The 89,657-nt window shown below is 70.7% G+C and carries 59 protein-coding genes and 2 pseudogenes (1 of these 61 cut by a window edge); 22 read left to right on the top strand and 39 right to left on the bottom strand.

What is annotated here, in order from left to right; all coding sequences use genetic code 11:
* Nucleotides 1-122: 122 nt before the first annotated feature.
* From ACH5AO_RS07505 to ACH5AO_RS07495, 3 genes are all read right to left on the bottom strand, one after another.
* Nucleotides 123-764 carry a LuxR C-terminal-related transcriptional regulator gene (locus ACH5AO_RS07505; protein WP_398922800.1) on the bottom strand — a complete coding sequence of 214 codons (642 nt, stop codon included), beginning with the start codon at nt 762-764 and terminating at the stop codon, nt 123-125.
* A gap of 539 nt (nt 765-1,303) precedes the next feature.
* A complete protein-coding gene (locus ACH5AO_RS07500; protein WP_398922798.1) occupies nt 1,304-2,704 on the bottom strand; it encodes an MFS transporter in 1,401 nt (466 codons plus the stop codon).
* 441 nt (nt 2,705-3,145) lie between these two features.
* A complete protein-coding gene (locus ACH5AO_RS07495; protein ID WP_398922796.1) occupies nt 3,146-4,939 on the bottom strand; it encodes a coagulation factor 5/8 type domain-containing protein in 1,794 nt (597 codons plus the stop codon).
* Nucleotides 4,940-5,179: 240 nt separating this feature from the next.
* On the opposite strand from ACH5AO_RS07495, the gene ACH5AO_RS07490 reads away from it, so the two are divergent.
* Genes ACH5AO_RS07490 through ACH5AO_RS07475 form a run of 4 tightly spaced genes read left to right on the top strand, consistent with a single transcriptional unit; the run spans nt 5,180 to nt 9,745 of the window.
* Complete coding sequence (locus ACH5AO_RS07490; protein ID WP_398922794.1) at nt 5,180-6,496, top strand: ABC transporter substrate-binding protein; 1,317 nt, start codon at nt 5,180-5,182, stop codon at nt 6,494-6,496.
* Between the two features lie 14 nt (nt 6,497-6,510).
* A complete protein-coding gene (locus ACH5AO_RS07485) occupies nt 6,511-7,500 on the top strand; it encodes a carbohydrate ABC transporter permease (RefSeq protein ID WP_398922791.1) in 990 nt (329 codons plus the stop codon).
* Nucleotides 7,501-7,517: 17 nt separating this feature from the next.
* Nucleotides 7,518-8,357 (top strand): carbohydrate ABC transporter permease, encoded by an 840-nt coding sequence (locus ACH5AO_RS07480; protein WP_398922886.1) that lies wholly within the window; start codon nt 7,518-7,520, stop codon nt 8,355-8,357.
* Nucleotides 8,358-8,386: 29 nt separating this feature from the next.
* Entirely contained in the window at nt 8,387-9,745 is a 1,359-nt protein-coding gene (locus tag ACH5AO_RS07475; RefSeq protein WP_398922788.1) for a GH1 family beta-glucosidase, read from the top strand.
* Between the two features lie 56 nt (nt 9,746-9,801).
* Here the strand turns inward: ACH5AO_RS07475 and ACH5AO_RS07470 are convergent, their stop codons facing one another.
* Both ACH5AO_RS07470 and ACH5AO_RS07465 read right to left on the bottom strand, forming a co-directional pair.
* The gene (locus ACH5AO_RS07470) at nt 9,802-10,011 is read right to left on the bottom strand and encodes a 4-oxalocrotonate tautomerase family protein (RefSeq protein WP_398922785.1); all 210 of its coding nucleotides are present in this window, start codon (nt 10,009-10,011) and stop codon (nt 9,802-9,804) included.
* Between the two features lie 49 nt (nt 10,012-10,060).
* Entirely contained in the window at nt 10,061-10,822 is a 762-nt protein-coding gene (locus ACH5AO_RS07465) for an SDR family oxidoreductase (protein ID WP_398922783.1), read from the bottom strand.
* 95 nt (nt 10,823-10,917) lie between these two features.
* Between ACH5AO_RS07465 and ACH5AO_RS07460 the strand changes: the two are divergent.
* A pseudogene (locus ACH5AO_RS07460) lies at nt 10,918-11,769 on the top strand (helix-turn-helix transcriptional regulator).
* 301 nt (nt 11,770-12,070) lie between these two features.
* On the opposite strand, the gene ACH5AO_RS07455 reads toward ACH5AO_RS07460, so the two are convergent.
* On the bottom strand, nt 12,071-12,526 hold the full coding sequence (locus ACH5AO_RS07455; RefSeq protein WP_398922781.1) for a MarR family winged helix-turn-helix transcriptional regulator: 456 nt from the start codon (nt 12,524-12,526) through the stop codon (nt 12,071-12,073).
* A gap of 105 nt (nt 12,527-12,631) precedes the next feature.
* Here ACH5AO_RS07455 and ACH5AO_RS07450 point away from each other — a divergent pair, with 105 nt between their 5' ends.
* Nucleotides 12,632-13,753: a Gfo/Idh/MocA family protein gene (locus ACH5AO_RS07450; RefSeq protein ID WP_398922779.1), complete on the top strand. Its 1,122-nt coding sequence runs from the start codon at nt 12,632-12,634 to the stop codon at nt 13,751-13,753.
* A 408-nt stretch (nt 13,754-14,161) separates the two neighbouring features.
* Nucleotides 14,162-15,196: an alpha/beta hydrolase gene (locus ACH5AO_RS07445; protein WP_398922777.1), complete on the top strand. Its 1,035-nt coding sequence runs from the start codon at nt 14,162-14,164 to the stop codon at nt 15,194-15,196.
* A gap of 169 nt (nt 15,197-15,365) precedes the next feature.
* On the opposite strand, the gene ACH5AO_RS07440 is transcribed toward ACH5AO_RS07445, so the two are convergent.
* Nucleotides 15,366-16,100, bottom strand: a complete 735-nt coding sequence (locus ACH5AO_RS07440) for a TioE family transcriptional regulator (protein WP_398922775.1) — start codon at nt 16,098-16,100, stop codon at nt 15,366-15,368.
* A 57-nt stretch (nt 16,101-16,157) separates the two neighbouring features.
* On the opposite strand from ACH5AO_RS07440, the gene ACH5AO_RS07435 reads away from it, so the two are divergent.
* On the top strand, nt 16,158-17,363 hold the full coding sequence (locus ACH5AO_RS07435) for an erythromycin esterase family protein (RefSeq protein WP_398922774.1): 1,206 nt from the start codon (nt 16,158-16,160) through the stop codon (nt 17,361-17,363).
* Nucleotides 17,364-17,453: 90 nt separating this feature from the next.
* Here ACH5AO_RS07435 and ACH5AO_RS07430 read toward each other — a convergent pair whose 3' ends face one another.
* The 5 genes from ACH5AO_RS07430 to ACH5AO_RS07410 are packed head-to-tail and all read right to left on the bottom strand — an operon-like array spanning nt 17,454 to nt 24,858.
* Nucleotides 17,454-20,348 carry a hypothetical protein gene (locus tag ACH5AO_RS07430; RefSeq protein WP_398922772.1) on the bottom strand — a complete coding sequence of 965 codons (2,895 nt, stop codon included), beginning with the start codon at nt 20,346-20,348 and terminating at the stop codon, nt 17,454-17,456.
* A complete protein-coding gene (locus tag ACH5AO_RS07425; RefSeq protein ID WP_398922770.1) occupies nt 20,345-21,469 on the bottom strand; it encodes an AAA family ATPase in 1,125 nt (374 codons plus the stop codon). Before ACH5AO_RS07425 ends, ACH5AO_RS07430 begins: the two co-directional genes overlap by 4 nt.
* A 55-nt stretch (nt 21,470-21,524) precedes the next feature.
* A complete protein-coding gene (locus tag ACH5AO_RS07420) occupies nt 21,525-22,949 on the bottom strand; it encodes a VWA domain-containing protein (protein ID WP_398922767.1) in 1,425 nt (474 codons plus the stop codon).
* Nucleotides 22,946-24,340: a hypothetical protein gene (locus ACH5AO_RS07415; protein WP_398922764.1), complete on the bottom strand. Its 1,395-nt coding sequence runs from the start codon at nt 24,338-24,340 to the stop codon at nt 22,946-22,948. Before ACH5AO_RS07415 ends, ACH5AO_RS07420 begins: the two co-directional genes overlap by 4 nt.
* Nucleotides 24,340-24,858 carry a hypothetical protein gene (locus ACH5AO_RS07410; protein WP_398922762.1) on the bottom strand — a complete coding sequence of 173 codons (519 nt, stop codon included), beginning with the start codon at nt 24,856-24,858 and terminating at the stop codon, nt 24,340-24,342. Before ACH5AO_RS07410 ends, ACH5AO_RS07415 begins: the two co-directional genes overlap by 1 nt.
* A 181-nt stretch (nt 24,859-25,039) precedes the next feature.
* Between ACH5AO_RS07410 and ACH5AO_RS07405 the strand changes: the two genes are divergently transcribed.
* Nucleotides 25,040-26,698 carry an N-6 DNA methylase gene (locus ACH5AO_RS07405; RefSeq protein ID WP_398922760.1) on the top strand — a complete coding sequence of 553 codons (1,659 nt, stop codon included), beginning with the start codon at nt 25,040-25,042 and terminating at the stop codon, nt 26,696-26,698.
* A gap of 108 nt (nt 26,699-26,806) precedes the next feature.
* Nucleotides 26,807-27,205, top strand: coding sequence for a hypothetical protein (locus tag ACH5AO_RS07400; RefSeq protein ID WP_398922759.1), 399 nt, complete (start codon nt 26,807-26,809; stop codon nt 27,203-27,205).
* A gap of 126 nt (nt 27,206-27,331) precedes the next feature.
* Here the strand turns inward: ACH5AO_RS07400 and ACH5AO_RS07395 are convergent, their stop codons facing one another.
* From ACH5AO_RS07395 to ACH5AO_RS07380, 4 genes are all read right to left on the bottom strand, one after another.
* Nucleotides 27,332-27,754: a hypothetical protein gene (locus tag ACH5AO_RS07395; RefSeq protein ID WP_398922756.1), complete on the bottom strand. Its 423-nt coding sequence runs from the start codon at nt 27,752-27,754 to the stop codon at nt 27,332-27,334.
* A 240-nt stretch (nt 27,755-27,994) separates the two neighbouring features.
* Nucleotides 27,995-29,836, bottom strand: a complete 1,842-nt coding sequence (locus ACH5AO_RS07390) for a protein kinase (protein WP_398922754.1) — start codon at nt 29,834-29,836, stop codon at nt 27,995-27,997.
* A 633-nt stretch (nt 29,837-30,469) separates the two neighbouring features.
* Nucleotides 30,470-31,060 carry a hypothetical protein gene (locus ACH5AO_RS07385; RefSeq protein ID WP_398922752.1) on the bottom strand — a complete coding sequence of 197 codons (591 nt, stop codon included), beginning with the start codon at nt 31,058-31,060 and terminating at the stop codon, nt 30,470-30,472.
* A 287-nt stretch (nt 31,061-31,347) separates the two neighbouring features.
* The gene (locus ACH5AO_RS07380) at nt 31,348-32,415 is read right to left on the bottom strand and encodes a hypothetical protein (protein ID WP_398922751.1); all 1,068 of its coding nucleotides are present in this window, start codon (nt 32,413-32,415) and stop codon (nt 31,348-31,350) included.
* A gap of 316 nt (nt 32,416-32,731) precedes the next feature.
* On the opposite strand from ACH5AO_RS07380, the gene ACH5AO_RS07375 reads away from it, so the two are divergent.
* Nucleotides 32,732-33,469 (top strand): hypothetical protein, encoded by a 738-nt coding sequence (locus tag ACH5AO_RS07375; protein ID WP_398922748.1) that lies wholly within the window; start codon nt 32,732-32,734, stop codon nt 33,467-33,469.
* Nucleotides 33,470-33,509: 40 nt separating this feature from the next.
* A pseudogene (locus tag ACH5AO_RS07370) lies at nt 33,510-34,214 on the top strand (helix-turn-helix domain-containing protein); the annotation flags it as partial.
* 6 nt (nt 34,215-34,220) lie between these two features.
* On the opposite strand, the gene ACH5AO_RS07365 reads toward ACH5AO_RS07370, so the two are convergent.
* The 4 genes from ACH5AO_RS07365 to ACH5AO_RS07350 are packed head-to-tail and all read right to left on the bottom strand — an operon-like array spanning nt 34,221 to nt 39,825.
* Entirely contained in the window at nt 34,221-34,583 is a 363-nt protein-coding gene (locus tag ACH5AO_RS07365) for a hypothetical protein (protein WP_398922746.1), read from the bottom strand.
* Between the two features lie 31 nt (nt 34,584-34,614).
* Nucleotides 34,615-36,744 (bottom strand): UvrD-helicase domain-containing protein, encoded by a 2,130-nt coding sequence (locus ACH5AO_RS07360; RefSeq protein ID WP_398922744.1) that lies wholly within the window; start codon nt 36,742-36,744, stop codon nt 34,615-34,617.
* A gap of 40 nt (nt 36,745-36,784) precedes the next feature.
* Nucleotides 36,785-37,993, bottom strand: coding sequence for an McrC family protein (locus tag ACH5AO_RS07355; RefSeq protein WP_398922741.1), 1,209 nt, complete (start codon nt 37,991-37,993; stop codon nt 36,785-36,787).
* Nucleotides 37,990-39,825, bottom strand: coding sequence for a DUF4357 domain-containing protein (locus tag ACH5AO_RS07350; RefSeq protein ID WP_398922739.1), 1,836 nt, complete (start codon nt 39,823-39,825; stop codon nt 37,990-37,992). Before ACH5AO_RS07350 ends, ACH5AO_RS07355 begins: the two co-directional genes overlap by 4 nt.
* A 243-nt stretch (nt 39,826-40,068) precedes the next feature.
* Here ACH5AO_RS07350 and ACH5AO_RS07345 point away from each other — a divergent pair, with 243 nt between their 5' ends.
* Nucleotides 40,069-40,569 carry a hypothetical protein gene (locus ACH5AO_RS07345; protein WP_398922737.1) on the top strand — a complete coding sequence of 167 codons (501 nt, stop codon included), beginning with the start codon at nt 40,069-40,071 and terminating at the stop codon, nt 40,567-40,569.
* 34 nt (nt 40,570-40,603) lie between these two features.
* Here ACH5AO_RS07345 and ACH5AO_RS07340 read toward each other — a convergent pair whose 3' ends face one another.
* The 5 genes from ACH5AO_RS07340 to ACH5AO_RS07320 all read right to left on the bottom strand — a co-directional run bounded on the left by ACH5AO_RS07340 (nt 40,604) and on the right by ACH5AO_RS07320 (nt 45,317).
* Nucleotides 40,604-41,557: a hypothetical protein gene (locus ACH5AO_RS07340; protein ID WP_398922735.1), complete on the bottom strand. Its 954-nt coding sequence runs from the start codon at nt 41,555-41,557 to the stop codon at nt 40,604-40,606.
* Nucleotides 41,554-42,354, bottom strand: a complete 801-nt coding sequence (locus ACH5AO_RS07335; protein ID WP_398922733.1) for a protein phosphatase 2C domain-containing protein — start codon at nt 42,352-42,354, stop codon at nt 41,554-41,556. The genes ACH5AO_RS07340 and ACH5AO_RS07335 overlap by 4 nt, the downstream gene beginning before the upstream one ends.
* 287 nt (nt 42,355-42,641) lie before the next feature.
* Entirely contained in the window at nt 42,642-43,307 is a 666-nt protein-coding gene (locus ACH5AO_RS07330) for a VWA domain-containing protein (RefSeq protein ID WP_398922731.1), read from the bottom strand.
* Between the two features lie 37 nt (nt 43,308-43,344).
* Nucleotides 43,345-43,839 carry a hypothetical protein gene (locus ACH5AO_RS07325; RefSeq protein ID WP_398922729.1) on the bottom strand — a complete coding sequence of 165 codons (495 nt, stop codon included), beginning with the start codon at nt 43,837-43,839 and terminating at the stop codon, nt 43,345-43,347.
* Nucleotides 43,836-45,317: a hypothetical protein gene (locus ACH5AO_RS07320; protein WP_398922727.1), complete on the bottom strand. Its 1,482-nt coding sequence runs from the start codon at nt 45,315-45,317 to the stop codon at nt 43,836-43,838. The genes ACH5AO_RS07325 and ACH5AO_RS07320 overlap by 4 nt, the downstream gene beginning before the upstream one ends.
* A 684-nt stretch (nt 45,318-46,001) precedes the next feature.
* On the opposite strand from ACH5AO_RS07320, the gene ACH5AO_RS07315 reads away from it, so the two are divergent.
* From ACH5AO_RS07315 to ACH5AO_RS07305, 3 genes are all read left to right on the top strand, one after another.
* On the top strand, nt 46,002-48,221 hold the full coding sequence (locus ACH5AO_RS07315; protein WP_398922725.1) for a serine/threonine protein kinase: 2,220 nt from the start codon (nt 46,002-46,004) through the stop codon (nt 48,219-48,221).
* 239 nt (nt 48,222-48,460) lie between these two features.
* Nucleotides 48,461-50,296: a DUF262 domain-containing protein gene (locus ACH5AO_RS07310; RefSeq protein WP_398922723.1), complete on the top strand. Its 1,836-nt coding sequence runs from the start codon at nt 48,461-48,463 to the stop codon at nt 50,294-50,296.
* A gap of 276 nt (nt 50,297-50,572) precedes the next feature.
* Complete coding sequence (locus tag ACH5AO_RS07305) at nt 50,573-51,625, top strand: ADP-ribosylglycohydrolase family protein (protein ID WP_398922721.1); 1,053 nt, start codon at nt 50,573-50,575, stop codon at nt 51,623-51,625.
* 117 nt (nt 51,626-51,742) lie between these two features.
* Here ACH5AO_RS07305 and ACH5AO_RS07300 read toward each other — a convergent pair whose 3' ends face one another.
* The 8 genes from ACH5AO_RS07300 to ACH5AO_RS07265 all read right to left on the bottom strand — a co-directional run bounded on the left by ACH5AO_RS07300 (nt 51,743) and on the right by ACH5AO_RS07265 (nt 65,352).
* Complete coding sequence (locus tag ACH5AO_RS07300; RefSeq protein WP_398922719.1) at nt 51,743-52,027, bottom strand: hypothetical protein; 285 nt, start codon at nt 52,025-52,027, stop codon at nt 51,743-51,745.
* 109 nt (nt 52,028-52,136) lie between these two features.
* Complete coding sequence (locus ACH5AO_RS07295; RefSeq protein WP_398922717.1) at nt 52,137-52,454, bottom strand: hypothetical protein; 318 nt, start codon at nt 52,452-52,454, stop codon at nt 52,137-52,139.
* Nucleotides 52,455-52,543: 89 nt separating this feature from the next.
* The gene (locus ACH5AO_RS07290) at nt 52,544-52,978 is read right to left on the bottom strand and encodes an ATP-binding protein (protein ID WP_398922715.1); all 435 of its coding nucleotides are present in this window, start codon (nt 52,976-52,978) and stop codon (nt 52,544-52,546) included.
* Nucleotides 52,979-53,167: 189 nt separating this feature from the next.
* On the bottom strand, nt 53,168-55,417 hold the full coding sequence (locus ACH5AO_RS07285; RefSeq protein WP_398922712.1) for a competence protein CoiA family protein: 2,250 nt from the start codon (nt 55,415-55,417) through the stop codon (nt 53,168-53,170).
* Nucleotides 55,418-55,493: 76 nt separating this feature from the next.
* Nucleotides 55,494-56,561, bottom strand: coding sequence for a PASTA domain-containing protein (locus ACH5AO_RS07280; RefSeq protein WP_398922709.1), 1,068 nt, complete (start codon nt 56,559-56,561; stop codon nt 55,494-55,496).
* A 173-nt stretch (nt 56,562-56,734) separates the two neighbouring features.
* Entirely contained in the window at nt 56,735-57,004 is a 270-nt protein-coding gene (locus ACH5AO_RS07275; RefSeq protein ID WP_398922707.1) for a hypothetical protein, read from the bottom strand.
* Between the two features lie 915 nt (nt 57,005-57,919).
* The gene (locus tag ACH5AO_RS07270; protein ID WP_398922705.1) at nt 57,920-59,359 is read right to left on the bottom strand and encodes a hypothetical protein; all 1,440 of its coding nucleotides are present in this window, start codon (nt 59,357-59,359) and stop codon (nt 57,920-57,922) included.
* Nucleotides 59,360-59,445: 86 nt separating this feature from the next.
* Nucleotides 59,446-65,352: a hypothetical protein gene (locus ACH5AO_RS07265; protein ID WP_398922703.1), complete on the bottom strand. Its 5,907-nt coding sequence runs from the start codon at nt 65,350-65,352 to the stop codon at nt 59,446-59,448.
* A 375-nt stretch (nt 65,353-65,727) separates the two neighbouring features.
* Between ACH5AO_RS07265 and ACH5AO_RS07260 the strand changes: the two genes are divergently transcribed.
* Genes ACH5AO_RS07260 through ACH5AO_RS07250 form a run of 3 tightly spaced genes read left to right on the top strand, consistent with a single transcriptional unit; the run spans nt 65,728 to nt 67,073 of the window.
* Complete coding sequence (locus ACH5AO_RS07260) at nt 65,728-66,588, top strand: Scr1 family TA system antitoxin-like transcriptional regulator (RefSeq protein WP_398922701.1); 861 nt, start codon at nt 65,728-65,730, stop codon at nt 66,586-66,588.
* Entirely contained in the window at nt 66,585-66,770 is a 186-nt protein-coding gene (locus tag ACH5AO_RS07255; protein WP_398922699.1) for a DUF397 domain-containing protein, read from the top strand. Before ACH5AO_RS07260 ends, ACH5AO_RS07255 begins: the two co-directional genes overlap by 4 nt.
* 3 nt (nt 66,771-66,773) lie before the next feature.
* Nucleotides 66,774-67,073 (top strand): NIPSNAP family protein, encoded by a 300-nt coding sequence (locus tag ACH5AO_RS07250; RefSeq protein ID WP_398922698.1) that lies wholly within the window; start codon nt 66,774-66,776, stop codon nt 67,071-67,073.
* Nucleotide 67,074: 1 nt separating this feature from the next.
* Here ACH5AO_RS07250 and ACH5AO_RS07245 read toward each other — a convergent pair whose 3' ends face one another.
* Nucleotides 67,075-70,617 (bottom strand): AAA family ATPase, encoded by a 3,543-nt coding sequence (locus tag ACH5AO_RS07245; protein ID WP_398922695.1) that lies wholly within the window; start codon nt 70,615-70,617, stop codon nt 67,075-67,077.
* Between the two features lie 277 nt (nt 70,618-70,894).
* Nucleotides 70,895-72,343: a hypothetical protein gene (locus ACH5AO_RS07240; RefSeq protein ID WP_398922692.1), complete on the bottom strand. Its 1,449-nt coding sequence runs from the start codon at nt 72,341-72,343 to the stop codon at nt 70,895-70,897.
* A gap of 231 nt (nt 72,344-72,574) precedes the next feature.
* Between ACH5AO_RS07240 and ACH5AO_RS07235 the strand changes: the two genes are divergently transcribed.
* Nucleotides 72,575-73,435: a helix-turn-helix domain-containing protein gene (locus ACH5AO_RS07235; protein ID WP_398922690.1), complete on the top strand. Its 861-nt coding sequence runs from the start codon at nt 72,575-72,577 to the stop codon at nt 73,433-73,435.
* Nucleotides 73,432-73,620, top strand: a complete 189-nt coding sequence (locus ACH5AO_RS07230) for a DUF397 domain-containing protein (protein ID WP_398922687.1) — start codon at nt 73,432-73,434, stop codon at nt 73,618-73,620. The genes ACH5AO_RS07235 and ACH5AO_RS07230 overlap by 4 nt, the downstream gene beginning before the upstream one ends.
* A gap of 63 nt (nt 73,621-73,683) precedes the next feature.
* Here the strand turns inward: ACH5AO_RS07230 and ACH5AO_RS07225 are convergent, their stop codons facing one another.
* The 4 genes from ACH5AO_RS07225 to ACH5AO_RS07210 all read right to left on the bottom strand — a co-directional run bounded on the left by ACH5AO_RS07225 (nt 73,684) and on the right by ACH5AO_RS07210 (nt 88,452).
* Nucleotides 73,684-74,934 (bottom strand): hypothetical protein, encoded by a 1,251-nt coding sequence (locus ACH5AO_RS07225; RefSeq protein ID WP_398922684.1) that lies wholly within the window; start codon nt 74,932-74,934, stop codon nt 73,684-73,686.
* A gap of 142 nt (nt 74,935-75,076) precedes the next feature.
* Complete coding sequence (locus tag ACH5AO_RS07220) at nt 75,077-79,138, bottom strand: Eco57I restriction-modification methylase domain-containing protein (RefSeq protein WP_398922682.1); 4,062 nt, start codon at nt 79,136-79,138, stop codon at nt 75,077-75,079.
* Nucleotides 79,138-82,077: a helicase-related protein gene (locus ACH5AO_RS07215; RefSeq protein WP_398922680.1), complete on the bottom strand. Its 2,940-nt coding sequence runs from the start codon at nt 82,075-82,077 to the stop codon at nt 79,138-79,140. Before ACH5AO_RS07215 ends, ACH5AO_RS07220 begins: the two co-directional genes overlap by 1 nt.
* 39 nt (nt 82,078-82,116) lie before the next feature.
* Nucleotides 82,117-88,452: a protein kinase gene (locus tag ACH5AO_RS07210; RefSeq protein ID WP_398922677.1), complete on the bottom strand. Its 6,336-nt coding sequence runs from the start codon at nt 88,450-88,452 to the stop codon at nt 82,117-82,119.
* 224 nt (nt 88,453-88,676) lie between these two features.
* Between ACH5AO_RS07210 and ACH5AO_RS07205 the strand changes: the two genes are divergently transcribed.
* Nucleotides 88,677-89,657, top strand: the start of a protein-coding gene (locus tag ACH5AO_RS07205) for a sigma-70 family RNA polymerase sigma factor (protein WP_398922676.1). It continues 2,796 nt past the right edge of the window; only the first 981 of its 3,777 coding nucleotides appear in the window; the start codon lies at nt 88,677-88,679; its stop codon lies beyond the right edge, outside the window.

The raw sequence follows: 89,657 nt of genomic DNA, 5'->3' as shown, positions 1-89,657 counted from the left end.
ACCCCCCCCCCAACCCCCCCCCCCCCTCCCCCCCCCCCCCCCCCCCCCCCGCCGCGGTCCCCCCCACACAACCCCCGTTCCCCCCCCCCCCCCCCACTCCGAGGTGAACGCGGACGGGAGGATCAGGTCTTGGCGACCGACTGCGGGTGGAACTCCGGGCAGCGCAGGGCGTACAGGGCGGTCTGGAGACGGTTGCGGGTGCCCAGCTTGGCGTAGATGCGGCTGAGGTAGTTGCGTACGGTCTTGGGGGTGATGCCCAGTCGGGCGGCGATGTGGTGGGTCTCCTGGTCGTCCGCGACCAGGAAGAGGATCTCCCGTTCGCGCCGGGTGAGCAGGTCGAGGGGTGAGGCGTCGCGGCCCAGTCCGCCGGAGAGGAGCTCGAGGATCTGTCCGGCGGTCGCGGCGGACAGGGCGATGCCCTCGCGGTGCACGGTGAGCAGGGTGTCGCGCAGTTCCTGGGCGTCGATGTCGCGTGAGAGGTAGGCGTTGGCGCCGGCCGCGAAGGCCTCGCGCATGTGGATCGGCTGCCGGCTGGACGCCAGGACGATGATGCGGACGTGCCGTGAGTACTGGCGGATCGCCCGTGCGGTGCTCATGCCTCCGTTTCCGCCCGCTCCCGGGCCCATCACGACGAGATGTGGATGATGTCGTCGCAGTTGGTGCAGCGCGGTGGCCTCGTCGTGCGCGACGGCCACCACCGAGAACTCCTTGAAGCCCTGCAGTAAATTCCGGAAACCTTCGGCGACCAGCCGTTCGGTGTCCATGAGCAAGATCCGAATCGATGGCATCGGCGACCCTCCGTCGTATTCACGAGCATGAAGAGAGTGCGCGGGTGCATCGAGATGCCCCCGTTGTGGGCCTGTCCTCCCCCGTCGGAAAATGGGCCCACTGCCGCTCGATAGTACACGACCGTGGATACTATTTTCGGACGAGGCCAGGAAGTTGATGCGCGTGCAACGCATGGTTATTGCGGGCGGTATTCTCGGTTCTCGCCATTTCCCGCGCACCGGTAATTGAACGTTTGTTTTCTTCCCTCCGTGTGACGGGCGTGATTCGGCCGACGTGGAGAGGTGAGGGATTTCCCCGCCGTGTGCGACGGCGCGTACGGGGCTGCCCGCCGAGGGCCGCCGGCTCGCCGGGAGGCTCCGCGGACCCCTCGCCGGCACCGAGGGGATCCTGTACACGGCCGGGGTCGCGCACGGACCGTGGTGAGGTCCACGCCGGTGCCGCCCACGAGGACGCGCCGCGGCCCCCTTCCGCTCCCGGACGGGGGAAGGGGGCCGCTGCGCGGGTGCCGGACCGCTCAGGAGACCGTGGCGGGGGCCTCGTTCCGGCCGGAGGCGTCGACGGCCTCGCCCTCGTCGAGTCCGACGTCCTTCGTCTCCTTGCCCAGCAGCAGCGCCACCAGCGTCAGCAGCGCCATCGAGGAGAGGTAGACGCCGACCAGCCACGGCGAGCCGTCGCCGGCCTCCCACAGGGCGACCGCGATGAACGGGGCGACGGCCGCGCCGAGGATCGAGCTGACGTTGTAGGAGATCCCGGAGCCCGTGTAGCGCACGCTCGTCGGGAAGAGCTCCGGCAGCAGCGCCCCCATCGGGCCGAACGTCATGCCCATCAGCGTGAAGCCGAGCACCAGCCACAGCACCACGCCCAGCGTGCCCAGACCGATCAGCGGCACCCACACCAGCCCGAAGACCAGGATCCCGGCGGTGACCGCGATCAGCGTCGAGCGCCGGCCGTACTTGTCCGCGAGCGGGCCGGAGACCAGGGTGAACACGGCGAAGAACAGCACCCCGAAGATCATCATCAGGACGAAGGTGGTGTAGTCGTACCCCAGGCCGGGCACGGCGTCGTCCTCGGGCGTACGGCCGTAGCTCAGCGAGAACGTGGTCATCAGGTAGAAGAGCACGTACGTCGCCAGCATGAAGAAGGTGCCGAGGACCAACTGCTTCCAGTGGCCGCGGAAGACGGTGGCCAGCGGCAGCTTCCGCACCAGCCCGGCCTCGCGGGTCCGGGAGAAGACCGGCGCCTCCACCAGGCGCATCCGCACCCACAGGCCGATCGCGACCATCACCGCGGAGAACAGGAACGGGATGCGCCAGCCCCAGCTCAGGAAGGCGTCCGAGGGCTGGGACGGGTCGGCGCCCGCCGTGGACGGCAGCAGCGCGCCGATGATCAGGAAGAGCCCGTTGCCGATGATGAAGCCGAGCGGGGCGCCCAGCTGCGGGAACGTGCCGTAGAGGGCGCGCTTGCCCTTCGGGGCGTTCTCGGTGGCGACCAGGGCCGCGCCGCTCCACTCGCCGCCGAGCGCGAAGCCCTGCGCGAGCCGCATCAGCACCAGCAGCGCGGTGGCGACCCAGCCGGCCTGCGCGTAGGTGGGCAGCACGCCGATGAGGAAGGTGGCGATGCCCATGGTGAGCAGCGAGGCCACCAGCGTGCCCTTGCGGCCGAGCCGGTCGCCGAGGTGTCCGAAGACCACGGCGCCGATCGGGCGGGCGACCATCGCGGCGCCGAACACCGCGAAGGACGACAGCAGGGCCGTCGTCGGGTCGCTGCTCGGGAAGAAGAGCTTGGGGAAGACCAGGACGGCGGCGGTCGCGTAGATGTAGAAGTCGTAGAACTCGATCGTCGTGCCGATGAGGCTCGCGATGAGGACCCGGGACCGAGAGTTGACGGGGGCCGGGCCGGTGGATGGTGCGGGCATTTCACGGTCTTTCCGGGGAGGAACGGTCACCGGCGGCGCACGCCGGCGGCCCGCACCGTGCCACGCGTCCGCCTCGCGGGAGGCCGCGCGAACCGTGTGGGCCATACAACGATCTCAGACATCTCACTGGCCAGAAACACCGTACCAATATGTGAGACACGGATGTTGTGTGGCCCGGCCCGCACCTCCCTCCCCGCACTCACCGCACAGACGCCGTCCGACCCCGGGCCGCGCATCCATGGCCCGTGAGGGGAGACCGGCCGTGCGCGACCACGCCACCGTCGCCGCTCCCCGTGCCCGGTCCCCGTGGCCGCGCGGTGAGCGGCAGGGCGTGAACGGCGGCCCCTCCCGCTCCCGGAGCCGGGAGGGGCTGCCACCGCCGCCGTACGGACACACCCCCGACCGTCGGCGTCGGTCACGGGCGTGTCCCCGGCGCCGGGATCAGGGGTACGACACCACCGTGGACGGCACGGTGGTGCTGCCCGAGGTCGGGGCCCCGGTGTCGTTGATGACGCACTCGTACTGCCCGTGCCCGCTCAGCGAGACGACCAGCAGGCCGTGGAAGCGCACACCGGGACGGTCCGGGGCGGCGAATCCGTGGTGCTGGACGATGTCCGGGTTCACGTTGTAGTAGCAGTAACTCCCCATGCCCCAGCCCTCGTGGGTGGTGACGTGGTCGCCGACCTTGTAGGCCGCGTAGCCCTTGACCGGGCCGTTCTGGATCGAGGCCTGGTCGGGGGCGTCGTAGGCCTTCTCGTTCTGGAAGAAGATCGTGCGGCCGCGTTCGCCGTTCCACTGGACGTCGTACTTGTTGAAGTGCTCGACGAACAGGCCGGTGGCCAGGACGTCGTGGCCGCCCACGACGACGCCGTAGTCGCAGCGGTTGGTCTCCCAGCCGACGCCGTCGCCGTGGTCGGCGCGCCAGACCCAGGTGTGGTCGACGATGGTGTGCCGGGCGTTGACCACCATGGCGGTGGTCGCCCTGCCGGGACCGGCCCCGCCGATCCGGACGAAGACGTCCTGCACGGTGATCGGGTCGCGGGAGTGGTCCCGGGAGGCGCCGTTCGGGCCGACCTCCAGCAGGACGGGCGAGTTCACAGGACCGGCGTCGACCAGGAAGCCGGCGAGGCGTACGCCGTCGACGTCGGCGACCTTCAGGGCGGTGACGCCGTGGTCGGGGATCAGGGTGGCGTAGCCGAGGCCCAGGACGACCGTGCCGGGACGGTTCACCCTCACCGGCCGGTCGACGTGGTAGATGCCCGGGGTGAGCAGCAGGTGGAGGCCCTGGTCGAGCGCCTGGTTGAGGGTGGCCGCCGAGTCGCCGGGCCTGGCGACGTAGAAGCGGTCCAGCGGCAGGGAGGTGCCGCGCGGGGTGCCGTTGCCCCAGGTGACACCCCGCGCGTTCCTCCGCGGCGCGGGCAGGAAGACGCGGTACCGGTCGCCGTCGAGGTACAGGAAGGGCTTCTCGCGGGAGAGCGGCGTCGTGGCGAGCGTGGTGTACGGCGGGTCCGGGAAGCTCTGCGCGGGGGCGCCCTCGACGCCCGAGAACACCATGTTCCAGACGGCGTTGGTCCAGCCGCCGACCGAGCTGTCCCGGGTGTACCACTGCTGCTGCGAGTAGGGGCCGACCGTGCCGTCGATCCGGCTGTCGGCGATGTAGCCGCCGCTGGCCCAACCGTAGGTGGACGAGGCGAGGTTGAGGTCGCCGCGCACATGCATCCGGCGGAACGGCGCGGCCTGGGCGACCGCCCACCGGTTGGTGCCGTTGGCCGGGACGAGCGCCAGGTTCTCCGCCGAACGCCAGAAGTTCTGCGTGGCGTTGCCGTCGAACCAGCCGGCGTCGACCGTCACGTCACCGTTGATGGTGGTGTCGTCGGGGGAGAGGCCGAGCCCGGAGATCGAGGTGTAGAAGCCGAGTTGGGCGTTGATGTCGTCGTACGTGCCCGGCTTGAACAGCAGCTGGTAGCGGCCGGTGCCGAACTGCGCCGACTCCTGCCGGGCGAACACCTCGTCGAGCCTGGCCTGGATGCCCGGCGTGGACGGGTCGAAGACGATCACGTGGGGGCCGAGATCGCCGCCGCCCTTCAGCCGGCGCGGCTTCTTGCGTCCCGCCGCGGGCGTGGCGGAGGCCGCCGAGGGCAGTCCGGCCAGGACGGGGGCGGCGGCCGCGGCGCCGAGGACGGCGCGGCGGCCGAGGGCCGGAGTCCGGGGGAAGGACGGGGAGTCGGACGTCATGGGGCTGGCTCTCCTGGTTCAGGAAGTGAACGGCGTGGGGTGCTGGGAGCGCTCTCTCGACGCTGAATGGTTCATCCGTGGAACAGGTGAGTCAAGGGGTGTGACGAGAGTCGGGCGAGTCCGTCCGAACCCTTGACGTACCGCCTCCGGAGGGTTTAACTCACGTCCTAAATTAAGACGTGAGGCCGTTTCTCCGTGCGGAGGACGCCTCATGCACCCCGGAAAGGGACATCAGGAGCCATGCGCAGTATCCGAGCCGCGGCCACAGGCGCCGTCATCCTGTCTCTCGCACTCGCCGCCTCGGCCTGCGGAGGCGGATCCAGCACCGGCGGCGGGTCCGACGACTCGCCGAAGGAACTCACCTACTGGGCCTCCAACCAGGGCGCCAGCATCGAGGTCGACAAGAAGGTCCTCCAGCCCGAGCTCGACAAGTTCGAGAAGGAGACCGGCATCAAGGTTAAGCTGGAGGTGGTTCCCTGGTCCGACCTGCTCAACCGGATCCTCACCGCCACCACCTCCGGCCAGGGCCCGGACGTGCTGAACATTGGCAACACCTGGTCCGCCTCCCTCCAGGCCACCGGCGCCCTGCTGCCCTGGGACGCGAAGAACTTCGACAGGATCGGCGGCAGGGACCGCTTCGTCGACTCCGCGCTCGGCTCCACCGGCGTCCAGGGCCAGGACCCGGCCGCGGTGCCGCTGTACTCGATGGCCTACGCGCTCTACTACAACAAGCGGATGTTCGCCGACGCCGGCATCGACGGCCCGCCGGCCACCTGGGACGAGCTGGCCGCCGCCGGCGAGAAACTGTCGAAGGACGGCAAGTGGGGCCTGGGCGCGGAGGGTTCGAACCCCTCCGAGAACATCCACCACGCCTTCGTCTTCGCCAAGCAGCACGGCGCCGACTTCTTCACCGCCGACGGCAAGGCCGACTTCACCAACGACGGCGTGGTCACCGCGGTCAAGCAGTACGTCGACCTCATGGCCGAGGACGAGGTCATCGCCCCGGGCAACGCCGAGTACGCCCAGAACCAGTCGGTCGGCGACTTCGCCAAGGGCAAGACGGCCATGCTGCTGTGGCAGTCCGCCTCCGCCAACCTCAAGTCCCAGGGCATGAGCGAGGACGCCTACGGCATCGCCCCCGTGCCCGTGCAGTCCGGCACCCCCGGCGCGGGCAAGCAGGTCAACTCGATGGTCGCCGGCATCAACCTCGCCGTCTTCAAGAACACCGACAACCTCGACGGCGCCACCAAGTTCGTGAAGTTCATGACCAGCGACGCCGAACAGAAGATCCTCAACACGGCGTACAGCTCCATCCCGCCGGTCAAGGCCGCCCAGGAGGACCCCGCCTTCAACTCCCCGGCCAACGCCGTCCTCAAGGACACCCTCGCCAAGAGCGCCGTCGCCCTGCCGCAGGTGCCCGACGAGTCCCAGTTCGAGACCGCCGTCGGCACGGCCATCAAGGAACTGTTCGCCGACGCCGCCGCCGGACGCGAGGTGACCACCGACTCGGTGAAGGCCGCGCTCACCAAGGCGCAGCAGCAGATGCCCGCGAAGTGAGCCCCGACACCGCCATGACTGCCACTGCACCCGCGGCGGAGGCCACCGTGCGGAAGAGCTCCCCCGGCGCGGCGAGCGGCCCCCGCCGCCGCCCCGGGCGGATCCGCCGCATAGGACTGCCCTACCTGCTCCTGCTGCCCGCCCTGCTCCTCGAACTCCTCGTCCACCTGGTGCCGATGGTCATCGGCATCGTGATGAGCTTCAAGGAACTCACCCAGTTCTACATCCGCGACTGGGGCACCGCCCCCTGGGCCGCCTTCGACAACTACTCGGTGTCGGTGGACTTCGACGCCCCCGTCGGCAAGGCCCTGCTCGACTCGTTCCTCGTCACCATCGCCTTCACCCTGCTCTCCGTCGGCCTGTGCTGGCTGATCGGCACGGCGGCGGCCGTCTTCATGCAGGACACCTTCCGCGGCCGCGGCCTGCTGCGCGCCCTGTTCCTGGTCCCGTACGCCCTGCCGGTCTACGCGGCCGTCATCACCTGGGTGTTCATGTTCCAGCACGACAACGGCCTGGTGAACCACGTCCTGCACGACCAGCTCGGCATCACCGACAAGCCGTCGTTCTGGCTCATCGGCGACAACAGCTTCATCGCCCTGCTGGTCGTCTCCGTCTGGAAGGGCTGGCCGTTCGCCTTCCTCATCGTGATGGCCGGCCTGCAGAACATCCCGCGCGAGCTGTACGAGGCCGCCGCGCTCGACGGCGCCGGAATGCTCCAGCAGATCCGCCGCATCACCCTGCCCTCGCTCCGCCCGGTCAACCAGGTGCTGGTCCTCGTCCTGTTCCTGTGGACGTTCAACGACTTCAACACCCCGTACGTCATGTTCGGCAAGACCGCGCCCGAGGCCGCGGACCTCATCTCGGTCCACATCTACCAGGCGTCCTTCGTCACCTGGAACTTCGGCACCGGCTCCGCGATGTCCGTCCTGCTCCTGCTGTTCCTGCTCGTCGTCACGGGCGTCTACCTCGCACTCACCTCGCGCGGACGGAGGACCGCCTCATGAGCACACCCCGGTCCCCGATGGCCCCGCCCCGCTCCTTCCTGTGGTCCCGGCGGGTCTTCCTGACCCTGCTGACCGGTTTCGTCCTGCTCCCGGTCTACGTCATGGTCTCCAGCTCGCTGAAGCCGCTCGCCGACGTCACCGGCGCGTTCCGCTGGCTGCCGACCGAGCTGACGATCGACCCGTACATCGACATCTGGTCGACCGTCCCGCTGGGCCGCTACTTCGTGAACTCGCTGATCGTGGCGGGCGCCGCGACCGTCTGCTCGGTCGTCATCGCGGTGTTCTCCGCGTACGCCGTCAGCCGCTACGACTTCCGCGGCAAGCGCGTCTTCACGGTGACCGTGCTGTCGACGCAGATGTTCCCGGGCATCCTGTTCCTCCTCCCGCTGTTCCTCATCTACGTCAACATCGGCAACGCCACCGGCATCGCCCTGTTCGGCTCCCGCGGCGGACTGATCCTCACGTACCTGACCTTCTCGCTGCCGTTCTCCATCTGGATGCTGATCGGATACTTCGACTCGGTCCCGCGCGACCTGGACGAGGCGGCGATGGTGGACGGCTGCGGTCCGCTCGGCGCCCTCTTCCGCGTCGTCGTCCCGGCCGCGGTCCCCGGCATCGTCGCGGTCGCCGTCTACGCCTTCATGACCGCCTGGGGCGAAGTCCTCTTCGCCTCCGTGATGACCAACGACACCACCCGCACCCTGGCGGTCGGCCTCCAGGGCTACTCCACCCTCAACGACGTGTACTGGAACCAGATCATGGCCGCCTCCCTCGTGGTGAGCGTGCCCGTGGTCGCCGGCTTCCTGCTGCTGCAGCGCTACCTCGTCGCCGGGCTGACGGCGGGAGCCGTCAAGTGACCCACTCCTCCCATCCCGAAGGGACTTACGTGACCATCGACTACGCCGCCCTCCCCGACGACTTCCTGTGGGGCACGGCCACCTCGGCGTACCAGATCGAGGGGGCCGTGGCGGAGGACGGCCGTTCCCCGTCGATCTGGGACACCTTCTCCCACACCCCGGGGAAGATCGACAACGACGACCACGGCGACACCGCCTGCGACCACTACCACCGCTGGCGCGAGGACATCGACCTGATGCGCCGCCTCGGCACCAACGCCTACCGCCTGTCCGTCGCCTGGCCGCGCGTCGTGCCGGGCGGCGACGGCCCGGTGAACGACAAGGGCCTGGCCTTCTACGACCGGCTGGTCGACGGCCTGCTCGAGGCCGGCATCACCCCGTCGGTCACCCTCTACCACTGGGACCTGCCGCAGACCCTCCAGGACCGCGGCGGATGGCCCGAGCGCGACACCGCCGAGCACTTCGCCGCCTACGCGTCCGCCGTCGCCGAACGCCTCGGCGACCGCGTCACCCACTGGGCGACCCTCAACGAGCCCCTGTGCTCGGCCTGGATCGGCCACCTCGAGGGCAAGATGGCTCCCGGCTGGACGGACCTCACGGCGGCCGTCCGCGCCTCCTACCACCTGCTGCTCGGCCACGGCCTGGCCGCCCGCGCCATCCGCGCCGCCGCCCCCGGTGCCCAGGTCGGCATCGTCAACAACCTCTCCACCATCCACGCCGCGAGCGACCGCCCCGAGGACCTGGCGGCCGCGGTCCGCATGGACGGCCACACCAACCGCTGGTGGCTGGACCCCGTGCACGGCCGCGGCTTCCCGGAGGACATGCGCGAGGTCTACGGCGTCGAACTCCCGGAGAAGCGGGGCGACCTGGAGACCATCGCGGCCCCGCTCGACTGGCTCGGCCTGAACTACTACTTCCCGCAGGTGGTGGCCGCCGACCCGGACGGCCCCGCCCCCCACGCCGCGTTCGTGCGCCGGGACGGGGTGCCGCGCACCGGCATGGACTGGGAGATCGACGCGAGCGGCATCGAGACCCTGCTGCTGCGCCTGACCGACGAGTACGGCGCCCGCAAGCTCTACGTCACCGAGAACGGCTCCGCCTTCCCCGACGTCGTCCGCCCCGACGGCACCGTCGACGACCCGGAACGCCAGGACTACCTGACCCGGCACCTGGCCGCCTGCGCCGCCGCCGCCCGCAAGGGCGCCCCGCTGGCCGGCTACTTCGCCTGGTCCCTGCTGGACAACTTCGAGTGGGCGTACGGCTACGACAAGCGCTTCGGCCTCGTCCACGTCGACTACGCCACCCAGGTCCGCACCATCAAGGGCTCCGGTCACCGGTACGCGGACATCATCCGCACCCACGGTGACCTCACGCGGCGGGCGGCCTGACACACCCACGTCACCGGTGGGCGGGTGCCGGCGGCCCCGCCCACCGGTGACGTGTGTCAGGCGTCGCCGTTGAGCATGGCGGCGGTGAGGACGTTGCCGGCCACCCCCCAGCCCCCGTCGGCGACCTCGTCGACGAGCACGACGGTGGTGGCGCGGGCCCGCTCCCCGTAGATCTCCGCGTACAGGTCGGTGGTGCGTTCGACGATCTTCTTCTTGTCCTCGGCGGTGACGGTGCCGGCGGGAACCTTGAAATGGGCGAAAGGCATGACTGTTCTCCTCAGGTGGTCCGTGTCGATGCGTCGGTCGGGCTCGTGCTCACACCATGCCGCCGTTGGCCCGCAGCACCTGCCCGTTGACCCAGTGGCCCTCGGGTCCGGTGAGGAAGGCGGCGACCCGGGCGATGTCCTCCGGTGTGCCCAGCCGCTCCAGCGGCGGGGTCTTCGCGAGCCTGTCGATCTCCTCGGGCGTCTTGCCGTCGAGGAACAGGTCCGTGGCCGTGGGGCCGGGGGCGATGGTGTTCACCGTGATGTCCCGCCCCCGCAGCTCGCGGGCGAGGATCAGGGTGATCGCCTCGACGGCGCCCTTGCTCGCCACGTACGCGCCGTAACCGGGGAACCGCGTTCCGACCACGGAGGTCGACACGCCCAGGAAGGAGCCGCCCGCGCGGAGCCGCCGTGCGGCCTGCTGGGCGACGACGAACGTGCCGCGGATGTTGGTGCGGTGCATGGCGTCGAGCACCGCCAGATCGAGGTCGGCGATGGGCGACAGGGCGAGCCGGCCGGCCGAGTTCACGACGACGTCCACGCCGCCGAACTCCTGCTCCGCCCGGTCGAACAGGGCGGCGACCGCGTGCTCGTCCGCCACGTCCGCCCGCACGGGGATCGCCCGCCCGCCGGCGGCGGTGATCGTCTTCACCGTCTCCTCGGCGGCGGCCGCGTCCCTGGTGTAGTTCACCACCACGGCCAGACCGTTCCGGGCCAGCTCCACGGAGACCGCGCGGCCGATGCCGCGTGATCCGCCGGTGACGACGGCGACCCGCTCGGGTGCCGGTGTGGAAGGGGGCTCGTTCGTAGTCATGTCCCCCACGATGCGCGGTGCCGGCGGGCGGAGCCAGGTGATGTCATCCCCTGGGTCGGTGCCCCGGCGCGACGGAGAATGGGGCCATGGCTGCCGTGAGACACACCGAACTGGGCGCGTTCCTGCGGTCGCGGCGCGACCGCATCCGCCCGGCCGACGTAGGACTTCCCGCAGGGCCGCGGCGCCGTGTGCCGGGGCTTCGCCGGGACGAGGTCGCCCAGCTCGCGGGGGCATCGGTGGACTACTACAACGAGCTCGAGCGGGGCGCCGGGTCCCAGCCGTCGGAACAGATGATCGCCGCACTGGCGAGGGCGCTGCGCCTGACCGCCGACGAGCGGGACTACCTCTACCACCTGGCGGGCCGTCCCGTGCCCGTGCCGGGCGGCGCGGCCTCGCACGTCCACCCCGGCATGCTCGATCTGCTCCAGCGGATGCCCGCGACCCCCGCACAGGTCATCACCGACCTGCACGTCACCCTGGTGCAGAACCCGCTGGCGGTGGCGCTGCTGGGGGACCAGTCCGGCTACCGGGGAGCGCGGGCCAGTTTCGTGCACCGGTGGTTCACGGAACCGGAGGCCCGGGACCTGTACCCCGAGGCCGACCACGCGACCCGGTCCCGTGCGTTCGTCGCCGATCTGCGGGCGGCCGCCGCCCGGCGGGACGCCAAGGACGCCGAGGTCACGTCGATGATCCGGTCGCTGCTGGACACATCGGCCGAGTTCGCCGCACTGTGGGCCGACCACGACGTGGCCTTCCGGCGCGACGACCGCAAACGCATCCGCCATCCCGCGCTGGGGGTCGTCGAGGTCAACTGCCTCAACCTGTTCAGCGAGGACGGATGACAGCGGCTGCTCTGGTTCACCCCCGCCCTGGGCACCGACAGCGCCGACCTGCTCGGCCTGCTCGCCGTCCTCGGCACCCAGGACGTCGTCGACTCCACGTCCTGACCCGCTCCCCGCCGGTCCTGGGACGCCCGTCCACGGCTTGAGCACCACCGAGGCCGCGGGGGGCGACCACCCCCTCGGTCCGCGCGACGCGGTCGAGCTCGACGGCGGCGGCTCGGCGGCGGCTCGACGGCGGTGGTGGCGCGGGGCCGGCTGATCGACGACCCGTCCGACGCGGCGGGGGAACGCCCGGTCAGGGACGCGCCGCTGGTCCTCCCGGCGGGGACCGGCGGACGGCGGGGGCCGACGGCCGCCGACCCGGCCCCCGGCCTCCGGCGGCACGCCGGCTTCGTGTTCCGGTCGCCTACAGCCGACGGAGTACGGAGCCCAGCGTCTCGATCTCCCGCGCGGAGAGCTTGTCGGTGAAGTGGCGGCGCACGGCGGCTTCCAGGCCGGGGTGCACGGCGGCGACGGCCTGACGTCCGGCGTCGGTGAGGACGACGGTGACACCGGCGGCGCGTTCGCGGGTGACGAGTCCGCGCTTGTCCATGCGGGTGAGCTGGTGGGAGACGCGGGTGCGGTCCCAGCCGAGCGACGTGGCGAGTTCGCTCTGGCGCAGGGCGCCCCCGGCCTTGTCGAGGCTGACGAGGATCGTCAGGTCCGGCTCGGACAGGCCCGCCGCCTCGGCGGTGTCCGCGATCACGCGGGCGCGCACGGTCTCGTGGGCGCGCTTGAAGGCGGACCAGAGGTCGACGGGCTCCGGGACGGTGTCGCCCATGGGCTCGTCCGGGCCGGTGGCCCCACCACCATGTGTTGACATGTCAACACACCTTTCCTAGTGTTGAGATGTCAACACTAGCAGGCGGCTGCTCCCTCGCCGGCCTGTGAGTACGTCGAGGCGTCCACGCGAAGAAGGCTGCGAGTCATGAACACATCCGCATCACCGCTCGCCGAGCTGGCCCGGTCCGAGAAGCCGATCGGAGTGGGCATCATCGGACTCGGTGCTCGGGGAAGCTGGGCCGAGCGTTCCCACCTGCCTGCCCTGCGCGCCGTCCCGGGCTACGAACTGAGGGCACTGAGCACGAGCTCGAAGCGGTCGGCGGAGCTCTCCGGACGGAAACACGGTGTGCCCCGCACCTTCGGGACCGCGGCCGAACTGGCCGCCTGCGACGAGGTGGACCTCGTGGTCGTGGCGGTGAAGGTGCCGCACCACCGGGAACTGGTGACCGCGGCGCTGAGCGCCGGCAAGGGCGTGCTGTGCGAATGGCCGCTGGGCAACGGGCTCGCGGAGGCCGAGGACATGGCCCGGCTGGCGCACGACCGCTGTCTGCCGACCGTCGTCGGACTCCAGGCCCGGTCGCACCCGGTCCTCGCCCACGTACGGGACCTCGTGGCCGACGGATACGTGGGGGAGGTGCTGTCCACGACGGTCGTCGGATCCGGCGGCGCCTGGGGCGCCACCGTCGGCCCCGGCGATCACCACGTGCTCGACGCCGCCAACGGCACGACGCTGCTGACCGTTCCGTTCGGCCACGCCCTCGACGGGCTCGCGTACGTCCTGGGGGAACCCGGGGAACTGCGGATCCACCTGGCGTCGCGCCGTACGTCGGCCGTGGACACCGAGAGCGGACAGCCCGTGCCCATGACCGCCGCCGACCAGGTGGTGGCCTCGGGACGGCTCCCCGGCGGCGCGGTGGTCACCTTCCACTACCGCGGAGGCGTCTCCCGGGGCACCGGCTTCCGCTGGGAGATCAACGGCACCGAGGGCGACCTCGTCCTCACCGCCCCGGTCGGCCACCCCCAGCTCAGCCCGCTCACCCTGGAGGGCGGCCGCGGAACGTCCACCGGCCTCGCCCCCCTCACGGTGCCGGAACCGTACCTGCGCGTCCCGCACCTGGACCCGCGTGCCGACGCGCCGGCCTACGCGGTCGCTCACGCCTACCGGCAGTTCCTGGACGACCTGCGCGAGGGCACCTCGGTCGTCCCCGACTTCACCCACGGCACCGCCCGGCACCGCAGCATCGCCTCCGCCGTGACGAGCACCTGACCGGACGCGGTGACCCCGGTCCGCCGGACGGCTGCCCGGACCGTGCCGTCGGCGGGCGGCAGGGCGTACCGCGCTCGAGGGTGCTCCCGCGCCCTGCGTCCCGGCGGCGGAACTCTCGTCGGCGTGGTCGTCCGTCTTCACCATGCGGCTGACGGCCCCCGCCGGGAAGAGCACGGCGGCAAGGACCGATACGGCGCAGGCCGCCCCGAAGACATCGGACCGCTCGTCCTCGGACATGCCGGTCGCGGTCGGCGCGAGGAAGACGCGGACGCCTGCCGGCCGGTTCCGAAAGAGAGCACCCGTACTGTCGCGGATCGCTCCCGTGGTGGATCCTGCCCCGGGGCAAGTCCGTCCCCGAGCCCGGTCGAACCGTTCGAGCAGCGACGCACCGCACCGCAGGGAGCCGCCGTGACCGCCGTCCTGACCCTCCGAGCCCGCATCCGGCTCGTCCTCGCCGTCCTCCTCCTCACCCTCACCCTCGTGCCCACCACCCCCGCACTCGCGGCCGACCCACCCCGAACGGCCGCCCCGGCCCCCGCCCCGGGTGCCGGGAGACCGCACGGCGCCGAGGTCGTCGCGGTCACCCGGGTCGCGGACCGCCAGCTCGACCTGACGGTCCGCTCCACGGCCCTGGGCGGCCGGACGGTCAACGTCCGTCTCCTCACCCCCGACGGCTGGAACCCGGCCGACCGGCACCGGCACTGGCCCACCTTCTGGCTCCTGCACGGCTGCTGCGGCGACTACACGTCATGGACCGCCAAGACGGACGTCGCGGACATCGACAGCCTGCGCGAGGTGCTCGTCGTCATGCCCGAGGCCGGCTGGAACGGCTGGTACAGCGACTGGTGGAACCACGGCCGGGGCGGCGACCCCGCCTGGGAGACCTTCCACACCGTGGAGCTGCGGCACCTCCTGGAGCGCGACTGGGGTGCCGGCCGCGACCGCGTCGTGGCCGGCCTGTCGATGGGAGGCCAGGGCGCCCTGCTGTACGCCGCCCGCCATCCGGGAATGTTCAGGGCCACCGCCGCCTACTCCGGCTCCGCGCACCCGCTCCTGAACGACGAGTCGGTCGACCGCCTCATGGGCTTCTTCGCGGGCCAGGGCGACGACCCCCTGCGCGTCTGGGGGGACCCGGTCGCCCAGCGCCGCGTCTGGGAGGCGCACGACCCCTTCCACCTGGCCGAGCGCCTCAAGCACCTCCCCGTGTACCTCTCCTGCGGAGACGGCACCACCGGCCCCCTGGACCCACCGGGCGCCACCAGCGCCCTCGAGGCCGACTTCAACCGCCAGAACCACGCCCTCGCCGCGGAGCTGAAGCGCGTGGGCGCGCGGCACCTGACCACCGACTTCTACGGCCCCGGCACGCACGCCTGGCCCTACTGGCAACGCGAACTGCACGACTCGCTCCCGATGCTGCTCGGGGCCCTGGGCGTGACCGGCTGACGTTCGGAGCCGGCCGGGGCGAGCAGGTCCAGCGGCAGAGCGGCCCACCTCGGGAACCGGGTGCCGGCCAGGCACCCGGCCGGCGCCGCGTCGATCCCGGGAGCGTGTCCGCGACGTCAGCGGCCGCCGAGGCGGCCCCTGGGGCCGGCCCGCACCGCGCCGCCGGCCTTCACGCGCGTGCGCGGAGGTAGGCGTCCAGCTCCGCGGCCCCGGCGAGCATCGCCCGTCCGCGGGCGGACAGCCGGTCGCGCCACTCGCGCAACGTGTCCTCCAGCGGCCCCACTCCGCCCGCCTCCCGCACCCGCGCGATCAGTGGGGCGATCTGCTCCAACAGGTGCCCGCCGCGCCGGAGTTGGTGAGCCAGCCGTGCGTCGCGTACGTCGGCGTCGTCGTAGACCCGGTACCCGGTCACCGGATCCCGTCGCGGGCGCACGAGCCCGGCCTCCTCCCACTTGCGCAAGGTCGCCGGCCGCACCCCCAGCTCCGCGGCCAGCGGGCCGATGAACGTACGACCCGAGCGGGGCGCGGGGGTGTCGCGCGCGGAACCCCTCTGCGGGGAGAGGGTGCGGAGAGCTTCCTCCACGGCCTGCAGTGTGCGCCGGTCCTCGAGCAACTGGGCGTGACTCTCGTCGATCAGGCGGAACGCCTCGTCGGCCGCGCCCCGGTTCACGGCCCGCATGACCGCCGTCGCCGTCCGGTGACTGTGCCCCGGAACCAGCGTGAGGAACGCGCCGAGGGCCTGCGCGTGCAGCTCCGTGTAGGTGCGATAGCCGTGGGCCGTGCGGCCGGCCGGAGGGAGGATGCCCGCCTCCTCGTAGTTCCTCACGGCCTGCGTGGACAGACCGTGACGTCGTGCCAGGTCGACGGGCCTGAGCTTCCCGGCGTTTTGAAGGTTTTTCCCCACGGAGCCGATGGTATCGGGCTCAAGTTTCCACCGAAAGTTCAACGATACGGTTGAAGCATGGAAACCGGGAACAAGGACTTCGCCCGTCCCGTCGACGCCGCAGCCGTGATGAGGCTGCTCCCGTCCCGCCCACGACTGCTGGCCCTCGGAGAGCCCACCCACGGCGAGGACGCCCTGCTCGGCCTGCGCAACGAGCTCTTCCGGCAGCTCGTGGAGCAGGAGGGCTACCGCACGATCGTGCTCGAGAGCGACTGCGTGAGGGGCCTGACCGTGGACGCGTACGTCACCACCGGGGCCGGCACCCTCGACGACGTCATGGAGCGCGGATTCAGCCACGGGTGGGGCGCGTCGGCGGCCAACCGCGCACTCGTCCGCTGGATGCGGGAGTACAACGAGGAGCGCCCCGCGCCCGAGCGGATCCGGTTCGCGGGCATGGACGGCCCGCTGGAGATCACCGGCGTCGCGAGCCCGAGGCAGTCCCTCACCGCCCTCCACGATCACCTCGCGGCGCACGTCGACCCGGATCTGCTGCCCTGCACCGCGGACACGCTCGACCGTCTGCTCGGCACCGACGAACGGTGGACCGACGAGGCCGCGATGACCGACCCGTCCCGGTCCGTGGGCCGGTCCGCCGAGGCCGAGGAGCTGCGGCTGCTCGCCGACGACCTCGTCGCGCTGCTCGACACCCAGACACCCCACCTGCTCACAGCGACCTCACGGGACGACTGGGACCGGGCGCGCCTGTACGGCCGTACCGCCACCGGACTGCTGCGCTACCACCACTGGACGGCCGACCCCTCACCCGCCCGCATGACGCGCCTGCTGGCCACGCGGGACGCGATGATGGCCGGCAACCTCCTCGCCCTCGCCGACCGGGGCCCGGTACTCGTCCACGCCCACAACAGCCACCTCCAGCGGGACAAGAGCTCGATGAGCATGTGGGGCCACCCACGGCTGGAGTGGTGGAGCGCCGGCGCGCTCGTGAGCGCGCGCCTCGGGGAGCGGTACGCCTTCCTGGCCACCGCGCTCGGCACGATCCGGCACCACGGAGTGGACACACCACCCCCGGACACCCTCGAAGGGCTCCTGTACGCCCTCCCCGAGGACCGCTGTGTCGTCGACCCCGCCCGCCTGTCCACCGCGCTCGGCGACACCGGTCCCGCGCTCCGGGCGTCCCCGTGGTTCGGCTACGCGCCGTTCGACCCGGCCCATCTGCCCCGCACCGACGGGATCGTGTTCCTCGCGGACGTGCGGCAGGGCTAGACCGTTTCCGACGGCCCCCTGCTCGTGATCGTGTCGCAGGGCTTACGGGTCCGGGCGGCCGTGCGGCCGCCCGGACCCCGGCCACGGCCGTCACGTGCCGGCGAGCAGGGACTCCAAGGCCTCCGCCGTGGCCGGGTGACGGGCCGTGAGGACGGTGCCGCCCGACGGCGACGGGCCGGCCGCCGCCCACGTACCGTCGCAGCCGAGCAGCTCCGCCACCGCGTCGCACGCGGCCGGGTGCGCGGCCAGCAGCGCCACGCCCGACGCGGCCGGGACGTCGGCCCGTGACCACCCCTCCGTGCAGCCGAGCAGCTCCGCCACCGCGTCGCACGCCGCCGGGTGGGCCGTGAGCAGCGCGGCGCCACGGCGGACATCGGCCGCGGATTTCGCGGCGAACGGATCCGCCTCCGGCATCCGCCACGGCGGCACCCACGCGTCCAGTGCCGCCAGCCGGCCCGGGAAGATCCGCCCCGCCTCGCGGACCATCAGCGGGGCGAGGTCCGCCGCGCCGGAGCGCAGGGTGGTGATCAGCAGCGGCAGCCACGGCAGCAGCACCGAGTCCGGCAGCCGCCCGAACGCGTTCGACACCGCCTCCACGACCACGTCCGCCAGCCCCGGCACGGGCTCGAGCGCGTGCACGAAGCCGCTGAGGTAGCGCGGGTAGGAGGGCACCACCAGCGGGTTGTCCAGCAGCTCGTCGCACCGCGCCCGCAGCTCGGCGCGGGACAGGGTGCCGAGCTGCACCTGCGCCGCCCACAGCAGTGCCGTCTTCGACGGGTCGTCCGGGTGCGACTGGGCGACCGCGAGCTCCAGCTGGTTCCGGTCGCAGCCCAGCGACAGCGCGAGGCTCTCCATGGAGAACAGGAAGCCGAGCATCGCCGCGACCTGCCCCACCGTCGCGTCCTCGTCCCGGAACGCCGTCGGCAGCAGCGTGCAGTAGTGGGCGTAACCGGTCTTGACGAACGACTCGATCCACGCGGGCAGCACCGGCTCGCCGGTGCGGTAGTACGCCAGCAGCGCCCGCACCCGGCGCAGCACCTCCGGCGCCCCGTCGACGCTCCGCTCGGCGGCGAGCAGCTTCAGCGCGTGCGTGCCCAGCTCGTCGGCGAGGCGGTGGCCGCGCAGGTACAGGAGCGCGTCCTCGACCGCCGCCAGCACCGTCGCCGTGGTCGCCCGCGGCCCGTACGCGTCGCGCCGCAGCCGCTGCTCGAGGACCTGCTCCAGGCTGACACCCTCGTAGCCCAGCTCGATCAGGGCCCGCTGGTGCGTGCCGAGCGCCAGGTCCCACGACTCCTGGATCGACCGCTCACCGAGCCGCCGCTCACCCATGATCGGCCGTGCCGCGCCCTGCGGCATCAGGCGCCGCAGCATCCACAGCACGTCCGAGCACGCCCGCAGTTCCGGCCGGGACGCCATGTCCAGCAGCGCCCTGCGCACCCCGCGCTGCTCGAGCTTCAGCTCCAGCGGCGCCAGCCGGTCGTACACGTCACGGGCGAGCGGCGGCAGCGACTCGTAGCCGACCTTCCCGATCCGGTCGCCGCCCATCATGATCTCGACGAGGCGCCGCACGTCCCGCCGCCCCGGGACGCTGTCCTTCTCGATGCAGGTGACCGCCGCGTCCTGGAAGTCGTACGGCGTCGGCTTGGCCCGGTCCCGCATGCCGGCGAGCAGGATCGACGTCTCGAAGACGGCGATGGCGTCGGCGGTGGAGGCGAGGTAGCCGTTGCGCCGGGCCGCGCGCACGATCTCCACCGACCAGCCGAGCAGCTCGGCCTCGTCCAGACCGTCGAGCACGGGCGGCCGCTGAAGGAAGCCGGACAGCTTGTCCGCGGCGGCCGCAGGCGCCGAAGCCGGGGCGGCGGCCTTCTTGGCCGCGGACTTCCTCTTCCCGGCCTGCCCCTCCAGCACGTACGGCTTCACCCGGGTCCGCTTCAGGCCCTTCGCCCACTCCGTCGCCGCGATCGACACCGACCCGGCGGCGAGGCCGAACTGCGCCTCGATCGCCGCGTGGCTGGACGGGATCAGCCCGTACTGCCAGGTGGTGGCGGTACGCGGGGAGATCGTGAACGTGTCCGAGCCGCCCCGCACGCCGAACTCCTCGACCCGGCTGGCCGCGTGGAACGCCCCGCACACGTACAGGCAGTCCTCCGGGTCCGTGCCGGTCGCCGCCAGGTGCTCGCGCATCCGCGTCCACATGTACCGCTCGCGGTCCTCGTCCACCCGGAGCCGGGACCCGTCGCCGGGGGCGAGCCGCCGGAACAGGCTGCCGATGAGGAACATCACCTGGCGGTAGGTGTCGTGGTCGCTGTCCCCGAGCGGGACCTCGACGTACTGGTGCCACCACTCCGACCAGTGCCGCACCTTGCCGTGGCGCAGCAGGTGCTCCTCCAGCTCGGCGAAGCGCGGCCGCAGGTCGCCGATCTCGACGCCGACGGCCTCACCGTGCAGCGCGGCCTCGGCCTCCTCCGGAGACCCGGCGTCCTCCTGTGCCTGCTCGCCCCTCCTGTCCCACTGGAAGACGTGGTCCGCCGACCGGTCGACCAGGACCAGTTCCACCCCCGGCGTGTCCAGGGCGTACGCGATCGCCTGGTACTCGGCGGACGCCTCCGTGATCGGCGCCACCACCGACAACGGGGCCCAGTCGGCGGGGAAGCCGTCGACGTCGCCGGCGAACGCCTGCACCGCCACCGGCAGCCGGCAGTTGCGCAGCTCGGTCAGCAGCGGCGCCATGTCCTCGCACAGCTCCAGGTACACCACCTTGGGCTGCTTCTCGCGCAGGCGGCGGGCCATGGCGAGCGCGGACGCGGGGGAGTGGTGGCAGACGGGGAAGATCTCCAGCGGCTCGCGCACCGCCCGGTCGACGTCGTCGACCATGCCGAGCAGGATGCCCTCCAGGGCGTCGGGCCCGCCCGCGAACTCGGCCGCCGCTCCCTGCAGTTGCCCGCGCAGGGCGGCGAACGACGTGCTCTCCTGAGGCCCGCTCATGACAGGGTGGCGATCGCGTCGCGGCCGCCCTCGAGGAACTCCGGCCAGGAGCCGCCCTCCTCCTTGCTGCGCGGCTCGACGACACCGTGCAGGTACTTGTTGAGGATGGCCAGGTCCTCGGGCTCGCGCCGGGTGAGGGAGCCGACCAGCGAGGAGGCGAGGGCGCGGGCGGTCAGGGTGCGCTCGCCGAAGAAGTTGCTGTGCAGGACGGCGTCCTCCAGCACACCGATCTGCTCGGCCGTCGACAGCGCGGACTCCAGCTTCTCGTCGTCGCTGCCGGCCGCGGCGGCGGAGGCCCGCAGGTCGGCGAAGCTCCGCAGCAGCACGTCCAGCAGGGTCGGCGGCACGTCCAGGTCGATCGAGTGCCGGCGCAGCAGCTCCTCGGTGCGGAAGCGGACGATCTCCGCCTCGCTCTTCTTGTTCGTCACGACCGGGATGCGGACGAAGTTGAAACGCCGCTTCAGCGCGGAGGACAGGTCGTTGACCCCCCGGTCGCGGCTGTTGGCCGTGGCGATGACGGAGAAACCGGGCTTGGCGAAGACGATGTTGTCGTCACCGCCCCCGCTCTCCAGTTCCGGAACGGAGATGTACTTCTCGGAGAGGATCGAGATCAGCGCGTCCTGCACGTCGCTCGTGGACCGGGTCAGCTCCTCGAAGCGGCCGATGGCACCCGCCTCCATCGCGGTCATGATCGGCGAGGGGATCATCGACTCCCGCGACTGGCCCTTGGCGATGACCATCGACACGTTCCACGAGTACTTGATGTGGTCCTCGGTGGTGCCGGCCGTGCCCTGCACCACCAGCGTGGAGTTGCGGCTGATCGCGGCGGACAGCAGCTCCGCCAGCCAGCTCTTGCCCGTGCCGGGGTCACCGATGAGCAGCAGACCGCGGTCGGAGGCGAGGGTGACGATCGACCGCTCCACGAAGCTGCGGTCGCCGAACCACTTCTGCGACACCTCCCGGTCCAGGCCGTCGGCACGCTCGGAGCCGAGGATGAACAGGCGGACCATCTTCGGGGACAGCCGCCACGAGAACGGCTTGGGGTTGTCGTCGATCGACTCCAGCCAGTCGAGCTCCTCGGCGTACTTGATCTCGGCAGGGGCGCGCAGCAGGTCGGACATGAGGGGAAGGCCTTTCGATGCGGTGATCACAAAGGGACGGACGTCTCCGCGGTGATCAGGTGAGGAACGTCTTGAGTTCGTGCACGAGCTTCTTGATGTGGCCGGAGATCACCGGCGTGCCGAGGTCCTTGAACTTCTCCCGGAACCACGGGTTGACGCTGCCGCGCCCGGAGCTGGTCACCGAACCCACCGGGATGAACTTCGCCCCCGAGCGGTGGACGGCGGCCATGCTCTCGAACAGCTCGTCGGTGCGCCATTCGTAGAAGTCGGAGATCCACACCACGACGGTGTTGCGCGGCTCGGCGATCTTCGGCTGGGCGAGCGCCATCGCCACGGTGCCGTCGGTGCCGCCGCCGAGCTGGGTCCGCAGCAGCGTCTCGAACGGGTCGTGCGCCCAGGGCGTGAGGTCCAGCGCCTGCATGTCGTACGCGATCAGGTGGACGTCCACCTTCGGCAGCCCGGCGAAGATGGACGCCAGGATGGTGCAGTTGACCATCGAGTCGACCATCGAACCCGACTGGTCCACGACCACGATCAGCCGCTGGGGTGTCGTCTTGCGGCTGGTGTGCCGGTAGTAGAGCCGGTCGACGTAGAGCCGCTCCTCCTCCGGGTCCCAGTTGGTGAGGTTCTTCCAGATGGTGCGGTCGAGATCGAGGTTGCGGTAGACGCGTTTGGGCGGGACGGACCGGTCGAGTTCACCGACCGTGGCCTTCTCCACCTGGGTGCGCAGCACTTCGGTGACCTCGTCGACGTAACGCCGGATCAGCGCCTTGGCGTTGGCGAGGGCGACACCGGAGAGGTTGTTCTTGTCGCGCAGCAACTGCTCGATCAGCGACATGCTCGGCGTCAGCCGGGAGGCCAGCGCGGGATCGGCCAGCACCTCGCGCAGATGCATGCGCTTGACGAGACCGGCCTCGATGGAGCCGAGCTCCGGCCCGATCTCGGGGATCAGCCGGCTGAGGTCGGGCGTCGGCGCGCCGACACCGGTGCCGGTCGGGCTGACGCCCTGCCCGGCGCCCGCGCGGTTGATGCCACCGCGTCCGCCGCGCAGCTCGCCGGGCCGGCAGCCCAGCGCCCGCTCCAGCCAGCCCGCGTCGGACTGCCAGCGCGCCAGCTGCTCGGCGGTGACGGTGCCGGAGCCGGAGGCGAAGACGTTCAGCAGCACCTTCGACGCGAGCGCCGCGCGCCGCACCTCGGCGGCCCGGTCACGCGCACCGTCCTCGTCCGGCTCGGGCGTCATCAGCCCGTCGAACTCGGCGGCCAGCTCCGGGTGCCGCTGCACCACGGAGTCGACGGACGCCCCCGGGTCGAGCAGCGCGGCCGGCAGGCCGACGTCCTCGACGACGGCGAGGCTCGCCGACTCCAGGGACGCCTGCTCCTCGGGGTCGAAGAGGCGGGCCAGCAGGCGCCAGTACAGCACCTGCCGCCGGTTCTCGTCCGGATCGGGCGCCGGGGCGCCTCCCATGGTCCGCCCGCTCATTTCCGCAGCAGCTTTCCGGCACGCTCGCGCAGCACCTTGACGGCGTCGGTGGCGGCCTTCTCGGCGCGCACCCCGGCCTTGTCGGCCGTACCCCCGGCCCACGCCCCGGCGTGCACGGCGACGCTCTTCTTCCGCACGGTCCGCTCCACGGCGAGCGGCTGGAGCAGGAACTCCCCGGCGTCCCAGCGCAGCAGCCCGACGCACGCACCGGACGAGGCGACCACCTCGGGGGTGAGCGGACCGGCGGCCGGAACCCGGTCGGTGTCGACGGCCAGACGCCCGTCGGCGAACCGGAACGACATCCCGCCCTCGTCCTCCTCCACGGCGTACCCCTCCAGCAGGACGGGCACGGCGATGCGGGCCGGATGCCGGTCGAGCGGAGCGGTCGCGGAGGCGACGGCGACGGGCAGCGCCACCCGCGCGGTGGTGAACGCCTCGGCGGGCTCGCCCGCACGGGCCCGGGCGTCGTCCCACAGCAGGTCGCCCTCACCGGTGACGGGCATCGCGTCGAGCTCCATGGCCCGCCCCTCGCTCACGGCGGCCAGCAGGGACAGGTGCGGCCGGAGCAGCTGCCACAGCCCCGCCCCGACGACGGTGTCGGGCTTCGGCGCGGACACCGAGGCCCGCACCAGCCGCGGCGTGCCGCCGTCCGCCGGCTCGAACACCGCGTGCACCTGCGCCTGTACGGCGGTGGCGTGCTCCTGCACGTCGACCCCGAGCGGCAGCAGCCGGCCGGTCGCCTCGCCGGCCGCGGGGGCGGACGCCGCGCCGGGCAGGGTCAGCAGCACGGCGCGCGACCACAGGTCGGCCCACCGGCGCACGGGAACGTGCTCCAGGGACGCGCCGGGGCAGGAGGCGGCGAGTTCGGCGGCGAAGCCGTCGAGCAGCGTGGCCAGGCGGCGCAGTGCCGGGTCGGGCAGCATGGCGGACACGACGGGCGCGGCACCGGCGACCAGCTCGTGGTCGATGCCGTGCCAGCCGGCCCGCGCGAGATCGCACAGCCAACCACGGGCGGCGGCACACAGGTTGACGGCGTGTTCCGCGCCTCCGGCCGCGGCCGTGCCGCTCTCCCCGTCCCGCGTCCGCCCGATGGCCTCCTCGGCCCGCTGGACGAGCGCGTCGTGCACGGAACCGAGCAGGGCGGTGCGGGCGGCCGCGAGCGCCACGAAGTGATCCTCGCCGGCCGCCCCGGCGGCCGTCTTCTCGGCCGCCTCGGCGACCCGCGCCGCCAGCGGGGACCCGGCGACGGCGTCCGCGAGGGCGGCCAGCCCGCCCGCCTGGGCGGGCTGCGGACGCAGCAGACCGGCGACCAGGGCCTCGTCGAAACCGTCCACGGCCGCGAGGGCCTCGTCGAGCCCGTCGACGGCGTCGGTCAGCAGATCGGCACGCATCAGGCCACCGCCCTCGTCGTCGGGAACCACTGCATCTCGGGCAACGGAGCGGTGACCGGTGCGAGTTCGAGGTACGCGAGGTGCCGCAGGAACCGGCTGAACACCTGCGCCGCCGCCGAACTGTCGCCCTGGGCGGGCCGCGTGGAGGTCATCGCGTGGGTGACGGAGTGCGCGTCGGGCGCCTCACCGGCGACCTCGACCTTCAGGTACCGCGCCACCCGCTCGACGCCGTACTGCAGCACGGCTTCACCGATCAGCGCGTGTATGTGGTTGCAGAACCACCCGCGCGCCCCGCCGCAGGGCCGGTTGTTGTTGGTGCTGCACGCGAACGCGTACGTCCCCGCCTCGACCGACGAGACGTACACCCGCCCGATGTCCGACCCGCTGGACACCACACCCTGCAACCGCCCGTCGGCCAGCTCCACGAACGGCACCTTCGCGAGCTTCCGCGGCCGCGCGGACGGCACCACCCGTGCCGTGCTCGACTTCTCCCGGACCGACAACGCACCATCTCCCATGCATGCGAAAGGGGACGTCAACGCCAGAACGGCGCAACGGGATCAAGCTATCGGCAGCCACTGACAATGCCCCCCGCCCGAGGACGGGGCGCGGAGGCGGTGGGCGGAGCGATCATCGTTGACGTCGTCAACGGCCGTCTTTCATTGATACGCGGCCGGGACGCTGTGTACCGTAGCCGGTATGCCACAGACCCCGGCCACGCCGACGAACCCTTTGGTCACCGGCTCCGAGATCGCCCGTATCGCGGGTGTCACCCGCGCCGCCGTGTCGAACTGGCGACGGCGGTACGACGACTTCCCGGCGCCGGTCGGCGGCGGCGCCAACAGCCCCCTCTTCGACCTGGCCGAGGTCCAGGCCTGGCTGGACAAGCAGAGCAAGGGACAGGACGTCACCGACGAGGTCCAGCTGTGGCAGGTGCTGCGGGGTGCCTACGGCGACGACATCCTCGGCGGGCTCGCGGACGTCGCGGACGTCCTCGCCTCCCCCGGGGAGGAGGCGCCGGCCGCGCTGCCCGAGCAGGGGGTCCGGCTCGCCCGCCGGATGGCCGACGGCGGCTCCGCCGCGGACGTGGTGAACGGCCTCGCCGAGCGCTTCACGGAGTCCGTGCGGCGGGCGGGCTCGGACCAGGTGACCTCGCCCCGAGTGGTCCGGGCCGTCCGGCACTTCGCGGGCGACGTGGCCGACGACGCCGTACTCTTCGATCCCGCCTGCGGTATCGGCACCCTCCTGCTCGCCGTCGGCGCCGGACCGGGCGCCAGGCGCTGCGGCCAGGAAGCGGACGCCCGCAGCGCACGCCTCGCGCAGTCCCGGGCCGACCTCGCGGAATTCCCCCGTGCCGAGATCAAGCAGGGCGACTCCCTGCGCGCGGACCGGTGGTCCGGCCTCAAGGCCGACCTCGTCGTCTGCGATCCGCCGGTCAGCGACACCGACTGGGGCCGGGAGGACCTCCTCCTCGACCCCCGCTGGGAGCTCGGCACGCCCTCCCGCGCGGAGGGCGAACTCGCCTGGCTCCAGCACGCCTACGCGCACACCGCCCCCGGCGGCCGTGTCGTCATGGTCATGCCCGCCTCGGTGGCCTACCGCAAGGCCGGCCGCCGCATCCGCGCCGAGCTCGTCCGCCGGGGCATCCTCACCCAGGTCACCGCGCTGGCCCCGGGCACGGCAGCCGCGCACTCCCTCCCCGTGCACCTGTGGCACCTGCGGCGCCCGACGTCGCCGGACGACGCGGCCACCGTCGTACGCATGATCGACCTCACCTCCAACGACCCGGACGACCCCCTGGAGCCGCGGCCCCAGCAGATCACCGAGGTCCCCCAGATCGATCTGCTCGACGACCTGGTCGACCTCACCCCGAGCCGTCACGTCGAGGAGTCGCACCGCGATTACGTGACGGAGTACGACACCTTGCGCCAGGAGCTGACCGAACAGGTGCGGTGCCTGGCCGAACTGCTGCCCGCCCTGGTCGCCGGCGAGGGCACCGGCGCCCTGGACGGCCCCAGTGTCGGCGTCGCCGACCTGATCAGGGCCGGGCTGGTCGAGTACGCGGACCCGGAACCGGTCTCGGTCAGCGACCAGCTCGACACGGACTTCCTCCAGGGCTTCCTGCACAGCACCGCCAACAGTCGCCGCTCCACCACCGCCAGCGGCACCTTCCGCCTCGACAGCAAGGGCGCCCGCATCCCGCAGATGGACATCACCGCACAGCGCGGCTACGGGGCCGCCTTCCACGCGCTGCGCGAGTTCGAGGAGCGGGCCCGGCGGGTGGCGGAACTCAGCCGGCAGATCGCGGCACTGGCACGGGACGGACTCAGCAACGGGGCGCTGAAACCCGACGCCTGACACCTCCGTGTCGAAAACATGTACGCGCACGCCCCGACTGTCTGGCACCATGAGTCGCCGCACCGATGTGCTTTCACGCGGGTTGAGCGTCCTACCGAAGGGGATTCCATGGCGGACTGGATCTACATCCTCGATCCGCGCAGGGACACGCTGGACGGGGAACCGTCCGACAAGGAGACGATGCTCCGACTCGCCGAGGAGGAACCGGAGCTGGAACTCTGGCTCAGCCGCCGCAACCGCATGGAGCCCGGCGACCGCCTCTGGTTCTTCTTCGCCCGGCCCGAGGCGGCGGTCGCCGCGGTGGCCGAGGCCGACGGGGAGCCCCGCCCGGACGACGAGGACTCCGACGTCCCCTTCCTGGTCCCCGTGACCTTGCTGACCGAGGCGACGAAGGCCCTGTACCGCGACCCGGTGAGCCGCGAGGAACTGGGCCTGGGCCAGGTGAGATCGGTCCAGAAGGTGAAGCCGGAGGCCCTGCCGGCCCTGCTGGCACGGGCGGGGTTGTAGCGGGGCCGCCGCGCGCCGGTTGTCGCGTACCGGCCGCCCCCGACGCGGGAGGGCGACGCCCGGGTCCGGGTGGCCGGCCCGCCGGGCCCCCGGTGGCGCCGCACACACGGCACCTGCTCGAAGCGGTCAAGAAGTGCCCTTCCCGCCGGTACGGAGTCGCTTGACGGTCAGGCCCACGGCACGGGCCAGGCAGAGCAGCGCCAGCACCGGAAACACGACCAGAACCGGATTCACCCAGACCGGGACCAGGTCGTACCCCGCATGACACTTGTCGTGCAGCGGGAACCACCGCGTGTACTCCTCGAAGTGCGCCCTGCGGTACGCCCGGTCGTAGGTCTGGCCTGCCCTGTGGCATGCCTCCTCCGGATCCAGCGACGCCCCGGCGAGGGAGCCGACGAGGTAGCCGGCCCCGGCTCCCAGCAGGAGGAGCACCGCGCTCCAGCCGAACCATGCGGGACTGCCCCGCCACGTGCCGGACAGCAGCGGGCGGCTCCAGAACCACAGGCCGACCAGGAGGGGCAGGAGAATCGGGATGAGGATGAGGGCCATGGGCTGAACTCTGCAGGTTCCTCCTGACCGTCACGCGGCGGGGCCGGCGACCGTCTCCGCATGCGAGGGCGCGGTGACGGCGACGCGACTGCCGGTCATGCCGTTCGTGGCACCGACGGACGGTGACTGGTCTCCTCTTCGGTCACTCCGCTCCCCTGATGACGTGCACCGCCGGGACATCGGCCCGCCGCGTCAGCGGGCGGGCCCGACAAGCGCCCCGGGTTCGACGCGGAGGCTCGGCTACGACCGGAACCAGGAGTGGCCGGTACGCCGGTTGTCGCGCCGGATCCGCTTCTTCAGGGTCGAGCGCAGGGCGAGTGCCGGTGCCGCCTGTTGTTCGTAGTCGTGGCCGGGTCTGCTTCTGAGGGTGGTGAGCAACGCGTCCAGCAGGGACACGGCGCGCTCCGGGTCTCCTGTCTCGGCGACGCAGTGGGCGTGCTGGACCCGCAGGCGCGTGTCGGTCCTCGCCAGGGCCGCGGGACCGGTCGGCAGCAGCCGCTCGTACAAGGGGAGAGCCGCGGGGTAGTCCCCGACCTGATAGGTGTCCAGGGCGAGGCGCACCAGCGTCCGGGTGACCCGCGGGTCGCCGTCGCCGAGGCCTCGTACGAGATCGGGCAGAAGGGGCGCCAGCAGTGCGCGGCGGCGTTCCGCCCGCACGGCGTCACGCGGTCCGTTGCCGGGCACCGGGCGGCCTTGGGCGTCGTATGCGCGGTCCAGCGCCTCGGCGAGGTCGAGCCGTGCGACCAGCGTGATCGGGTCGGATGCGCCCAGGATCCGGGTGGCCCGCGCGATGATCTCCCTGAGTTCCGGGATGTGGCCCCTGCCGTCGATGGGCCCGCGGGCGGCCGCGTTCCCGGTCAGGACCGCCTGGACGTCGATGGTGCGACGGTGGTCGGGGCCCAGCACCCGGATCAGCCGGGGCAGCACCCTTTCCAGCCCTTCCTGGTCGTGAGCCGTCTGCCAGTCGTACATCGCGCGCTGGTAGACCGCCTCGACGGTCAGCGGGTCGTCCGCTCCCGACTCGTCGGTGAGGTCGTCGATCAGCGTGTCGAGCAGCCGCGTGAACTCCGGCTCGTCACCTGCGGCATGGTGGGACAGGACCCGCTCGAGCCGGCGTTCCAGTACCGCACGAGCGGAATCGACCGGCCGGCTCGCAGGACCGGCCGAGGTCTCCAGGACCGTGGTGGTGTGGCCGGAGGGCCGGCCCGGGGCGTCGGGGATCGGTGTCGTACGGGTCCGGGCGGTGCTCCCGGCATGCCCGCCGATGCCGGCCAGACGGTCGGCGACCTGCCGCGCGTTCGCCGGTCGCCGCGCGGGGTCCTTGGCGAGCAGATCCAGGATCAGCCGGTCGACGGCCGCGGGCAGGCCCGGTCGCAGGGAACTGGGACGCGGTGGGGCACTGGTGGCGTGCTGGGCGGCCAGTTCGTGCCACGCCTGTCCCTCGAAGGGGAGGCGTCCTGTGAGTAACTGCATCAGCACACAGCCCAGGGCGTACAGGTCGCTGCGTCCGTCGACCGCCGTGCCGTTCCCCCAGCGCTCCGGTGCCATGTACGGCCCCGAACCGATGATGACGCCCTCGGCCGTGATGCCGGTGTGCGCCGGGCTTTTCGCGATTCCGAAGTCGAGAACCTTGGCCGATCCCGTACCCGAGTCCGTGATCATCACATTGGACGGCTTGACGTCCCGGTGGACCACTCCCTTGTCGTGGGCGGTGCCCAGCGCTTCGCAGATGTCCCGCGCCCAGGCCAGGGACGACGCGATCGGTGGAACGCCACCGCGGATGACCCGTTCGAGCGTGTGGCCCGGGACCAGTTCCATCACCAGGTAGATGCGCCGTTCACCCTCGTGCCAGGTCTCGCCGTAATCGTGGAGGGCCGCGATGTTGGGGTGGGTGAGATTGCCGACCAGTTCCGCCTCCAGGGCGAAGCGTCGTGCCTCCTCGGCCGACCGCGGACGCCCGACCTTGACCGCCACCTCCCGTCTGATCCGGAGGTCGAAGGCCCGCCAGACCTCACCGAAGCCGCCTCGTCCCAGTAACTCGGTCAGTAGGTAGCGCTGTTCGAGAACGTCCTGCGGTCGCATCCGATCCCCCCTGCGTCGCCATGTCCGGAACCCATCCTCAGGTGTTTCGTGGCATCCGTCGACGACGCGAACGCCGCGAAGCCGCGGGCCTGTTCCAGCTTTCGGAGGCGACGGTGTTCGACGGCGCGATCCGTAGGGGGCCTGTGGCGAGTGCGTGCGGGCCGGCTTCGGCCTGACGGCGGGCGTGGGCGACCGACGCTGTGTGTACGGAGGCCATGACGGCCTTCCGGGCAAGGCCCTGCTCGGCCCGGAAGACGCCGCCGTCGGCGGGCCGTCGCGGAGTTCCGGTTCCCGCGCCGACAGCGACTCGAGAGGGCAGACCCGCTCGCGCTCCGCCTTCCCTGTCACCCGCGGTGGTCGGGGCGCAGGTGGAGAGGGCCGGGCCGGCTCCTTCAACACTTTTTCGAGAGCACATCCGGCCGTCCTGTTGACTGTCCGCTCGAATGAGCGAGGAGAGGGCAGGGTGGCCGGATGTGTACGGGAAATTTACGGCTGCCGTCACCTGGGGAGCCAGGGGGGCGATGCGCGGCCTGCTGATGCTGGGACCAGATGGCCTCGGCCTTCATGTCGGGGAGATCGGATTCCCGGTGGCCGGATTCCCACGGGTTCCACCACCGGGACCGCTCCACATGCTCAGTTGGCCAGCGCGACGCGTTCGACGTGGGCGACCTTCACGGACGCGATGTCGGACAGTTCGCGCTCGTCCTCGAACTCGCTGTACTCGTTGAACTCGCTCTTGTCGGCGTCGGTCTTGCCGGCGGCCAGATGGGTCGACCCGATGTAGGTCTGGCCGATGAAGTCGCCGTCCTCGTCGAAGGCGTTGACGATGACGGAGTAGTTGGCGGGTCCGTCCCCCTCATTCGTGATCTTGTAGACGAACTCGTAGGTCTCGTCGGTGTCCGTGTCGCAGTCGTTGTACGTGTAGACGTCCGTGTCGTCGCAGTCCTCGTACGTGTCACCGTCATCGGTGACGAGCTTGCCGCCGGAGACCTCGACATGGCCGATGGGGTCGTCCTCGTCGGCCAGCGCCCACCAGGAGACGCCGGCGGCGGCGAGGAGCAGCACGACGACGACGGCGGCGGCGATGGTCAGGGTGCGCCTGCCCGTTCCGCGTTTCGCCGGCGGTGCGGTCACCGGCCAGGCCTGGGTGACCGTGGGTACGGGTGGTGCGGTCGGGGGCGGTGGGGGCGTGTTCTCCGCTCTCTCGGGTGTGCCTTCGGACATGAGACGGCTCCGTTTCGGGACGTGGAGTTCTTGCCGGTGCGGTCGCCTGCCTCAACCATGCGGCTCCGGGCCCCCGTCGGGAAGAGCGCTGCGGCGAGAACCGACACGACGCGGGCGACCCCGGACACGTCGGACTTCTCGTCCTCGGACATGCCGGCCGCGGTGAGGACGAGGAACACGCCCCGGGCCTGCCGACCGGTTCCGTCGGGCATGGTGCCCGCGGTGCGGGTGCGCACGCGGGGCGGCCGAAGGCACGGGAGACCCCTCAGGTGGCGGGGCGGAGGCGGTCAGCAGGTCAGGTCGCCGGTGTCCGAGGGGTCGTTCCGTCCCGTGGACAGCGAGACCTGCTTGACCTTGCCGGTGTACGGTCCGACCGCGCCGTCGCTGGTGGCTCCGTCGGAGTAGTAGACGGCGTTCGCCCACGGCTCGACGTTCTCCTCGAGGCCCGCGGCGACGTCCTTCAGACGCTGACTCTGGATGTTGACGCTGAGGCAGCCGCCGTCGAGGTACGACCAGTCGGGGTTGGTGCCTTCCGTCTCGTCCTCCGCCACCGCGTCGATGGGAAGCAGGGAGAGCGCGGCGTCCAGCGCCCGCTTCTCACCGACCGGCCTCCCGAACACGATGTCCACGCTGATGAGGTGCTTCTTCAACTGCTTCGCCGGCGGCACGGTGGCGCAGACCACGGTGTCGTCCGACAGTCGGTAGGCGACCGGGTCCCCGACGGGCTGGCCCGTCTGGGCCGCGCACTCCTTCGACCACGAGACGCGCCGGTACCGCGCGTCCCACCAGGCCAGCGGTGAGGCCAGGCCCCGCCCCTCCTTGGCGTCCTCCTCCGCTCCGTCGAGGGTCTGCTTCGGCAACGGCGCCTCCTCGTACGGCGCGACGTGCGGGCAGAACTCCTTCCGCAGGAAGTCCGCCATGGCCGAGGCCTGGGCCTCGGTCCCGCCCGAGCTCACGTCCGAGGCCTGGATCCCCTCCCAGGTGCGGTGCCCGACGGCCACATCACGGCACGTGTCGACCTGTGCGCTCGCCAGCTGCTGCCGTTCCTCCCAACTGGTCTCGACGCCCTCACCCAGGCCGTAGCCGTTCGCGTCGCCCACTTCGCCGAGACGGTTGACGAGGGCGTCGTCGACCTTGGCCGAGCGAAGGAAGTCGGCGAGCGAGGTGTCGTCCTCCGGTTCCGCGGGTTCCGCCGATTCCGCCGGCCCGTGGTCCGGTTCGGGTGTCTCCCGTGCCGCCTCGCCGGCGGGTACGGAGGACCTCCCGGACGGTTCCCCGTCGGAACCGCACCCCACGAGCGCGAGGGCCGAGACGATCAACAGCGCCACGGGAGCGAGGCGTCGGGGACGGGACATGGTGTGGACTCCGGAACCGTGGGCGCTTCCACCGGGAAGCGATCTCGTTGTTGAACCGAGCATGAGCCACGCGTGTTGGCGGTGTCAACGAATGGGTGAGGCGCAGGATGCCTCGACGTGTCGGCTCGCACGACTCATCGCACCGTGCTGTCACCTTCCTCGTGTTCACGGAGGTGGGCTCCGGCTCGGCGACCCCTTGAAGACCACCGGCGCCGCGAGCCCCCGGCAGGCTTCGGACGAGCGGCCCACGGACGGGGACGGATCCGTCATCACGCCCTGTGCGGGATCACGTCGCTCCTGCGGTAGACATCCACTCATGGACACGGAGACAACGGTTGCGCTGATCGGCGCCGCGGCTGTGGCCGGCACCATTGTGGGCACGATCGTGGGCGCACGCATCCAGGCCGGCAGCGGTCACGCGCAGGCTCAGGCCGCGCGTGACGCGGCCGCCACCGCCGCCCGGGCCTCCCGCGAATCGGTGCTGGGAGAACGCCGCCGGACCGTGCTCGCGGCGTACATCCGCGCGGCTGACCTGTGCGTGGACGCCTGTGCGCGGTCCTACACGTCGGGATCGCTGGAGGAGAACGATCCCGCCTACAAGGTGTTCGTCCTGGTACAGGCCGAGGCCGAACTGGTGTCCCCCTCGAGCATGGACGGCCATCTGTCGGCCCTGCACGACGCCGTGCGGAACATCTGGTCCACCGCCCACACCTGGGCTCCTCACGGATGGGCCTGGCGGGCTCTGACCGGGCTCGGCGGCTCCGGCGGCCCGGAGGCCGACCGGGCGAGAGCGGTTCTGGAACGGCTCCGGTCCCCCGGTGGTTCCGGGGGACCGCGCACGTTCGCTCAGCTCCGCGCCGCACACGACGAACTCCGCCAGGCCCTCGAAGCCCTGCCCGGCCTCGGGCCCGACCTGGCTCGGAGCCTTCTCCAGGACGGAGACGAACCGAACCGGTCCCTGGAGGAGCGCACTTGGCGCGAGCAGCACTACGCCGAGGTCCGGGGAGGATTCATCGAGGCCGCCCGAGAAGTACTCGGCACACACGAGACCTAGCCATACGCCTCCCCCCAACCCCCGGTGACCGCGGTGAGCCGAGGTGTCGGGCAGCAGCCTGGTGGCGCAGAACGGCCGTGAATGCGTGCTCAGGCCTGGCGAGTTCGCCGTCTACGAATCGATCAAGCCCTACTCACTCCTCTTCGACGAGGGAGTCGACCACCACTTCCTGCGCTTCCCCCGCGCCGCACTCGCGCTCCCCGACCGGCTGTTACGGGACACCGGCACGGTCACCCTCGGCTCCGACAACCCCATCGCGGGGCTCGCCTTCACCTACTTCTCCCGACTCGCCGTCAGCGACGCCTTGCGCGAGGGCGCGCACGCGGACGCCGTCGTACAGCCCAGCGTCGAACTCCTCCGCGCGGTCCTGACGACCCAGCACGGCAACTCGTCCATGTCCAGGCGCCCGTTGGAAGCGACCCTCGGCCTGCGGATCACCCAGTACATGAGCGACCATCTGTCCGACCCCGATCTGTCGCCGGCACGGATCGCCGCCGCCCACGACATCTCCGTACGCCACCTCTACGCCGTACTCTCCCGCTCGGGCATCAGCCTCGGCGACTGGATCCGCACCCGCCGCCTGGCCGCGTGCAGACGAGAACTGGCCGGACCGAACGCCCGGCTGCGGACCATCGCGGCGGTAGGCCGAAGCTGGGGCTTCGTGAACGCGACCCACTTCAGCAAGGCGTTCAAACAGGCCTACGGAATCACGCCCCGGGAGTGGCGCGACCAGAACCGGCCCTGAGGGCTGTCATCCGTCCGCGCACTCCTGGCCCCTGGCCGCGAGCAGGCGGCGGAGACGGTGGATCTCGGCGATCAGGCGGGGGACGGCCTGCCGGGCGTCGGCGATGAACCGGGCGTTCTCGTCCCAGCGCTCGTCCGCGACATCGACACAGCGCGGCTGCTGGACCAAGGTGGCTGCCACGATCTCGCGAGGGTCGAAGGCGGGCAGACGCTCGCCCGCCCCGGTGCCGGGAACGGTGCTGACGGCGACCAGGCTCATGGCGTACTCGTCGTCGAGCAGACGCACATGCCGCGGGCCCGGCGTCGCCGCGTCGGCCACCTCCGCGATCTCGGCGAGCTCGTCCTCGGTGAGGGCATCGGACACGTGCATCAGGCTCCCTGCTCCTCGGCGCGGAGTGGACTCAACCGAGCAGAAACGGACTGGCCGTCCCGCTCCACGACACCGCGAGCGCCTCCCGCGCCCTCGTGCACGCCACGAACAGCAGGCACCGCTCCCGCAGCAGATCCGACTCGTGCTGCAGGGCGTCCACCGACACCGGCGTCACCTCCCGGCCGAACGGCACCGCACCGGCCGTCACACCGAGCACCGCCACACACCGGAACTCCAGCCCCTTCATGGCGTGCATGGTGGCGAGCCGCACCCCGTCCACCTCGGTGCCCGGATTGTCCCTGACCCGGACCACCGGCACCCCGGCCGCGGTGAGCCTGTCGTACGCCTTGTCGAGCAGGACGTTGAACCGGGCGCACACGCCGATCTCCGCGGGCCGGATGCCCTGCGCGACCCAGTCCCGGACACGCGCGACGAGCGCCGCGACCTCCTCCTGCTCCGACCCGTACCCCGCCGTGTGCGGTCTGCGTCCGTGCAGCAGCGACCGGTAACCGGCCAGCGTGTCGTGGCCGTCGCCGCCCAGGTCCTCCACCGTCACCGGGCTCAGCAGACCGGTGGACCAGGTCAGGATCTCCTCCGTGCTGCGGTAGTTGAGCCGCAGCCGGTGGGTGCGCCCGGTCACCGCGATGCCCAGCGAACCGAGGGACACCTTCGAGTCGTAGATGCGCTGGTGCGGATCGCCCGTGAGGAACAGGTCGTCGCTGCCGGGGGCCACCGCGCCCCGCAGCACCCGCCACTGAGCGGGATGCAGGTCCTGCGCCTCGTCCACCACCACATGGTCGTGCGTGGGCGACGACGCCGCCAGCAGCTCGGCCGCCCGCGCGCACACCTTCAGGTGCGTGGTCTCCTTCCGGTCGCGCAGCATCGACTCGAACAGCTCGACGGCGGGCCACAGCCGCTCCCGCCCGCCCGGCGACAGTGCGCTGCCCCGGCCGCGCCGGGAAGCGGCACGGTAGTCGTCCAGCGTGCGCAGGTCCTGGGCGAGGACGACGTGCCGGTACTCCTGGGCGAGGAACTGCTCGGTCCACGGCAGCCCGAGCCTCTTGACCACTCGCTGCCACACCTGCCGCTCTTCGCGGTCGCCGACGGGCGAGGGGGCCTTGCCGTCGAGACGGGTCACGACACCGTGCGCGTAGGCGTTGACCGTCGTCACGTCCACCCGCCCCAGCAGCTCCTCGTCGCCGTCCAGGAGCAGCGACAGGTTCTCGCGCAGCGCCGCCGCCAGCGCGTTGGTGTACGTCGTGAGCAGGACCCGGGTGTCCGCGGAGCGCCCGAGCAGATGCTTGACGCGGTGCAGGGCGGCGACCGTCTTCCCGGTTCCGGGACCCCCGGTGACCTGCACCGGGCCTCCGTAGGACACCCGGTAGGCGACCCGCCGCTGCGAGGGGTGCAGGAAGACCCGCCAGGCCGCGAACGGCTTCTCCAGGATGTCGGCGAGTTCCTCCGGGCCGGTGACCAGGGTGATCCGGCTGGTGGTGTTGGCGATCGCGGCCGCGAGGCTCTCGTCCGGGTCGGGGCCGGCGGCCACCGGCCGGCGCACGGCGACGACGTCCCGGTAGACCTCCTCGGGGCTGAACCCCTCCGCGAGGTACTGCAGCACCTCGAACTGGTCCTCCGGCAGCAGCGTCCCGAACGCCTCGAGCTGGGGTTTGTCGATGACGGTCCGCACCGCGCGCAGCACCTGGTCGTCGAGGCCCAGCTCCCGCAGCACGGTGTCCGAGTACCGCGCGAACAGCAGCGAGGGCGCGACGGCGGCGGCCTTCTCCAGCTGCGGAGTCAGCTGCTCGATCGCCACCACGTTGCGGACCTCGAGCGCCCGCGTCGCCGCGTTCGTGGTGTAGAGCCGTTTGGCGGCCCAGGTGTAGGCGTCGTCGTGCGGGACGACGTTGACGAGCAGGAACACGTCGCCGCCGTCGTCGGGAGCGAGGACGACACCGCGCCAGAAGTCGTTGATCCGGATGGTCCGCATCCGCGGATCGCGGGCCTTCTCGACGGACTCCAGGTGCAGCCCCTTGTCCGCCTGCAGCTCCGGAACGGTGAGCTGCTGGAACTTCTGCATCGCCTTGCGCACACCGGCCCGCACGGGTTTCTCCAGGAGGTCGTAGCTCTCCCAGAAACTGTTGGCGAACGCCAGCTGCGGCACGACGTGCCCTCCCCACCCCGGACGGTCACTGCTCGGCCGATCATACGCGTGACCTGCCGATCAGCCGCTTCGCCACCTCCCCGACCCCGGCCAGCAGCCCCGCCGGTTCCCGGTCGAGGTCCAGGGCGTGCTGGTGGAGAACGACGCCCGCGTGCCGCACCCGGTGGGCGGCGTGACCGGCGTTGCCCTTCGCGTACACCAGGTGCCCCTCGCCGAGTCCGAGAGCGGTGCAGTAGGCGAGCATCTGGTACAGGTCGGCGTCCGGGTAGCCGCCCGGCCTCTCCGCCTTGTACTTGGCGTCGGCCACCGCGCACGGCGTACGGCCGGGCCCGTAGAGGACGAGGTCCGGCCTCATCCGGATCGTCCGCGCCTCGTCCAGGTGGAGCGGGTCCTGGAACCGCGCGACGTACCCGGAACCGCGCAGCGCCTCCCGCAGGGCGACGGTCACGAAGTCCTCGAAGAGCTTGTTCATGTCGAACAGGAACCCCTCGACGCGCAGCCCGCCGGGCCCGTGCTCCGGGGAGGCACCCTCCAGCACGGCCCGCGCCAGCCGCAGGGCGTGGTGGTAGCGGGCGTTGAGGCGGCTCGGCCGCCACTCGGGCAGGGGCCGGCCGCGCACGATCACCGTGACGTCCGCCAGTCGCGCCCGCTGGTGCAGCAGCCGCCGGCGTACCTCGCGCGGCACGCCGGGTAGCCGCAGCAGCCGCTCGACGGCCGCCCGCAGGATCCGGTTCTCCGCGATGTCCGTCGTGAAGTCGTCGTACGCCACCTCCACCGGCAGCGTCGCCCCGAACCGGCGCCGTATCTGCTCGGCCTCCCGGATCCGCCCCCGCACGACCGGCGAGGTCTCCTCCGTCACCCGGTAGCCCTGCAACAGCCCCTGCCGCAACGCCCGGTCCACCTGCCGTTCCACGGCGTGGGCGAGCGCGGGCAGCACCTCCCGGTGCTCGGCCACGTCGACCTCGCCGTCCCGCCAGGCACCGGCGGGGTCGAGGCTGTAGCCGAGCAGGAAGAACAGACGGGCGATCGGCACCTTGGGCACGATCCGGACCGTGAGCCGGTCGTGCCCCGGCACCGTGACCGTGACGGCCCCGACCTTGCTCCCGGCCCGCAGCGACCAGCGCCCGGGGGAGTACGGGTCCGGCGCGGCGTCCACGACCCGCAGGGCCGCGAGCGCCCGCCCCACACCGTCCGGCAGGGCCACACCGACCGCCGGCGCGTGCTCGACGAGCTCGACGACCGGCGTCACCCCAGCTGCTCCCGCAGCGCCGCCAGCCCGTACCGCTGCTCGACGTCCACACCCTCGCCGTAGTGGTGCTCCTCCAGCAGCGGCAGGACCTTCGTCCGCCAGGTCCGCTCCAGACCGCCCTCCCGGTACACGCCCTTCTTCATCAGGTACGAGGGCCCGATACGGAAGTCGGGGTCGTCGATCCGCGCGTTGAGCGCGTCGAGCAGCTCCGCGGGCTCGGGGTCCCGGCCCTCCCGCTCCAGCCAGCGGCGCAGCAGACCGCTCGTCGGCTCGGTGCGCGGCGACAGCTCGACGAACGCGAACCGCCGCCGCATCGCCGCGTCGACGAGGGCGATGGACCGGTCGGCGGTGTTCATCGTCCCGATCACGAACAGGTTCGGCGGCAGCGCGAAGTCGTCACCGGAGTACGTCAGCCGTACCGACCTGTTGCGGTACTCCAGCAGGAAGTACAGCTCGCCGAAGACCTTCGCGAGGTTGGCCCGGTTGATCTCGTCGATGATCAGGAAGTGCGGGATGTGCCGGTTGCCCTCGCGGGACGCCAGGTCGGCGAGCTCGCGCAGCGGCCCGGCGGTCAGCCGGAACGCCACCTCGCGGGTCTCCGGGTCCTCCTGCGGCCGGAACCCCTCGAAGAAGTCCTCGTAGGAATAGGAAGGGTGGAACTGCACGAGCTTCACCTGCTCCGGACCACCGCCCAGGAACTCGGCGAGCTTGAGGGCGAGATAGGTCTTGCCGGTGCCGGGCGGACCGTAGAACACGAGCTGCCGCTCGTCCCAGAGCAGGTCGCGCACTTCTTCCAGCCACGCAGTGTCGTGCACGAGCAGATCGGCGGCCAGCTCCTCCGTCGGCCGGGGCAGTTCCAGTTCGCGGCGGGCCGTGAGGGCGGGGATCTCCACGCTGGGGTCGCGGTCGGTGGCCTCGGCCTCGTCGATCAGGTCCTGGTCGCTCAGACCGAGTCCGTCGATGAGGTCCTTGGCCACGGTGAGGTCGACCACGTCGTGCTGGGCGGAGAGACGCTGCTGCAGCTCCTCCGGCAACCCGTCGTACGGATGTCCCTGATCCGCCCAGTCCACGGGCCGGCGCAGATTGGACCGGCCGTCCTCGGAGTCGACCTGCGCGGCGGGGCCCGAGACCTCACCGACGTACAGCCGCCCGCCGGAGATCGTGCACATCGTGTCGCCGGGCCGCATCCGGGAGAGGAACGCGTGCATGTCCTCGACGAGCTGCATCTTCTGGTTGTACGTGGCGGTGGAGGCGTAGTCCTCGTCGACGGCCGTGCGCAGCCGGTCCTTGCTGACGCCCTGCTCGACGCCCTTGCGCAGGTGGCGGGCCGAGAGAGAGACCAGCCCTTCGGACAGCCACAGCCGCTGCACGAGATCGAGACCGGAAACGTTCGACCCCCGCACCAGCCAGGCCCGGTTGCGTCCCCACCAGACCTGGTCGAGGTAGTCGGCGAGCGGATGCCCGTCGGCCGACTTCCACTCCGTCCACCCGTTGGCGCTGCGCCCGACCAGGATCTCGGCGGCGGCCGACGGCGAGTTGCACTCGATGTCCCGAGTCGTCTCCAGCCGGCCGGGCCAGCGGGCGGACTCGACCAGTGAGCCCTCACTGATCAGCCGCTGCCGCAGCCGGTACGACGACGGCATGCGGTGCGGGAAGGAGGGCACGACCTCTGCCCGACCGGGCGACCCGGCGAGGACGACGAACTTCTGACTGCCGTTGGTGCCCTTGTCCACGAGGAGCCGTCCCCGGGCCTCGGGACCGCCACCCGGCAACCGCAGCCGGAACTCCGGGTATCGAACCGCCCCGGAAGGGGATCCGTACTCCTCGCTCACCCTTGCTCCTCGTCCGTAGAGAGCCTGGACCGTTCTCCAGGACCCTATTCCGTCACCCGGTCCGCCCGTTCGAGTCCGTGGAAGGCGGGACCGCCGGTCATGTGCCCGCGCGTCGGCCCGCCGGCGCCGTCCCCGGGCCGGCACCCAGTGCGGTCGGCAGCGCGGTGACTCCTCGAGCCAGGCCCGGGTCTCTGACCGGCACGGCGGTGATCCGACGCCCGGTGCCTCGGTAAGGTGATCGGCATGTCGTCCTCGCACCTGCTGATCATCGGAGACCGGGCCGCCTTGAGCTGGGTGGTGACCGAGCAGCGGATGGCGTTCCCGGCCGGGCGGACCAAAGCGGCGCGGGCCCTGGAAGAGGGCGACGAGATCTTCCTCTACACGACGCGCAGCTGCTTCCGGAATCCGACCCGCGACCTGGGCCGTGTGATCGCCCGGGCCTCGGTCGCCACTCCGGTGCGGACGTTGGACGAGCCGGCCGTCTTCGGTGACCGTCCCTTCACGGAGGGCTGCCGCCTGGAAGTGTCCGGGCTGACACCCTTCCGCGACGGACTCGTCCTGCGCGACCTGGTCCCCCGGCTGTCAGTCTTCCCGGACCCGGCGACGTGGAGCGTGCGCATGCGGCGTGCATCGCTGATGCTGCCGCCGGGGGACGCGGACCTGATCCGCGGCGAACTGCAACCGCTGCTGCGCCCGTACGACGAGGCCGCCGACGCCTACCGCTGGGAACCGGCGTCGGCCTGAACCGGCGTCCGGCAACCAGGGAACCGGTACTCCTCTACTGCACCGGACCCCGCAGCCTGATCGGCGTCCGGTCGCGCACTCCGTCCAGGACCGTGTGGTCGACGGCGGGCCGGGCCCGGGGCGTGGCCGCGGTGAGCTTGATGACGCCGCGGTCGCCCAACGCGGTCCGCCACTCGCCCGGCCGGGGCCGGCTGCCGCGCTCGCCGGCTGCCTGCGCGAAGAGCCTGCGCACCCCGTCGCTCTGCCGGTCGTCGAGGCAGCCGGGGACGAGTTCCAGGTCCTGGCCCGGTCTGACGTACGGCTGCTGTGCAACGATGCGCCCCGCCACCAGAGCCGTCTTGTAGGCGTCCGTGTCCACCGTCGCGTCGGTGGAGGGCGCGAGCGGGTCGTTCCAGTCCGGAGTGGCGGCCTGGTCCTGGACCGCCGGGCGGCCCACCCGGCGGAAGCCGTCGCAGTCCAGGAAGTGGACGGCGGGCTCGGGGGAGAGCGACCACAGGACGTTGGCCTGCGAGATGTCGCCGATCACGAGTCCGGCGTCGTGGAACCAGCCGATGGCCTCGACACAGGCCAGCGCGAGGGCCCTGCGCTGCTCCGGGGTCGGCTGCGCGACGTCCTGCCAGGCCGCCTTGGGCGGCCTGATCAGGTACTGCAACTCAATGAGCTTCGACGCGCCCGTCGCGGTGCGCCACGTCATAGGGGCGGGAGCCCGCCTCATGAGGAAGCCGAGCGTCCGGCCGCCCTGGACCACACGGCACAGGGGCCAGGCGGCAAGGGCGTCCAGGCGGCTCCGGTCCGCCTGCCCGAGGCCCTGCCGCAGCCCGACCAGATCGGCGAGGGCGGTGCCGTTCACCTTGGACGGGTCCTTGTACTCCTTGAACAGGAGCGGGCCGCCCGTGATCGCGTACACGTCCCCCTGGCCCCCGCTGCCGACCCGTTCACCCAGGGCGAGCGACGACCGTGCGACGTCGGCCCCGTCCTCCGCGCTCATTCCGGCCTCTCCCACACGCAGATGACGGTCCGGTCGTCGTCGTAGGACTTGGCCCGCGTCTGCGCCTGCCACAGGAAGTCGGACAGCGAAGGCACCTCGGGCCCGCCCCACGCGTGCGCGAGACGCTGGGCGAACTCGGGGTCCCTCTGGGTGAGCGGGTTGGTGATGCCGTCGGTGCCCAGGAGGAGGACCTCGCCCGGCTCGGTGCGCAGCAAGTGAGCCTTTACGGTGCTGTAGGCGTGCGGGAGAGCCTCGGTACGGGTGTCCAGGAGACTTCCGTCGTCCACCGGACTGCCCTGCTCCCACTGACCCTCCCGCAGCACGAACAGACCGCCGTCCCCCACGCTGAACACGACGCGCTCGCGGACGCGGGCGTCGGTCGGTACCAGCAGGACGTGCAGGGTGGTGGAGTGCTCCTGGCCGATGCGCAGCTCGTTGACCGCGCCGGCGATCGCCTTGTTGGCGATCGCGCGGAGTTCGGCCTCGTCCTGGGCGGTCAGCGCCGCATGGATGTTCTCCGCCTCCCGGTCCAGGTGGAGAGCCGCCTGGCGAGTGACGCGGTGTGAGCCGATGTGCGAGCGCTTCGCGGAGCCCACTCCGTCAGCGACCGCCAGCAGCAGCAGTTCGGCCTCCGGTGGACCGACGCGCGTCACCGTCATGGCGTCCTGGCGGCAGCTGCCTTCCCAGTTGTGGGAGTCGCCGCGTACGGACGCGGCCCGCACCGTCAGCCGTCCGGCCTCGGCCCCGTCCAGCAGCACCGCCGGGGTGAAGGCCGCGAATTCGTCACCGCCCCGCACGGAGGGGCACCGCAGAGGATGGGGTGGATAGCTGGGAGGCCGTTGGCCGACGTGCGCGGGCACCCCGCGCAACAAGGAGCCTTCGGGTTTTGAGAGGGATACGGGTGACACGAGGTGCTCCCTCACCGGAGGCGCAGGCTGCTCCGCGGAAGCGGATCCGCACATGCGCATGTTGTGGAAGATGAGGCCGTCGGGCAGGCCGAGGTCTTCGTCAAGACCGTGACTGTGGGAGGTTCCGCCGCCGCTCGTCACATCATCGCGGGCTTCTCTGTGATGCATCGGGCCGCTCACAGCTTGTCCAGGGAAAGGCTGGTGAAACCGGGCACCTGCTCGTCCACCTGGAGCTGGAAGCCCTCCCCGCCCTGCGCGGCCATGCTGGTCGCCGAGCTGACGATGGACCGGGTGAGGCTGGAGGCGAACTCGCGCAGGGCGACCGCCGGAGAGATGGAGTCGCTCTGCTGGATGAACGCCTTGAAGTTGGCCACCTCGGTGATGGTCGCGGCGTCGGCGTCGCTGATCCCGAACGCGATGATCTTCGGCGCGTAGCGGAACCCGTTCAAGTCGTCGAGCGCGGTGCGCCAGCCCTCGTCCGTGGGGATGCCGTCGGAGAGGAAGAACACCACGGGCCGGTAGACGTCGTGGCCCTCCGCCTTGAGCACGGCGACGTCCTTCTCGATGGTGTTCTTCAGCAGCCGGAAGGCGGCGCCGAAGGAGGTCACGCCGCCCGCCGACAGGGACGGCAGCTGCGTCAGCTCGCTCAGGTCGGCGAGCGGCTGCAGCACGGAGGCCTGCGTGGAGAAACCGATGAGCGCGAAGCGGGTCTTGTCCGCCACGCTCGGATTGGTGCTGATCTCGTGGTGCAGTTCCGGCAGCGCCGAGTTGACGGCGTCGACGCCGTCACCGGACATGGAGCCGGACTCGTCGCACACCAGGTAGAAGGGAAGGATCTGCATGGATGGGTTCTCCTGAGCTCGTGAGACGGCGTGGCCGTCACCGGGTGTAGAAGTAGATCTCCAGGTCGGCCGAGCCCGAGGGGCCGCCGTTCCAGAAGTCCCGCGTCGTCGCGTCGGCGAACATGTCCGGCCGCGCCTTCCGCAGGGCCTTGTTCACCTCCCGCGCGTAGGCCTGTCCGTCACCGGGTTCCGATGCCTGGCCGAAGGTCAGGACGAAGGCGGCTTCGCGCCCTTCGTAGCGAGTGGTGGCGGCACGGAGCTGCTTCACCATCCGCGTGGCGTCGCCGACCGCCGCGGTCAGCCGGACCTTCACCGGTTTGCGCGCCACGGACCGCGGTCCCGTCGGTGTGGGACTCGGTGTGGGCGACGGCTTGACCGTGGCCGGCTTCGAGGGCTTGGCGTCGGCCTGCGCGGCGAGCGGGTCACCGCGGTCTCCCATGGACACCAGGGCGAGCACGAGCAGCATGTCGGCGAAGAGCCACCCGGCCAGGTGGAGCGGGGTGAACCGGAAGCGCCTCTTCAGCGGACTCACTGGTCCGGTCCGATCCCGGCCCGCAGCTTCTCGGCCTGCCGCAGCTCGCTCTCCGCGCGTCGCTGGGCCGCCTCGGCACCCAGACGTGCGGCCTCTGCTTCGCCCCGTGCGGCCTCCGCCTCGATCCGCGCCGTCTCCGCCCGGCCCCGGGCAGCCTCTGCCTCGCCCCGCGCGGTCTCCGCCTCGGTCCGTGCCGCCTCCGTCTCACGGAGCGCCCGTTCCAGGACGTCGGTGACCGCGACGAAGCGGTCCGACGCCTCCTGGACGGCGCGGCTGCGCGCCTCGATGCCGAGCAGGGCCTCCCGCGACGCCTCCGCGGCCTCGCCGGTCCGGTCGGCCACCGTGCCGAGGTCGTCGAGCAGGCGGCCGTTGACGTCCGCCACGACCTCGATGCCGGTGGTGAATCCGCGCTGGGAGGCAGCCAGTACGGTCAGGGAGTCGTCGACCTGGCGGGCCGCGTCCGACAGCGCGCCGCGCACGCGGTCGCCGTTGTCGCCGACCGCCGTCTCCAGTCGGTCCGCCGCGCGGGAGAGGACGTCGCGCATGTCGTCGCCGGCCGTCCTCAGGTTGTCCAGTGCCTTGTCCAGGACGCCGGTCTGCCCGGTGACGGCGTCGGCCAGGTGGCGGCCCGCCTGCGTCAGCGGGTCGTCCAGGCCCTGGACGGCGGCCTGGATGGCCGTGCCGCTGTCCCGGACGGTCTCCTCGATCCGCAGCACCACCTGCTCGATGGGCCGTACGTAAGCCTCCGCCTGGGCGAGGCGCTGTTCCGCCTTGTCCGCGGCCTCGCCCACCAGCTCGGCGGCCCGGGTGAGCGCCTCCTGTGTGGTGATGGCCTTGGAGTGCATCCGCTTCAGCCGGCTGGCCGCCGAGTTGAGCTCCGCCGCGAAACGCTGCGGCGAGGCGAACCGGTGCTCGTTGAGCGAGAGCTGCGCACGCGTGAGGACGGGGACCAGGCGGGCCAGAGCCGCACGGGCACGCTCCCGCACCTCCTCCTCGCGACGTTCGGCGCGGGTGCGCCGGTAGCCGTGCACGGCCGTGAGGACGAACAGCATCACCAGGGCCAGGCAGCCGAACACGGCGACGTGGCCGAAGCGGTACGCCTCGCTCAGGTGCCCGTCGAACCCGGACTGCCACAGCTGCAGGAACGGCCGGCCGGCGGCCTTGGGATCGTCCCCGGTGAGCGCCCCGTAAGCACTCGACGCCTGCCACAGACCGAACCACGTGAAGAGCAGGGGCAGGAAGACCAGGGCTCCCAGAGCCCAGTCCAGCACGGAGTCGAACCGTTCGTCCCGGCCGGTGTCCGCCGGTTCGGCGACGCTCTCGGGCCGGGCGAAGTGGGCCATCAGGTCGAGGTCGACCCAGGCGTTCAGGGCGTCCGCGTCGGTGGAGTCGAGCGCGCGCGCCAGCGCGCGCAGTTCTTCGGCGCGCGGGGCGAGCGCGGGGTCCTGCGCGGCGTCCTCGAGGTGACGTGCGGTCACCCCTTTGTCGATGTGTGTCCCGGTGAACATTTCCCACCCTTGCCCGGTGATGCCGGGACTTCGTACAGATCCGAGCGTGACGGAGGACAGAGCGATGGCATGCCACGTACGCCCCTGCCGCGCAGACGAAGCGAAGAGGAATCTTCACTTCCTCTTCACCGATCGGGCAATGATAGGCGATGATCATGCGGTGTCTACGGCGTGGCGTGATGAAATTCTGCAGGTCAGTGAGGTAAAGGGGTATGCGTCGAGTGGCGTTGGTGGGTGGGGCCGACGCTGCCGGATCCGCGCACTGTTGCCGATCAGAGAATGAAGCATGCACGTTGGCGATGTCAACGTGCATGTGCGTTACTTCCTTCTAGATGTGTGTACTATCGCGGGTGCGTCTCACCGAGCGTGAACGGAGATACCGGACATCCGGCGGGACGACGCACACGGCAACGGGTGACCGACTCCTTGCCGACCCTCGGTAGTTCGGCATTGAAGTTTCTGCCGATCAGGGGGACTTCGTTGGGCCGCTGTGACCTGCCCGTACGGACGGATCACAGGCCGCCCGCGCCGGGTCGCCCGGTGGCCATGAGGGTGTTGAACACCAGGGGGATACATGACTCGTCAGTGCGGTCCGCGTGAACAGACGCCGTCCGTCGGACAGGCGTCCGCAGCGTCGGCAGGTGCACCGTGCCGGTGAACCTGCCAGCCCGCATCGGCCCCTACCGGCCGACCCGGCACCTCGGAACCGGCGGCATGGGCACGGTCTACTACGCGACCGACCCCGACGGCGGAACCCCCCTCGCCGTCAAGGTCCTGCACCAGGACTTCGCAGCCGACCCCGCACACCGGGCCCGCTTCCGGCGCGAGACCACCACGCTCCGCAAGGTCACGGGCCCTTACCTCGTCCCGCTGGTCGACGCCGACCCCGACGCCCCCCTGCCCTGGCTGGCGACCGCCTACGTCCACGGCAACACCCTGCACCAGCACGTCCGGGACACCGGAGCCATGAGCCCGGACAACCTGCTGACCTTCGCGGCGGCCGTCGCCCACGCCCTGGCCTGCATCCACGACGCCGGGGTCGCCCACCGCGACCTGAAGCCGACGAACGTGCTCCTCGCCGCCGACGGACCGCGCGTCGTGGACTTCGGCATCGCCCACCACCTGGACGCCACCGCGATCACCGCGACCTCGGTGACGACCGGCACTCCCGGCTGGATGGCGCCGGAGCAGCTCACCGACGGCACCACCCTCCCGGCCTGCGACATCTTCGCCTGGGGCCTGCTCGTCGCCTACGCCGCAGCCGCCTCCCACCCTTTTGGGGCCCCGACAGGGATCACGCACCGCATCGTCAGCGCCGCGCCCTCGCTCAGGGGCGTGCCCGACGCCCTGCTGTCCCTCGTGCGCGAAGCCTTGCACAAGGAGCCCGGACGGCGCCCGAGCGCGGCGGAGGTCGCAGAGCGGACGGCCGCCGTGTACGGTCCGACGGGCACCGCGGTCTTCCCGACCCTCGCCTACACGCGGTCCCTCGACCACGCCCCGGGGCGGGCCGGCGTCGACGCCGGCACCGGCACCGGTGTCACGATGCCCCTGGACCGCGCGCGATGGAACGTCCCCCTGCCCGCCGGGCATCCGGCCGAGGAGGCACCTGCCGGCGAAGAACCCGCGGGTGACGCTCCCGCTGCTCCGCCGGTGTCTCCGGAACCTTCGCCTTCGCCCCGTTCGGAGCCGTCCGGGGAGCCGACGCCACCGGTGACCGCGCGGGCCCTGCCACCGGTCCCGCCGGCTCCCCTCCACCCGCCGGTTCCCGCACCGCCCCCGACCCTCGGGGCGCTTCCTGTCGGACCCTCACCCGTCGATCGCCGTACGCGACGGCGGCTCCCCTACGTGCTGGCCGCCGCGGTCGTGAGTCTCGCCGTCGGGGGCATGGCGGTCGGCATGACCGCCGGCGACACCGAGACGGGAGCAGCCGGCCGGAACACCGTCACCGACATGACGGCCGAGCCGGAGCGGACGACGCCGAGCCCGGACGCGACCACCGCGACGCCCGCCGCGGACACGTCGCCGAGTGCGACGGAGACCACCGCCGAAGAGGAGCAGGAACCGGTGCCGGTGGACGTCTTCGGCGGCCTGCGCGTCACCGTTCCCGCCGATTCGGAGCTGGGGCTCCAGCCGAGCGGTGAGGACACGGACCCCGGATACGGCTGGTCCTCGGAACCGACCGTCGCGACCAGGGCCGACTTCTCCCTGCAGGACGATCCCAGCACCGGCGTACGCGTCCTCTACTCCCCGGCTCTGACCCTCGACCAGATCCGTGAGGGCCAGCTCGACTCCGGCCCCATGTGGTCCATCGGGAGCGAGGACGACTTCAGCCCCACCGGGGAGTCGGTGATCTCGGTGAAGGAGCGGTCACTGGCCGACATCGGCGGCAAGAAGGCCATGCACTGGACCATCGGCACCGACGTGCTCCCCGACTACGACGGATCCCGCAGGAACAGCCACCGCGTGTGGTGGCTGCCGTACAGCAAGTACCTCCTCTACACCTACGGCAAGCACGACAAGTCCACCGACGAGGCGGTGGACGAACTGATCAAGGGGATCGGCTTCGAGACGACGAAGATGCCGCGTGACTGCGCGGACGCCGTGGTGGCCCTGGACCAGGCCGCGAGGAACGGTGAGACGGCGGACGACCACGGCAGTCTCGCCAACTGCCGGGAGGCCGCGGTGAACGGGGCCGAGCAACTGGACCCGGGGACGGTGGACACCGAGAGCGAGGCCGCGTGCGTCGCCCTCACCGAGGCGCACAGCGGATACGGAGCCAACCTCTACTACGACCAGGCCGAGGCGTACAAGGAACTGCGCCCGTGGTGCGACATCCCCGGAGCCGTCGCCAACCCGCGCCTGCCGGCCTACTGAGGGTTCTCGGCTGCCTTCGCCCCGTTCATCGGCGGATTCCTGGCTCATGGCCTCCGGGCATGGTCGATGCCCACACAGTGCTGGTGGTTGGGGGGGAAGGGCTGCCAGAACGACGACTGGTGAGAGCGCCCCCTGTGGAGTGGGGCGTTTCTGTGGGCCCGGTGGCCGCGGTAACCACCGGTTCGTGGCCTCGGACGCTATACCGTGTGGTCGGAAAACTGAGTCCGTTGGGGGGACGCGTGTCATTCCAGACGCCCATCACGATCACCAGCGCGCTGGAGAAGATCCATCGCCGCGACTACGTGCTGCCGGCGATCCAGCGCGAGTTCGTCTGGTCGCGTGACAAGATCACCCTGCTGTTCGACAGTCTGATGCGCGGATACCCCATCGGATCGTTCCTCATGTGGCAGGTCGACGAGGACAACGCGGGCCGCTTCACCTTCTACGACTTCATGCGTGACTACCACGAGCGCGACAACGCGCACTGCGCGCCGACCGGTCCGCTCGGTAACCGGGCCGTCACCGCGATTCTGGACGGTCAGCAGCGACTGACGGCCCTGAACATCGGCCTCTGCGGCTCGTTCACCGCCAAACTCCCGCGTATGTGGGCGAACAATCCGCTCGCCTATCCGAAGAAGCAGCTGTACCTGGACCTCCTGCACCGCGGGCAGGACGACGACCTGGGGGTGGAGTACGACTTCCGGTTCCTCGCCCCGGAGGAGGCCGAGGCTGACAAGGGCAGTGGTGGCGCCCACTGGTACCGCGTCCAGGACATCCGGGACGTGCGCACGGCCGGAGACCTCATCCGCGCACTCCGGCACCACGGTGTCGCGGACAACGACACCGCCGGCGACGTGCTGACCCGTCTCCACGAGGTCGTCCACGTGATCCCGACGGTGAACTTCTTTCTCGAGGAAGCACAGGAGCTGGACAAGGTCCTCAACATCTTCATCCGGGTCAACTCCGGAGGCACCGTCCTCTCCTACTCCGACCTCCTCCTCTCCGTAGCAACCGCCCAGTGGGTGGAACGCGACGCGCGCGAGAGCATTCACCGGCTCGTCGACGAACTCAACGGCGTCGGACAGGGTTTCGCCTTCAGCAAGGACCTGATCCTCAAGACAGGACTCGTCCTGTTGGGCAAGGGCGACATCCGGTTCAAGGTGGACAACTTCGACCGCGCCACCATGGCCGACCTGGAGAAGCACTGGGCCGACATCGAGAGGTCCTTGCGCCTTGCTGTGGCGTTGCTCGCGGACTTCGGGTTCTCCCGCGTCACCCTCACGGCCAACAGCGTGGTCATCCCCCTGGCCTACTACCTCCACCGCCGAGGTCTGGAGGATGGCTACCGGACCTCGGACGCTTTCCGGGACGACCGTGCGACGATCCGCCGGTGGCTCCAGCGCTCGCTCATGAAGTCCGGCGTGTGGGGCAGTGGCCTGGACCGGCTGCTCACCGGCCTGCGCGCGACTCTCGAGAAGGAGGGCGGACAAGGCTGGCCGACCGAGGCCGTCGAACGCGAGATGGCGAGGCAGGGCAAGTCGCTCCGCTTTGAACCCACCGAGATCGAGGACCTCCTGGATCTCAAGTACGGCTCAAAGCGGCTCTTTCCGATGCTCGCGATGCTGTATCCGGGCGTCGACACCCGCGATCACTTCCACGAGGACCACATCTTCCCGCGCAGCGTCCTGCGGTCGCGGGTCAAACTACGCAAGGCCGGCCTTCCCGAGGACAAGCTCCCCCTCGTCGAGGACCGCGCGGACAGGGCGGCGAACCTGCAACTGCTCAGAGGGCCCGAGAACATTGCGAAGCAGGCACATCTGCCGGCCGCCTGGATCCGCGAACACTTCCGGTCGACCGCGGAGCGGGAGAGCTGGTTGAGGGAGTACGACGCCACCGGCCTTCCCGAGGACGTGACGGGGTTTCTCGAGTTCTACGAGGCGCGCCGGGCACGCATGCGCCACCGCCTCGTGAACCTCCTGGGGGTCGCCGTCGGCCCGGAGCAGGTAGCCGGCACGCCGGACGCTTCGCAGACCGCGCCGGACGACGGCCCCGACCCGGGAAACGAAGGCCTGTAGGCCGTCGTGCACCGGGGCTCACGGGACGCCCCGGCGCACGACGGCATCAACTGCCGGACCGCACCGCGCCCGGCCGAGGGGGCCACACCACGCTGACCGGCGAACACAGCCGACAGCCGATCGGCGGCGCACTCACCCTCCGCCGCGGGAACCGGTCCTCCGGCCGGGGCGTCGCCTCGACGCCCACCCCCTGTCCTGAGAAGAAAGCAGGCTGCCTTGGCCGACGAGAAGGACCGACGAAGGAAGTTCCGGAGACTCGAATCCCGGCTGAGGGGAATGATGCTCGGCCTTGCGCTCGGGGAAACGGTGGGAACGGCCCGGGGCGAGCCGCCGACCAGCGGTCCGTTGCGGGCCGGCGTCGGCACACAACTCGCCTGTTTCACCGCCGAGGGCATCATCCGCGCGATGGTGCGCATGGAGCACAAAGGGATCTGCCACCCGCCGTCGGTGGTCCTGCACGCCTACTGCCGATGGGCGGCACTGCAGGGCATCGAAGTGGAGAGGATGCGGCGCCGCTGGGCTTCCAAGGCCGGAACGGAGTGGCCGAACGGCTGGCTCGCGGGTGTGCCCGTGCTGGCCGAGCGACGGGGCAGCGCACCGGCGACCGTGGCCGCCCTGTCCCGGATCGACGAACACCCCGAAGGGACGGCCACTCGAAGCCGAGGCTGTCACGCACTGACACGGGCCCTCCCGATCTCGGCGATCGGGAAGGGAGGAGCCGCACTGGCCGGCGAGACCGCCGCTCTCACGCACGGTGACGCAGCAGCGCGGTCCGCCACCGTCCGGGCGACCTCGCTGCTCCACCACTGCCTGACCGACTCCCCCGGGGAGGCCCACGGCCCCGCCGCCACCGACCATTCGGTACGGGAGGCCCTGCGAACGGGCGTTGCCGCGCTCCCGCCTCCGGACCGCAGCGACACCGGCGACGAGTGCGACCACCTCATGACGGTGTTCCGGCACGCCGTCGAGCAGCCTGCGGACGCGGGCCTGCTCGCCCGGCTGGCACCGGACGCCACCGCCCCTTCGGCGTTGCACGGCGGTCTCTACGCCGCGGCGTCCTTCCCCGGCCGAGCCGATTTCGGGACCGCGTTGAAGTTCGCCGCGGGCGCACCGGACGGCGACTCCGTCGCCTGTGTGGCGGGCGCGCTGCTCGGTGCCGTACACGGGATCGAGGCACTGCCCGCGGACCTGGTGAGCCGTCACGAATTGGCATGGGTGCTCGACACCTTGGCGCGCGACCTGTTGACCCAGATCCTCGACTCGCCCAGCGGCAGCGAGTACGTCGAAGGCTGGGACCCGCACTGGTGGAGCCGTTATCCCGGTTGGTGACTTCCGCTGGTCGTGGACGACGCGGTCTGCCGGACCGAGGAGGAGAAGCCCGCTGGGCCGACCCGTGCCCTGTCCGCCGCTTCCGTGCCCGAGGAGGTGGGGCGGCGGACAGGACGGTCACAGACCCATGACGACCACACGGTCCCCGCACAGCTTGCGCAGGTCGTTCTCGTCGGAGGTGAAGACGGTGACCGGCCCCGGCTGTCGCAGGGCGACGGCGGCCAGGGCCGCGTCGGTGGCGTACGTGTGGCCGTGGAGGCCGGCTTCCTTGAGCAGACCGATCGCGTCCTCGGCGATGTCCTCGCTCACCGGCTCGACGTGGATCCGGGAGAGGGCCCAGTGCCAGGCCGGGAGACAGGTCCGTAGGTCGTACGCCTCGATCAACGCCATCGAAGTGGTCATGACGCGGATGCCGAGCCGGTGGGCGCCTTGATCCGGACACCCGTCCGGCGCTCGCCCCGCACCCAGCGGGACAGGCCTACACAGTCCAGAAGGTATACCGGGTCCCCCGTCACGTTGCCGCCTCCCGCTGCTGCCCTTCCTGTGTGCCCTCGACCGGCTCACCGGCGGACACCCGCTGCGCGCGGGCCGGCTCGGCATGCCTGCGCTCGATCTCCCGGCGCTCCGCCTCCGCCTCCGCCAGCTCGGCCTCGGTGGCCCCGCCGTACTCCTCTTCCCACCAGGCGACGGCTTCGCCGAGCCGGTCCTGCTCCCGCCGACGCTCTATGGCCTGCGTGACGTAGCGGCTGAACCCGCCGGGGCCCACCTCCGCCCGGATGGCCTCGGCGAGCTCCTCGGGAAGCGTGACGGTGCACTTCTTGGTTGCCATACCATCGACCATGCCGTTCTCGGCGCTGATGGGAGACCCGAGCGACGGCGGCCCCACCCCATCGAGCGGGTGAGTGAACATGACGGCGTTCAGCACGCGCATTCGGCCCAGACGGTCTTGCCGCCCGGCGGATACGGCTTCGTACCCCAGCGGTCGGCCAGGGCGGTGACGATGAGCAGGCCCCGGCCCGACTCGTCGTCCGGCGGCATGGCGACGTCCGCCACAGGGGAGGGGAACCGGTCCCCGCGGGCGTCGGTGACCGCGATGCGCAGGACGCCGGCGGCCGGGTCGTGGGTGAGGGTGAGACGGAAGTCGCGGCCCTGGACGCGGCCGTGCAGCGCCGCGTTGGCGGCCAGCTCCGCGACGATCTGCTCCACGCGGTCGGTGACGCCGGGTGACACCTGCCAGGTCCGCAGTTGCTCGTAGGTGAGCAGACGGGCGAGGCGGGCACCGCGCCGGGTGGAAGAGAACTGCTGCGTGAACGTCCGCGCGGCGGCGGGGAGCTGGGGGGTGGTTGTGCTCATGGAGCCACCGTGCCGGGCGCGCGGGGGCGCGTTCCAGAGAAGCGCCCCGTACGCAGCGTCACCGTACGGACGTGCACTGTGGAAGACGCGTGGGGCGGATGGCCCCGCTGGCTCCGGATCGGAGGTGAAGTGGCCGGCGCGGACCCTGGCACGCATCAACGCCCGGTGCGCAACAGGCTCGAGAGAGGATCAGCTCTCGGCTCCCTCCTGGTGGGCGGCGAAAGCGCGTGCCTGTTCCACCTTCCGCAGCCGGCCGAGCTCGATGGGCCGCAAGTCGTGCGGGCGGCCGAGGCCGCGCAGGATGTCGGCGAAGTAGGGGACGGGGGTGCGATTGGCGGAGATCAGGAGCGACGACAGCATCACACCGTGTGGTCCCGAGGGACGGTCCACAGCGACCAGCACCGCGGTGCGCTCCCCCTCGGGCACGCGCCCCGCCGGGAGATGAGCCTCTCGCGCAAGGGTTTCCCAGCTGACGCAGACCTGACGGCGTGCCGCTGCGATGAGCGCGTGTCGCAGGGCATGGGCCGCAGAGCCGCGGGTGGTGCCCAGTCTGAGCCAGACACCGTCGTCACTCGAAGCGGCTGCCGGCTTGGGCGCTGCCCCTATCGGACGCGATCTGAAGTGGGCGTATGTCCGATCGCGCTCGACCCGCCATGCAGCCTCCGTCGTGGGCACCGCGGCAGTGGGTCTCCAGCCGATCGAGGTCAGGACGCGGTCGAATTCACGGGGCGGGCCGGGCGCGCCTTTCTGCTTGACCAGGCAGGACAGGACGGGACGGCCGGGACCGTAGGGTCTGTCCACGGCGGCGAGGAGCCGTACTCGATCATCGGCCGATACAGCCGATGCCGGAACGTCGGCCTTCCTGAGCAGTGTCACCCACCTGATCAGCCCTCGTTGGCGGGCGACCCCTTCAAGTTGCTTCTTGAGGCAGGCGACCAACTCCTCATCGCTCGGTCGTCCTGCGGTCGTCGACGATGCCGTCGCGACGGGCAGCGTGCTGGGCCGAGCGGTCGTGTACGCGGTCCGCTGCTCGCGGACCCAGATGTCGGCGACCCTGGCCGCGGAGAGACCGGCTTTCCAGCCCAGACCGGCCAGCACCTCGGTGAAGAAGGGGGGCGGCCCGGATGCATCACCGGTGAGTACGACCAGGGAGGAGAGGACCGGCTTGCCGTCGGCGCGAGGGTGGTCCATCTCGATGAGCAGACGGACGCGGTCCGCCGGGGTGATGTCACTCGGCGCGACGTCCGTTGTGCCGACGAGCGTCTCCCAGTCGATGAGGCCGTGGGACAGCGCGACTGCTCCCAGTTCCTCGCGGAAGCGTTCGACCAGCGCGGCCCGCACGTGGATGCCCGTCACGGAGGCGGAAGGCGCGGGAGGTTCCGGAGTGGGCCGCAGGTCCGGCCAGCGAGGATCGCTCCCAGCGGGGAGCGGTGTGAAGCCGACGGCTTCGATGAGCCAGCTCGGTTCGGCGGTGTCGGAGGCGGTCAGGGGGATGAGCTGCGCGGTGCTCTCGATGACGTTGAGCCGGTACGGGGAAGGGGGAACGGCGTGGAGGGGCAGCGCGATCCGCATACGGTTCATCGCCGACCCCGACGGCTGGACGTCCGCGTGGTAGAGACGACGTCCTGTGATGTTCTGCTCCTCGGCGGGACTCGCCGCGGTGAAGGCGAGCCGACCGGGGACGATGGGGAAGGCGAGCCGGGCCGCCGTGTCCGTGCCCGCATCCGCTGTGGTGTCCGTGGGCGGTTCACGTGTCACGTGGGGTGTGATGATCCCGTCGTCCGTCAGGTGGCACTCGTCCAGCGTGGTCAGTTCGACCGTGTGGTCAGGGTGCTGGGTACCGACGTAGACCTTGCGCCTCCCGCCTTCGGTACGGCAGGTGAAGCGGAGGGCGCGTCCCTCGGCCTGCACCGCGTTGTGTGCAAGCCCGCTGTTCGGCCCGTAGACCCAGTGCACGCGCACGTTCCCGTCGGCGAGCTGGGTGCGTATCGCCTCCCATTCGTTGAGGGACATACGGTCCATCTGCACCCGGACGAGCCGTGTACCGGAACCGAAGCGGACCTCCACGGCTCCGCCCGGTCCCGGGCCGAGGTCCGGGTACGACACGTTGACCTTCTGGTGCCCCTGCCGGTGCAGCCAGTGCCGGAGTGCCTGACCGATGTAGAGGTGGTCGGCGCTGTCCTCGCCGGTCCGGGTACGGCGGCAGTGAACGGGTGGCCGGTGAGCGAAGTGGCACTTCTTGTGGAGGTACCGCTTTGCCGTCAGCTTCTTGCCGCAGCCGCCTAGCAGGATGCCGCAGTAGAAGTCATCACGGCTCCGGCCCAGCATGAACCCGTCGAAGTCGTCGTGGTCGAACGGCAGGAACACCGGCTGGTCCGATCCCGGCCGCCCGGTGACCGCTGTCTGGACCTTGCGCGTGTCGTCCTCGTATGAAGGCATCGGGTCTCCGGGCAGCGGTCAGCGGACTGTGCGGGGTTCATTCTCTGTGAGATGCCCAGCGGGTGAGGTGAAAGGGTCAGGAAGAGCGCCAGCGGTTGCGGCCGTCGGAGCCGGGGCCGCAGACCATGGGGGTCCCGGCCTTGGTCACGCCGGTGGCGCCGGCCGGGGAGCAGTAGGAACCGGGATGCACGGTGCCGACGTTGCTGCTGCCGCCGCCGGACGACGAGGAGTCGCCGCCGGTGGTGTCGTTGTCGCTGCCGTCGTCGTGGTCGGGGTCGTTGGCAGGGATCTTGTAGGTCGAGTCCTTCTTCGACGGGCATTCCTGGACGAGATCGAGGTCGGTCCACTGACCCAGGTCGAGGTGGACCGTGGTGGTGGAGGTGACTTCGCCGTTCGCGTCGGGGCGCTGGAAGCACACCCGCCACTCGTCGCCTTCCTCGGCGGCCTCCTCGGCCGTGGGGGCGTCGATGTCGAGGTAGACGTCGTCGAGCGTGATGCTGTCGAGGTCGATGCCGGCCCGGTCCAGTGCCTCGACCGCCGTGTTGTAGGTGTCGCCGACGACATCCGGCATCGTCGGCCACGGGAGCGGCCAGCCGTCCTTCGCGGGGCAGGGCTCGCCGTCCTTCACGGCGGCGAAGGCGACGGACTTCGCGGCGGTGTCGGCCTGCTGGAAACACACCGTCCACGCCGACCGCACGACGATCGTGCGGTCCTCCGGGGACGCGTCATGACGCTCGGGTGTGAAGCCGGCCGCACGCGCGCCCTTCTCCGCCTCGTCGAGGGCCTTGCCCGTGTAGTCGGTGAGCTCGGGGGCCTTCGCGGTGGTGGCGGACGGAGTGGCCTTGATGCCCTTGTCGTCCGTGTCCTGTGCACTGACTTCAGACTTGTCGGGCTCGCTGTCGTCGAGCTGCCCGCTCATGCCCGCGCTGATCAGCATCAGGAAGAAGGCACCGAACGTGGCACCGAGTCTGGCGTACCAGCGCCATGCGGGCAGGACCCACACGGCGACCATGGCGGCGATCATCACGAGGAAGCCGAGCCCGAGGCTCACCGCGCTGAGCACGGCCACGAGGGCCAGGAGACCGAGCAGGGCGGGGGTGGTCCTCCACCAGGGGCGGGGCGGAGTGGTGTTGTACGGGTTCACGGGCGCTCTCTTGCTTCTCCGGTGTTCGGCGTTCGGTGTGGACCGGGTCGACCCCGGACTCGTGTCGGGGGCAACACGTCCAACAGCCCTGGTCGTGATGTCGTTACGCGAGTGGTTGACTGACGTGAACCCCGGAGGCCGCGGTGCGAGCGCGTCCGGAGTGACAGCGGCTGTCAGTTGGCCAGTGCCATGCGTTCGACGTAGGCGACCTTCACGGACGCGATGTCGGAGAGCTCGTGCTGGTCATTGAGCGTGCCGTACGAGGTGAACTCGCTCTTGTCGGCGTCGGTCTCGCCGGCGGCCAGGTGTTCCGCGCCGATGTAGGTCTGGCCGACGTAGTCGCCGTCCTCGTCGAAGGCGTTGACGAGGACCGGAGTAGTTGGCGAGTTCGTCGCCCTCGTTCGTGATCTTGTACACGAACTCGTAGGTCGACTCCGGCTCACTGTCGTCGTCCGTGGCGCAGTCGTTGAACGAGTAGAGGTCCGTGTCGTCGCAGTACTCGTCGCCGCTGTCGTCGTACGAGTCGCTGTCGTCGACGACGAGCTTGCCGCCCGAGACCTCGACATGGTCCATGGGGTCCCCGTCACCGGACAGCGCCCAGTACGCGACGTCGCCGCCTATGAGGAGTACGGCGACCGCGGCGGCGATGACGCGGGTTCGGTTGTCCGGCCGTCGTGCGCCGGGAGTGGGCGGGACCGGCGTCGGGGGAGCGGTGGGCGGCCCGGCGGGCGTCGGGGGAGCGGGTGCTGCTTCCGGTCTTTCGGACGTGCTGTCGGGCATGCGGTGGTGACTCCTCGTCCGGACGGTGCGTGCCCACTCCGTGAGCGGCGCGTGTGTATGGGCTCAGCTCTGGGGCGGAGCCGGCGCGTTCACGAGAGCAGGGTCAGCCCCGGCCTGGGTGTTGCGCGTCCACGCCGGGACGGCAATGTGCGCATGAAGAGTATGGGTGACATGTGTTAGCGATGTCAACGCGCTTCGTTGCTCGCAAGGATGACCTCGCACGCTGCGTTAGCGTATGGACGCGTTCTGTGCACTGTGCAAATTCCCGTGGATCACTGCGGGTGCCTTCGCGTCCTCGATCATGGGGGACCTGGCGCGTGCGTACGTATCTGAGGTGGCCTCACATGACGTCCGACCACGTGGAGGCCGTGGACCCGGCGGAACCGGTGGTGCCAGGCGGGGAGTGTGAGCGGGAGCCGGACCCGTCGGACAGCCTGTGGGCTGATGTGTCCCGGGTCTGGTGGAGCGCCCTCGGCTTGGCCTCGGGGCCGTGCGAACCTCGCCCGTCCACCAGGCGACCGGAAGGCGGACTCGCCGGTGAGTGGGCGCATCATGTGAAGTGGGTCAGCCGACGCCAGTCAGCCTGTGGTCCAGTCTGTGGTCAGTACCTGCGTCAGGGTGACGAGCTCGTCGTGGCCCAGTGGGGTCCGGTGAGAGAGGCTGTTGCGGGCCGTGTGCAAGGCACGCAGGCGGTGACGTTGCGAGGTGGTCAGGGCGAGCATATAGGCGGCGTGAGAAAGGCCGCCGAGCTCGAGTTCTTCGAGATCGGGCACGGCGGTGTCTTCGACGTTCTTCCAGTGTTGGGAGCGGGCCTTCTCGCAGAATTCCCGGAGGGTGAAGCGCTGCCTGCGCAGCATCCCGGGTACGAGGTGGATCAGGGCGGTGCGGGCTTCCTCGATGAGGGGAAGGAGGACGCGGTTCTGGGCGTGGCAGACGAGGACGCGCAGTTCCTGGGAGTTGGCGTCCAAGAGGGAGTGCCCGTGGGTGGGGTGGATGCGTCCCTCCCAACTGTCGACGACACCGCGAGCCCAGGCACCGTGGATCTCGGCGTCGGGGGTTGAGGCGTGGGCGGTGGACAGGCGTCTGGGCAGCATGGGCTCAGTGGAGTCGGCTGCGTGTCCGGGAAGGAGCTGACCAAGCGCGCGGTGGAGTGTGCCGAGGTCGCCGCCGTCCCAGGCCTGGCGGAGGGCGAGGGCACGGTCGATGTCGGGGCCGCAGACTTCGGCGACGATGGCGTCGGTGACGCGGCGGAGGAGCGTACTGGCGGCGTCAGTGGCCCCTGAGCGGGAATGCCAGGCCATGAGGACCTCGGTGTCGAGACGGGTCCAGACTCTCCACCACCAGTGGACGGCGGCGCGGCCCTGGCTGCCGAGAATGGCCCGGGGCAGGTCGTCGGCACGGGCGGTGAGGAGGAAGCGCGGCCGCGCATGGTCAGGCAGACCAGCTTCGTGGAAGGTGGCTTGGGCGATGCGGAGCAGCCGGGCGGCTTCATCGGGGGAGCTCTCATCCCAGCAGCGTATGACGACCAGGTGGGGCGATTGGCCGACGGAGGCTTGTTCGGCGAGGGCCTCTACGGGGTCACCCGTGACGCCGAGTTCCTTGGCGAGGCGTTCTTCCAGCGTCGCGGTCAGCACCGGGGCGGCCGGAGCGACACTGGTTCGGATGGTGTCGCTGGGCGCGGCGAGCTGGCTCAGGAGGCTGCTGTAGGGGTCGTCGGACAGGTCTGTGTCCTGCCCGTGGTCCGTGTCCGCCCAGAGTCCGTGCGACTCGATGATCGGTGCGCGCTGCGTGGGCAAGGACGCCGGGCCGGCACAGCGGTCGGCGAGGGAGACGACGCCGGGGACGGGGACCACCGCATCGAGGCGGTGGAGGAGCTCGCGCACGAAGAAGTCGGCGCGGCCGGACTCCACGACGGGGTCGGGAAAGTACCAGATGCAACTGCGGCCGGCCCGCAGGTCCGCCTCGAGCACGTCGAGGTGTCGACGGGGGCCCGGGAGCCGGGCGAGATCCTCGTCCATGACGGGCCGGCCGGTTCCGACGGTGACCGGCCCGGACGCGGAGGACCCCGGTGCCGCGGGGTCTGCGGCACCGGAGCCGACGGCGTTCACTGCGCGGGCCCGATCGTCTTCAGCGCCCGGAAGGTGACCGGGTCGAGACGGACGCCTTCAGGTTTGTTGGGGTCGAGGACCGCCAGGCCGTCGAGGCGCTTCAGAAGGTGCTCGGCGGCCTCGATGGGGTCGTCGTCGCTCTTGTCGAAGAACGCGGCGGCGATGTCGCCCGGAGTCATGGCCGCCTTGCCGTTCGCGTACTCCTCGTCGCTGTAGAACTGGGCCCAAGTCGTGAGGCGGGAGACGTCGGCTGGTGTGAAACCGGCCGCCTTCAGGTGGGCTGTCGCGGCATCGGGGGTTCCCCAAAGCTCGCGCAGGCTCTGGAGGACCTCCTTCTGCCGCATGCCGGAGCGGACGTTGTGCATGGCGGTCTCGACCAGACCGGGCCATCCCCCGGTGGATTCGATGAGGCTACGTCGTTCCTGCGGGGAACCGAACGGCGACTCCGGCCAGGCGCGCACACTGTCGACGGTCCACCGCTGTGGCAGGACGAGGCCGGCTTTTGTCTTCTCCGCTTCCACCGTGGCGTCCGGCGAGCAGAGGACCACGGCGTACCGGCGGGGCGCACCAGGAGTCGCGTCGGTGTCGTGTGCCGTACCACCGGTGTGCTTGACGAGTCGCTCGGCGGCCTCCCTGACCTGGTCGGCGTTCCGACCGCGCAGGTCCACGAAGAGGATCCGGGAGCCCTTACGGCGTGAGTTGGCGGTGATCGCGTCGGTGAGGCTGTCGCCGGGGCCGACGCTGATGACGTCGAGGCCGTACCCGCCGCCGTACAAGCGCAGTCCGCGTTCGACGTGGTCGTCGCCGAGTGCCCGGGTGCAGGGCACGAGTGTGGTGCGGGTGGGATGACCGAACATGTCGCCGAACTGGCCCTCGGTGAGCGGGCTCATCCGCTGGACGCCGCCGGAGGTGCCGATGGACCGACGGGCGGCACGCGGGTTGTAGTCGTAGGGCAGGTCGAACTCGGTGTCGTTCAGTTCGCTCTGGAGCTCGTTCCGGGTGCCCAGCATGTTGACGACGTTGGGGCTGCGCATCGCGTAGGCGCGTTCCTCGCCGGGAACCCGGATGAGCAGGCCCAGGCCGACCATCTCGTCCAGGAAGATGGTCAGCTGACGTTCGCTGTTGAGAGGGAAGCCCTCTTCCCAGATCTCGTGGGCGGCCTCCAGCAACTCGCTGGGCCGGGACGCGTGCGTGTAGCCGTGCTCGAGGCTGTGCAGGGCGACCAGGAGGGTGAGCACGCGGTAGCGGTCCTCCAGGTTGATGGTGTAGCGCAGGCGTTCCGCGATGAGCTCGCGGACCCGCTCCAGGTTCGCGACCGCTTGGACGTCGTCCCAGGTGATAGGGGCGTGACGGCCGTCGGCGGGCATGGCGCGCTGCTGCATGTAGGCGACGAGGTGGTCGCAGAAGATCTGCACCAGGTTGGCCTGGTAATTGGTGACGCCGAGGATGTGCCAGACCAGGTCGGGAGTCTCGAAAGTGAGACCGACGGCGGCCAGGGGTTCCTCGACGAGCCCGACGGCGGCCTGCGGCTTGAGCGGACCGACGAGGATGCCCGGCCCGCCGTGTGCGGTGACCACGTTGGTGAGGTGGTTGAAACGCTGGACCTGGTGCAGACCGGCGAAGACGACCTTGAACGACCGGCTGGTGGTCTCCATCAGACGCTGGAGTCGCTTGACGGTACGGAAGGTCGACTGGCCGCCACCGGTGTAGACGGCTTGGGAGTCGGCGGTGAGGAAGGCGTCGGCCTCGTCCGCGAGCAGGAGGACACGGCGGCCGGGTTCGGCCTCGGTCCACTGCTGGACCGCGTCGGCGATCACGTCGACGTCGGCGGCACGGTCGGAGACGTTCGCTCCGATGACGTCGCGGCGCTTCAGCTCGGCCAGCAGGACCCGCCAGATGCCCTCAGGGGGTTCGGCGTGTCCGATGTCGGCCTTGAGGAGGTCCATGTAGACGGCGATGTGACGCTTCGGGTCGGCTTTCTGGAACACCTCGACGGCTTGCCGCAGAAGGGACGACTTGCCGAGTTGGCGACCGCCGAAGAGGAAGATGGACCCGTCCGGGCTGAGGATCTCCTGCATCTCCTCGGCGCGGCCCTTGAAAACCTCCGGTGGAACGAGCCCCGCGACGTGCGGGGTGTAGGGCGTGTAGCCGGTCCAGGGCAGGGTGACGCGCTGCGTCACCCGGAACGAGCGCGGGGCGCGGGCGGCGACCCAGCCGACGACGGCCGGGTCGACGACCAGGGCTTGCTGGCCGCGGCTGCGGGAGGCGAGAGCGAGCTGGCGGCGTCCTTCCGTGCCGAGGGGCTGCAGGTAGAGGATCAGATTGGCGCCGATGGCCGATTCGGGGAGGTGACGCAGCGGGCCCTCGCCGCGCAGTTCGTCGGCGATGACGACGACCTTGTACATGCGGCGTGCCTGGGAACCGAGGGCTGCGACATAACCGGGGGTGCTCTCGGTGATGTCGGCGCGCACGCTGAGCCGGGTGACGCCGTACCGGGCCTCCTCGACGTTGGCCTCGATCACGGTCAGACCGAGCAGGCGCAGGACGCTCTTGACCAGACCGCGGATCTTCCGCTGGTCCCGCTCGCCGATCAGTTCCTCCCAGGCGCCGAGCCCGGAGAGCGCGTTCTGCACCAGCGGTTCGTCCTCCGCGTAGTGCTGGGCCCACCAGCGGGCCCCGACGCCGCGACGGGTGGACTGGGGAGCCTCCGGATGGGCGACGCCCTCCAGGAAGCGGACCAGCTCCTCCCCGGCCGGCTCGGCGGGGGCGGGCAGGGCCTGACCGCGGCGGGCGAACGACAGGAGCTCTTCGGCGGCCACCGTCTTGCCGCGTTCCAGCAGCCGGTGGATGCGCCCGTACTCGGCCTCGGGCAGGTGAGCCGCGTCGAGCTGGTGGTAGAGCTTCTCGGTCTGCTGCTGCTCCAGGTCACGCAGGTCGTGACCGATGGCGGCGACGGCCCGGAAGCGCTCCCCGAAGCGGTCGCCGTGGCCGTCGCCCTCCAGGTCGAGGAGCCGGGCGGTGAAGTCGTGCTCCTCCTCGGGCTTCAGCAGGTTCTGCACCCGGATCTGGGCGAGGAGCAGCTGGACGCTTCGGTGTTCGTCAGCGCATTTACGACCCCAGGTGACGGCCGCGTCGGCGATACGCTGCCGCCACTCGGCGAGCTCCGCGGTCGACACGGTGGCGCCGACGACCTGTCCGTGCTCGAGCCGCTCGAGCAGGCGGTCGGCGAGGTGGAGGTCGCCCGTGTCCCGGTGGCATTGCAGTGCGGCGGCGGGGGCGGCCGGGCCGAGCAGACCCAGCAGCGCCCCGAGCGCGTCCGGGTGCTCGAGGTTGGGTTCGTCCTGGTCCTCGTGGATGTGCCAGTGCAGCTCGGGCAGGTGCAGCAGGCCTTCGGCGGGCGGCCGGAACCCCGTGTCGCGCGGCTCGGGGGCGTAGGAGCCGTCGAGCCAGCGCAACAGAAGCGCGAGGAGGGCGCCGCCCACACCGGGCATCGGTTCGGCCTGACGTGCGTCAGCGATCGCTCGCATCAGGTCCCGGCCGATGTCACGACCGCCGGACGGACGGGGGGACGAGGCGATGCGCAGCGCCGTCGTCAGCAGGTCCCGCACGGTCTTGATGTGGGTGCGGAGCTGTTCACGGGCTGCGGAGTGGATGTCGTTCTTGGACTGCTTGGGCGTTCGTTTGGCCCGGTCGGTGGTGTCGATGATCCGGTCGGCGGCGTCGGAGCGCTTGTAGTGCTCCCCCATCTCCTTGGTGAGTTCCTCCGCCTCGATCCGCCCCTCGGCCCAGCCCTGGATCAGCTTCAGGGTCTGTCCGAGCCGGCCGTCGGGCGCGGCGAGGGTCTGCAGGACGATCGTGCCGCGCTGGAGCTTGATGGTGCGCAGCGGCAGGTCCAGCGCGAGCTGCCGTGCCCGGTCGCCGATCTCCTCGCGCCGGTCGGTGACCGGGGCCGCCGTCGGCTTGCCCAGGTCGCCCGGCTGTATCTCCGTGGACTGCCGTACCGCGTGCACCAACTGCTCCACCACCGGTGCCCACGGCTCGGGGACACCCGGCATCGACGTGAAGGCGGTGAGGACGCCGCTCGCCCAGCGCGCCGACAGGCCGCTGCGGATGGCCGCGGTCAGCAGGACCAGGTAAGCGTCACGGTCGTCGTCCCAAGGGTGCCCCTCGTCCAACGCCTCGAGGAGTTCCTCGGCCCGCGCCTGGAGGTCGGAGGCTTCGGCCGGGGACGTGTGGAAGGCGGCGTCCGCGAACGCGAGCGCGAGGGTGCGGTGGGCGGGAGCGCCGGCAGCGCGGGACAGCCAGTAGGACTCGGCCAGCCGACCCTCGGTGACGAGGACCTCCACCGGGGCGGGAGCGCCCGCCCAGACGTCCGACGCGACGGGGACGGTGGGGGCGGAAGGCTCGTCCGTCGCCGTCCCCCGGGTATCGGCGGAGCGTCGCGGAACCGGCACGGCGGCCGGGGTGCGAGCTGCTGGCGGCGCCTTCTCCGCCGGAGCGCCGGTGGACGGCTCGGCAGGCTGCGCGGCCTCGGGCCGCGACGCCTCCCGGGCCGGTGCGGATTCGCCGGTCCCAGCCGTCGTGACGGTGCCGCCGCCGGACACGGATTCCTCGGAGCGGGCCACTTCCCGTTCCTGGCGCCCACCCGGTGTCTCTTCCGGCTCCGTTCGCGGGACGGGACCGGACGCCTCTTGGCGGTCAAGTCCGGTCTCCTTCGCCGTGACGGACGGCGACTCGGCGCCGTCCTCGCGAGCGGCCTTGGCCCGGGGCGTTTCAGGGGCCCCTTCGACAAAGACGCCGACCGATCGTGGTTCCGGGTCGGGCTCCGGCTCGCTCCGGGTCCCCGTCTCCGTCCCCTCGCTGGGGTCACTGGCTTTCACGCGGGCGGACCGTACGGCCCCGGTGGCCGATGTGTCTCCGCGGAGATCCCGGAGACGCTGCTCGAACTGGGTGATCTGGCCACGGAGGTTCTCTCGCACCAGATCGTTCGTGACCATGTCGAACATGGTCCGGACCTCGTCCAGCGCCTGCTCGGTCTCCCTGATCCTCTGGTCGGCCTCTTGCTGACGGAGCTGCTCCTCCCGCAGCCGCTCGACGAGCGCCTGAGCTGCGGACCAGCCCTGGTCGTCGCCCCAGCCCCCTTCCGCGCCAGCGGCCGCGAAGGCCCGATCCAGAGCCCGGCGTTCCCGGACCCACGACACCGCGTCGCGCAAGAGGTCCCGGCCGTCGGTCAGCCGGCCGTCGCGGACAGTCGCGGCGAAGGCGTCCAGCCTCCCGGCCAGCGCCGCTCCGGCTTCGTTCAGCCGCACGATCTCCAGCTCGATCCCGTCGGCGTCCAGTACCACCACGACCTCGTCCCCGTGCTCTTCTCGAGGAACGGCCGTGTTGCCGTCGGGTTCCGGCAGGCCCGCCTCATCGATGTCCTCCTGAACCCGCTCCGCACAGGACAGCCGTTCGTAGTCGGCTTCCGTGAGGGGAGCGGCATCGCTCAGCGCGGCCTCCAGGAGCCCCTCCGCGTGACTGTGGGCGAACCGGTGGGCAGGTGTGTCGGGGAAGAGCGAGAGACCGTGGAGCATGAGCTGGGCCAGGTCCGGCGGCAGGTCCTTCAACATGCGCGTGAGCTGTTCGAGGTCGGGGTCCTGGATCTGGTCCTCGTACCCCAGCTCACACAGCCGCGATTCGGCGATCACCATTCCGCACCTGCAGACGTTGAGCAGGAGTCGCTCCGGTGCTCGGGTGACCCACATGCGGACACCGGCCGTCTTGTGCAGCTTCGCGGCCGCCGGGCCGCCCCGGTACTGCAAGGCATCCGGGCCGTGTTCCTTCTCGACGTGCCGGAACAACGAGAGGACCAGGTCGGGCATCTCCTGCAACCACTGCCGGAACGACGAGACCGAGAACACCGTGGAGCCCCCTTGCCATGCGCCTTGCGCGCACCTTTCAGCCCGGATCCGCCGGGTGACGTCCGACCGCGCTCCCCACGCGACCGGGGAAGAGCCCTGCGCCCTGCGACCTGCGGTGACGGGAGGTCATGGGGCAGCTCAGCGTGCTGGATCTGCAAGGCACTTCCGAGTCGGATCCTCCCATGCCCCGGCAGCCACGTGACAGCCCCCGGTTCACTGGAACACCTGATCGTTACCGCGGGTCGGTTCCAGGAGTGTCCGTACGCTGAGTCAGCGTACGGACACGTTCGGTGGACTGTACGAATGCCTTACGGCCACTCTGGGCGTTCTCAGGGAGAGGGACCCGGTGTGCGCGAACCTGGAGGTGGGCCTCGGATGACGACCGACCATGTGGAGCCGGCGGTGCCGGGCGGGGAGTGCGAGCGGGAACCGGATCCGTCGGACAGCCTGCGGACGTTCGGGGCGGTCGTGCAGGCGCTGCGGGAGCACGCGGGGCTGAGCAGGGTGCAGTTCGGGGAGCTGGTCCGGTACTCCAAACACACGGTGGAGTCGGTGGAGTTGGGGCGGCGGATGCCGGACGCGTCCTTCGTGGAGCGGGCGGAGGAGGCGCTGGGGAACACGGGGGCGCTGCGGCACTCGGCTCGGTTTCTGACGCGGGGGGACGCGGGGCTGGCGGCCTGGTTTCGGCGGTGGGCGCGGCTGGAGCGCACCGCGGTGAGCCTCGGCACCTATGAGTGCCGGTTGGTGCCGGGGCTGTTGCAGTCGGAGGGGTATGCGCGGGCGGTCTTCGAAACCCGTATTCCACCCCTCTCCGGCGAACAGATGGAGGCGCAGGTGGCAGCTCGGATGGAACGGCAGGGCCTCATCCGGGAACTGCCCAACACCAGCTTCAGCTTCGTGATGGAGGAGTGCATCGTGCAGCGCCCTCTGGGAGGTGAGCATGTACTGCGCGACCAGTTGGACCACATTTTGGATCTCGCCAGGCTCCGTAACGTATCCGTGCAGGTCATGCCCACCCGCACTGTGTCCCATGAGGGTCTGGACGGCCCCCTGGCATTGCTGGAGACCCCGGAGGGGAGATCCTTGGCGTACTCCGAAGGGCAGGAGAGCGGCCGATTGATCGCTGATCCGAAGCAGGCTGCCGTCCTCCACCGGAGATATGCGACACTCCGCGCACAGGCCCTCACCCCTCACGACTCCGTGGGCCTGCTGGAGCGGATCAGAGGAGAACTATGAGCGGCACGCAACTGACCTGGTTCAAGTCCAGTTACAGCGGCACGGCTGGTGACAACTGCGTCGAGGTCGCCGTCACCGAACAGACCATCCACGTACGGGACTCCAAGGACGTGATGCGTCAGCCATTCACCGTGAGCCGGAACGGCTGGTCGCAGTTCGTCGCTTTCCTCGAGGACAACTGACACATGCCCAGGACCACGCAGCTGCGTACGTACACCGTTCGTGAAGGGCTGCTCGACGCATGGGTGGAGCGGTGGCGCGACGACATCGTGCCGCTGCGGCTGAAGCTGGGCTTCGAGATCGGCGGGGCCTGGGTGGACCGGGAGCGCAACCAGTTCGTCTGGCTGATCTCCTACGAGGGCCCGGAGACCTTCGCGGAGCGCAACACGATGTACTGGGCGTCGCCCGAGCGCGAGGCAATGGGCCTCGACCCGGACGACTACCTCCTGCACACCGACGACCGCACGGTCGAGCAGCGTTACTGATTCAGGCGGGATCCGGCGGCAGCAGGTGCTGCCGCCGCTCCTCCGCGTCCAGCGTGCGGAACACCCGCCCGCGCGCCCGCGCCTCCAACTGGTCGTAGTCGGGGTCCGCCGGCCATACCCGCGTGGTGCCGTCGGCGGACGCGGTGAGCAGCCGCGTACCCTCCCCGGACCACGCCACCGACATCACCTTGTCCCGGTGGACGCCGACGACGGCGAGTTCCTCGAACGTGGTGGCGGACCAGAGCCGCACCGTCCGGTCGTCCGAACCGGTAGCGACACGGCGGCCGTCCGGTGACCAGGCGACGGCCCGGACCCGTCCCTCATGCCCCTTCAGCACGTCGATGCGCCGACCGGTCACCGCGTCCCACACGGCGGCCGTCCAGTCACCGGAGACCGTGGCCACCCGAGCCTCGTCCGGGGACCAGGCCGCGTCCTCCACGTAGTTGCCGTGTCCGCGCAGCACGGTCAGTTGGGTGCCGTCGGCGGTGTCCCACAGGCGGCAGGTGCGGTCGTCGGAGCAACTGGCCAGTTTCCGCCCGCTCGGTGACCACGCCACGCGTCCCACCCAGTCCTGGTGCCCGGTCAGCTTCCGCAGCTCGGTGCCGTCGAGGGCGGACACGAGGCGTACGGTGCCGTCGTGGCCGCCGGTCGCGATCCGCCGGGCGTCGGGGGACCACGAGCAGCCCTCGACGGGCTCACCGCGCAGGTCGAACACCGTGCCGCCGGAGCCGTCCACCACACGCACCAGTCCGTCCGCGGTGCTGAGGGCGAGACGGTCGCCGTGCGGCGCCCACGCCACACTCCACACCCGCTCGCCCGGCATCGCCACCGGCCCGGCGGGTGCGCCGGAGTCCGCGCTCCAGATGCGTGCCGTCCCGTCGTCCGAGGCGGTGGCGAGGCGGGTTCCGTCACCGGACCACACCGCCTGGTTCACCGGCCCGTCGTGCCCCTGGACCAGAACGGACTCGGCTCCCCGCGGCCGGAGGTCCCACATCCGGCCGCTGCCGTCCGTCGACGCGGTGGCGAGCTGGGTGCCCGACGGCGACCACGCGACGGCCCACACCGTGTCGGTGTGGCCGCGCAGCACCGCGACCTCCTTCGCGTCCTCGGTGCTGACGACGCGCACCGTCCGGTCGGACGACGGGGAGGCGAGCAGCCGGCCGTCCGGTGAGAAGGCCGGGTTCCACACGTAGTCCGCGTGGCCGCGCAACAGCAGCCGCAGGGCGCCCGTGCGGGCGTCCCAGATCCGGGCGGTGTGATCGCCGGACCCGGTGGCCAGCGACTCTCCGTCCGGTGACCACGCGACGCCCTCGACGAACTCGGTGTGCCCGGTCAGGGTCGTCGCGGCCGCTCCCGTCGCCGCGTCCCAGACGATCACCGTCCGGTCGTGCGACGCGGTGGCCAGACGCGAGCCGTCAGGCGCCCAGGCCACGCCCCAGACGTCACCCGTATGGCCGCGCAGTTCGTGCACGAGCCGACCGCTGTCGGCCTCCCACACCCGGGCCACCTGGTCCTTGAACGTGGCGGCGATCCGCGTTCCGTCCGGCGACCACGCCACCCGCCGGCCGATGTCCCCGGCGCCGGCGAGCTGCCGGACCGGTTCACCGGACACGGCGTCCCAGACGCGTACGACCTGGTCGCGCCCGGCGGTGGCCAGCCGTGTCGAGTCGGGGGAGAAGGACACCGACTCGACCATGGCGCCGTCACACGGCAGCACCCGCAGCGAACGTCCCGACTCCGCGTCGTACACGCGGGCCGTCCCGTCCCTGGACGCGGTCGCCAGCAGTCGTCCGTCGGCGGACCAGGCGACGTCCCGGACGGTGTCCGTGTGACCGTCCAGCCGGGTCCGCAGATGACTCGCGGCCAGCGCCGTCATCAGCCCCCGCCGCGCGGCCGGAGTCGGCACGCACTCGCCGAGCGCGGCCAGGGAGAGCAGCAGCGCCCGCTCCGGTTCGGTCTCCGCACTGGCGAGCACCTGCCGGCCGATGCTCTCCGAGACACGGCCGAGGAAGGCCAGGTCCCGGCGCTGCGAGGCGTCGACGAGCGCACGGGCGGGAGCCGACGCCTGCCCGGCCTCTTCCAACGCGGCCAGCCACCGCTGGGCGACGGTGAGGCGCTCACCGGTGAGGAGGTAGTCCGCACTGCGTCCGGACCGTTCCCAGTCGGCGGCCCACCGCTCCAGCTCGGCCCGCTCCCGGAGCCGCTCCGCCCGCGCTTCCGCCTCCTGGCGCAGGGGCGCCCACTGCCGGAACAGCGCCTCGTGCGTCACCTCCGCGCACGCGTCCCGGTGTCCGTCCGCGTTCCCCGCGGTTCCCTCAGCGGCGTAGGACCGGATCAGGCGCGCCTCGATGAAGGCGTCCACCACGTACCGCTCCCGGTCGGTCAGCTCGGACAGCCGCACCGGACGGCGGGCGAGGTCCCGTTCCTCGACGGTGACGAACTTCAGCAGCACCCGCAGCGCGAAGTCGATGCCGCCCGGAGTACCGAGGGCGGCCACCGTGTTGTCGGCCTGCCGGGCCAGCGCCCCCGCCACGCCTCCGAGTTGCCGGTACGTCTCCTCGGTGATCGTGCCGCCCGGACCGCAGGCGAAGTACAGCTCCTGGAGGAGGTAGGCGAGCAGGGGCAGCGCGTCGTCCGTACCGGTGTCGTCCACGATGGTCTCGACGAGGCCGGGTTCGAACGAGATACCCACCAGCGCGCCCGGTCGCTCCACCACCTGGGCGAGCTGCGCCCGGCTCAACGTGCCGATGGCGACCGGGTGTTGTAGGAACGGCGCGTGTCCGGTCCCGAGCAGCCGCCCCAGCAGGTCCACCCGGCACGTGGCCAGGACCCGGACGGAGGACTCCTGCCGCAGACACACGTGCAGCGCTTCCAGGAACTGGGCCTGTTCCCGCTCACCCGCGAGGGTGACCAGCTCCTCGAACTGGTCGATGACGAGCAGCACCCGCTGGAACTGCCCGGTTCGTAACCGCGACAACTCGGCCGCGAGGCTCTCCGGCCCCTGCCGCAGCCGCCGCAGTACCGCGTCGGGTGTCTCCCGGCCGCCACCGGCCGCGGCCAGGGACGCGGCCAGTGCATGCAGGGGGTTCGGCCCCGGTGAGAACGTCGGCACGATCGTCCACCGGCGCCGACGCAACCGAGGCATGACCCCGGCCCGGACGAGCGACGACTTGCCGCTGCCGGACGCCCCCGTCAGCATCAGGAACCGGTCGGCGGGGCGGGTCGCGGAAGCATGCAGCCGGCGCGTCAGCTCGGCGGCCTGCGCCTCCCGGCCGAAGTAGACGGCCGCCTCGTCCTCGCCGAACGCGTCCAGCCCCGGATACGGAATCCGGTCACGCGGCCACTCCGACGGCGTGGGCGCCGGGTTCTCCAGCCGGTACACGACGACTTGCCCGACCACCATGGCGATGACCAGCAGCCCGATGGCCGGAACGGACCACTGCTGGATCATCTCCAGTGCCCAGGGCGCGTCGTCCTTGCTGGTGGCGTAGTTGGTGACGATGCCGAGAAGGCAGGCGACCAGCGCCAGCAGAATCTGCAACACGACTTGGAGGCGCTGCCTCATACGGCACCGGCCCCCTGCCGACCGGCTCGATACCTGCGCGGCACTGTCACGCCCCCGTTCCGTTCAGCAGTCAGTGCTCCTTCGTGTACCGGGGAGGTGCCCTGCCTGCGTATCGGTCGGTGCACGAGGAAGCGTGAGCATCATCTGCGGATGCAGGGGTGGTTTCAAGAACACCTGCGGTTATCAGCCATGCCCCCTCCGTCAGGGACACCTGGGCGGAGCGGGGCACGGGCGGACGCTACGGCCCCTCCGCAGATCAGAAGCCCGGAGTGTCGGGCGACTGCTGCTGTGGGGTCTGTGGGGAGTAGGAGATCACCTTCGGTCTCTTCTTCGCGGTGCGCTGACGGACGCGTACGGACCGGTCACGAGGCGTCTCCTCGCTCGTCTCGACCCCCAGTACGACGCTGTATCCCTCGCGGGCACGCTCCAGACTGAAGTCCCGCAACTGTTCGACGCTCGTTCCCACGGTCCCGACCAAGCCGAGCTTCACCAACTCCGCAAACTCTGAGGCGACGAGATAGCGGCCCACCCTTTCGTAACTGAAGAGGCGCCCACCCCTCCTCCCGCGCGTGCAGTCGTCTTCCAGAAGGATGCGAGCGTAGGAGAGGGGGATGTACATGCCGCGCACCAACTCGGAGGTAGGAACTGCTCCGTCCCGCCAGTGTGCGAACTTCAGGAAGCACGCGTCTTGTGAGAGGCGCCACTCGTGGGGATGCACAGGCTTCGAGCTGAGTTCTGCAACCCCTTCCAAACGGTCCATCTGGTCCAGGAGTTGCTTGTTCACCCGGTACTCCTTGTCCCGGGAGCCCAGGCGTTTGTACTGGACGAGGACGAAGCTGTGGGTGGGGTGATGGTAGTAGATCATGTCTGTGCCCAGTCGGTTCTCGACCAGAGTGGCATTGACGTTGACGACCTCGAGGCGGCGTCCGGCGGTGTCCTCCAGCACGTGGATGTCACATCGCACGTCATCGAGTCCTGGCCAGTCATCGAAGAAAAGAGGGGCCCCGCTGCCCAGGCCGGCGCGCACATCGTGGTCGATCAGGCTGTTCTCCACCGGGTCCGGGACAAGGCCCGCGAGGTACGGCGCATCCCGTGAGTCGGGGCGTCTCCAGGCAGATAGCGCGGAGTGAGGGAAGTCGGTCACCCGAGTCAGGGACTGGGCGGCATCCCGCTGCTCCTGCCATGCCCGGTCCGCTGCGTCGTCTACGTCGAAGATGACCGGGTTCAGATTGGCGAGCAGCCACTCGATGTACCGGGCCAACTCGGGGTGGTTCCGAAGGAGCGCTTCTTGGAGCGCCTGCCAGGCCCTCATGCCGATGTGTCCCGCGCTTCCGGTGAGGGCCCGCTCCACGTGTGCTCGGTGCGTCGAGGGAAGGGAGGCGAGGATTCCGCCGGGGCCGTCCAGAGCAACCGGCTCCGGACATCTGCGCATGGGTTCGATGGTGATGCTGCTGTCGACCGGCCCCACGGTGTTGAAGCGCTGTACCGATCCGATCCAGGTGATGAAGCGGCCGTGTTCGGAGAACTCCCTACGGCTGTTGTGGGAGGCATGCGTCCTGTTGTCGCACACCAGCAAGGCTAACCGGGTGCCTGTGTCGGACGTGTCGAGCCCTGTGGGCAGCCCTTTTGTGAAGCGCTCCGTGATGAGCCAGTCGCCTTCGTTCTCGGCCATTTGAAGCGAGGTGAGGGTCACTATGTACGTCACAGGCTGACCTTATCGGCGCCGCCGGCACGTGCAGGGGGTTCGGCCCCGGTGGGAACGTCGGCACAACCGTCCACCGACGCCCACATAACCGGGGCATCACCTCAAGTCAGCGGCCCGTACGCTTCGTCAGCGTACGGGCACGTTCGGTGGGCTGTACGAATGTCTTCCGGCCACTCTGGGCGTTCTCAGGGAGAAGGACCTGGCGTGTGAGCACCTGGAGGTGGGCCTCGGATGACGACCGAGCACGTGGAGCCGGCGGTGCCGGGCGGGGAGTGTGAGCGGGAGCCGGATCCGTCGGACAGCCTGAGGACGTTCGGGGCGGTCGTGCAGGCGCTGCGGGAGCACGCGGGGCTGAGCCGGGTGCAGTTCGGGGAGCTGGTCCGCTACTCCAAGCACACCGTGGAGTCAGTGGAGTTGGGGCGACGGATGCCGGACGCGTCCTTCGTGGAGCGGGCGGAGGAGGCGCTGGGGAACACGGGGGCGCTGCGGCACTCGGCGCGGTTCCTGACGCGAGGGGAGGCGGGGCTGGCGGCTTGGTTCCGGCGGTGGGCTCGGCTGGAGCGGGAGGCGGTGAGTCTGTGTACGTATGAGTGCCGACTCGTGCCGGGGTTGTTGCAGTCGGAGGGGTATACGCGGGCCGTGTTCGAGGGGACCGTGCCGGTGGCGCCCGACGAGCAGTTGGAGAACTTTATGGCCACGCGGATGGAGCGGCAGCGCATGCTGTTCGAGCGGCCTACGACGCCCTTCAGCTTCATCGTCGAGGAACATGTGTTCCGGCGGCGTTTCGGAGACGCGGAGCAGATGCGGGGCATGCTCGACCGGGTGTTGGAGCTGAGCGCGCCGCGCAATGTGACGTTGCAGGTCGTGCCGTTGGAGGCGGGGTTACATGCCTGTCTTGACGGCCCTCTTCAGCTGGTGGAGACACCGAGGGGGCAGCGCCTTGCGTACTCCGAAGGTCAGCAGAACGGCCGTCTCATCGCCGACCCGAAAGAGGTGAGTCTCCTCTACCAGCGTTATGACACACTGCGCTCGCAGGCCCTGAACGCCAAGGACTCGCGGGGTCTGTTGGAGCGACTCCGAGGAGAGCTATGAGCACGACGGAACTGGCGTGGTTCAAGTCCAGCTACAGCGGTAGCCAGGGGGACAGCTGCGTTGAGGTCGCCCTCACTGCACAGGCCGTCTGCGTCCGGGACTCCAAAGACGTGACGCGCCCCCACTTCGCCGTCGGGCGTGAAGAGTGGTTGCGGTTCGTGGGATTTGCGGCGGCGCGGGACTGACAGAGGCCGACTGTGGGGCGCGCAGTCGATGGATCGCCCCACAGTGGAGCGGTCGGCGCTCACTCAGTCTTCTGCATCGCTTTGCTTTTCGTCCTTGCGGAGGCGGCGGGCCCGCTCGGCAAACTCGCTGGAGAGCCTGCCTTTGACCGAGCTGGCCCGGTCGAGAGTCTCGTTGCTGAAGCTTCTCGCGGCACTGACGCCCTTCGCACCTGTCTCAAGCGCCTTGTCCTTCACCTCTACTGCCGCTTCCACCCATCGTCTTGTCTCCGACGACTGGCGACCGGACTCGATCCCGAGCCGTTCGTGGAAGTCGTGGACGCCGGTCACCACGTGGTTGCTCGACTGGACCACCACCGGAGACTTGGTCGGGTGGAGCAGTACCTTCGAGTTGGCCGCGTCGGCAGCCGCTTTCATACGGGCGACCAGACGCTCGGTGCTCCGCGAGATGACATCCAGCCGGTTCTGTCGGGCAGCCCGCAGCCCGAGTCGGTGCTCGTCCAGCTGATCCGGATGCGCGTCCAGTACCCGGTCTAGTTCGAGCACAGCGACCGCGTCCTGCAGTTGGAAGCAGCGAGCCAGAACGGCGAGCCACTCCCGAACCTTGGGTTCGACTTCCCTGACCGCTGCGGAGAGATCGCCGATCTTGGGCGTGGTCTCCAGCCTCTGTGTGAGAGCGTCGATTTGGCGCAACGCGTACGCCTGCGTCTCCGCGATCGTGGTCGGCGCGGTCTGTACCTTCGACCACGTGATGTCGGAGACCCGGCCCACCTGCTCTCGGATGGTCAGGGTCTCCTCGATCACGAGGTCTATGCCGATCATGCGGGACAGAACAGCGTCCTTTTGGGCGCGGAGTACGTCATCAACCTTCTTGTCGATCGTGGCGAGATAGTCGGTGATCTCCTCCATGGTCTGCTGCATGGAGGACTGCGACATGAGTCCTGCGACACCAGCCATACGTGCGGGGTTGGTCAGTAGTGAGCCGACCCCGTTTTCGATCTGGAGCCACTTCTTGATCGAACCGGGCTTCCCCACCATGGCGTGTCTGATGCCTGGCGTCTTGGTTTTCATCAGCCCGTACTCTTTGACACGCTCCGCGGACTCCTTGGTCAGCTTTACCCAGCGACCGGAGTTGGCGGCAATCTCCGAACCCGCTTGGGCGACTGCGGCCCCGGTACCGAAGACGGACTTGAGCCGTTGTACGCCAAGGTCCTTTGACGGCAATCCCTCCGAGATGAGGAAGCGTTCGACGTCCGTCGCGTTCCCGATGACCGCCAGTCCGTCGCCGTCACTGATCAGCTGGATCTCGTTGTCCATGGTCTGCTCCTGAAGTGGCTTATCGCAGTTGGAGGTGGTCGGGGTGCGCGCGGCGGTCACCGGGCCGGCCGGTGACCGCCGTCTGGACCACGCGGGTGCTTTTGTCGCAATGCGACATCGGCACCCCGGGAGACCAGCTCGGTCAGGCAGGGTGGCGGGGGCCGTGGCCCGGGGGCGGGGTGAGGGTGGAAGCGTAGTTCTCGCCGTCCACGAGCGGGTTCTCCAGGATGAGGTCAGCGGCGGCCATGCGGTCGTACTCGGCGAGGATCAGTTCCTTGGTGCGGTACGTGCCGTACTTGGCCTCGTCCTTGCGGCGGACGATGGGGAAGGTGTCGAGAATGTAGGCGACGTTTGGGCGAGAGATGCGGTAGAGGTGGAAGAAGAGGGCGTCCAGCTCGGCACGGATTACCTGGCGGCGGGATTCATCCCATCTGAAAGGGGAGCCTTCGTCGGCTAGATCGCAGGCGAACTCCTTCATGTCGCGCGAGGTGTAGGTTAGCTCCAGCACGCGGGATGTGATGAAGGAGGAGAAGGGAGCTACCACTGTTGGTTGGGGCGCAGGAAGCTGTTCCGAAACTCCTTGCGGGACGCTCGGCTGAGTCAAGCTGTTACGCAGGGCGTAGTCGAACGCGAAGGAGTTATACATGGCGGCCAAGACAGGAAGGTGATCGATTGCAGGGCCTGCCGAAATGATCCAGCCGTAGGAAGCGGCGCCCCACGGAATGATTGCCGCGATTGAGGTTCGCTCATCTGTGGCGCGAGCAACCCTGCGGTGTCCGAGAAGTGCGGATGTGGGTGGCACCTTGCGGCTCTCTAGGCGCTCCCGTACGACAGACTCTGCAACCCAGTATTCAGGCAATGTGAGGAAGTCGGGATTGTCGAGGTCTGCCTGGCTGGGTTCAGTTGACGAGACTGAGTCGGCGAATCGATGCGTGAACTGATGGCCCATGCGCCCTTCGTGCAAAGCGAGCATGCGCTGACCGTCCCGTACGAAGGTGCTTCCCTTCAGTTTCCAGCCCTGTGATTCCAAGGTTTCCCTGTTGTGAAACAACGAGAAGTCGTCTGTCATGTCGAAAAGTCGTTTGAACTCCACGTTCCATGCACTTTCCGACGACCGTGTCCTGTTGCGTAGCACTGGCGACTTCCGGTGTATGTCAACCATCAGGTCGGCATCTCGTCGAGTGCGGAATACGGGCAGGGTGCCGCTGTTCGGATTGATAAGTGAGATCTCTTCGGGTGTCAGCCGGAAAACGGCTTCTCTATCTGTGATTTCGTCCGGATGGCCGAGGAAAAAGGCGAAACGAGCGGCGGGCTCGGAGAGTCCTCGACCTGTGAGCGAGATAAGCGCGAACTGGTAGCTGGCGTGTACTGCGGGGAAGATTCTCTCTCGCTTGCCGTTTTCGAAGTCATACAGGTGCTTGACGGCTGATCTATTGGTGAGATCTTGGAAGAGGAATTGAGCACTTGCGCCGGTAGCAATTTGTGTGGGCACCACCGCACCGCTGCGTCCACGCGGGGCCGTGATCGACACGAACCGTTCGGCGAACAGTTGGTCCGTCTGCAGGAAATTGACACCCTTAACGGTCAGTCCTCGCCCGACGAGAGGAAATGCCCCGGATTGGCCAAAGAAAAGGAAGGAGGATTTCACTCGCCGACGCGCTGTGCGATATCGGTCTCCTTGCTCTGGATTTTCTGACGACCAAATCTTGATTGCTTCGCGGCGAGCTGTTCCAGAGATTCGGGCGAGCGACGGCTCAACGACGCTGAAGTACTCCTGGTCCTTGAAGTCGACCTTGTCCCACGGCGGATTCCCCAACACGCAATCGAACCCTCCGGCCCACCCTGTAACCGGATCAACTCCAGCCGCCGACGAATCATCAGGCACGCTGAAGACATCCGGAAACTCTAGATGCCAGTGGAAGAACCGGTACTCCCGGCTGAGCCGCACGATCTCCTGGTGAGTTTCCTGCAGCGCACCCTCGCCCTCGGCGTTCTGTAGCGACAGGAAGACGCGCTGCGTCACCGGCGCGGGCGCATCCTCTGTCTTCTCCCACATGAACGCAGCACACCATGCATCCGCGATGTGCAGGGCGTTGACGTACGCAGGAGACTCCTGCCACGTTCGGTACCGCTCGGCGAACGCTCGCACCCGACCCAGTTTCGCCGTGGGGTCGTTGTCCCTCTCCACGACGTCACGCAGCTCGGAGGCGAACTTGTCGTTGGTGACTCTCACCTGCTCGTCGAGGGCCGCATCCAGCATATAAACACCCTCGTGCTCCAGCTTGTTGCGCTTGAGCCAGTCATTGGCCACCGACTTGTTGTCACCCTCGACTACCTTGAACGCCTGCTCCGGAATCCCGCCCCGCAGCAGCGCCGGCGTGGCCCCGATGAGACCGTTACCCAGCTTCACGTGGGCATCGAGAAAGCCCAGCGCCTTCCCCGGCTCCAACGCCTCCATCCACAGCGACACCTTGGCCAGCTCGACAGCCATCGGGTTCAGGTCCACCCCGTACACGCAGCGGGCGATGACCTCGTGCAGCGCGTGTCGGACGCTCTCAGGCGTGGGCTCGGGTGTGCGCTCGCGTACCGCCGCCACCCGTTTGGCGATACGACGCGCGGCGGCCACCAGGAAGTGGCCGGAACCGCAGGCCGGGTCGCACACGGTCAGCGACAGCAACTCGGAGACGATGTCGTTGCGGGCGTCGGACCGTCCAGCCTCGGCAGCCGCCCGCTCGCCGCGCCACTGTGCCTCGTCGATCACCGGGTCGAGCGTGGAGTCGAGCAGCACGTCGACCAGCGAGCTTGGGGTGTAGTACGACCCGGTCTTCTTACGTTCGTTGCCCGCGCGGATCGCCAGCCCGAAGGTGCGGTCGGTCGCGCTGTACTCAGGGACGAGGGCGAGCAGCGACTCATAGATGGCGCCGAGCTCCTCGGCGTCGAGGGTGCGGTAGTCGACTGTCCGCCAGCGCTTGGCCTCGGTGTCGCGGACGACCGCGAGGTGCCGTATGGCGGCCATGAGGTGCTCGTTCGAGAGGGTGAGGCCGCGCAGCGGCTCGTCGGCCTCCGTGGTGTCGAAGAGGCCGCCGAGTCCGGGTAGGCCGAGCTCCGGGCGGCCGGCCTCGTCACCGAGGGCCGTGAGGACCAAGCGGAGGGCCTCCCAGCGGTCCGCATGCGACGTGCCTCGGCGACGGCGGGACTGTTCGCGGAGCCGGGCCGTCGAGAAGTACTTGGCGTAGCGGTCGCGGGCCTCTGGAGTCGCGGTCGGCGGGTGGAGGGCGTCGCGGTCCTCGGCGACGAAGACGAACAGCAGGCGGTAGACCAGGCGGAGCAGTGCCGTGTGGTAGGTGTGGCGGTCGAAGTTCTCGCGCAGGGCCGTGTTGGCGGGGTGCCGGAGGAAGCCCGTGCCCAGCGCCTTGATCGCGAGGCGTACGCCCTCCCCGATGTCGTCGAGGAAGCGGGCGCCGAGGCGCAGAGCGGAGTCCCGCCAGACCTCCAGCCAGCACGTCCACTGGGTGCCGCCGTCTCGGCTCTCGAACCGGGACGCGTGCAGCAGGCGGTACAGGACAACGAACTCGCTGAACAGCTCGCCGTCGAAGATCGCTTCCAGGTCGAACTCGACGTACGAGGCCGTAGCCAGCGCGTTAGAGTCGCGCAGCAGCCGCAGCTGGCGGCCGTTGGTGAGCAGGGCCCACAGGTGGGCGTCGGTGCGGTTGAGGGCCTCCTGGAGCAAGGACTGTGGCGCGGGGGAGCCAGCTCCCTGGCGCTTGTTGAGCGAGGTGTTCCAGGCGGTGACGTGGATGAGGGTCTCGTCGCGGCGGTGGCTGACAGGGAACGTCTTCGTGCCGTCGTCCGCCGCGATGCCCGTCGCGCCGACCGCGGTGAGGTGACCGAAGCCGAGCACCTCGAACAGCGGCTCCACCCAGTTGGCCTGGGCGTAGCCGGTGCTGTCGGGCGGCACGGACGCATCAGGGGCGGCGGGCAGCTTCTCGCGCAGCTCGCGCCAGAGCGACTTGAGGTTGTCCCAGTGCCGCTCTGCCTCGTCCCGCACGGAACGGGAACCGGGGATGCGGTAGTCGGCGGGGGCGAGACCCTTGAGGTCCTTGGTGACCTTGCCCTCGGAGATGCGGACCAGCATGTCGGCCGGCAGCAGGCCGCCGACGGTGTGGACGGCGGTGAACACCTGGTTGCGGGTGGTGGCGGACATCAGGCGGACACTCCAGCGGGAACAGAGGCGGTCGCGGGCAGGTAGACATACGTGCCGAGGATGTCGGCGGGCTTCTGGGCGGTGACGGACAGACCTCGGACGATCTCGCCGGACGCTGCACGCACCCGGCGGTGGGAGGCATCCAGCTCGGCGGCCAGCTCGTCCCCGTACGACTCCAGGTACGGCGTCACCTCGTCCAGTTGGTCGAGGATGCGGGTCATCGTGCGCTCGCCGGACGCCGCGGCCGTGTTCTCCGTCGCCCGCGCCTCCAGCAGCTCGACCGCCCGCTCCTGCGGCAGCCACACCGCGTTCCTCGGCGCGCCCTCGAAGGCCAGCAGGCGGGCGTCCTCCGCGACCACCTGCTTCTCGCCGTTGCGTGACGGCAACGTCAGGTGGAAGCGGTAGCGGACCAGCAGCAGCGTCGTACGCGTCGTCACCGCGTCCGTCGTCACGACACCGCACCGGCGGGCCGGACGGGCGCCGTCCGCCTGCGTGTCCAGGGCCGCGTTCAGCACGTGCGACGCCAGCGCGCCCACCACCGGATCCGTGCGGACCAGCGCCGCCTCGCCCCGCGCCACCGCCGAGGTCGAGCGGAACGGGATCGGACGGTCCCGTTCGACCGTCTCCGCCCCCACCACCGGCGCCAGCGCGTCCCGCAGGCCCACCGGCATGCCGCCGACCTGCGCCGTGAAGTCCTCGCCGGAGTCGCGCAGCACCGCGCCCAGCGCGTTCAGCGACTCCCGTACGAACGTGTCGATCTCGCCCGCGCCGCCCAGCGCCTCCCGCACGGCGGCGACCTCGCGGGCCACCTCCTCCGGGTGGATGGAGCGCTGCGCGAACCGCGACCGGGACGCCTTCTCCCGGTCGGCCGCCGAGTTCCAGTCCTGCTCCAGGTCCGCGAAGCTCTGCTGGAAGGAGTCCGACTCGAACAGCGCCTCCTGCTCGCCCTGCCGGCCGCGCAGCAGCAGCCACTCCACGATCGCGTCCGTGACACCCGTCGACATCTCGTCCGGCACCGACACCGAGATGCCGAGGTCCTTCTTGATCTGGCGGTGCTTCTTGATCAGCACCTCCAGGACCTTGCCGTCGATGCCGTTGTCGTCGCCGTACAGCGTGATGACGCGGACCTCGTCCCGCTTCTGCCCGTACCGGTCGACGCGGCCCTCGCGCTGGTCGTGGCGGGTCGGGTTCCACGCCAGGTCGTAGTGGAGGACGGCGTCGAAGTGGTGCTGGAGGTTCACGCCCTCCGAGAGGCAGTCGGTGGCGATCAGGACGCGGCGCGCGGCGGCGTCCTCACCGGCCTCCGCCGCCAGTTCCTCGATGCGGTCGATGCGCTGCTGCGGGGAGAGCGTGCCGGTGACCGCCTTGACGACCGTCTTCGCACCGAGCGGGCTGCGCTTCTTCGTCTCCGGGTCGTTGCCGAGCTGCTCAGCCAGGTACTCGGCGGTCGGGATGTAGCGGCAGAAGACGATCGGGTTGTAGCCGTCGGCCAGCAGGGCCTTGAGGTGCTTGATGAGCGCCTTCAGCTTCAGGTCCTGCGCCGGGCCCTCCAACTCCTGCGCTCGCCGCGCGAGTTCGGCCAGGCGGGAGCCCGCGTTCTCCTCCGTCTCCGCGCCCGGGGCCACGTCCATGCCCTCCAGCGCGTCGCTGTCCGCCGAGTCGCTGGTCAGCGGGGCACCGAGCCGGTCCGCCTCCTCCGCCGACGCGGCCACCGCCGCCGCGGACCGGGTGCGCAGGGTCTGCGCCGCCGCCCTCGGCGACGACACCAGGGAGCGCAGCAGCGCGATCGCCGACCACCAGGCGATACGGGCCTCGCGCCGGCCCTGGCCGTCCGCCTCCTCCACGCGCTCGCTCGCGTACGCGATCGCGTCGTCCAGCAGCGCCCGGTACTCGGGGGACAGCTTGTACGTCTCGTCCTTGAAGTAGCGGTCGGACGGGAACGCCGTGCGCTCGGCGAGCGAGTCGTCCGCCAGACCGTCCTCCTTCGTCAGGTACTGGCGTACGTCCGCCCGCTTGCGGGCCACGAAGTGCTGGGCGAGGAGCTTGCGGCCCTTCTCCGAGTCCAGGTCCACGTGCGCCAGCTCCGGCCTGACCAGGCCCAGCAGGTTGCGGAACGCGGACTCTTTGCCGCTGTGCGGGGTCGCCGTCACCAGCAGCAGGTGCCGCTCGGCGTCCTCCGCGACACGGCGCAGCAGCTCGTAGCGGAGCTGGTTCTGCGTGCTCACCTTCGAGTCGTCGGAGGTCACGCAGGTGTGCGCCTCGTCGACGATGACCAGGTCGGGGCAGTGGCGTACGAAGTCGTCGCGGTGGCGGGTGGACTTGATGAAGTCCGTCGAGACGATCACGTGCGGGTACTTGTCGAACAGCGACTGGCCCAGGTCCAGACCCCGCTCCAGACGGGAGACCGTCGACGACAGCACCAGTTCCGCGTCGATGCCGAACTTCGACCGCAGCTCCTGCTGCCACTGCTCCGCCAGCGCGGGCGAGCACAGCACCGCCAGGCCCGTCGCCTCGCCCTGCGCCAGCAGCTCGCTCGCGATCAGGCCCGCCTCCACCGTCTTGCCGATGCCGACGTCGTCGGAGATCAGCATGCGCACCGTCTTCTGGCGCAACGCCATCAGCAGCGGGACGAGCTGGTACGCCCGCGGCTCGACCGCGATGCCAGCCAGCGAGCGGAACGGGCCCGCGCCCGAGCGGAAGCCGACGCGCAGCGCCGTGCGCAGCAGGCCGGCCGCCCGCTGGTCGCCGAGGTCGCCGGGCTCCGGGGGCGCGAACTCGGCGACCTTCACCGTCTCGAAGGCCGGGAACACCGCCGCGATGTCGTCGTCCGAACCGCCCAGCGGGCGCAGCACCAGCAGGTCGGGCTCGCTCTCGGGGAGTACGACCCATTCCCGGCCGCGTGCGGTGACCAGGGAGCCTGCGGAGTACGTGAGTGCCATGTCAGTCGTCAGATCCTCGGAAAGGAGCGGTGCGGGCGGTCAGTTGGTGGTCGGGTTGCCGAAGCAGTCGGCGTAGCGGCCGGCGAGCGCGTCCCAGTCGTCCCCGGGGCAGAAGCGGACGGCCTCCCAGCCGGCGTCGAAGAGGCGTTCCTCGGCGTCCTCGTCGCGCAGGGCGGTCTGCTCCGTGTCCGGCAGGTCGACGAAGACGGCCAGACGCGTGCCGGGCTGCCGGTAGACGTAGTCGGGCATCGCGTTGGCCTCAGTGAGCAGGGCGCCGGTCTCGGTCGGCAGGTTGAGGCCCTTGGCCTTCACCCAGCCCAGGAAGTCGCCCTGCTCCACCAGCTCCGTTGCCGCGGCGGCCTCCACCACCGTCGGCTCGGCCGGGGAGGGGGCGGAGGTCTCGGCGACCAGCCGCCGGTACTGCTCCGACCGCGACTCCCCGCGCGCCTCCCGCGTCGCCGTCGCCGACGCGAAGCGCACCAGCAGCGCCGCCACCGTGTGGCGGTTGATCCGGGCGTGGTCGAGCTGGTTGCCGTACGTCAGCAGGCACTCGTAGCAGCCCAGCGCGCAGGCGCGGTCGCCGCGGTGCTCCTTGCCGCCCCTGTCCGTGCCGTCGGAGTCAAAGTGGCAGATCTCCAGGGCCCGGTGGGCCGCCTTGGCCAGGGCGTCGCCCTCCGCCTGGAGGCGGCGCAGGACGCCCGCGCCGCCCTCCGCGGCCTCCATGAACAGGATGCGGCGGCGCGGACCGTCGTCCGGCGGCAGCAGCTCCGCCGTCAGCTCGGCGTCCTCCAGCTCGAACGCCGCCTCGATGCCCCGCTCCAGCGCGTACATCAGCGTCAGCGCGACCGGCTCGGGCAGCGCCTCGTCGAGGGTGACGACGAGGATGTTCCGGCGGTCCTCCACGAACGGGATGACCCGCTTCTTGCGGCGCCGCTCGTTGCCGTCCGCGTCGATCACCGGAAGCTCGCTGGAGTCGCCGGAGGCCTCGGAGGCGTCCTTGTCGTTCATCCAGCGGCCGTCCGCCAGGTCGAGCCAGTAGCCCGGCGGCTCGTCCTTCTTGGCCCGTATCCGGCCCGTGTTGGTGATACGGACGGTCGCGGAGTCCCCGTACGCGATCTCGGCGAGCTGCCCGCCGGCCGCGTCGGCGACCGTCGCGTTCAGGCGGCCCCGGCGGGCGCCGTGGTCGTGGAAGCGGTACGACGTCTCCAGCCTGAAGCCGGCCCGGCGCCGCTCCTCCTCGTCCGAGGAGATCCGCTCGCGGCGCGTGGTGTACACGGTGTGCAGGTGCAGCAGCCCGTACGTCGCCGAGCTCAGCGGCTCGTCGCAGAAGCCGCAGCGGTCCTCGCGGTCCTTCGGGTCGTGGTGGTAGCCGCAGTGCGCGCAGCGGCGGGCCTCGCCCGTGGTCAGCTCGCCCGAGGAGTCCGGGGGGAGCTGGATGCGGGTCACCTGGTAGCGGGCGCCCTCGTGGTAGATGAGCGAGCCGGGGCCGAACTCGCGGATGGCGAGGAAACGCGGCCGCTGGAGGTAGTCGCCGTCGCCGCGGCGGCGCCCGATCGTCGGGATGTACGCGGCCAGCGGCAGGCGCGGGAAGCTGTAGCCGGGCAGGAACCCCTCGGAGGCCAGGTAGCGGTACGGGTTGAAGTCCGACAGCACCGACTTGCTGTCCACGCTCTCGTTCATCAGCAGGTTGAGCTGGGTCTCCGCCTCGCGGCGGCGGGCGTTGGCGCGGTTGCGGTCGGTCTCCGTGAGGCTGTAGTCGAGACGGCGCTTGTTCTGCACGTACTGGTCGTCCAGCGCGGCGCGGAACAGGCTGCGCCAGCGGTCGAAGGCGCGGTCGAAGCGTTCCGGGACCGTGCGCACCTTGTCCTGGATCCAGTCGTCGTGCCACCAGGTGGTGTCGGCGAACTCCTTCAGCAGCGGGCCCAGGACGGCCAGGGCCGCGTCCACCGTGCGGCGCTGCGCGCCGTCGTCGTGCGAGGCGTCCAGGATGTCGGGCAGCAGCTCCAGGGCCGGGTCGGGGCGGTCGCCGGTGTCCGGGTGGGACACGTCCAGCACGTCCGGGATGGAACGCCCGAGGCGCAGGCCCGCTTCGGCGATCCAGATGCCCTGGAGGTGGGAGAGGACCAGGTCCTCGTTGGCGAGGTCCAGGCGGGGCGGGGCGACCGCGCCCGCGACCATGCGGTCGGACTTGTGGAAGTAGTACTGGTCGTGGCTGTTGCCCGTCGCGCAGTACGTCGTCACCAGCGCGGGCTGGCCGCTGCGGCCCGCACGGCCGGACCGCTGGGCGTAGTTGGCGGGCGTGGGCGGCACGTTGCGCATCATCACCGCGTTGAGGGAGGAGATGTCGACGCCCAGCTCCATCGTGGGGGAGCAGTACAGCAGCTTCAGCTCCGCCTTGCGGAACGCCTCCTCGCGCTTCTCCCGGTCCTCCGGCGCCACCTGCGCGGTGTGTTCGCGGGCGAACAGGCCCGCGAGCGCGTCGGCGGTCTCCCGGTACAGCTTCAGGAAGAAGGTGTTGATGCGCGGGCCGTCACCGCTCTGGTAGGTGCGGGTGAGCGGGTCGTGCGCGCCCGACTCGCCCTTGCCGGCCCGCCAGACCAGGGACTGGGCGGCGACCCGGTAGCCGGTCGTCGTCGGTCCGGACGGGCGGCGGAAGCGGCCGGGGCGCTGCGGGACGGTCTCGACCTCCTTCACCAGGCCCGCCTTGGTGAGGACCGTCAGCAGCTGGGTGATGATCAGCTGGAGGTCGTCCTGGTCCAGCCCGGCGAAGGAAGTGTCCGCGCGCCTCAGGTACTTGCCGTACTTGCCGCGCGCCGACAGGAACAGGCTGGCCCGGTCGGCGCCCGGCCGGGACGGGTGCGGGTACGCCGTGCCGACCTTCGGCTTGTCACCGGCCGACAGCACCCACGGGTCCACCAGCCGCTCCTCGGTGGCCCGTTGCAGCGACTCGAAGGTGTCGTCGCGGAAGTAGGACACGTCGATCGCCAGCGAGCGGCGCATCTCGTCGAGGAGCGCCTTGACGATCTCCGCGCGCAGCGCCGGGTCGGCGTCCCGCAGCGCGGGGTGCGTGCTCTCCCAGCGGTCCTGCTTGCCGGCCACCCAGTGCAGGTCCTCGTAGTCGATCTCCAGCAGGCCCGTCTGCTCCAGGTTCGGCATGGTGATGCGCCAGCCGCGCTCCAGGTCGAGGTAGAGCCGGAAGGCGACCATGTCGCGCAGCGTGCGGGCAGCGTTGCGGGCCAGGCCGGGGGAGAGGTCCGTGTCGCCGGTGTAGTCGGCGGGGGCGAGCGCGAGGGCGTTGGTGACCGCCGAGGCCAGCTCCTCGTGGTGCAGGCCGTCCTCGCCCGCGTCCAGCGCCGCCCGGTACAGGGCCCCGCGCAACTGGGTGATCTGCACGAAGTCGTTGAAGTGGCCCGCCTGGAGGGAGGCGTCCTGCCGGTTGTCGACGAAGGTGAGGAGCTTGCGCGCCTCCTTGTCCAGGGCCTCCTCCGGAACCGACTTCAACGACCGCACGATGGACGCCGAGACGAGCGAGGTCGCCGACGAACGGCCCTCCTGGTCCAGCGTGGCCAGCTTGGCGAAGTCACGGCCTCGCGTCTGCTCGTACGCCACCCCGCAGTGCAGGCAGAAGAGGAACGGGGACGGGATGAAGGCCGCCTTCAACTCGCCCTGGCCCTCCTGCCCGTACGGGTCGACGGTGACCGCGCGCGGTACCCGGTCGCGGTAGGCGCGCTTGACGACTTCCTGGCCCCGGTCGTCCACCTCCAGCCAGGACTCGGGCAGCCGACGGTCGTCGACGGCGTACTGCACGTTCGACGGCCACTCCCGCTCGTGGTCGACGTAGAGGTAGCCGTCGCCCTGCCGGCCGCCGGTCGCCGAGGTGTCGCGGCGGGCCTCATAGCGGACCTCGCCGTCCTTCTCGGTGCGCCACACCGTCAGGTACTCCTGGCCGCACTCCCGGCAGAACGCCAGCGGCATCAGCAGCTTGCCGCCGCTGCCCGGCTGTTCGAGCTGGTAGGAGCGGGTGAGGTGGCGGGAGAGCTTGTCCTCCAGGGTGACATACACCGTGTCGCCCTTGGAGAGGAACTGGTGCAGCCGGAACGCGAAAAGGGGGCGTTCGGTGAGCGGGTGGCGGGCCTGTGAACCCGCCTCCAGGGTGGCGCGGATGGCGGCGACGCAGTCCTTCTCGGGCACGCCGGACTGCTCGCTGAGTTCCTTCGCGGCGATCTCGATCTTCGCCGGCCGCTGCCGGACCAGACGGCCCGACGCCGCGTCCTCGACCAGGCCGAAACGGCTCTCGATCCAGCGGGCCAGCGGGTCGCGGACGAGGTCGTCGTAGGCGCGCGGAGCGGCGGGGGAGGTGAGGCGCTCGGCCGGGACGGCGTCCGGTGCCTCACGGGTCGCACGGACCAGGGTCTCGCCGATCACGTGCTCGGGCCGCACCTTCGTGCCGAACAGGGTGCTCGCGACCTGGGCGACCACGCGGCGCTGGTCCTCCCAGGCGCCCTCGGTCGACATGGTCGCCGAGGTGCCGATGCACTGCAGGTCCCCGGCCCGGCAGGCCTCACGGACGCGGCGGATGAGCAGGGCCACGTCGGCGCCCTGCCGGCCGCGGTAGGTGTGCAGCTCGTCGAAGACCAGGAACTCCAGGCCCCGCGCCATCCGGATCAGGCTCGCCCGGTCGGCGGGGCGGGTGAGCATCAGCTCCAGCATCACGTAGTTGGTGAGCAGGATGTCCGGCGGGTTGTCGCGGATCTCCCGGCGCTTCTCGTCGTCCTCCTGGCCCGTGTAACGGGCGAAGGTGACCGGCTCCTTGCCGGCGCCGTACCCGTCGCGCAGGTACTTCTCCAGCTCGCGCAGCTGGCTGTTGGCGAGCGCGTTCATCGGGTAGACGATGATCGCCCGTACCCGCTTGGGGGCGTCGGGGCCCTCCTGGTCGCGCTCGTGCAGCACCTTGTTCACGATCGGCACGATGTAGGAGAGCGACTTGCCGGACCCCGTGCCGGTCGTCAGCACGTACGAGGCGCCGGAGGCGGCGGCGTCGATGGCGTCGCGCTGGTGGCGGTGGAGGGTGAGCGGGCGACCGTCGCAGACGGTGCCGCCCTCGGTCTTCCTCGCCTGGAAGATACGGGCGCACTCGGGGTGCAGCACCTTCTCCTGGGCGAGTTCGACGACGGTGCCGCCGCCCTGGAAGAACGGGTTCAGCGACAGCCAGGGGTCCGGCCACTGCGACTTGTCGTCGAGGTCCTTCTCCACGAAGGCGGCGACGCGGTCGTCACGGATGACGGTGCCGCCCTCGGTGAAGGAGCGGTAGTCCTTGATGAGGGCCCGGTGGACGCCGAAGACGTCCATGCCGGCTCCGGCGGCAGGATCCTGCGCGACGGAGGGCTCTTCTGCGTCGTCGTCGGCGGTGGTGGTGGGGGCGGAGGCCGGGGCGGGCGCCGCCTCGCGCACGGGCACGGTCGGGTCGAGCGCGGCCCAGTGCGGCAGCAGCGACGCCCCGGCGTCGAGCACGGCGAGCGGCAGCAGCGCCTCCCGGACGGTCACCGCGTCGGCGGGGCGGTCCGCCGGGTCCTTGGCCAGCAGACGCTCCACCAGCCGGGCCAGCTCGACGGGGACCTCGCCGCGGATCGCGCGGACCGGGGCCGGCTGCTGGTTCACATGCCGGTCGGCGAGCTCGTACGCGGACTCGCTGGTGAACGGCGGAACGCCCACCAGCATCTCGTACAGCACGCAGCCCAGCGCGTAGAGGTCGGCGGCCTGGGTCACCTGCTTGGCCTGGCACTGCTCCGGAGCCATGTAGCGGGCGGTGCCGACGCTGACGCCCGTGCTGGTCAGCCGGGTCTGGTCCGGGTCGTCGGCGATGCTGCCCATGCCGAAGTCGAGCACCTTGACCGTGCCGCCCTGCGTGAGCATCACGTTCGCCGGCTTCAGGTCGCGGTGCACGACACCGGCGGCATGCGCGGCGGCGAGGCCGGCGGCGATCTGCGCGCCGATCGCGGCGGCCCAGGAGACGGGCAGCTGGGGCTCCTCCTCGACGAGGTCGCGCAGCGTCTCGCCGTCCAGGAACTCCATCGCCAGGAACGGCAGGCCCCCCGCCCGCTCGTCGATGCCGCCCGCCACGAGACGGGTCAGGTTGGGATGGCGCAGCCTGCGGGTGATGCGCACCTCACGGGAGAAGCGCTGCACGGCCTTGCCATCGCCACCGGTGTCGATCCGCGCACCCGTGCGACTGCGCAGGATCGTCTTGACGGCCACGGTGCGCTCGGGGGAGCCCTCCGGAGCGTGCAGGTCCTCGGCGCGGTGGACCTCCCCCATGTTGCCCCTGCCGATGACCTGTCCGATGCGGAACCTGCCGTCGACCAGCTCCTGGCTCACTGCCCCTCGCTCCTTCGTCCCTCGTGCACGTCCCCGCGTCCTGCCCTGCCCGGGCGGACGGGAACCCCCCACGTGTCGCTGCGCCCACCCATCGTGACAGAGAGGAAGCGACGGCAGGCGAAACCGTACACGAAGGGCGATCAAAGTGGTAGGTGACAGTGCGTTGACATCATCAACGTGTAGGGCCTAGCGTGGGTGGTCGAGGGAAGTTTAGAGGTGAACTAATGGCGCAGTGGTCTGCGGTCGACGCCGGACCGTCCGGTCTGCGCGCGGCGCTCGGTGAGGTGCTGGCGCGGTTGCGGCGCGCGGCCGTGGACGGCGTCGTCCCGGAGCACGTCTTCCTCGAGAGCGTACGGACGCTCGCGCTGGGGGACGCCGAGCGGGAGCGGCTGCGTCAGGAGCTGGCCCGGCTGGGGCTGCCCGTGGGGGAATTGCAGGTGCACGCAGGGGGTGACCAGCGGAGTGGTGAAAAGGTTGCACGGGATCGTGCAGAAAATGTGTCCCCCCGCCTGTCGCTCGTACAGGACCTGCTGGCCCGCTATGCCGACGCCGACGGGTACGTGACCCCGCGGGTCGTCGACGGTGTGGTCCGGCTCGCCGGGCTCGGCGCGCATGAGGCCGCTCAGCTCCGCGCGAGGGCTCTGGTGCGGGACCCGGAGGGGGAGCGGGGCGCCGGGGACGGTGAGGAGATCGATGAGCCGGATACGTCCGACGATGCGCCGGGGCCGGAGGAGGACGCGCCGAGTCCGGGGCAGGACGTGGACGCGGGGGACGTGTCGCGAGGGGACCTCGCGGAGTCGGTGGCCGCGGCGCACGCAGTCCTGGACACCGACCGACGGGTGCGGCGCCCCGAGAGCCGGTTGCTGAGCGCGCAGGCCGAGGTCGGCCTCGCCGTGCTGCTGCGGGGCGGACCGGACCACATCGCGCGGGAACCGGACGAGGACGAACTGAAGGCCCTCCCTCCCGAAGACCTCAGAATCCGTGCCCGGGACTGTCTCGTGGTGCACAACCAGCGGCTCGTACGCTCCCTGGCGCGGCTCTACCAGGAGCAGGGGCTCGACCACGACGACCTCCTCCAGCACGGTTTCCTCGGTCTGCTCAGGGCGGCGCGGAAGTTCGACCCGACCATGGGCAACAAGTTCTCCACCTACGCCACCTGGTGGATCCGGCAGTCCATCACCCGGGCCATCGCCGATGAGGGCACC

The sequence above is a fragment of the Streptomyces sp. NPDC018964 genome (assembly GCF_044390325.1).
GTDB lineage: Bacteria > Actinomycetota > Actinomycetes > Streptomycetales > Streptomycetaceae > Streptomyces.
The sequence above is the reverse complement of the archived record's forward strand: the minus strand, read 5'-3'. Positions and strand labels throughout refer to the sequence as shown.

Excerpts from the sequence above, each read along its gene's own strand:
- ACH5AO_RS07505 (WP_398922800.1), bottom strand. The coding sequence starts at position 764 with ATGGACACCGAACGGCTGGTCGCCGAAGGTTTCCGGAATTTACTGCAG.
- ACH5AO_RS07500 (WP_398922798.1), bottom strand. The coding sequence starts at position 2,704 with ATGCCCGCACCATCCACCGGCCCGGCCCCCGTCAACTCTCGGTCCCGG.
- ACH5AO_RS07495 (WP_398922796.1), bottom strand. The coding sequence starts at position 4,939 with ATGACGTCCGACTCCCCGTCCTTCCCCCGGACTCCGGCCCTCGGCCGC.
- ACH5AO_RS07490 (WP_398922794.1), top strand. The coding sequence starts at position 5,180 with ATGCGCAGTATCCGAGCCGCGGCCACAGGCGCCGTCATCCTGTCTCTC.
- ACH5AO_RS07485 (WP_398922791.1), top strand. The coding sequence starts at position 6,511 with ATGACTGCCACTGCACCCGCGGCGGAGGCCACCGTGCGGAAGAGCTCC.
- ACH5AO_RS07480 (WP_398922886.1), top strand. The coding sequence starts at position 7,518 with ATGGCCCCGCCCCGCTCCTTCCTGTGGTCCCGGCGGGTCTTCCTGACC.
- ACH5AO_RS07470 (WP_398922785.1), bottom strand. The coding sequence starts at position 10,011 with ATGCCTTTCGCCCATTTCAAGGTTCCCGCCGGCACCGTCACCGCCGAG.
- ACH5AO_RS07465 (WP_398922783.1), bottom strand. The coding sequence starts at position 10,822 with ATGACTACGAACGAGCCCCCTTCCACACCGGCACCCGAGCGGGTCGCC.
- ACH5AO_RS07455 (WP_398922781.1), bottom strand. The coding sequence starts at position 12,526 with ATGTCAACACATGGTGGTGGGGCCACCGGCCCGGACGAGCCCATGGGC.
- ACH5AO_RS07450 (WP_398922779.1), top strand. The coding sequence starts at position 12,632 with ATGAACACATCCGCATCACCGCTCGCCGAGCTGGCCCGGTCCGAGAAG.
- ACH5AO_RS07435 (WP_398922774.1), top strand. The coding sequence starts at position 16,158 with ATGGAAACCGGGAACAAGGACTTCGCCCGTCCCGTCGACGCCGCAGCC.
- ACH5AO_RS07430 (WP_398922772.1), bottom strand. The coding sequence starts at position 20,348 with ATGAGCGGGCCTCAGGAGAGCACGTCGTTCGCCGCCCTGCGCGGGCAA.
- ACH5AO_RS07425 (WP_398922770.1), bottom strand. The coding sequence starts at position 21,469 with ATGTCCGACCTGCTGCGCGCCCCTGCCGAGATCAAGTACGCCGAGGAG.
- ACH5AO_RS07420 (WP_398922767.1), bottom strand. The coding sequence starts at position 22,949 with ATGAGCGGGCGGACCATGGGAGGCGCCCCGGCGCCCGATCCGGACGAG.
- ACH5AO_RS07415 (WP_398922764.1), bottom strand. The coding sequence starts at position 24,340 with ATGCGTGCCGATCTGCTGACCGACGCCGTCGACGGGCTCGACGAGGCC.
- ACH5AO_RS07410 (WP_398922762.1), bottom strand. The coding sequence starts at position 24,858 with ATGGGAGATGGTGCGTTGTCGGTCCGGGAGAAGTCGAGCACGGCACGG.
- ACH5AO_RS07405 (WP_398922760.1), top strand. The coding sequence starts at position 25,040 with ATGCCACAGACCCCGGCCACGCCGACGAACCCTTTGGTCACCGGCTCC.
- ACH5AO_RS07400 (WP_398922759.1), top strand. The coding sequence starts at position 26,807 with ATGGCGGACTGGATCTACATCCTCGATCCGCGCAGGGACACGCTGGAC.
- ACH5AO_RS07395 (WP_398922756.1), bottom strand. The coding sequence starts at position 27,754 with ATGGCCCTCATCCTCATCCCGATTCTCCTGCCCCTCCTGGTCGGCCTG.
- ACH5AO_RS07390 (WP_398922754.1), bottom strand. The coding sequence starts at position 29,836 with ATGCGACCGCAGGACGTTCTCGAACAGCGCTACCTACTGACCGAGTTA.
- ACH5AO_RS07385 (WP_398922752.1), bottom strand. The coding sequence starts at position 31,060 with ATGTCCGAAGGCACACCCGAGAGAGCGGAGAACACGCCCCCACCGCCC.
- ACH5AO_RS07380 (WP_398922751.1), bottom strand. The coding sequence starts at position 32,415 with ATGTCCCGTCCCCGACGCCTCGCTCCCGTGGCGCTGTTGATCGTCTCG.
- ACH5AO_RS07375 (WP_398922748.1), top strand. The coding sequence starts at position 32,732 with ATGGACACGGAGACAACGGTTGCGCTGATCGGCGCCGCGGCTGTGGCC.
- ACH5AO_RS07365 (WP_398922746.1), bottom strand. The coding sequence starts at position 34,583 with ATGCACGTGTCCGATGCCCTCACCGAGGACGAGCTCGCCGAGATCGCG.
- ACH5AO_RS07345 (WP_398922737.1), top strand. The coding sequence starts at position 40,069 with ATGTCGTCCTCGCACCTGCTGATCATCGGAGACCGGGCCGCCTTGAGC.
- ACH5AO_RS07340 (WP_398922735.1), bottom strand. The coding sequence starts at position 41,557 with ATGAGCGCGGAGGACGGGGCCGACGTCGCACGGTCGTCGCTCGCCCTG.
- ACH5AO_RS07330 (WP_398922731.1), bottom strand. The coding sequence starts at position 43,307 with ATGCAGATCCTTCCCTTCTACCTGGTGTGCGACGAGTCCGGCTCCATG.
- ACH5AO_RS07305 (WP_398922721.1), top strand. The coding sequence starts at position 50,573 with ATGATGCTCGGCCTTGCGCTCGGGGAAACGGTGGGAACGGCCCGGGGC.
- ACH5AO_RS07300 (WP_398922719.1), bottom strand. The coding sequence starts at position 52,027 with ATGACCACTTCGATGGCGTTGATCGAGGCGTACGACCTACGGACCTGT.
- ACH5AO_RS07295 (WP_398922717.1), bottom strand. The coding sequence starts at position 52,454 with ATGGCAACCAAGAAGTGCACCGTCACGCTTCCCGAGGAGCTCGCCGAG.
- ACH5AO_RS07290 (WP_398922715.1), bottom strand. The coding sequence starts at position 52,978 with ATGAGCACAACCACCCCCCAGCTCCCCGCCGCCGCGCGGACGTTCACG.
- ACH5AO_RS07285 (WP_398922712.1), bottom strand. The coding sequence starts at position 55,417 with ATGCCTTCATACGAGGACGACACGCGCAAGGTCCAGACAGCGGTCACC.
- ACH5AO_RS07270 (WP_398922705.1), bottom strand. The coding sequence starts at position 59,359 with ATGGACGAGGATCTCGCCCGGCTCCCGGGCCCCCGTCGACACCTCGAC.
- ACH5AO_RS07260 (WP_398922701.1), top strand. The coding sequence starts at position 65,728 with ATGACGACCGACCATGTGGAGCCGGCGGTGCCGGGCGGGGAGTGCGAG.
- ACH5AO_RS07255 (WP_398922699.1), top strand. The coding sequence starts at position 66,585 with ATGAGCGGCACGCAACTGACCTGGTTCAAGTCCAGTTACAGCGGCACG.
- ACH5AO_RS07250 (WP_398922698.1), top strand. The coding sequence starts at position 66,774 with ATGCCCAGGACCACGCAGCTGCGTACGTACACCGTTCGTGAAGGGCTG.
- ACH5AO_RS07235 (WP_398922690.1), top strand. The coding sequence starts at position 72,575 with ATGACGACCGAGCACGTGGAGCCGGCGGTGCCGGGCGGGGAGTGTGAG.
- ACH5AO_RS07230 (WP_398922687.1), top strand. The coding sequence starts at position 73,432 with ATGAGCACGACGGAACTGGCGTGGTTCAAGTCCAGCTACAGCGGTAGC.
- ACH5AO_RS07225 (WP_398922684.1), bottom strand. The coding sequence starts at position 74,934 with ATGGACAACGAGATCCAGCTGATCAGTGACGGCGACGGACTGGCGGTC.
- ACH5AO_RS07220 (WP_398922682.1), bottom strand. The coding sequence starts at position 79,138 with ATGTCCGCCACCACCCGCAACCAGGTGTTCACCGCCGTCCACACCGTC.
- ACH5AO_RS07215 (WP_398922680.1), bottom strand. The coding sequence starts at position 82,077 with ATGGCACTCACGTACTCCGCAGGCTCCCTGGTCACCGCACGCGGCCGG.